General features: G+C 71.1%; 91 protein-coding genes (1 of these 91 running past the window's edge). 56 read left to right on the forward strand and 35 right to left on the reverse strand.

All coding sequences use genetic code 11. The features are described from left to right. Window positions 1-49: 49 nt before the first annotated feature. Genes IT355_06305 through IT355_06315 form a run of 3 tightly spaced genes read right to left on the reverse strand, consistent with a single transcriptional unit; the run spans window position 50 to window position 2318 of the window. Window positions 50-526 carry a hypothetical protein gene (locus tag IT355_06305; GenBank protein ID MCC7052862.1) on the reverse strand — a complete coding sequence of 159 codons (477 nt, stop codon included), beginning with the start codon at window positions 524-526 and terminating at the stop codon, window positions 50-52. Further along, entirely contained in the window at window positions 523-1224 is a 702-nt protein-coding gene (locus tag IT355_06310; GenBank protein ID MCC7052863.1) for a sigma-70 family RNA polymerase sigma factor, read from the reverse strand. The genes IT355_06305 and IT355_06310 overlap by 4 nt, the downstream gene beginning before the upstream one ends. 29 nt (window positions 1225-1253) lie before the next feature. Next, window positions 1254-2318, reverse strand: coding sequence for a CoA transferase (locus IT355_06315; protein MCC7052864.1), 1065 nt, complete (start codon window positions 2316-2318; stop codon window positions 1254-1256). Window positions 2319-2583: 265 nt separating this feature from the next. Between IT355_06315 and IT355_06320 the strand changes: the two genes are divergently transcribed. From IT355_06320 to IT355_06350, 7 genes are all read left to right on the forward strand, one after another. Next, window positions 2584-3426 carry a hypothetical protein gene (locus IT355_06320; GenBank protein ID MCC7052865.1) on the forward strand — a complete coding sequence of 281 codons (843 nt, stop codon included), beginning with the start codon at window positions 2584-2586 and terminating at the stop codon, window positions 3424-3426. Window positions 3427-3613: 187 nt separating this feature from the next. Beyond that, complete coding sequence (locus IT355_06325) at window positions 3614-4570, forward strand: hypothetical protein (protein MCC7052866.1); 957 nt, start codon at window positions 3614-3616, stop codon at window positions 4568-4570. Beyond that, window positions 4570-5727, forward strand: a complete 1158-nt coding sequence (locus IT355_06330; GenBank protein MCC7052867.1) for an ArgE/DapE family deacylase — start codon at window positions 4570-4572, stop codon at window positions 5725-5727. The genes IT355_06325 and IT355_06330 overlap by 1 nt, the downstream gene beginning before the upstream one ends. Before the next feature lie 23 nt (window positions 5728-5750). Then, on the forward strand, window positions 5751-5960 hold the full coding sequence (locus IT355_06335) for a hypothetical protein (GenBank protein ID MCC7052868.1): 210 nt from the start codon (window positions 5751-5753) through the stop codon (window positions 5958-5960). Beyond that, window positions 5957-6580: a ribonuclease HI gene (locus IT355_06340; GenBank protein ID MCC7052869.1), complete on the forward strand. Its 624-nt coding sequence runs from the start codon at window positions 5957-5959 to the stop codon at window positions 6578-6580. The genes IT355_06335 and IT355_06340 overlap by 4 nt, the downstream gene beginning before the upstream one ends. A gap of 20 nt (window positions 6581-6600) precedes the next feature. After that, window positions 6601-7830, forward strand: coding sequence for a hypothetical protein (locus tag IT355_06345; GenBank protein MCC7052870.1), 1230 nt, complete (start codon window positions 6601-6603; stop codon window positions 7828-7830). Further along, window positions 7827-8063, forward strand: coding sequence for a zinc ribbon domain-containing protein (locus tag IT355_06350; GenBank protein MCC7052871.1), 237 nt, complete (start codon window positions 7827-7829; stop codon window positions 8061-8063). The genes IT355_06345 and IT355_06350 overlap by 4 nt, the downstream gene beginning before the upstream one ends. 36 nt (window positions 8064-8099) lie before the next feature. On the opposite strand, the gene IT355_06355 is transcribed toward IT355_06350, so the two are convergent. From IT355_06355 to IT355_06375, 5 genes are read right to left on the reverse strand one after another with little or no spacing between them, the layout of a single operon-like run. Beyond that, the gene (locus tag IT355_06355; protein ID MCC7052872.1) at window positions 8100-9110 is read right to left on the reverse strand and encodes a beta-ketoacyl-ACP synthase 3; all 1011 of its coding nucleotides are present in this window, start codon (window positions 9108-9110) and stop codon (window positions 8100-8102) included. Next, window positions 9107-10474: a hypothetical protein gene (locus IT355_06360; GenBank protein ID MCC7052873.1), complete on the reverse strand. Its 1368-nt coding sequence runs from the start codon at window positions 10472-10474 to the stop codon at window positions 9107-9109. Before IT355_06360 ends, IT355_06355 begins: the two co-directional genes overlap by 4 nt. Next, window positions 10438-11259: an MBL fold metallo-hydrolase gene (locus tag IT355_06365; protein MCC7052874.1), complete on the reverse strand. Its 822-nt coding sequence runs from the start codon at window positions 11257-11259 to the stop codon at window positions 10438-10440. The genes IT355_06360 and IT355_06365 overlap by 37 nt, the downstream gene beginning before the upstream one ends. A 7-nt stretch (window positions 11260-11266) precedes the next feature. Further along, entirely contained in the window at window positions 11267-12262 is a 996-nt protein-coding gene (locus IT355_06370) for an NAD-dependent epimerase/dehydratase family protein (GenBank protein ID MCC7052875.1), read from the reverse strand. A 58-nt stretch (window positions 12263-12320) separates the two neighbouring features. Further along, window positions 12321-13799: a hypothetical protein gene (locus tag IT355_06375; GenBank protein MCC7052876.1), complete on the reverse strand. Its 1479-nt coding sequence runs from the start codon at window positions 13797-13799 to the stop codon at window positions 12321-12323. Window positions 13800-14002: 203 nt separating this feature from the next. On the opposite strand from IT355_06375, the gene IT355_06380 reads away from it, so the two are divergent. Next, on the forward strand, window positions 14003-15181 hold the full coding sequence (locus IT355_06380) for a thiolase family protein (GenBank protein MCC7052877.1): 1179 nt from the start codon (window positions 14003-14005) through the stop codon (window positions 15179-15181). 111 nt (window positions 15182-15292) lie between these two features. Then, window positions 15293-16213: a hypothetical protein gene (locus IT355_06385; protein ID MCC7052878.1), complete on the forward strand. Its 921-nt coding sequence runs from the start codon at window positions 15293-15295 to the stop codon at window positions 16211-16213. A 292-nt stretch (window positions 16214-16505) separates the two neighbouring features. On the opposite strand, the gene IT355_06390 is transcribed toward IT355_06385, so the two are convergent. After that, complete coding sequence (locus IT355_06390; GenBank protein MCC7052879.1) at window positions 16506-17540, reverse strand: phytoene/squalene synthase family protein; 1035 nt, start codon at window positions 17538-17540, stop codon at window positions 16506-16508. A 162-nt stretch (window positions 17541-17702) separates the two neighbouring features. Between IT355_06390 and IT355_06395 the strand changes: the two genes are divergently transcribed. From IT355_06395 to IT355_06405, 3 genes are all read left to right on the forward strand, one after another. Next, window positions 17703-19358, forward strand: coding sequence for an FAD-binding oxidoreductase (locus IT355_06395; GenBank protein MCC7052880.1), 1656 nt, complete (start codon window positions 17703-17705; stop codon window positions 19356-19358). A 135-nt stretch (window positions 19359-19493) separates the two neighbouring features. Then, complete coding sequence (gene thyX, locus IT355_06400) at window positions 19494-20249, forward strand: FAD-dependent thymidylate synthase (GenBank protein ID MCC7052881.1); 756 nt, start codon at window positions 19494-19496, stop codon at window positions 20247-20249. Window positions 20250-20257: 8 nt separating this feature from the next. After that, complete coding sequence (locus IT355_06405) at window positions 20258-21934, forward strand: S8 family serine peptidase (GenBank protein ID MCC7052882.1); 1677 nt, start codon at window positions 20258-20260, stop codon at window positions 21932-21934. Between the two features lie 118 nt (window positions 21935-22052). On the opposite strand, the gene IT355_06410 is transcribed toward IT355_06405, so the two are convergent. After that, entirely contained in the window at window positions 22053-22532 is a 480-nt protein-coding gene (locus IT355_06410) for a hypothetical protein (GenBank protein ID MCC7052883.1), read from the reverse strand. A gap of 302 nt (window positions 22533-22834) precedes the next feature. Here IT355_06410 and IT355_06415 point away from each other — a divergent pair, with 302 nt between their 5' ends. Continuing rightward, entirely contained in the window at window positions 22835-23533 is a 699-nt protein-coding gene (locus IT355_06415) for a response regulator transcription factor (protein ID MCC7052884.1), read from the forward strand. An 85-nt stretch (window positions 23534-23618) separates the two neighbouring features. Here IT355_06415 and IT355_06420 read toward each other — a convergent pair whose 3' ends face one another. Continuing rightward, window positions 23619-26870 (reverse strand): diguanylate cyclase, encoded by a 3252-nt coding sequence (locus IT355_06420; protein ID MCC7052885.1) that lies wholly within the window; start codon window positions 26868-26870, stop codon window positions 23619-23621. A gap of 291 nt (window positions 26871-27161) precedes the next feature. On the opposite strand from IT355_06420, the gene IT355_06425 reads away from it, so the two are divergent. From IT355_06425 to IT355_06435, 3 genes are all read left to right on the forward strand, one after another. Continuing rightward, window positions 27162-29015, forward strand: a complete 1854-nt coding sequence (locus tag IT355_06425; protein ID MCC7052886.1) for a DUF1800 domain-containing protein — start codon at window positions 27162-27164, stop codon at window positions 29013-29015. Between the two features lie 28 nt (window positions 29016-29043). Next, entirely contained in the window at window positions 29044-30336 is a 1293-nt protein-coding gene (locus IT355_06430; protein MCC7052887.1) for a DUF1501 domain-containing protein, read from the forward strand. A 116-nt stretch (window positions 30337-30452) separates the two neighbouring features. Continuing rightward, window positions 30453-31454, forward strand: a complete 1002-nt coding sequence (locus IT355_06435) for a polysaccharide deacetylase family protein (protein MCC7052888.1) — start codon at window positions 30453-30455, stop codon at window positions 31452-31454. Here the strand turns inward: IT355_06435 and IT355_06440 are convergent. Further along, window positions 31451-31699, reverse strand: a complete 249-nt coding sequence (locus tag IT355_06440; protein ID MCC7052889.1) for a hypothetical protein — start codon at window positions 31697-31699, stop codon at window positions 31451-31453. The two genes, IT355_06435 and IT355_06440, sit on opposite strands and share 4 nt — an antisense overlap. A 40-nt stretch (window positions 31700-31739) precedes the next feature. Then, a complete protein-coding gene (locus tag IT355_06445) occupies window positions 31740-32330 on the reverse strand; it encodes a hypothetical protein (protein ID MCC7052890.1) in 591 nt (196 codons plus the stop codon). Window positions 32331-32928: 598 nt separating this feature from the next. Between IT355_06445 and rho the strand changes: the two genes are divergently transcribed. From rho to IT355_06460, 3 genes are all read left to right on the forward strand, one after another. Further along, window positions 32929-34818: a transcription termination factor Rho gene (gene rho / locus IT355_06450; GenBank protein ID MCC7052891.1), complete on the forward strand. Its 1890-nt coding sequence runs from the start codon at window positions 32929-32931 to the stop codon at window positions 34816-34818. Further along, window positions 34815-37124: a BamA/TamA family outer membrane protein gene (locus tag IT355_06455; protein MCC7052892.1), complete on the forward strand. Its 2310-nt coding sequence runs from the start codon at window positions 34815-34817 to the stop codon at window positions 37122-37124. Before rho ends, IT355_06455 begins: the two co-directional genes overlap by 4 nt. Before the next feature lie 71 nt (window positions 37125-37195). Continuing rightward, a complete protein-coding gene (locus tag IT355_06460) occupies window positions 37196-41749 on the forward strand; it encodes a translocation/assembly module TamB domain-containing protein (GenBank protein MCC7052893.1) in 4554 nt (1517 codons plus the stop codon). Window positions 41750-41765: 16 nt separating this feature from the next. Here the strand turns inward: IT355_06460 and IT355_06465 are convergent, their stop codons facing one another. The 3 genes from IT355_06465 to IT355_06475 form a co-directional block, all read right to left on the reverse strand. Next, window positions 41766-42395 carry a hypothetical protein gene (locus tag IT355_06465; protein ID MCC7052894.1) on the reverse strand — a complete coding sequence of 210 codons (630 nt, stop codon included), beginning with the start codon at window positions 42393-42395 and terminating at the stop codon, window positions 41766-41768. 2 nt (window positions 42396-42397) lie between these two features. After that, window positions 42398-43780 carry a dipeptidase gene (locus IT355_06470; GenBank protein MCC7052895.1) on the reverse strand — a complete coding sequence of 461 codons (1383 nt, stop codon included), beginning with the start codon at window positions 43778-43780 and terminating at the stop codon, window positions 42398-42400. Between the two features lie 81 nt (window positions 43781-43861). Then, window positions 43862-45289: a hypothetical protein gene (locus tag IT355_06475; GenBank protein MCC7052896.1), complete on the reverse strand. Its 1428-nt coding sequence runs from the start codon at window positions 45287-45289 to the stop codon at window positions 43862-43864. A gap of 106 nt (window positions 45290-45395) precedes the next feature. Between IT355_06475 and IT355_06480 the strand changes: the two genes are divergently transcribed. Both IT355_06480 and IT355_06485 read left to right on the forward strand, forming a co-directional pair. Continuing rightward, the gene (locus IT355_06480; protein ID MCC7052897.1) at window positions 45396-47456 is read left to right on the forward strand and encodes a thioredoxin domain-containing protein; all 2061 of its coding nucleotides are present in this window, start codon (window positions 45396-45398) and stop codon (window positions 47454-47456) included. A gap of 126 nt (window positions 47457-47582) precedes the next feature. Continuing rightward, complete coding sequence (locus tag IT355_06485) at window positions 47583-49409, forward strand: acyl-CoA dehydrogenase family protein (GenBank protein MCC7052898.1); 1827 nt, start codon at window positions 47583-47585, stop codon at window positions 49407-49409. Between the two features lie 341 nt (window positions 49410-49750). Here the strand turns inward: IT355_06485 and IT355_06490 are convergent, their stop codons facing one another. The 5 genes from IT355_06490 to IT355_06510 are packed head-to-tail and all read right to left on the reverse strand — an operon-like array spanning window position 49751 to window position 53934. Then, on the reverse strand, window positions 49751-50053 hold the full coding sequence (locus IT355_06490; protein ID MCC7052899.1) for a hypothetical protein: 303 nt from the start codon (window positions 50051-50053) through the stop codon (window positions 49751-49753). Between the two features lie 42 nt (window positions 50054-50095). Further along, window positions 50096-50629 carry a hypothetical protein gene (locus IT355_06495; GenBank protein MCC7052900.1) on the reverse strand — a complete coding sequence of 178 codons (534 nt, stop codon included), beginning with the start codon at window positions 50627-50629 and terminating at the stop codon, window positions 50096-50098. After that, window positions 50626-51639, reverse strand: coding sequence for a quinolinate synthase NadA (gene nadA / locus IT355_06500; protein MCC7052901.1), 1014 nt, complete (start codon window positions 51637-51639; stop codon window positions 50626-50628). Before nadA ends, IT355_06495 begins: the two co-directional genes overlap by 4 nt. A 10-nt stretch (window positions 51640-51649) precedes the next feature. Then, window positions 51650-53161 carry an L-aspartate oxidase gene (locus IT355_06505; GenBank protein MCC7052902.1) on the reverse strand — a complete coding sequence of 504 codons (1512 nt, stop codon included), beginning with the start codon at window positions 53159-53161 and terminating at the stop codon, window positions 51650-51652. After that, entirely contained in the window at window positions 53161-53934 is a 774-nt protein-coding gene (locus tag IT355_06510; GenBank protein MCC7052903.1) for a hypothetical protein, read from the reverse strand. Before IT355_06510 ends, IT355_06505 begins: the two co-directional genes overlap by 1 nt. A 151-nt stretch (window positions 53935-54085) precedes the next feature. Between IT355_06510 and IT355_06515 the strand changes: the two genes are divergently transcribed. Then, window positions 54086-54472 (forward strand): hypothetical protein, encoded by a 387-nt coding sequence (locus tag IT355_06515; GenBank protein MCC7052904.1) that lies wholly within the window; start codon window positions 54086-54088, stop codon window positions 54470-54472. Window positions 54473-54513: 41 nt separating this feature from the next. Here IT355_06515 and IT355_06520 read toward each other — a convergent pair whose 3' ends face one another. From IT355_06520 to IT355_06535, 4 genes are all read right to left on the reverse strand, one after another. Next, window positions 54514-55110 (reverse strand): hypothetical protein, encoded by a 597-nt coding sequence (locus tag IT355_06520; GenBank protein ID MCC7052905.1) that lies wholly within the window; start codon window positions 55108-55110, stop codon window positions 54514-54516. Window positions 55111-55393: 283 nt separating this feature from the next. Beyond that, complete coding sequence (locus tag IT355_06525; GenBank protein ID MCC7052906.1) at window positions 55394-56647, reverse strand: hypothetical protein; 1254 nt, start codon at window positions 56645-56647, stop codon at window positions 55394-55396. Window positions 56648-56657: 10 nt separating this feature from the next. Then, window positions 56658-59462, reverse strand: a complete 2805-nt coding sequence (locus IT355_06530; protein MCC7052907.1) for a TonB-dependent receptor — start codon at window positions 59460-59462, stop codon at window positions 56658-56660. A gap of 276 nt (window positions 59463-59738) precedes the next feature. Then, window positions 59739-60230, reverse strand: coding sequence for a hypothetical protein (locus tag IT355_06535; protein ID MCC7052908.1), 492 nt, complete (start codon window positions 60228-60230; stop codon window positions 59739-59741). Window positions 60231-60459: 229 nt separating this feature from the next. On the opposite strand from IT355_06535, the gene IT355_06540 reads away from it, so the two are divergent. The 9 genes from IT355_06540 (at window position 60460) to IT355_06580 (ending at window position 70556) form a co-directional block, all read left to right on the forward strand. After that, window positions 60460-61509, forward strand: coding sequence for a BMP family ABC transporter substrate-binding protein (locus IT355_06540; GenBank protein ID MCC7052909.1), 1050 nt, complete (start codon window positions 60460-60462; stop codon window positions 61507-61509). A gap of 32 nt (window positions 61510-61541) precedes the next feature. Further along, entirely contained in the window at window positions 61542-63179 is a 1638-nt protein-coding gene (locus IT355_06545; protein MCC7052910.1) for an ABC transporter ATP-binding protein, read from the forward strand. An 11-nt stretch (window positions 63180-63190) separates the two neighbouring features. Continuing rightward, window positions 63191-64255 (forward strand): ABC transporter permease, encoded by a 1065-nt coding sequence (locus tag IT355_06550; GenBank protein MCC7052911.1) that lies wholly within the window; start codon window positions 63191-63193, stop codon window positions 64253-64255. Beyond that, the gene (locus IT355_06555) at window positions 64252-65136 is read left to right on the forward strand and encodes an ABC transporter permease (GenBank protein MCC7052912.1); all 885 of its coding nucleotides are present in this window, start codon (window positions 64252-64254) and stop codon (window positions 65134-65136) included. The genes IT355_06550 and IT355_06555 overlap by 4 nt, the downstream gene beginning before the upstream one ends. A 4-nt stretch (window positions 65137-65140) precedes the next feature. Next, window positions 65141-66508: an MFS transporter gene (locus tag IT355_06560; protein MCC7052913.1), complete on the forward strand. Its 1368-nt coding sequence runs from the start codon at window positions 65141-65143 to the stop codon at window positions 66506-66508. Between the two features lie 26 nt (window positions 66509-66534). Further along, window positions 66535-67338 carry a CPBP family intramembrane metalloprotease gene (locus tag IT355_06565; GenBank protein MCC7052914.1) on the forward strand — a complete coding sequence of 268 codons (804 nt, stop codon included), beginning with the start codon at window positions 66535-66537 and terminating at the stop codon, window positions 67336-67338. A 104-nt stretch (window positions 67339-67442) separates the two neighbouring features. Then, on the forward strand, window positions 67443-68648 hold the full coding sequence (locus tag IT355_06570; protein MCC7052915.1) for an amidohydrolase family protein: 1206 nt from the start codon (window positions 67443-67445) through the stop codon (window positions 68646-68648). A 340-nt stretch (window positions 68649-68988) separates the two neighbouring features. Continuing rightward, window positions 68989-69387 carry a hypothetical protein gene (locus tag IT355_06575; protein MCC7052916.1) on the forward strand — a complete coding sequence of 133 codons (399 nt, stop codon included), beginning with the start codon at window positions 68989-68991 and terminating at the stop codon, window positions 69385-69387. Window positions 69388-69443: 56 nt separating this feature from the next. After that, window positions 69444-70556 (forward strand): substrate-binding domain-containing protein, encoded by a 1113-nt coding sequence (locus tag IT355_06580; protein ID MCC7052917.1) that lies wholly within the window; start codon window positions 69444-69446, stop codon window positions 70554-70556. Between the two features lie 21 nt (window positions 70557-70577). On the opposite strand, the gene IT355_06585 is transcribed toward IT355_06580, so the two are convergent. From IT355_06585 to IT355_06595, 3 genes are all read right to left on the reverse strand, one after another. Then, a complete protein-coding gene (locus tag IT355_06585) occupies window positions 70578-72239 on the reverse strand; it encodes a serine hydrolase (protein ID MCC7052918.1) in 1662 nt (553 codons plus the stop codon). Between the two features lie 136 nt (window positions 72240-72375). Next, window positions 72376-73284 carry a class A beta-lactamase gene (gene bla / locus IT355_06590; GenBank protein ID MCC7052919.1) on the reverse strand — a complete coding sequence of 303 codons (909 nt, stop codon included), beginning with the start codon at window positions 73282-73284 and terminating at the stop codon, window positions 72376-72378. A 43-nt stretch (window positions 73285-73327) separates the two neighbouring features. Then, window positions 73328-74905: a PLP-dependent aminotransferase family protein gene (locus IT355_06595; GenBank protein MCC7052920.1), complete on the reverse strand. Its 1578-nt coding sequence runs from the start codon at window positions 74903-74905 to the stop codon at window positions 73328-73330. 52 nt (window positions 74906-74957) lie between these two features. Here IT355_06595 and IT355_06600 point away from each other — a divergent pair, with 52 nt between their 5' ends. The 6 genes from IT355_06600 to IT355_06625 all read left to right on the forward strand — a co-directional run bounded on the left by IT355_06600 (window position 74958) and on the right by IT355_06625 (window position 82233). After that, on the forward strand, window positions 74958-75401 hold the full coding sequence (locus IT355_06600; GenBank protein MCC7052921.1) for a hypothetical protein: 444 nt from the start codon (window positions 74958-74960) through the stop codon (window positions 75399-75401). Further along, window positions 75398-76153: a hypothetical protein gene (locus IT355_06605; protein MCC7052922.1), complete on the forward strand. Its 756-nt coding sequence runs from the start codon at window positions 75398-75400 to the stop codon at window positions 76151-76153. The genes IT355_06600 and IT355_06605 overlap by 4 nt, the downstream gene beginning before the upstream one ends. After that, window positions 76154-77053 (forward strand): DMT family transporter, encoded by a 900-nt coding sequence (locus IT355_06610; GenBank protein MCC7052923.1) that lies wholly within the window; start codon window positions 76154-76156, stop codon window positions 77051-77053. A 119-nt stretch (window positions 77054-77172) separates the two neighbouring features. Further along, window positions 77173-78639, forward strand: a complete 1467-nt coding sequence (locus tag IT355_06615; GenBank protein MCC7052924.1) for a S8 family serine peptidase — start codon at window positions 77173-77175, stop codon at window positions 78637-78639. 10 nt (window positions 78640-78649) lie between these two features. Further along, complete coding sequence (locus IT355_06620; protein ID MCC7052925.1) at window positions 78650-79147, forward strand: hypothetical protein; 498 nt, start codon at window positions 78650-78652, stop codon at window positions 79145-79147. 71 nt (window positions 79148-79218) lie between these two features. Then, a complete protein-coding gene (locus tag IT355_06625) occupies window positions 79219-82233 on the forward strand; it encodes an AAA family ATPase (protein ID MCC7052926.1) in 3015 nt (1004 codons plus the stop codon). A 155-nt stretch (window positions 82234-82388) separates the two neighbouring features. On the opposite strand, the gene IT355_06630 is transcribed toward IT355_06625, so the two are convergent. Beyond that, a complete protein-coding gene (locus IT355_06630; protein ID MCC7052927.1) occupies window positions 82389-83483 on the reverse strand; it encodes an AraC family transcriptional regulator ligand-binding domain-containing protein in 1095 nt (364 codons plus the stop codon). 197 nt (window positions 83484-83680) lie between these two features. On the opposite strand from IT355_06630, the gene IT355_06635 reads away from it, so the two are divergent. Next, window positions 83681-84532 carry a DUF2306 domain-containing protein gene (locus tag IT355_06635; protein ID MCC7052928.1) on the forward strand — a complete coding sequence of 284 codons (852 nt, stop codon included), beginning with the start codon at window positions 83681-83683 and terminating at the stop codon, window positions 84530-84532. 54 nt (window positions 84533-84586) lie between these two features. Then, entirely contained in the window at window positions 84587-86152 is a 1566-nt protein-coding gene (locus IT355_06640) for a M28 family peptidase (protein ID MCC7052929.1), read from the forward strand. Between the two features lie 118 nt (window positions 86153-86270). Here the strand turns inward: IT355_06640 and IT355_06645 are convergent, their stop codons facing one another. Further along, entirely contained in the window at window positions 86271-86837 is a 567-nt protein-coding gene (locus IT355_06645) for a DUF4402 domain-containing protein (GenBank protein MCC7052930.1), read from the reverse strand. A 37-nt stretch (window positions 86838-86874) separates the two neighbouring features. After that, window positions 86875-87435: a DUF4402 domain-containing protein gene (locus tag IT355_06650; protein ID MCC7052931.1), complete on the reverse strand. Its 561-nt coding sequence runs from the start codon at window positions 87433-87435 to the stop codon at window positions 86875-86877. Window positions 87436-87668: 233 nt separating this feature from the next. Here IT355_06650 and IT355_06655 point away from each other — a divergent pair, with 233 nt between their 5' ends. The 9 genes from IT355_06655 (at window position 87669) to pstB (ending at window position 99775) form a co-directional block, all read left to right on the forward strand. Further along, window positions 87669-88487: a fimbria/pilus periplasmic chaperone gene (locus tag IT355_06655; GenBank protein ID MCC7052932.1), complete on the forward strand. Its 819-nt coding sequence runs from the start codon at window positions 87669-87671 to the stop codon at window positions 88485-88487. Window positions 88488-88917: 430 nt separating this feature from the next. Next, the gene (locus IT355_06660; GenBank protein ID MCC7052933.1) at window positions 88918-91581 is read left to right on the forward strand and encodes a hypothetical protein; all 2664 of its coding nucleotides are present in this window, start codon (window positions 88918-88920) and stop codon (window positions 91579-91581) included. Between the two features lie 129 nt (window positions 91582-91710). Further along, on the forward strand, window positions 91711-92655 hold the full coding sequence (locus tag IT355_06665) for a hypothetical protein (GenBank protein ID MCC7052934.1): 945 nt from the start codon (window positions 91711-91713) through the stop codon (window positions 92653-92655). Between the two features lies 1 nt (window position 92656). Continuing rightward, entirely contained in the window at window positions 92657-95491 is a 2835-nt protein-coding gene (locus IT355_06670; protein ID MCC7052935.1) for a hypothetical protein, read from the forward strand. Between the two features lie 151 nt (window positions 95492-95642). Continuing rightward, on the forward strand, window positions 95643-96470 hold the full coding sequence (locus IT355_06675; GenBank protein ID MCC7052936.1) for a phosphate ABC transporter substrate-binding protein: 828 nt from the start codon (window positions 95643-95645) through the stop codon (window positions 96468-96470). After that, a complete protein-coding gene (pstC, locus tag IT355_06680) occupies window positions 96470-97387 on the forward strand; it encodes a phosphate ABC transporter permease subunit PstC (GenBank protein MCC7052937.1) in 918 nt (305 codons plus the stop codon). The genes IT355_06675 and pstC overlap by 1 nt, the downstream gene beginning before the upstream one ends. Further along, window positions 97384-98232: a phosphate ABC transporter permease PstA gene (pstA, locus tag IT355_06685; protein ID MCC7052938.1), complete on the forward strand. Its 849-nt coding sequence runs from the start codon at window positions 97384-97386 to the stop codon at window positions 98230-98232. Before pstC ends, pstA begins: the two co-directional genes overlap by 4 nt. Next, window positions 98229-99023, forward strand: a complete 795-nt coding sequence (locus IT355_06690) for an ATP-binding cassette domain-containing protein (GenBank protein ID MCC7052939.1) — start codon at window positions 98229-98231, stop codon at window positions 99021-99023. Before pstA ends, IT355_06690 begins: the two co-directional genes overlap by 4 nt. Next, window positions 99020-99775, forward strand: a complete 756-nt coding sequence (gene pstB, locus IT355_06695; GenBank protein MCC7052940.1) for a phosphate ABC transporter ATP-binding protein — start codon at window positions 99020-99022, stop codon at window positions 99773-99775. The genes IT355_06690 and pstB overlap by 4 nt, the downstream gene beginning before the upstream one ends. Before the next feature lie 208 nt (window positions 99776-99983). On the opposite strand, the gene IT355_06700 is transcribed toward pstB, so the two are convergent. Beyond that, the gene (locus tag IT355_06700; GenBank protein MCC7052941.1) at window positions 99984-100259 is read right to left on the reverse strand and encodes a hypothetical protein; all 276 of its coding nucleotides are present in this window, start codon (window positions 100257-100259) and stop codon (window positions 99984-99986) included. A gap of 249 nt (window positions 100260-100508) precedes the next feature. Here IT355_06700 and IT355_06705 point away from each other — a divergent pair, with 249 nt between their 5' ends. The 4 genes from IT355_06705 to IT355_06720 are packed head-to-tail and all read left to right on the forward strand — an operon-like array spanning window position 100509 to window position 105040. Further along, complete coding sequence (locus IT355_06705; GenBank protein ID MCC7052942.1) at window positions 100509-101150, forward strand: VWA domain-containing protein; 642 nt, start codon at window positions 100509-100511, stop codon at window positions 101148-101150. Window positions 101151-101153: 3 nt separating this feature from the next. Continuing rightward, window positions 101154-102149, forward strand: coding sequence for a protein phosphatase 2C domain-containing protein (locus tag IT355_06710; GenBank protein MCC7052943.1), 996 nt, complete (start codon window positions 101154-101156; stop codon window positions 102147-102149). Next, the gene (locus IT355_06715; protein ID MCC7052944.1) at window positions 102146-103630 is read left to right on the forward strand and encodes a hypothetical protein; all 1485 of its coding nucleotides are present in this window, start codon (window positions 102146-102148) and stop codon (window positions 103628-103630) included. Before IT355_06710 ends, IT355_06715 begins: the two co-directional genes overlap by 4 nt. After that, window positions 103631-105040 carry a hypothetical protein gene (locus IT355_06720; GenBank protein ID MCC7052945.1) on the forward strand — a complete coding sequence of 470 codons (1410 nt, stop codon included), beginning with the start codon at window positions 103631-103633 and terminating at the stop codon, window positions 105038-105040. It abuts the gene before it with no gap. A gap of 18 nt (window positions 105041-105058) precedes the next feature. On the opposite strand, the gene IT355_06725 is transcribed toward IT355_06720, so the two are convergent. Next, window positions 105059-105403, reverse strand: coding sequence for a hypothetical protein (locus IT355_06725; GenBank protein MCC7052946.1), 345 nt, complete (start codon window positions 105401-105403; stop codon window positions 105059-105061). Window positions 105404-105941: 538 nt separating this feature from the next. Here IT355_06725 and IT355_06730 point away from each other — a divergent pair. From IT355_06730 to IT355_06740, 3 genes are read left to right on the forward strand one after another with little or no spacing between them, the layout of a single operon-like run. After that, a complete protein-coding gene (locus IT355_06730; protein MCC7052947.1) occupies window positions 105942-107633 on the forward strand; it encodes a hypothetical protein in 1692 nt (563 codons plus the stop codon). Continuing rightward, window positions 107630-109231 (forward strand): hypothetical protein, encoded by a 1602-nt coding sequence (locus IT355_06735; GenBank protein ID MCC7052948.1) that lies wholly within the window; start codon window positions 107630-107632, stop codon window positions 109229-109231. The genes IT355_06730 and IT355_06735 overlap by 4 nt, the downstream gene beginning before the upstream one ends. Before the next feature lie 12 nt (window positions 109232-109243). Beyond that, a complete protein-coding gene (locus IT355_06740) occupies window positions 109244-112036 on the forward strand; it encodes a hypothetical protein (protein MCC7052949.1) in 2793 nt (930 codons plus the stop codon). 175 nt (window positions 112037-112211) lie between these two features. Here IT355_06740 and IT355_06745 read toward each other — a convergent pair whose 3' ends face one another. Further along, window positions 112212-112997 carry a TetR/AcrR family transcriptional regulator gene (locus IT355_06745; protein MCC7052950.1) on the reverse strand — a complete coding sequence of 262 codons (786 nt, stop codon included), beginning with the start codon at window positions 112995-112997 and terminating at the stop codon, window positions 112212-112214. 110 nt (window positions 112998-113107) lie between these two features. Between IT355_06745 and IT355_06750 the strand changes: the two genes are divergently transcribed. After that, window positions 113108-114079 carry an NAD-dependent epimerase/dehydratase family protein gene (locus IT355_06750; protein MCC7052951.1) on the forward strand — a complete coding sequence of 324 codons (972 nt, stop codon included), beginning with the start codon at window positions 113108-113110 and terminating at the stop codon, window positions 114077-114079. A gap of 23 nt (window positions 114080-114102) precedes the next feature. Here IT355_06750 and IT355_06755 read toward each other — a convergent pair whose 3' ends face one another. Continuing rightward, a protein-coding gene (locus IT355_06755; GenBank protein ID MCC7052952.1) for an acetyl-CoA hydrolase/transferase family protein crosses the window boundary here: on the reverse strand, window positions 114103-115343 show its 3' portion. The gene runs 70 nt beyond the window's last position; the window shows 1241 of its 1311 coding nt (coding positions 71-1311); its start codon lies beyond the right edge, outside the window — the gene reads right to left on this strand; the stop codon is at window positions 114103-114105.

Genomic DNA, 115343 nt, shown 5'->3' on the forward strand with positions numbered 1-115343 from the left:
CCGCCCCGCCGTGTTTCATCGCACGCCGTCCATGCCGGACGAGCGTGCGTCAGAGCATCCGTGCGATGACCGCGCCAAGCGCCAGGAACACCAGCGCGAGGAGTCCGAGCGTGACGGGCTGCATCGTGACGCCGGCGTTCGCCACCGGTGCCACCTCACGCGCCACCGGGGTGGACGCCGTGTGCACCGCCGGTGCCGCCACCAGGCGCTGGGCGCCGGCCGGCGGGAGGGCGTTCATGATCTGCGCCGCCACGTGCGCCGGCGTGCGCACGTCCTTCCGCGACGACGCCTCGCGGCTGATCCGCGACCAAAGCTCGGCCTCGGGGGTCAGCTGGTTGTTCGCCAGGCGCGGGGCCGGCGCCTCGCCATCCAGCCAGGCATTCAGGGCCGCCATCGCGCCGTCGTTGCGAAGGGGCACCTCACGATCCGTCAGTGGACGATCACCCAGGGGCTTTGCCGCCGAGGGCTGCGAGATCTCGCGATCGCCGCGCACGCCGTCCGGGTTCGGTGTCATGTCCATGTTCATGCGTACTTCTCCTCGAGAAGAGCCTGCAGCGCTTCGCGTGCACGATGCACACGCATCTTGAGCGCGCCGACGGTAGAGTCGAGCATTTCGGCCATCTCCTCGTACGACCGGCCTTCCACATGCTTCATGATGAAGGCCTCCCGCAGCGAAGGAGAGAGCTGGCCCAGGGCCCAGTCGAGGTCGACGCGGAGCTCACTGCGATCGAGCTCCTCGTCAGGCGTCGTCAGGTGAGACGGCTGATCGTCCTCTTCGTAACTCACATGCGTGCGCCGGATGTTCTTCAACCAGTCCTTGCACCCATTGGCCACGATCCGGAAGATCCACGCATCGAACCGCCCACGCACCTCACCGAGGTGCGAGAACGCCTTGATGAACGAGGCCTGCATGATGTCCTCGGCGACATCAGGACTGCCCGTCATGTTCAATGCATGTCGGTACAGCGGATCGCTGTACTTCGTCACGAGGACCGCGAAGGCCTCCCGGTCGCCCGACAGCACGCGGGCGATGGAGCGGGCATCGATGTCCGCCTGCTCGGCAATGTCAGCCGGAACTGCTTGAGGTGGTGTTTGCACGAGCGCACGATAACTACCGTGCGACTCCCTCGACAACGTTCGGCGTGGCATGACGAGTGTTCCCATGGCACTGTGCAGACGACGCATCCCGGCATCGGTCACAAACGCCTGAGGTGCTGCCGACACTCTCCGCGGACATCCTGCCCTTTAATGGCTCAGTTCGCTTCAATCGCACGCCATCCGTGCGTCCGGACTTCCGCCGTGTGCTCCCCGAGCCGCGGCGGCACACGCCGCACGGTGCCACCGACACTCGACGGCACCCCGGTGAGCGGCGACGCATGCATCCCCTCGAGCGCCTCGGACACGGTCCGCACAAGACCCACCGGCACGCCGGCCGCGCGACAGTCACGCACCCAGTCTGCCGCGGTTCGCTGCAGCAGGATGGCCTGCAGGGCCGCGACGCACCGGTCCCGGTCACGGACCCGACCGGCGTTCCGCAGCCACGCAGCCTCGTGCGTGATCGCCGGATCACCCAGCAGTGCGCACAACGCCTCCCACTGGGCATCGCTGCCGACGGCGATCACGAGGGGGCGATCGGCGGCCTGGAAGAGCTGGTACGGAACGAGGTTGGCGTGGGCGTTCCCCCAGCGCCCCGCCTCCTGCCCCGACACGAGCGTGTTCTGCGCCACGTTCACGAGCGCGGCGGCGGCGGAGCCCGTGAGGGTGAGCGTGAGGCGGCGCGTGCGAGGCGGACCACCGCGGCCACCCACGAGCGCCGCCAACACCGCGATCGCGGCGTCCTTGCCCGTGAGCACGTCCACCAACGCCACGGCTGTCTTCATCGGCGCACCGCCGGGATCACCCGTGACGCTCATCCACCCGGCCTCTGCCTGCACGGCGAAGTCATACCCGGGCCGGGCGTGATCGCCATCATATCCGCGTATGGAACACCATATCAGCCTTGGATTCTCGGACAGTAACCGGTCAGCATCAAGCCCTTTACGCGTCAATGCGCCAGGGAGGAAGTTCTCGATCACGACATCGGCCTCCGCGATGAGGCGCAGGAGGAGGGCACGGTCCTCGTCGCGGTCCAGGTCCGCTGCCAGCGAGCGCTTGTTCCGGTTGATGCTCATGAAGTAGGCCGATTCGCCACGCGCGTCGAAGGGTGGTCCCCACCCGCGCGTGTCGTCGCCAACACCCGGGCGCTCCACCTTGATGACGTTCGCGCCGAGGTCCCCGAGGATCATGCTGCAGAGCGGACCGGCGAGAACCCGGCTCATATCGAGCACATTGATGCCTGAAAGCGGCGATGATGTCACGTTAATGACGTGTTGAAGGTGCTATTTCCGCGATCGATGTGCATGCTACGCGTGCCGGTGTAGGGTGTTCGTGTATTGCGTTTTCTGCCTGACGGACTATTATCTGTCTGTTGTCATTCAGCCGCGTCGCGCATCCAGGCGCTGACGTGGCGATTCGCTTTATCCGACGCGCCGTTCCGGGACCTCGAGTCCGACACGACGGCGCCCATCAATCTGTATGGAACCCATGACTCCCGACGTGCCCGTTGCTCCCGCGGAGGTTGCGGCGCCGGCCCCGGCGCCCGTGAAGCGCAGCCCCGGTCATCGCGGCACGGACATTCGCGACACCGTCGCTGAAATGACCGCGCGCGCGAACGAAATCCAGTTCGAGGCCGGCAGCAAGATGGCGAATGCGCTCCGGAACATCGTTCGTGCCGCCATCGCCGACACCGAGCTGAGCCTCGAGAGCACACGTGACGTCGTGGACTACTTCCGTCGGCGAGCCCTGATGTCCACCGAGGACGCGCAGGGGTTGCTGGACGAAGTGGCCGAGTACGCTTCGAAGCGCAAGCCCGTCGAACCGCCGCCGGGGAAGACGCCGCCGGGGAAGCCCACTGCGGCGAAGGTGCAGCCATTGGCCAGCCTGGCCGAGTCGCTCGCCTTGCCCGTGACACCGGTCATGAACGCCGGCCGACCCACTGCCGGACCACCGACGATCTCGTCGCCGGCGCCCGCCCCGGTCAAGGTCGCCCCGCCGACTCCGATCCCGGAGCCGACCGTCATCCCGCTGGCCCAGACCTCGATCGCCAAGGGCGCCAAGGCACCCGCCGCCAAGCCAGCCGCCCCGGCCAAGGCTGAGGCAGCTCCGGCCGCGAAGACTGCCGCGAAGACCCCAGCCGCCAAGACTGCAGCCCCGGCCAAGGCTGCTGCGGCTCCCGCCGCGAAGTCCGCATCGGCTCCCAAGACGCCCGCGGCCAAGGCGGTTCCTGCAGCAAAGGTCGCAGCAAAGGTCGCAGCGAAGGCACCGGCAAAGGCACCCGCCAAGGCCGCCGCCAAGACTCCGGCCAAGGCGCCCGCGAAGAAGAAGTGAGCCGTGCCATCGTGCGGCGACCATCGCCGCGCCTGGTGTCCACTGCCCGTCGTGCCTCGAGCGCGACGGGCAGTGTCGTCCGGGGCCGCCATCGGGTCGCTGGGGCTGCTGCGTGGCGACGCCTGCGCCCTCCCGCCCCCATTGCCCCGGCTCCGAGCGCCATGCCGCCCCATCTCTCCCACCCGACGTGACGCGCCCTGCCATTGTCGCCAGCGCGCCGGCGCGTGTCGACCTGGCCGGCGGGTGGACGGACGTCGCGCCGTACACGACGGAGCAGGGTGGCGCGGTCTGCAACGTCGCCATCGAGATGCGCGCGACCGCGACGGTCACCACACGCCCGGCCGGGGGGGCGACCGCGCCGGACGAACCGCTCGTGCGCGCCGCATGGGAACGTGCCGGGTGCCCTGACGTCGGCATCAGCCTGCGGTCCGACATTCCCGTGGGGTCCGGGCTCGGCGGTTCGTCGTCTGCCGGCGTGGCGCTCGCGGCGGCACTGGCCGCGTGGCGGCACGCCACCCTCTCGTTGCATGAGCTCGCCGAGTTGAGCCGGCGCACCGAGACCGAGACGCTGGGCGTGCCCGGGGGTTGTCAGGATCACTTCGCAGCCGCGTTCGGCGGGGCGCTGCTGCTCACCTGTGGCGCGACCACGGACGTGGAAACGTTGCCGTTGGGCGAGACCGCCATCGCCGCGTTCGAGGCGCGCGCCCTCGTCGCGTTCACCGGTGAGTCGCGCATGTCCGCGCGCACCATCTCCGCAGTGCTGGACGCCTATCGCGCGGGGGAGGAGCGGACCTGTGCGTCGCTGGCGGCGATGAAGCGGCTGGCCCCGCTGCTCGCCGACGCGCTCCGGCGCGGCGACATCGACCGGCTTGGCGTGCTGCTGGCGGACCAATGGACCGCACAGCGCGCCTTGCACGACACCATCACCACGCCGCGCATCGACCGGATCGTCTCGGCGGTTGCCGAGGCCGGGGCGCTCGGCACCAAGGCGCTCGGTGCATCGGGGGGCGGGTGTGTGCTCGTGATCGCCCGGGCCGATCGCGTGGACGCGGTGCGGGACGCGCTCGCGGCGCAGGCCACGCTGCTGCCGGTGCGGGTGGCGCGCACCGGCGTCACGATTCACACGCCCGAGGTCCAGTCCTGATGCCGATCCGACCGGGCGATGTCCGCGCGCTCACCGAGACGTTGGTGCGGATCGATTCGCGGAATCCCACGCTGGTGCCGGGCGCGCCGGGGGAGTCGGGGTGTGCGCACGTGCTGGCGGAGGTGCTGGGCGGATGGGGGTTCCGGCTCGAGTGGCAGGAGGTGCGAGACGGTCGTGCGAACCTCCTGGCGCGCATTGGCGCCGCGGCGGCGGGCGCGCCGGTGCTCATGTTCAACGGGCACCTGGACGTCGTCGGCGTGGACGGCATGGATCACGCGCCGTTCACTCCCGAGATCCGCGGTGACCACCTCTACGGCCGCGGATCCTGCGACATGAAGGCGGGAGTGGCGGCGATGAGCGTGGCCGCGTGGCAGGCCGCACAACGCGGGATCCGCGGCGAGATCGTCGTGGCGGCGGTGATCGACGAGGAGTTCGAGTCGCTGGGAACACGAGCGATGCTGGAGCGGGGCACCCGCGCCGACGTGGCCGTGGTGACGGAGCCGACGCGACTGGCGATCTGTCCCGCGCACCGCGGGTTCGTCTGGCTCGAGTTCACGCTCACCGGCCGCGCCGCCCACGGCAGCCGCTACGACCTCGGCGTGGATGCGATCCAGCATGCCGCGCAGCTGCTCGGCGCGCTGGAGCGGTTCCAGCAGGTGGTGCTCCCCACGCGCACGCATCCACTGCTCGGCCGGGCGTCACTGCATGCGTCGACGATCGCCGGGGGGGTGGGCTGGAGCACGTATCCAGAGCGCTGCGTGCTGCGGGTGGAACGCCGCACCGTGCCCGGCGAGACCACTGCGTCGGTGCTGCACGAGGTGGAGGGGCTGCTCGCCTCCCTGCGCAGCGCGGATCCGGCGTTCCGGGCGACCGTGCGGGTGGACACCGCACAGGGCCCGAGTGACGTGGCGGTGGATGCGCCGCTGGTGACCCGCCTGTCTGCCGCGCACGCCGCGGTGCGCGGCAGCGTGCCGCCCGTGGAGGGGCTCAGCGCGTGGACCGACGCCGCACTGCTCAACGATGCCGGCATCCCGGCGGTCTGCTTCGGGCCCGGCGATATTGCGCTGGCACATGCCGCCACCGAATACGTGCCGCTGCCGGAGATCGACGCGGCGACGGCCGTGCTGACGGCGTTCGCCCTCGATTGGTGTTCCTGACCCTTGCTGCCACGGACCTGCCGGTGACTGCTGCACAGTATGACAAGCTCGAACGGGCGATCGTGGACCGTGCGCGTGTGGCGCTCCGCGTCAACGGCGCCGAACTGGTGGTGATCCCGGAGAAGATCCAGACCACGCAGGGGCGCGAGCTGCTGGTGACGCAGAACCCCTCGAGCGGGCTGCCGCTGCTGATCCCGATCGACACCATCGAACGGCTCGAGGTGGTGCGGTGAGTGCACGCTACCCGCTGGTGGCCGTGTATGCGGACGAGAGCTGCCTCGGCAACGGCAAGGCGGGCGCCACGCCGGGCGGCGCCGGGGGGCTGGTCGAGTACCAGCTCCGGAACGGCGATCTCGTCTTCCGGGACTTCTGGATCAGCGAGCCAGACACGACGAACAACCGGATGGCGCTCCAGAGCGTGATCCAGGCCTTCACACACCTGTCGGCGAAGGGCGAGCGGCTGAGCGTGGTGTTCACGACCGACTCGCGCTACCTCGTCGACGGCATGACGAGCTGGGTGCATGGCTGGTCGCGAAAGCAGTGGCGGAAGGCCGACGGCAAGCCGGTGGAGAACCTCGCGCTCTGGCATGCGGCGTTGCAATCGGTGACCGCCGGTGGTCATGAGGTGGAGTGGCGGTGGGTGAAGGGGCATGCCGGCCACGTGCAGAACGAGTGGGCCAACCACCTTGCGACCACCGCCGCTGCGAACCAGACCCTCTCCGACGGCCTGGTCGACTCCGGGTTCTCCGCCTGGATGGAGACCAATCCGCTGGCCGTCCGCCGCAGCGGACCACCCGCCCTGTTTCCCACGGCGTCGGCGTTCGTGCCGGCGCGGCCCCTTCCCGTCACGTGACGCCCCCCTATTCTGCTGAGATGAACGTCGATCCCGCCGTCCTCGACCGCATCTTCGACCGACTGGTCCGCACGCTCTCTGCCGGCGGCCCCGACCAGCTTCGCGCCCCGTTCACGATTGCCGACATCGTGCAGGCCTTCGTGCCGTATCGGACCTACCGGCATGAGCTGGGCGTGGACACCCTGCAGGACTACGAGCATGCCGTGCTCGAACTGCTCGGCGGCGAGCGCCCGATGCTCGAGTGCGACCCTGATACCGTGGCCGCCATCCGGAAGGAGCTGGCGTCGCCGGATCCCGACACGGCGCTGCTGCGCCGGCTCCAGTCGGTGCAGGTGCGGATGGGCGCGATCCGCATGCCCGTGGTGGCAGATCCCGCCCCGTCCTCACCACGTGCCGAGACGCCACTCCCGCTCATTGCGGTGACGGAGGCCGACCAGGACTCGCTGCGCGACATGGTCTCGGACGCGGTGGCGTTCGGAGGCGCCATCGATCGCGGGGAGTACGTGCCGGTGCCCGAGAGCGACCTGGGTTCGGCCGCGCTGCCGGCCGTGGAGGTCGTGACATCGGCGGACGGGGCCACGGATGCCGCGGCGGGCACCGCGCCGCCAGCGCCTGACCTGGCCGACGGCAGCGCTGAGCGCGGCGTGGTGGCCGCCGAGGCGGACAGTGCGCAGGCCGACGGCGCGGAAACACTCCCTGCGGCCGCCGCGGTGGCGACGCCCGCAGCGGTCGTCGTGACCGAGCCTGTGACTGAGCCCGTGACCGCGCCTGCGCTGCCATCACTCGCGGGGCTCCGGCAACTGATCGCCGAGCCCGCCCCCGTGACCGCACTCCAGGCCGTGCACGGCGTGACGATCGCGAGCGCGCAGACGGTCTCGCGCATCACCCCGTTGACGATGCCGTCGGTCTACGGCGACCCGATCGACTTCCGCGGCGTGCGGCACGCCCCGGTGGACGCAGGCGGCGTGATCTTCCTCTTCGGCATGATCGCGCGCGAGCTCGGCTTCCACGTGGAGGCGATGACCAGTGGCTTCCCGCGCTGCGAGGCGAAGCGCCAGCTCGCACCGGGTCGCTGGGCGCGGGTCCGGATCGACTTCGAGCTCGAGAGCCGACAGTTCCGCGACGCCGGCCGGAACCCATCGTCATGTGACGTGGTGGTCTGCTGGCGTGACACCTGGCCAGACCGCCCGGCGACCCTCGAGGTCCTGGCGCTCGAGCGCATCATCTCGACCCTCCCGGCCCGCGAATGACTCCCAAGCCACCGAAGGCGACCACCGATCGCGGTGGCCCCTGCCCGTACTGCACCAACCCGTTGCCGACGGGTCGTGCGATCTCGTTCTGTCCACACTGCGGCATGAACGTGGTGGTGGCACAGTGCCCGGCCTGCAGCAGTGAGGTCGAGCCGGGCTGGCACTACTGCGTCACCTGCGGTCGTGACGTGAGCGCGCTCCCGCAGCCGTCGTCCGGGCCGCAGGCACCGTAGTCCGGGGGTGCGCGGTGCACCGCGCGTGGCGCGACGTCAGTACGTGATGGCGCAGCCGCCGAGTGACAGGCCGGCGGCAAGGCCGAAGAGGAGCACCCGATCCCCCCGCACGATCCGGCCGGCGGCAATGGACTCGGCGAACGCCAGCGGAATCGATGCGGCGATGCAGTTGCCGCGTGTGGCGAGGTTGGTGATCACCTGCTCCTCGCGGAAGCCGAGCCGCTTCCATCCCAGCTCGATGCCATGGCGGCTGGCCTGGTGCGGCACCACTGCGGCGATGTCGGAGCGTGTCCAGCCGGCGCCGTCGCAGACACCGTCGATGAACGGCAGCAGCAGCGGCGCCGCCTTGCGGAAGAGGGACGGGCCGCGCATCGCGAAGAGGTTGTCACCGCGGGTAGTGGCGGGATCGTTGGGGTGATGCAGCGTGCCGCCGCCGCGGATCTGGCTCAGCTCCGCGCCACTGTGCCAGGTGCGGAGGTGCACACCGTGCAGCGCGCTGCCAGTGCCGGACGCCGGGGACACCACCACGGCCGCCGCCGCATCGCCGAACAGCACCGCGCTTTCCGGCTCATCGGGGTTCAGGCTGCGGCCAGCGTTCTCGCTGCTGAACACGAGCACATGTCGATGCGCCCCGCCGCAGACGAGGCGGGCTGCGACATCGAGTGCGGCGAGGAAGCTGAGGCAGGTGGCGTTCACGTCGAAGCAGGCCGTCGCACCCTCCGGCGCGCCCAGTTCGCGCTGGACGAACACCGCCGTGCAGGGGATCGCCTGCTGCGGCGTGCTCGATGCGCCGATGATCGCGGTCAGGTCGCGGGCGTCGAGGCCGGCCATCACCAGCGCATCACGTGCCGCGGCCGCCGCCATCATGGCAGCGCTCTCGCCGGTGCAGCGCCGCCGCTCGCGCACCCCGGTGCGATCGAAGATCCAGCCCGGCTCGAGTCCGAGCTGCGACTCGAGCTCCGCATTCGTGACGATGCGCGACGGCAGGTAGCAGCCGATGCCGGTGATGCGCACCGGCAGTGCGGTGGTGGTCGGCGCGGACGTCACGCCGCCACCCCGGGCGTCGCCGCACGCCAGGTGCAGGTGACACGTCGACGCTTGGCGCCCGCTGCCGGCGGCTGCACTCCGTGCACCACCGTCACGGCGCCGGCATGACACCCGTATCCCCGGAGCACCGCGGTCACTGATGCCTCGACCGCGCGTGCGACCGGGGCGAGCGGGGTGCCGGCGCGCACCTCGACCTCCACCCGCAGCGCCCCCGGTGCGTCCTGCACGGCGCGATACTCCGTGATCCGGTCGTCGGCGAGCAGCACCATGCGCCGGATGGCATCCGGGAACACCACGCGCAACGTCTCGTCACGCTGCGGGAACCAGCAGAGGTCATCCTGCCGCCCCTCGATCGCGGCGATCCGCTGCCACGCAGACCCGCAGGCGCACCGCTCGGCGGAGAGGTGCAGGACATCGCCAAGCCGGTAGCGGACGATCGGCTGCGTGCGGCGCCAGAGATCGGTCAGGATCGGCGCCACCCGTTCCGGCTCCGTCGGGGCGAGCGGTTCACACTGCACCACCATCACGTCCTCCTGCACATGAAGCACGTCATGCCGGCAGCTCACGGCCACCAGCCCCTCGGTGCACTGGTACACTTCGCCGACGGGGGCCTGGAACGCGGCGGCGATCGACGCGCGATCCTGCGGCTCGATCACCTCGGCCACCGAGACGAGGCGCGCGGGTGTCGCGCGCAACGCGTTCCGCCGCCGCGCATCGGCGAGCAGGCCGAGCAGCGACGGCGGTCCCACGATGAGCTGCGGGCGGAACTCGTTCAGCGCGGCGACCACACCGTCCAGCGGCTGCATCAGGTCGAAGAACCGGAACTGCACCACACTCGACGTGCGCTCGTAGAGCCGGCTGTTCGCGCGCAGGAAGAAGGCCACGCGATGGCCGGGACGCAGGTCCGGGATCGCACGGGCGAGGATGGTTCCGGCCCACCGCGTCTGCTCGGCCGGGCTGACGACGAACAGGCCGCGGTGCCCCGACGTGCCGCTGGACAGGCCCACCGTGCAGCCACGCACGGTGGCGGAATAGTCACCGCGTGCCTCGGCATCGAGTGCCACGCGCATCGCCTCGTCGCGCGGGATGCCGGTGGTCGTGAAGCCGTCGAACGACTCCATCATCAGGCGCTTGTCCACCAGTGGGAACTCACGCCACTGTGACGCGGGCCGCGTGCCCCAGTGTGCGGCGTGGAACGGGCTGTTGGCGCGGACGTGTGTGACCAGCGCGGCGGCGCGCGCATCCTGCCAGGCGCGCAGCCGGTCGCCGTGCAGCGTCGCGGCGCGCCATCGGGCGCCGAGATACGCCCCGATCACGTCGAGGCGCGTCACGAGCCGGCGGCCCAGCGCAGGGTGTCGGGACAATGGGTCGGCAGGATGGTGCACGCGGGACGGGCCGCCGCAAAGCGGCGCAGCGCATCGAGTGTCGCGACCAGTTCCGTCAAGTCGTCCTGCATCAGGCGCGTGATCGGGTGTGGTGGTCGCAGCTCGCGATAGGCACGCGTGGACCAGGCACCATCAGCGCAGAGCAGCACGTCGCCGGTGTCGGTGCGGAGCATGGCGCCAAGCTGGCCGCGTGCGTGCCCCGGCAGTGGCACAAGGCGAACGCTGCCGTCGCCGAGGAGGTCGTGGGTGGCGCCGAGCGCCGGCAGTGCCTCGCCGGCGAAGGCGTCGATCACGGTGGCGCGGCGGTCGAAGTCGGCGGGAAAGAGCTGCTGGACGATGCCACGACGCACCGCGTCGACACCACGCGCCCGCCGCTGCAGCGCCAGCGCGGCACCGCTGACCACGAACCGAGCGGCGGCGAAGTCGAGGAGGCCGGCAACATGGTCGGCATGCAGGTGCGACACGATCACGGTCCGCACCTCGTGCGCGGCGACGCCTGCCCCGGCCAGCTGCGCCACCAGCGGCATGCCGATGGTGGTGGGTGTGGCCAGTGCATAGATGCGGGCGGGCCAGGTGCGGAAGGCATCCAGCAGGCGTGGCGCGTACCCCGTGTCGAACAACAGCGGACCGTGGCCCGGATGCTCGATGAGGAAGGCCGGCGCGTGACAGCGCGCCTCGTGCCACCCCGTCCCGCGCGCGATCAGGCCGGCGCGCGCAACGCAGTAGCCCGTGTCGAAGGCACGAACCCGCACCGTGGTGCTCATCGCCCGATCATATGGCCAGCCACCGGGTGCGCAGCGCGTCGATGGTGCGCGCGACGCCGTCGGTGGAACTCACGCGTGGCATGTACCCGAGCAGCGCCCGCGCGCGACCGATGTCGCAGGTCTGGGTGCGTGCCAGGATGAGGGCGGAGTAGCGGGTGAGGAGCGGCTCACGGCGCGTGACCGCCGCGACGACCTCCATCGCGGCCGCAGCGGCCAGCGCGGTGCGCACGGAGAGGATGCGCGACGGGTACGGCAGGCCGGCGCCGGTCAGCAGTTCGCGGATCAGGGACCAGAGCAGCACGTGCTCACCACCGGTGATGAGGAAGGTCTCGCCGATGCCCTGCCGGGTGTGCAGCGCGCACTCCACGGCCTGCACGACATCGTCCACGTGCGTCACGTCGACGCGATTGCGACCGTCACCCACCTGCGGCAGGCGCCCCGCGCTGGCGGCGCGCAGGAGCCGCGGCACCAGCGAGCGATCCCCTTCCCCGTAGATCGCCTTCGGGCGCAGGATGATGCACTCGAGGTCACCCGGCGTCGCCCGCACGCGCAGCTCGGCCTGCTGCTTGGTCTCGGCGTAGCGGCTGCTGAAGTGGCGCGGATACGGCGCCGAGTCGCTGAGGTCGTGCTGGTCCCGTCCATCGAAGAGCACGGCGGGGGACGAGATGTGGACCAGGCGACGGACGCCGGCGGCACGGGCGGCGGCGATGACATGCTCGGTGCCGATGACGTTGGTCGCATGGAACTCGGCTCGCGGTCCCCAGGGGGCGGAGAGCGCCGCCGCGTGCACGATGGCGTCGCACCCGGCGGCGGCGGCGGTCAGGGTGGGCAGGTCACGCAGATCGCCCAGGCACGGCGTGATGCCGGGGGCCGAGGGCATCCGGCTCCGCTGCCGGCCGTGCGCACGCACGGCGATGCCCTGCGCGGCCAGGGTCCGGCAGGTGTGGCTGCCGAGGAAGCCGGAGGCGCCGGTGACGAGGACCGTTCGGAGTGTTGGGCTCACGAGCCGATGATACCCGGCTTCGCCCCTGGCGGACCCATGCGACGGCGACGATCGGTGCTCAGGCGATGGTCCGGCTCAGGCGCTGGAGGGTGTGCGAGGCGACGCGGGGACCATCCACGTCACCATCCGCGGCATCGCGGAGCAGGCGGGCGGCGAACTCCATCTCGAAGATGGCGAGCAGCGCGTGCAATGCCCCGCCGCCGGAGCCGTAGCCCTCGAGGTATGCCTTGCGGGCCTCGCGTTCCCAGAGCCAGGCGATCTCGAGCGCCTTGTCGTCGCCGCCGGCCAGCCTCGCGGCCTCCGCGGCCGATTCGGCGATCGAGACGAGGACGCGCGCGACATCGCGCCAGGGGGACTGCGGGGCGAGGCGTTCCTCGTCGGGGAGGCCGGGATCGCCGTCGAATTCGACGACGGTGAGGTGGCGGGGCGGCGTGATGAGGACGGCGTCGAGCGTGAGGGATCCGTGGATGCGCTGGATGATGCCCGGGGCACTCTCGGCCGCGGCAGCGAACTGCTGCAGCCGGGCCGGCAGCAGCGGGAGGGCTGCCTGGAGCAGCCGGTCCTTGCTGTCGACGGCGCCGTCGGCGCAGAGGGTGGTGGCCTGATCGAGGGCGGTCCAGGTGCGCGCGACCCAGGCATCGACGTCGGCCGCGCCGGCGGGTTCGGCGCCGACGAGCACGCCTTCGGCGAAGGGTCGACCGAGTCCGGCGTGGAGCTCGCGGGTCGCGACACCGACGGCGCGGACGTCGTCGAGGGCAGACGCCTGGAGTGACGGGTCACCGTCGAGGGCACGCCGGAGCCGGCCGACGACGACGGATCGGACGGTTGCGGTTCCGTCGGCGAGCGTTTCCAACGCGGCACTGGCGCTACGCTGTCCTGACGGCGACCTCAAGATGGCGCTTCCGAGTAGTGCCGGAGCCACCTGTGCCACCGGCACGCGTTCCAGATGGCGCAGCAGGTCCAGCTCCGCCTGTCCGCCCCGGGTCAGCCGTCTGTAGAGGATGGCCACTCCTGCCGGCTCGAACAGCACCACGTCATGTCGCCGGCCGGCGAGCTGGCGGGAGGCCTGCGTGACCGAGCGGCTGACTGCAGAGCGTTCCGGCGTGGCCACCCACTCCCAGCCGTCGGCGCGCAGCACAGCCCCTGCCGAGAGCGCTTCGCGAAGCCAGGTGCGGAGGTCAGGATCCGCCCATGCCGACGCCAGCGTCCAGAGGACGGAGCCGGCGGCATCGCGCTCCTCGTGCAGCACGCGAGCCCCCTCCGGCGCCGGGCCAGGCCAGCGGCGCAACGCTGCCTGCGCCAGGGTGCCGTCGCCGCCCGTGAAGGAGACCGGCGCCTCGAACACGCAGAGTGCCGCATGCCCTGCACCACCCGGGAGCGCAAACGCGGCCTGCAGCGTGCGATGGAGTGGCGTGCCGTCGCTGCCCAGCGCCACGCGATCGGCGAACCAGGCCGTCCACGCCTCGGGCGGCACCGACGCGAGCGCCGTCAGGAACGTGGGGTCCAGCGACTGGCCGATGCCTCCAGCGGCGGTCATGCGCACTCCCGTTGCCAGGCACCGAGGCTGGCGTCCTGGGTATCATCCGGATTGAACGTACGCACCGATCCGGAGCGACCGTCCACCGGAATCGCTGCGAGGCGACGTACCGCCCCGCCGGCACTTCCCAGCGCCGGCGGGCTTCCTTCCAGACCTGACACCCGGCACACCGCATGGGCACGCAAGGCACTGCCACCGACGTCGTGATCCTTTCCGCCGTGCGCACCCCGTTCGGCACCTTCGGGGGCACCCTGCGTGACCTGTCGGCAGTCGACCTGACGGTGGCGGCGGCGACGGCAGCGATGGAACGTGCCGGCGTGCAGCCGGCCGACATCGGCCACTCCATCTTCGGCAACGTCATCCAGAGCACCACCGACACGGTCTATTTCGCGCGGCACGTCGCACTCAAGGCGGGATGTCCGATCGAGGTCCCGGCACTGACGGTGAACCGTCTCTGCGGCTCGGGGTTCCAGGCGATCATCTCCGGGGCGCACGAACTGATCACCGGCGATGCCGATGTCTGCCTGGTCGGTGGCGGCGAGAGCATGTCCACCGTGCCCCACGCGGCCCGCGGGTTGCGCTGGGGACTGCCGTACGGCGCCTCGCCAAAGCTCGAGGACCTGCTGTTCGACGGGCTGACGGATTCCTGGTGCCAGACGCCGATGGGCATCACGGCGGAGAACCTCGAGGCGGCCTATCATCTCGGGCGCGCTGCCGCCGACGAGTTTGCGCTGCGCTCGCAGCACCTGACCCGCGATGCGTGGGCGAACGGCCTGATCCGGGACGAGATCGTGCCCGTCCCGGTGGTCGACCGCAAGACACGGCAAGTGGTGCCGTTCGCGCGCGACGAGCATGCGCGTCCGGAGAGCACGTTCGAGTCACTGACGAAGCTGAAGCCGGTGTTCCGCCCCGACGGTGTCGTCACCGCCGGAAACGCCAGCGGGTTGAACGACGGTGCCGGGGCGCTCGTCATCGCGAGGGCGGACTGGGCGCGCGAGCGCGGCCTGCGCCCGCTGGCGCGACTGGTGAGCTGGGGCGTGAGCGGCGTGGAGCCACGCATCATGGGGATCGGCCCCGTCTCGGCCGCCCGCATGGCGCTGGGGCGTGCCGGCCTGACGCTGGACCAGATGGACCTGGTCGAGGTCAACGAAGCCTTTGCGACGCAGGCGCTCGCCGTGCAGAAGGAGTTGGGCATTCCATTGGACAAGTTCAACCTGCACGGTGGAGCCATCGCGATCGGACATCCCCTCGGTGCGAGTGGCGCGCGCATCGCCGCGCACGTCACACATGCCCTGCGACTGCTTGGCAAGAAATACGCCCTTGGCTCCGCCTGCATCGGTGGTGGCCAGGGCATCGCCGTCGTGATCGAGTCGCTGTCGTGAATCCCCGGGGTCGGGATTTCCGTTCTGTGAGCAGTGGCCGCAGCCGATGGCGTCGGCATGAAGGTAGAACGCCGGACTGGAGCACCAATTCCCACCGCCGCAATCCGTACCGTGCCTGACGACCGTTCAGAGGTTACCGTCGCTGCCCCGTCATCGGTCCAGCCACTGCTCGATCGCGCCGCGATGGAGCGGGTGCTGGCGCGCGCCGCTGAGCTCGCGAACCAGGGTTCGGACGCACCCGATGGCATGAGCGAGGCGCAGCTCCTCGAGATCGCGAAGGAAGTCGGGCTGTCCGCCTCGACGATCAAGCAGGCGCTGGCCGAGGAGCGCACGCGCGTCATGCTCGCGGAGGAGACGGGGTTCGAGGCGCGGGTGATGGGGCCCGCCGCGGTGAGCGCCACGCGCGCCGTGCCGCACGCCCCCGAGGTGGTGCTCGCGGCCCTCGACGAATGGCTGCGCGCGGAATACCGCCTGATCCCGAAGCGCCGCTACGACAACCGGCGCACCTGGGAGAAGCGGCATGGCATGTTCGCCGAGCTGGATCGCAACCTGCGCGGCAACCAGGCGGCCGCCTCGCTGATGCGCGCCACCGAGGTCGCGGCAACGGTGAGCCCGATCGGTGACGGTCGCACGGCGGTGCGTCTCGACGCCGACATCAGCCATGTGCGCAGCCAGCACAAGGCGGGGGGCATCGGCCTCGCGATCGGTGGCATCGCGATCGGCACGGTGCCGGTGATCATCGGCGCCGTGCTCGCACCGCTGACGATGCTGCCGCTGTTCATCGCCCTTGGCACGCTCCCCGGCGTGGGCATGGGCATCGGGGGGTGGACGATGCTGAAGGCACACCGGAAGCAGGCGGAGCGTGCGCAGCTTGCCCTCGAGCAGATCCTCGACCGCCTCGAGCACGGCGCCCTGCCCCGCGGCGCACTGGCCGGCGGAGCCACACCGCTGCTGTCCGAGACCATCACCGCGGTGGCGCAGGGCGTGCGCGACGTGGCCAAGGCGATGCAGGACTCACGCCGCCTGCGCTGACCGGCTCCGTCACCTGCAACTGCCCTGACGCACAGGCGCAAAGGACGCCACGAACGCACAGCGATCGTTTCGCGAGGTGTCGCACGCATGCGCCATGCGCCATGCGCCATGCGCATCGTACTTGAGGGCAACTGCGGTGGCTCCTGCAGTTCCCCTCAGTGTGTCCGGTACTCGTGCAGCCCGGAGATCGCCAGCCGGGTAGTGCTGCTGTTCTTCGCGTCCTTCGCGACTTTGCGTCGTGCGGTTGCTGTTGTCGTTGCTGTTGCCGTTGCTGTTGCCGTTGCTGTCCCTGTCAGGTGCCAGCCAGCACGAACGCCCGGAGCTTGACGCGTTCCACCAGCCAGCGCACGGCACGATTGCTGCCGACGAGGATGGGAGCGAGGACGAGCAGCGACTTCACTTCCCGGCGCGTGATCTTCACCACGCCGCCGTGCTGCAGCATGGCGCGGGTCTGCGTGAGGTCGCGCAGCGTGGCGAAGGCGAACAGCAGCGGCCAGACGCAGAAGGTGCGGATGCTCCAGGCGCGACGCGGCACCATGAGCAGGTAGCGCACGGCATCCTCGAGGTCGGCCCAGGCCAGCTTCACCAGGTCGGTGAGCGCCGCGTGGTTGGCGTGCGAGTGGGCGGGCGAGAGGATGGTGGCGTGCCCGCTGCCGTGCGCGCGCAGGGCATGTTCGGGGATGTAGATCGAGTTCTCGTGCTCGGCGTCGGCGGCGACGTCCTTGAGGATGTTGACCGTCTGCAGCGCCTCGCCGAATTGCCGGCTCTTCTCGCGGAGCCGGCGGTAGACCGTCTCGCTCACGGCGTGGGAATGCTCGTGCCAGAGGTCGGTGAGCATGTACCCCACGGTGCCGGCCACGTAGTAGCAGTACTCCTTGTACTCCTCGATGGTCTGGATCCGGATGCCGTCCGGGTAGAGCAGGACGAACTTGCGCATGCCCCGGGTCATCTCGGCGACCCAGCGGTGGACATGCCGCTGCGTCCCCACGGGCAGGGCGCCGAAGAGGGCGAAGACGCGGTCGGTCCCGCCGCTGAGCTCGACGTGGGCGGCGTCGCCCGGCCAGGAGGCCAGGTCGGCGGCGAGTGCCGCGGCGGACGCTGGATCGTCAAAGCCGTGCAGGAAACGATCGAGCGTCGCCGCCTTGACCAGGGCATCGCGTTGTGGCGCGTCCTCGATCGTGTCCGCGATCCGGCAGAGCAGGTAGGCGGCCAGCACGGCGCGGCCCAGCTCGCCCGGCAGCACACGCACGCTGAGCGCGAACGTGCGGGAGACGCGGGGCAGGATGTCGCGGCACCAGCGCTCCACCTCGCGGGGAACGGGGCGCATCGAGAAGGCTGGCGGTTCGGCAGGGGGATCACCGGCGCCTGCCAGTTCCCGAAACTCGTGTGAGAGCACAGTCAATATATGGTTGCACGCAGCGCCCGACGCCACGCAAAGACGGTCCGCCCCTCTACACAAGTGTCGGCAGGTGGTGCATCTATCGGCGTGATGACACCACAGGGTTTCCGCGGCACCTTCCGCGACGATGACGACGCACGCGGCGTGTACTCGGAGGCGGCCGGCATCGCACGCATCCTGCCCCGCGCCGTGGCGGTGCCGGCGGACGAAGCCGATGTCGTGACGCTGGCCGCATGGGCCCAGGCCACGCACACCCCGCTGGTCCCGCGCGGTGCGGGGTCGTCGATGGCGGGCGCCGCGATCGGCGACGGCGTGGTGGTGGACACCACCCGGCTGGCAACCATCGGACCCATTGATCCGGAGACGAAGCGCCTCTGGGTGGGCCCGGGCGCGGTGCGCGACGACGTCAACGCCGCGGCGAATGCGGCCGGCCTCTGGTTCCCGGTGGACCCCTCGAGCGGCCCCTGGGCGACGATCGCCGGCATGGTCGCCACCAACGCGGCCGGTCCCCACTCGCTGAAGCACGGCGCCATGCGCCACTGGGTCACGGCCCTCGACTGCGTCTTCGACGACGGCGCACGCGCCACCATCCGCCGCGGCGCCGAGCTCCCGACACAGGCCCGCACCGTGGCCGCGATCCGGCGGTTCTCGACGCAGGCGATGAGCACGATCTTCACCACCGCCATGGCCGAGCCGATCGCGCGCATCCGGCAGGCGGGCGTGCGCAAGCAGTCGTCGGGGTACGCGCTGGTGGACTTCGCGAAGAGCGGCGACCTGGTGGACCTGTTCGTCGGGAGTGAGGGCACGCTGGCGCTGATCGTGGGCATCGAGCTGCAGCTGGCACCGCTGCCCGCGGGCCGCGTGGCCCTCTGCGCCGGCTTCCCGTCGCTCGAGGCGGCAGTGGATGCCGCCGGCCGCGCCACCGCCCTCGGCGCCGCCACCTGCGAACTGCTCGACCGGACCTTCCTCGACGTGGTGCGACAGGGGCACGCGCCGGTCGCGATCGACCCGCACCTGGAGGCGCTGCTGCTGCTGGATGCCGAGGCGCCGTCACAGGCGGAGGCGGAGCAGCTCGCGGCCGCCATCACGGCCGCCTTCACTGCCCTGGGCGCCGAAGGGCTCACGCAGGCGAGCACCCCCGCCGCGATCGAGGCGCTCTGGCACGTGCGCCATGCCGCCAGCCCGATCCTGAGCACGATGACGCATCTCGGTGCCTCGATGCAGTTCATCGAGGACACTGCCGTCCCGCCGCTCGCCCTGCCGGAGTACGTCCGCGGCGTGCGCGGCATCCTCGAGCACCACGGCTTCCCGGGCGTGATCTTCGGCCACGCCGGTGATGCCAACGTGCACGTGAACCCCCTGGTCGACACCTCGAAGCCGGGCTGGCGTGCACGTGTCGAGGCGGCGCTGGACGAGGTCGTGACACTCACCGCCGTGCTTGGCGGTACCCTCGCCGGCGAACATGGCGATGGCCGGCTGCGGACGCCCCTGCTGCCGCGGGTGTGGGCCAACGATGCGATGGTGCTGTTCGACCTCGTGAAGCGGTGCTTCGACCCGCGCGGGATCCTGAATCCCGGGGTGAAGGTCGCCCTCCCGGGCCAGGTGCCGCTGGGCCAGATCAAGTACGACCCGGAGCTCGCCGCGTTGTCGCCACGGGCGACGCGGGCGCTGGAGACGGTGGCGGCGGATCGCGCCTACGGCGCGTTCCGGCTCGACCTGCTGGACCGGCCGCTCACTGCGGGCTGAGTCTCGTGCGGGCCGGCTGCGCCGGTCGCGAGGGGGCTCCGCCAGGCGGGAACGGAGGACACAACGACGGGCGCAGGGTGGGTAGGTTTGGAGGCCTCTGATCACCGACAGCCCCCACACCAGCCTTCGCCGACCGTGCCTGAGTTCTTCACCGCACCCCGCCTGACGCTCCTGTCGCGCCCCCAGTTCCTCGAGCCGGAGCACCTGGGTGTCGCGTGGCTCGGGGAGGCCACCGACGGTGAGCGGCTGGCCGAATTCGCCGGCCGCCTCTGCTACATGAGCCAGCGCAACCCGGCCGGCCGCGAGACGCGCGACTACCTCGAGAACATCAAGAAGCAGGGGCACGGCAGCGTGCTCGAACATGCCACGTACGGCATCCTGCTGGAGGGGGTGAGTCGCTCGCTGACCCACGAACTCGTGCGCCATCGCGCCGGCTTCGCCTACTCGCAGCTGAGCCAGCGGTACGTGGACGAGAGCGAGGCCGCCTTCGTGGTGCCGCCGGCCATGGTGGGCGACGATGCACTGATGGCGGCCTGGCGCACGCAGATCGAGTCGGCGCAGGCCGCGTACGTGCACCTGGTGGACGAGCTCATGCAGCGCTACGGCTGGGTGGCCGACAAGGTGCACCGCCGCAAGATGGCCCGTGAGGCGGCGCGCGGTGTACTCCCGAATTCCACCGAGACGAAGATCGTCGTGACGGCCAACGCGCGGGCGTGGCGCACGATGCTCGAGCTGCGGTCGAGCGAGGCGGCGGAACTCGAGATCCGTCGCATGGCGGTGGCGGCACTGCGCCTGATGCAGGCGGAAGCGCCGGCGTTCTTCAGTGACTTCGAGATCTACACTGCGGAGGATCGCCGCGAGGCGGCCCGCATCGGCTTCCACAAGGTCTGAGAGGCAGCATGCCCACTCGTCGTCGTGCCGCGCTGGGGTACAGCGCGCTCTTCCTCGCCGCCTGCGCGCCACAGCGTCCGGCCACAGCTCCGGCACCCGCGCCGACCCCGCCGGTGGCAGCGGCGCCCGCCCCGGTGCCGGCCCCCGCCACCCCGGCGCCCGCCGCCCCGCCACGCGCCGCACTCCGCGCCGCGCCGGCCGACTGGCACCTGCTCGATCCGGCGACCGACGGCGTGGCCGGCGTGGGTGCCCGGCGCGCGCTGACGGAGTTGCTCGGCAATGCCGCACCGAAGCGCGTGATCACGGTCGCCGTGATCGACGGCGGCGTGGATACGTCGCACACGTCGCTGCGCGATGCGCTGGTGCTCAACAGCCGCGAGACGCCGGCCAATGGCCGTGACGATGACGGCAACGGCTACGCCGACGACGCACGGGGCTGGAACTTCATCGGCGGTGCCACCGGCGACATCGACGACGACCGCCTGGAGGTCACCCGCCTGGTGGCGACCTGCCGCGCCAATGCCGGCCGGAGCCCGGTGCCCACGCCGTGCCCGGAGCTCGAGTCGCAGTATCGCAGCGATCGCGCCGAGGCGGCCGCGCAGTGGGAGCAGCTGCGTCCCGTCCTCACGGAGTACGACTCGCTGCTCACCGTGGTCGCGCAGCAGAACGGGGTCGCCAAGTCGGCCATCACCGACGCCAAGCTCGCGAAGATGATCCCGAAGGACGGCAGCGGCCGCTCGGCGCTCGACCGGCTGCGGATGTACGCCGGCAACGGGCTCACGCCGTCCGTGTCGCGGGCGGTCCGGAAGCAGGTGCAGCAGCGGCTGGAAATCGGTTTCAACCTCGCGTTCGACGGGCGCAAGGTCATCGGCGACACGCCCGCGATGGGCCGCCGCTACGGCAACGCGAACGTGACCGGCCCCGACGCATCACACGGCACCGCCGTGGCGAGCGTGATCGGTGCGGTGCGCGGCGACAGCGGGTTCGTCGGCATCGCCCCCGGCATCCGCCTGCTGCCGGTGCGGGTGGTGCCGAACGGCGACGAGTACGACAAGGATGTCGCGAACGGGATCCGCTACGCGGTGGATGCGGGGGCGCAGATCATCAACATGTCGTTCGGCAAGCCCTACTCGCCGGGCAAGGCGCAGGTGGACAGCGCGGTGGAGTACGCCGTCTCGAAGGGGGTGCTGCTGGTGCACGCGTCGGGCAACGAGAGCACCGACGTGGATGCCACGCCGACCTTCCCGAGCGCGACCTACGCCGCCGGCAGCGCGCGGGCGGCAACCTGGATCGACGTCGGCGCGTCCAGCTGGCGCTCCGGTGAACGGCTGGCGGCGGACTTCAGCAACTACGGCCAGAAGTCGGTGGATCTCTTCGCGCCCGGCGTGTCGATCTTCTCGGCAGCCCCGGGCAACGAGTACGCGCGCGAGGACGGGACGAGCCTGGCCGCACCGGTGGTGAGCGGCGTGGCCGCCCTGCTGATGTCGCAGTTCCCGACGCTGACGGCCGCCGACGTGAAGCGGATCCTGATGGCGACGGTCACGCGGTACCCGGACCAGCAGGTGCTGCGGCCGGGGAGCAGGACGGTGCGGGTGCCGTTCGCGTCGCTGTCGGCCTCGGGCGGGATCATCAACGCGTACGAAGCCGTGAAGATGGCGCAGCGGGAGACGGCGAAGGCCCAGTGACCGACTGGAAACATCCGTTTCCGCCGGCATGAGACCAGCGACGGGGCCGGCAGCACATGCTGTCCGGCCCCGTCGCACCTCCGGTTCCTGCTTCCGGAGCACATCCCTCGCGGACGAGTCAGGCTGCGATCTCGTCCTCCAGCTGTTCGGTGTCCACGTCACCTTCCGCCTCGCGGAGGTTGGCCAGCATGAGATCGCCGTCCACTCCGTCGCAGACGCTCACCTTGAGCGGCACGCGGATCGCGGCGCTGTGTTCCTCCTGGCCGCGAACGCTGAGCAGGTGCGCGATCGCCGTCCGGAGTTGTGGCCCGTTGCTGCCAAGCAGCACCGCCGCATCGTCCCGCAGCACGCCGGTGGCGAGGGAGAGCTCCGCTGCCGTCGCACTCCCGTCCTCCGCGATGGACCACACGGAATCAGCCTGACCCCGGTTCGCAGCTGCCACCGCCCACGCGAGATGCGCGACGGTGGGGTCACCGTAGAGCGTGACGACCTGATGCCGCGAGGAGGCCGGGTCTGCCCCGGCGGCCCAGCGGACCGACTCGGCCACGACACCGGCTGCTGCCGGTGCTGCGGCCAACCTGACGAACACATCGATCATCGACTCCCTCCCCGTGGTGCGCACGGACCCGGTGCGGCGGATTCCGCTGCCGGAGGGGCCGGGCAGGACCCGTCCGGGTCACCGCCGGTGCAGGGCGCACGCCACGCCCTGTTCCCATCCGGAATGACGGCAGCAAGCGTCATACCATCTCAGATACTGGCTCCGACCCGGCCGGGTCACCAGCCCAGCGCCCCGGCCCGACGCTCCCTCCCGCCAACGTGAGGGGACGATCGATCATTAGTGACGTTTCATCACGGTCCGTTCGACTTGCCCGACCCGGGTTGAGCTCTAGTTTGTGAGACATGACTCTGCGAGACGAGAGGGCACGCGCGACGATCCTGGTGGTTGAGGATCGGGCTGAGGTACTGGAGGTAGTCTCGCGCACGCTCACCGAAAGTGGATACGACGTCCTCACGGCCCAGGACGGCGAATCCGGTCTCGCGCTTGCGATCGACCAGGCACCGGATCTCCTGATCCTCGATATCGGCCTGCCGAAGGCGAACGGGCTCGACGTGGCGCGTGAACTCCGCGAGCGGGGCTTCCGCGCCCCCGTCCTGATGCTGACGGCACGCGTGACGATCGGAGACCGCGTGGCCGGCCTCGATGCCGGTGCCGACGACTACCTCGTCAAGCCATTCGACGTGGACGAGCTCGTGGCACGGGTGCGCGCACTGCTGCGACGGTCCACCCTGCGGGACGAGGAACTGCTCCTCCGCGTCGGCACGCTGCAGCTCGACACGGTGTCCCGCGAAGTGAGCCGCGACGGCCTGCCGATCTCGCTCACGCAGAAGGAATACGCGCTGCTCGAGTACCTCATGCGGCATGCCGGCCGCGCGGTGACGCGCGAGCAGATCGCGGAGCACGTGTGGAAGACGGAGTTCGACCCGTCGACGAACATCGTGGACGTGTACATCAACTACCTGCGCAAGAAGATCGACGGCTCCGACGGCCCGCAGCTGCTGCACACGGTGCGCGGCACGGGGTACATGCTGCGCGCCTGATCGCGCGGGCGCGACGCACGCGCATCGACTGCCGCTGCACACACGACCGACCCACACTGCACGCACGGCGCAGCGTGGGTCGTGTTCATTCGCGCATTTTCATCGCGTCCATCGCGCCGCGCGGCAGTTCCGCGCCGGCCCCCGCATCGCCGTCACGCAGGCGCGCGAGCAGTGCCGGCGCCACGCGATTGACGGTGGCGGTGACTTCGCTGAGCAGCCAGTTCGCGGCCCACGCGTCGGCGACCCGTGCGCGCTGCCACCCCTCGGTGAGACGCGCCTCCACGGCAGACGCGTCGCCGATGGCGGCGAGCAGCTCGACCGACAGCGCATCCTGCAGCTCGCGGCCGGGAAACCAGCCATCGCGGCCTGCCACGAGCGACTCGGCCCTGGCGAGGCTCTGCTGTGCACGCGTGCGATCGCCGAGGCGCAGGCGACAGAGCCCGGCGCCCGCGACGGCACCCACCTCCACGTCGTGCTGACCGACGCGCTCGGCGAGGGAGGCGGCGACGTCGTACAGGTCGGCCGCCGCCGTGAGGTCGCCGCGCTCGCGGTCGAGGTGTGCCAGATGGTAGAGCGCGAGAAGCTGCCGCTCGCTGTTCTGGACGGCGGCGAAGAGGGCGAGGGCGTCGCCGAACAGCTCGCGCGCCTGCTCGAGGTCACCGGTGCGGCGTGCCACGACGCCGAGGTCGAGCGCCGCGAGCCCCCACTCATCCGGGGTGCCGGCCGTGCGCCCGAGGTCGATCGCGCGGCGCAGTGACGTGCGGGCCTCGGCCCACATACCCCGTTGCGCCGCCACCACACCGATCCGGTCCCAGCAGCGGGCCTGTCCGCGCGGATCCTGCAGGTGCTCGTAGAGGGCCAGGGCGCGGCGGTAGCTGTGCTCCGCCTCGCCCGCGTCGTCGCCGTCCAGCGCGATCCCGAGCCGCACCAGCGCCTCGGCCAGCAGCGCGTCGTCGCCCAGGTTGCCGGCCAGCGAGACCGCGTCCTTGGCCGCATGGACCGCGGCGGCGCGATCGCCGAGCCGGAGGTGCGTGGCGGCGAGCATGCCGAGCAGTGCCACGCGCTCGTCATCGGCGCCGAGGTCGGCCGCGTCGTGGACCAGCGCCTCGCAAGCCTGCAGCGTCTGGCGGGCGGGTTCACCGAGGAGGGCGCGGAGGCGCTCGCGCATGCGCCGCAGGCGCAGGGTCTGGCGCTGGTCGGCGCGGGCCGAGAACCAGTCGAGGGCCAGGGCACACGTCTCCTCCGCCTCGACGTAGTGGCCGCGCAGTTCCGAGACCTCCGCCATCGCCACGCGCACCGCGGCCACTGCCGCCGGGTCGGGGGCATGGCGCTCCGCGATGCGCAGGAACTCCTCGGCGTCCTCATGTGCGTAGACGCGGCGCGCCCGTTCGCTGGCGGCGAGGGCGAATGCGTGCGCCTGCACCGCGTCGTCGGCGCGATCGAAGTGCATCGCGATCTCGGCCACGGCGTCCGGGTTCCGCTTGCGCAGCGCGTTGGCGACGCGTTCGTGGGCGCGCTGCAGGCGCCGCGCATCCAGCGGCTTGCAGAGCGCCTCGATCAGCAGGGTGTGCACGAAGACGTACCGATCGCTGCCGCGGCCATGGGCGGGCTGGATGACGCTCGCGCGCACGCCGCTCTCGATGGCATCGTGCAAGGCCTCGACCGGCACGCGGGCGGCGTCCTGGACCACGCCGAGGTCGAATTCGCGCCCGACGACGGCTGCGATCGTGAGCACGTCGCGATCGGCCGCGCTGAGCTTGGCGAGACGGCGTCCCATGAGGTCCAGCACGCCATTCGGGAGGCGCAGCTCGGAGACCGGGTGCCAGTGCCAGCGGTCCTTCTCCCACCAGATGTCGCCTTCGTCCACCAGCGTGCGCAGGGTCTGCACCACCAGCAGCGGGTTGCCCTCGGTCTGGCGGTAGAGGTAGGCGAGGAACTCGCGCTCCACCTCCTGTCCGTAGAACGCGGTGTCCACCCAGCGCCGCAACTCGTCGCGGGTGAGCCGTGCGAGGGCCTGCTCATGGATGCGGCCGTTGTGCGCGAGCTTCCGCATCCGCTCGTGGACCTCGGGCGTCATGTCCTCCATGCGGAGCGTCAGGCAGAGCAGCACCGGTTCGGTGCTGAACTGGGTGACGAGGTGCTCGAGGGCATCCCAGCTCGCGGCGTCACCGCACTGCAGGTCATCGAGGACGATGACGAGCGGCCGGCGCGCGGCCGCGTCGGCGATGTAGGCGGCCAGTTCGACCAGGAGTGCGAACTTGCCGCCGGTGGGCAGCGGGGTCGTGGTGCCGACGTTGCGGCCCGGCTGGGCCAGGGCCGGCACGATCCGGGAGAGTTCGGGCCAGCGCACGCCGTCGGTCGTGACGGCACGGTCCTGCGGCGGCGCGGTGGGAATGCGCATGCCGAGCGGCGAGGCACCGCCGTCGGCGAAGAGTGTCGCGAGTGAGGCGGCGCTCGGGGTCCCGCCGGGCGTCGGCATCGAGGTGGTCGGCTCGATGGCGGCGGAGGCCGGCGGCGTGCCGCGCGGCGTGTCCGACTGGAGCTTCTGCCGCTCGAGCGCCTCGACGACCTCGATCCAGGGGGCGTAGGGCGGCTGCACCATGACGGCATCGAGGGCGCGTCCGACGACCATCGACCCGCCGCGGAGGCGGATCTCGGGCTCGAGCTGTCGGAGGAGCGTGGTCTTGCCCACACCCGCCTCACCGAGCACGGCCACCGTGCGCGGGTGGCCGCGCGACGCGTCGTCGAGGAGGCGGACCAGCCCGCGGAGCTCCTCGCTGCGGCCGACGAAGCGGTCGAGCGCGGGCATCATCGCGGCCCCGTGGGCGCCGCCGGCCACGGCCACGCCGTCACGGCCGCGACGCTTCACCTGGTACATGGCGCGATCCGCGGCCGCGAACAGCGCCTCGGGGTCATTGCCGTGTGACGGGAACGAGGCCACGCCGATGCTGACCGAGATGGCGAGCGGCGGCAGCCCCGGTTCGGAGAGACCGCCGTGCCCCCGGATGGCGGCGGCGAGGCGCTCGGCGACATCGCGGGCGCGCGAGATCGGCGCGCCGGGGAGCAGCGCCACGAACTCGTCGCCGCCCCAGCGTGCAGCGAGGTCGCCGCCGCGCAGGGTGCGGTGGAGCAGTTCGCCGACGAGCACCAGCACGGCATCACCCTTCAGGTGGCCGTAGGTGTCGTTCACCATCTTGAACTGGTCCACGTCGATCACGAGGAGTGCGCATTCCCCGCGCGACGCGCGCGCGGCGGCAATCGCCTCGGCGGCGGCCGCCACGAACGCCCCGCGCAGGGGAAGTCCGGTCAGGTCATCGACGGGCTGTTCGTTCGGCAATGGATCACGTGTCGCAGGACGAGTGTCCGCGCGGCGTGGCGCGGGAACATGCTCGAAGGGTGGGATACTACAGGGATCGCGCGGGTGCAAACAGCGGGCGCGGCCTCTGCAGCAGACGCGGCTGCGGGTCCGGGTGTCACAGCGGCGAGCGCGGGTGTGCCGGACCCGAGGCACCGGGGCGCGACACGACCCGCCATGTGCATCCAGTCCGGAACGGCGTTAACGAAGTGCGCGGCGCGACGTCTGCGTTGCACAGTCCGTCCGAGTGAATCCGGAACCAGGAGCCAGTCCGTGCCGAGCCAGTCCGTGCCGAGACATGCCACGCTGCCGTTGCGCCTCACGATCGTTCCAGGCCTCCTGGCGCTCGCCGCGGCGTGCGCAACGGGTGCGGGCGGCACGCCGGCGGGCGCGGCCGCAGCTGCGGCGCAGGGCTTGCCGACACCGGATGCCGTCAGCGTGGCGGCGCGTGAACAGACGGCCGACCAGCAGGTGCTGCATGCACTGAACCGGCTGGCGTTCGGGCCGCGACCGGGTGACGTGCAGCGCGTGCGCGAGGTCGGGGTGGATCGCTGGATCGCGCTGCAGCTCGAGCCGAAGCGGATCAGCGATGCGGCCGGCGAGGCGGCAGCCGGGCGGTACGGCACGCTGGCGATGCCACTGCCGGTGCTGCTGGACAGCTTCCCGCCCAACCCGGTGCTGCGCCGCCTGCTGCGGCAGGCGGCGGCAGGTGCACGACGCGACTCACAGCCCTTCACGCGGGACGACTCGCTGGCATACCAGATGGCACGGCGTCGCGCCCAGGTGGTGGGGCAGCAGCTGGTGTCCGCACGGGTGGCGCGGGCGCTGGCGAGCGAACGCCAGCTCGACGAAGTGCTGACCGATTTCTGGCTGAACCACTTCAGCGTGTACGCCGGGAAGGGTGCGGCGATGCGCCACTATCTCGTGTCGTACGAGCGCGACGCGATCCGCCCGCATGTGCTGGGGAAGTTCCGTACGCTGCTCGGCGCAGTGGCGCACAGCCCCGCGATGCTGTTCTACCTGGACAACTGGGAGAGTGCCGCCGACAGCGGCCGCCCGCGCCTGGTGCCGGTGCGGGCAGCGCGCGCCGCGCAACGTCGCGCCGTGCAGCGCGCGCCGGCCCTGGCGGGCATGCAGGCGGACCGGCGCGACACGCTGGTCGCGCGGCTGCAGCAGCGCCGGCGCGGCCTGAACGAGAACTACGCGCGCGAGCTGATGGAGCTGCACACGATGGGCGTGGATGGCGGCTACACGCAGCAGGACGTGTCGGAGGCCGCGCGGATCCTCACCGGGTGGACCATCGAGCGGCTGAACGAGGCGGCAGCCTTCCGCTTCAATCCCGCGCTGCACGACGCGGGGGCGAAGGTGGTGCTCGGCACGGCATTCCCCGCCGGCGTCGGGGTGGCGGAGGGAGAACGACTGCTGGACCTGCTCGTTCGGCAGCCCGCGACGGCGCGCTTCATCGCCTCGAAGCTGGTGCAGCGGTTCGTGAGCGACACGCCGCCGGCCAGCCTGGTGGCGCGCGCCGCCGCCACGTTCACGCGCACCGACGGCGACCTGCGCGAGGTGGTGCGCACCATCGTCACGAGCGAGGAGTTCTTCGCGGCGGCGGCGTGGCGCGCGAAGGTGAAGTCGCCGTTCGAGGTCGTGGTGAGCGCACTCCGCGCGCTCGACGCCCCGGTGGACACGAGCCCGCGGACGGCGGCGCTGGTGGCGCGGCTGGGCCAGCCGATCTTCCAGCACCAGGCGCCGAATGGCTGGCCCGAGCTGGGCGATGGCTGGATCAACACCGGCGCGATCCTCAACCGCATCAACTTCGGCATGGCGCTCGCCGCCGGCAGCGTGCCCGGCGTGCGGGTGCGGGAGTGGCCCACCTACGCCACGCTCGAGCCGCTGCCGCGCGACCAGCAGGTGGACGGGGTGGTGCGCGCCCTCCTCGGTGGCACGGTGAGCGCGGACATGCGCGCGATCCTGCAGAGCGGCGACCACCCGATGCTGGAGCGTGCGCGTGCGGTGGCAGACACGGCGCTGCCGGCAGCGGTGATGGCACCGCGCCGCACCGATGGGGGTGGCCTGGTGCAGGTCATCGGCCTGGCGCTCGGGTCGCCGGAGTTCCAGCGTCGATGATGACCCGCCCCTCTTTTCAGGAGTCCTGATGCATCGCCGCGTCTTCATGCGCTCCGGCGCCATGGCACTGGTCACGATGGGCCTCAACCCGTCGTTCCTGCGTCGCACGACGTTCGGCATGCCGCTGCCGGGCGCGGCGAAGGGCAAGGTGCTGATCTGCATCTTCCAGCGGGGGGCGGCGGATGCGCTGAACGTGGTGGTGCCGCACGGTGACCCGGCGTACTACCAGTTGCGCCCCAGCATCGCGATCGCGCGCCCCTCGCTGGCCGCGGGCGCTGCCGGCGCACTGGATCTCGACGGCGAGTTCGGCCTGCACCCGTCGCTGCGTGCACTCAAGCCACTCTACGATCGCGGGCTGCTGGCGCCGATCGTGGCCGTGGGCAGCCCGAGCAGCACGCGGTCGCACTTCGATGCGCAGGACTACATGGAGAGCGGCACGCCGGACCGGAAGGGCACCACCGACGGCTGGCTCAACCGCTATCTCGCGGTGTCGGGCACCTGCGAGGCGGCCTCCGGGTGTGGCGCGGTGCCGTTCAAGGCCGTGTCACTCACGCCGCAGATGCCGCGCATCCTCGAGGGACCGAGCCCGGTGGTGGCGATGAACTCGCTGGAGGAGTTCACCGTGCGCGCCACGGGCACACAGGCGGAACGCCTCGAGGCGCTGTACCGCACCGGACGGGCGGACGTGATCCACGCCACCGGGAGCGACACGTTCGAGGCGGTGAAGATGCTGCGGGCCGCCAATCCCCAGCAGTACGCGCCGGCGAACGGCGCGTCGTATCCCGGCACCGAGTTCGGTCGCCGGCTGCGGCAGATCGCACAACTCGTGAAGAGTGACGTGGGTCTCGAGATCGCCTTCGCCGACATCGGGGGGTGGGACACGCACGTGAACCAGGGTGGCGCCACCGGCCAGCTCGCCAATCGCCTGCGCGAGCTCGGGGATGGCGTGGCGGCGCTGGTGGCGGACCTTGGCGACCGGATGGCGGACGTGGTGATCCTGACGATGACCGAGTTCGGGCGCACGGCGCGGGAGAACGGCAACGGGGGCACCGATCATGGGCATGCGGGCTCGATGTTCGCCATCGGCGGGGCGGTGAACGGGCGCGCGGTGCACGGGCGCTGGCCGGGCCTGGCGCCGGAGGTGCTGAACGAGGGGCGTGACCTCGCACTCACCACCGACTTCCGGGCCGTGTTCAGCGAGATCGTCGCCGGCCACCTCGGTGGGGTGCGCTACATGGGGCGGGTCTTTCCGGGATACGACGCCGCGGCGACGCACGGGTTGCAGCTGCTGCGCGGGAGCCCGTCGTCACGCCGCGGCTGACGGAAGCGGCCGGGCCCGGGCTGCGAAGCGCGCGGGCTGGGTGGCGGGAGTAGGTTGCCCCCGGGCCCGCCACGCCGAGGTGACGGTGCCGCCGCTCCAGCCCCCGTTCCGTGATCGTGTCGCGTACCACGTTCGTGCTGTGCAGCAGCCTGCTCATGGCAGCCTGCAACTCCCAGTCCCCAGGTTCCGGCGTGCCGGCCACCGCCACGGCGGGCCACAGCACCGCGGCCACGGCACCGCCCAACGCCGACTGGGGACCCGTGACCCTCGCGAGTGCGGGATCGACCGGCAAGGTGCCGGTCCTGATGGTGCACCTGGTGGTGGACACCGATGCGACCTGGTCGATCACGCGGGCGCGCTTCCGGCACACCCTCGAGACACTTTACGCGCACGGCTACCGCCCGATCACGGTGGCGCAGCTGGTGGACCGGCGCATCGACGTGCCGGCGGGCCGGAAGCCGGTGGTGTTCACCTTCGACGACGCCTCGGCCTCGCAGTTCCGCTACCTCGAGCGCAACGGCGCGCTCGAGGTGGATCCGGAAAGCGCCGTCGGGATCTGGCTGGCCTTTTCGAAGGCGCACCCGGACTGGAAGCCGCGTGCCACGTTCTGCCTGCTGAGCGGGGCGGCGGCCGGCCGCAGCTTCTTCGGAGACAAGGGCATCGAGGGGCAGCAGACGGCGTGGCGATTCCGGAAGCTGCAGTTCCTGCACGCGCAGGGATTCGAGTTGTGCAATCACACGCTCTGGCACGCGAACCTGGCGAAGTACCCCGACGCGTTCGTGCAGGAGCAGATCGCGCGGGGCCAGCTCGCGATCGACTCCGCCGTTCCGGGCTACAAGGTGCGGACGTTCGCGCTGCCGCTTGGCGTGTGGCCGAAGAACCGCGATCTGGCGCGCCGCGGGTCGTGGACGGACCCGAAGACGGGGGTGGTCACGCGCTACGACTACGACGCGATCCTGGAGGTGTCGGGCGGGCCGAGCGTGAGTCCGTTCGACTCCACGTTCGACGCGCACAGCATCAAGCGATTCAACGTGTTCCACGACTCGGTGGACTCGCTGCTCGCGCGGTTCGACCGCACCGGGACCGTGTACACCGTGCCGGGCGCGGCGCCGCGCTAGTCTGGCCGCGCCGCGGCCTTCTCGGCGCGGCGCCGCTCGAGCCACCAGACCACGCCCATCATGCCGAGCGAGCCGAGCATGCCGACGACGGCGGTGCCGAACCCGCCGGCGCCGCCGAACGCACCGTCGAGGGCTCCGTAGGCCAGGGTCCCGGCGATCACGGTGGCGCCGCCCCGCAGGCGTGGCGACCAGTAGGCCTGCGTCTCGCGGGGCGTGGGGGGCGGCGTGGTGTCGGAGCGGGGCACGGTCGGTGACGGAAGGGGAAGGCGAATCGGCGCCGGCAGCTCAGAACTTCCAGCCGCGCAGCGAGCGGAGTGCGGTGTCGAGGGCCTCGCGCTGCGTGGGCTCGGTGGCACGGGCGAGCAGCGCCTCGTACGTGTACACGGCCAGGTCGAGCGCGTCGTAGTCCTTCTCGGCGCCGGCGAGCGCGGCGGCGTTGTCGGCGAGGTTGGCCATCGCCAGTTCGTCGCCGGGGAACCGGTCCACGACCTGCTTCCAGCGCGTCATGCGGTCGCGCGGATCACTCTCGGTGAGTGCCCACATGTGCCAGCCGCCACGATTGGACGGATCGGCGGCGATGGCGCGTTGCGCGAGTTCGCCAGTGGCCTCGCTGCCGCGTCCGGAGAGCCAGTAGGCATTCGCGAGGATCACGAGTGCACGCGCATTTCCGGGCTGGGCAGCGACGATCTTCTCATATATCGGGCCGGCGACCTCAGGGATGGTGCGATACGGCTCGGCCGCCGCGATCAGTGCGTCGGGCATGGCGGACGCGGCGATGTGATCGAGTGCGGCGAAGAGGGCGCCGGTATCGGCGGAGGCCTGATATTCGGCCACGGCGTGCGCCACGGCCTCGCGGGGATCGCTGTGCGTCGTCATGGCCCAAAGCTACGGAACCGGTGCGGAATCGGGGCTCCCCGGCGGATGCCGGCGTGCGGGCTCGTGCGGCGTCGCGGCATGGTGGCGGGGCGGCCGGATGGATGGAACCGGCCGGTGCGGGGTAGGAACGACCAGTGCCGGCCGTTGCGCGGCGGAGCCGATCCTTGGCGGATGGCTTGCGCTCGCGGCGGCGGGTGACGATACTCTCGCTCACGCGTTTGTGCGTTGGAAGCCCTGCGAGTCCACGCGGGTTCCGCCCCGAACACGAGCATCCGAGGTCGGTGTGGCCGATTGCCCGCCCGCCTGAGTGCCTCTCACCAATCGCAGTGTGTGGGTTCCGTCGCGGTCGGTGAGCAGTCCGCGATCGTCGCTCCGACGTGCCGTCGCAGCGTTCCAGTGCAGGATCGAAGTGCCTCGGGTCACGACCCGGCCAGATTTTTCCATCATGGCAGTCCCGCGCCCGCGCACCGATCCCGGTGGCGTGTCGCCGGATGCCGTGATTGTTCCGAAGGGGTGTCGCGCGAGTCGCGTGCATCCTGGCGCGCCGGTGATTTCCCACCGTGACGTGCCCCAGTAAACCACGCAGCACATGGATGACATGACCGAGCGTCGCCGCCCCGCCCCGGGGCGCGGTCCGCGTTCCCCGCGCAAGTCCGCGCAGGGCGACGAGCCGAACCCGTACAAAGACAGTGGTGACGCGCCCGCCGCGGTGAAGTCCGCGGTGAAGTCCGCGCCGGCTTCCAGAACCGCGGAGGGCGCCGCCCCCGAGAAGAAGCCCCGGGCGTCGAGAGCAAAGAAGCCGCCGGCCGCCGACGCGACGGTCGAGACGCCGCCCCCGCCGGTGGTTGCTGCACCGGTGGCAGCAGACCCCGCCCCTCGCGCCGATGCACGCGAGCCGAGAGCCCCCCGTGAGCGCACACCGCGCGAGCGGCCCCCCCGCGAGCCGCGCACGCCGGCTGCCGACGCCCAGACCGAGCCGCGCACCGAGCCGCGTGCCGAGCCGGTGGTGCAGGACAGCGCGCCATCTTCGGACACCGCAGTCGATCGAGTGGCCGAGCGCGGACCGGAGCGGAACGCGGACCGTCCGGTCGACCGCAACGAGCGACGGGGGCGGTTCCAGCGCCGGCGCGGGCGCGGTCGCAACCGCTTCCGTGAGGGCGCCGAAGGTGGTGACGCGCCGGCCGCGCACAACGCGCCGCGTCACGAGCGTGGGCCGCGACCGGATCGCAACAACGGCAACAACAGCAACAACAACAACACCGATCGGCAGCAGCCCCGGAACGAGCGCCATGAGCGCGGACCGCGGCCGGAGCGGCAGGACCGCCAGGATCGTGGCGTCGAGCAGCCGGGATCGAGCATCGTCACCGCCGAGGCGACGATCACGGGGTGGTACGACCCCGCGCGTGGCGACGGCGGATTCATCCGCCGCGGTTCCGCGAGCTACCTGCCCACGCCGGGCGACCCGTTCATCCCCGGTTGGCTGGCGCGCCAGTTCCAGCTCCGGCGTGCGGACCTGATCACCGCCGCCTGGGGCCACGACCAGCGTCGTCGCCCGACGGTGTGCGAGATCACGTCGATCAACGAGATGGCGCCGGACCCGAACGTGCGCCGCAAGGATTTCAAGAGCCTCACCGCCTCGTACCCGAACAAGCGTCTGACGCTCGAGACGGGGCGGCCGGCGAAGGTGGGGCCGGAGATCACGCGTCGCGCCATCGACCTCATCGCGCCGATCGGCTATGGCCAGCGCGCGCTCATCGTGGCGCCGGCACGGGCCGGCAAGACGACGCTGCTGCAGGCGATCACCGAGGGAGTGCACCTGAACCACCCCGACGCGATCCTGATGCTGCTGCTGGTGGACGAGCGCCCCGAGGAAGTGAGCGAGGCGATCTCATGGGAAGTCGGTGAGGTCATCGCCTCGAGCTTCGACCAGCCGGCACAGCGCCATGTGGACGTGACCGAGATCGTGACCGAGCGGGCGCATCGCCTGGTGGAGATGGGCAAGGATGTGGTGATCGTGCTGGACTCGATCACCCGCATGGGTCGCGCCTTCAACACCGCCAACCGGGGCACCGGCCGCACGATGTCCGGCGGCCTTGACGCGAACGCGATGGCGAAGCCCAAGGCCTTCTTCGGCTCGGCGCGCAACGTGGCACCGGAGGACGGCGGTGGCAGCCTCACGATCATCGCCACCGCGCTGGTCGAGACCGGCTCGCGCATGGACGACGTGATCTTCGAGGAGTTCAAGGGCACGGGCAACTGCGAGATCAAGCTCGATCGCGGCCTCGCCGAACGGCGCATCTTCCCGGCCATCGACATCCCGGCCAGCGGAACACGGCGCGAGGAAAAGCTCTATAAGCCGGAGCAGGTGCAGTCGATCTACATGCTGCGCCGCGGACTGCAGCAGATGCCGCCGATGGGGGCGATGGAATGGCTGATCAAGCGCATCGCGGCAACACCGAACAACGACGCGCTACTGGCCGGACTTTGACGCTGCTGGGAAGACTCTCGTACAACGCCCGTCGCGCCTCGGCTGCGACGGGCTTTGTGCTGCTCGGGATCGGCGCTGCGGCGAATGCCGGGGTCGCTGGCGCGCAGGCGCTCACGCGCGTGGTGGACCGACCGGTGGTCCACTCGGTGAAGGTGGATGGCAACACGCACATCAGCACCACCGACCTGAAGGCGGCGATCGTGACGCGCGCCACCCATTCGCGCACCATCGTGGGAGTGCCGATCCCGCTGCTGAAGAAGGTCGAGCGGCTGGACCGGGCCGAGCTGGACCGCGACCTGCTGCGCCTGCGCGTGCTCTACTGGAAGCGCGGGTGGCGCGCGGCGCAGGTGGTGCCCGAGCTGGTGAAGCGCGACAAGGGCGGCGTCGACCTGCGCCTGAAGGTGACCGAGGGCCCGCCGACCCTGATCGGCGAGCTGCGCCTCGGCCCACTCGACTCCCTGCTCGACCGCCACGACCTGCGCCCGCTGGTGACCGTGAAGGTGGGCGAGCCGCTCGACCTGATCGAGCTCGACTCGATTGCCGTGCACATCACCGCACACCTGGATGCCGAGGGCTACGGCGACGTGATGGTGACGCCGGTGGCGATGGTGGATGCGGACAACCCGCGTGCGGTGGTGTCGCTGGAGGTGAAGAAGCTCTACATCACGCGGGTGGAGGCCGTGCGGGTGGAAGGGACCGAGCACTACGATCCGCGGGTGGTGGCGAACACCATGCGCGTGAAGCAGGGCGACGTCTTCTCCCGCTCGGGGGTGATCGAGAGCCAGCGTGCGCTGTACGAGGCCGGGTTCTTCAAGCGGGCGGTGGTGCGCGTGGAGGCGGGCAGCGCCGACTCGCTGAAGCGGCTGGTCGCGGTGGTGGAGGAGCTGCAGCCGAAGTCGTTCCGCGTGACCGGCGGCGTGAGCACGGTGGACTTCCTGCAGCTCGACGCCCGCTACACTGACGCGAACTTCCGCAGCAACGCCGGCCGCCTGAGCCTGCAGGGCACCCTCGGCAACCTGCTCGCGTCCCAGTTCAACGGCCAGTGGCCGTTCAAGAACGTGCTGCCGAAGGGCATCCTGCTGAGCAACTCGCCGAAGTACCTGCAGCCGACCTTCCAGCTCAACGCGGACGTCCGCCGCCGCTGGCTCAGCGACAGCCGCAACCAGACCGGCCTGAGCGCCTTCGCCTATCGCCGCTCGTCGCCGGGCGTGTTCGTGGACCAGGGAGGCGGGGTGGGCGCGAGCTTCACGCGCAACGTGACCCGCACGATCCCGCTCAGCCTCCAGTACCGCCTGGAGTTCACGAACGTGAGCGCCGCCGACACCTACTTCTGCGTGAACTTCGGCGTCTGCGACGAGACCTCGCTGCGCGTGCTCGAGCGCACGCAGCGGCTGTCGCCGCTGGCGATCACCGCCAGCACCGACCGGCGCGACGACCCGATCGGCCCGACGCGTGGCTTCACCTGGCGCGCGGAGCTGGAGTACGCCGATGGCTGGACCGGCTCCCAGTTCGGCTACGGCCGCATCGAGGTGGAGGGATCGAAGTACTTCCACGCCAGCGAGAAGCTCACGGTGGCGGTGCACGCGCGCGCGGGGATCGTGCGCAGCACCGACGGCGCGGGCGCCGTGATCCTGCCGCGGAAGCGCTTCTATGCCGGTGGCGCACGGTCGGTGCGCGGCTACGGCGAGAACCAGCTCGGCCCGCGCGTGCTGGTGATCGCACGCACGCGGTTCCAGCCCGACTCCGCCACCTTCGCACGGTACTTCGCCGTGGGCGACACGCTGTCCGGGCGCCGCCTGCCCTGCGACCCGGCACTCTCGCTGCCGGAGTGCCCGACCGAGCCGGCCGGCCGCGCGCCACTCGACACCACGCGGCGGCTGTCGGACTTCGACGATGGCGACTTCCTCCCGAAGCCGCTCGGCGCCGAGACGATGATCGAGGGGTCGATCGAGGCGCGGTACCGGTTCTGGGGGCCGCTGACGGTCGCCGCCTTCATCGATGCCGGTGCCGTGGGCGCGAAGTTCGGCGGCACGCCGGCGGTGTTCACGCCCGGCGTCGGGGTGCGCTTCACCAGCCCCGTCGGCCCGATCCGCGTGGACCTGGGCTACAATCCGCGCGGCCGCGAGAACCTGACGGTGATCACGGAACTCGCGGCGCGTGACGCGAGCTGGCTGCCGCCCCGCACGGCGACCGCGGGACTGTACCAGCTCGCCACCACCCGCTCGTTCAATCCCGCCAACGGCACCGGGTTGAGTGGCGTGTTCGACCGTCTCACGCTGCACCTCTCGATCGGGGAGGCGTTCTGACGCGGCGCAGGAAGGTCGCGGCGGCACTCGCGGTCACCGCCGGCAGCGGGCTGCTGCTGGCGGTGGCGGCGGTGGCGTACCTGCCGCGCACCGCGTGGGGGCGCGAGAAGATCCGCGCCTACGTGCAGGAGGCGCTCAACCACCAGTTCGCGGGCCGGGTCTCGATCGGCCCCATCGAGGGATCGGTCTTCGGTGGCGCGACGATCCGCAACGTGGTGATCACCGACTCGGCGGGGGCGCCGTTCATCACCGCACCGATGATCCGGGCGAAGTATCGCATCGCCGACCTGTGGAACCGTCGCGTGATCCTCGACGACGTGGTGGCCGAGCGGCCGGTGATCGTGCTCGACCGGCTCCCCGGGCGCCGCTGGAACTGGGACGCGATCCTCTTTCCCGACACCACCAGTCGCCCGCGTGGCCCGCAACGCCAGTTCGGGGACTGGGTCGAGCTGCGCAACGTGAAGCTGCTCGACGCCACGCTCACCGCGCGCAGCCCGTACGCCGTGGAGTCGTGGCGCGACGCGAAGGGGCGCGACTCGGTGCTGCAGCTCGCCCTCGAGGGCACGCTGCGCCCGGTGGTGCGCGCGGTGCCCGGCGGCTACCAGCGCGTCACGGTCCTGGAGCACGTCACGCTCGACGCGCCGTACGCGCGCATCAAGTATCCAGGCACGACGTCGCAACTGTACCGCATCGCCAGCGGCTCCGGCACGATCAAGCCATTCCACCCGCCCGTCCTCGACCTGCGCGACATCGCCGGCACGGTGGAGGTGGACAAGGACTCGCTCTGGTTCAGCCACGTGTCGGCGCAGCTCCCCAGCTCGCGCGCGTTCCTGAGCGGGCAGTACGACATGGTCAGCGGCAACGCGCACATCGAGGCGCGGTCGCCGGCGCTGCTGACCGACGACTGGCGCTGGCTGGTGCCGCTGCTGCCCACTGGGGCCACCGGGGCGATCGGTGACGTGCGGTACGTGCTGGACGGCTTCACCAGTGACGTGCGGATGACCGGCCTCTCGCTGGCCCTGGAGCAGGCGCGCCTGGCCGGCACGCTGGACTTCGGCTTCGACAAGGACGACACGCACTTCAACGACGTGGCCGTGCGCCTGTCCGACCTCGACACGCGCCTGGTGCGCAGGCTGCTCCCCGACGTGCAGATCCCGCGGGAGGGGGTGCTCAGCGGCACGCTGGTGGCGAAGGGACCGCTGACGCAGGCGACGATCGACGCGAACCTGCGCTTCGCGGACCGGCAGGCGGGGCTGCTGGCGGTGCGGGCGCGCGGCGGCGCCGGCGTGGATCGCGGGGCGGTGGTGACGCGGAACCTGCGGCTGGACGTCGCGCCGCTGCCGGTCACGCTCGCGAGCGAGGCACTGGCACCGCTCGGCGGCCGCATCGGTGGGCTGGTGACGGTGAACGGCCGCACCGACGCGTGGATGGACACGCGCCTGGCGCTCGTGCATCGCGTGGACGGGCAGCAGTCGCACATCGACGGCACCGCGCGGGTGAACATCGCCGGCATCGAGCCGCGGGTGGACGCGCGCCTGCGCTTCGAGCCGTTGTCGTTGCCGGCGATGGGCCGCTTCGCCCCCGCGCTGGACCTGCGCGGCAATGCGACGGGGACGCTCACGCTGCGCGGCGCCCTGTCGGACATGGGCATCGACGGTGACTTCCGCGTGGACAGTGCCGGCGGCCTGCGCGTGGCCGGACGGTTCGGCGTGCCGGAGCGCGGTGCCACGCATGCCAACGTCACGCTCACCGCCGACTCGCTCGACCTGCGCCGGCTGGTGCCGACCGCGATCGCCACCCGGCTGGTGGGTTACGCGCAGGTGGATGCGCGCGGCACGACCGTGGCGGACATCGAGGGGCGCGTGATCCTGGACCTGCGCGCGTCGGAGATCGACCGCGTGCGCGTGGACACCGTGACGATGGTGGCGTCGGCGCACGACGGGCTGCTGACGCTGGACACGCTGTTGCTGCGCGTGGGTGGCGCGGTGGGCAGCGGTTCGGGCACGTTCGGCCTGCGCGAGGGACGCACGGGGACCCTCGCGGCGATGATCCACGTGGACTCGCTGCAGCGGCTGCGCCCGTACTTCCCGACCGACACGTCCCTCATCACGCAGACGCCGGCCGCGATCATGCGGTCGTTGCGCCGCCAGCGCGCCGACTCCATCGCGCTGGCGCGACGCACCGAGGTGGAGCGGGCCGCCCGCGGCCTCGCACCACTCGCGCTGAAGGTGCAGACGCCGCTCCCGCTGCGGGCCGACTCGCTGGCGGGTGAGGCGACGCTGACGCTGACCCTGGACGGCTGGCTGCGCGACATCAGCGGCGACGGCGTGCTGGACGGCAGGCGCCTGTTCCTCGCCGGCCAGAGCGTCGAGGCCCTGTCGATGCGGCCCGCCTGGACGCACCTCCTCACCGACAGCTCCTCGGCACGGTTCCTGGCCGACGCGCGCGGGATCACGGCATCGGGCTACAACGTCGACTCGCTGGACGTGGCCGCGGCGTACCGGTGGCGGCAGAACACGCTCGCCACCGGCACCGGCGACCTGTCGATCGGCCTTCACCTGCTGGATTCGACCGCCGTCGCACTCAAGGGTGGGCTGGTGATCGACTCGGCGCGGTACCTGGCGCGGGTGGACAGCACCACGCTGGTGCTGCCGTCGTCGCAGTGGGCAAACCCGTACCCGTGGCGCGCGAGCTGGTCACAGGGTCGTTTCGTGCTCGATTCGCTGGCGCTGCAGACCGACGGCGACGCGCGCCTGCAGGTGGATGCGGTCATCGACACCGCCGGCGCCACGAACATGACAGTGGCGATCCGGAACACGCAGCTCTGGGACCTGGCCGACCTGGCGCAGACCGTGTCGCCGGTGGACGGTCGCGTGTCCGCCGACCTGTACGTGGACGGCACGGCGAAGGCGCCGAAGATCTCGTTCCTCGGCGCGGTGCGTGACGTGGTCTACGACAGCCTGCCGCTCCCGGAGTTCCGGGCGCGGATGAACTACGAGGATCGCAAGGCGGTGGCATACGCCGAGGTGCGGCGTCCCGGCCAGCAGCCGAATGCGCGCGCCGACGCCACCGTGCCGGTGGACCTCGCGCTGAGCGGTGCGCCGAAGCGGCTGCTCGACAGCCCGATGATCGCCGACATCCGGCTCGACTCGCTGCCGCTGGACATCCTGCCGGCGCTGAGCGCGTCGGTGACCGGGGTCAAGGGAGAGACGGTCGGCCGGGTGAAGATCACGGGCACCCTGCCCGACCGGCTGACCTTCGACGGCAGCATGCAGCTCCGGAAGGGAGAGGCCTACATCGTCGCCGCACAGCTGCCGGTGCGCGGCATCGCCGGCGACCTGCACTTCCGCGGTGACTCGATCGTGGTGGACTCCGTTCGTGCACTGAGCGGCGACGGCACGATCAAGGTGAGTGGCGGGGTCGGGCTCTCGCCGCTGACGAACCCGGCGTTCGACCTCAAGCTGGTGGCGCGCAACGCGCGCGTGCTGGACGGGGACCTCGGCCGCATCCGCGGCTACGCCGACCTCACGCTCACCGGGCCGTACAAGGGGGCGTCGCTGGAGGGCAGCCTGCGCGTGCGCGAGGGCGTCTACCGCCTGGCCGAGGAGCGCCGCGTGACCGAGGTCCTGAACGCGAACGATCCCGCCGTGCTTGGCGCGGTGGACAGCACACAGGCCGTGGAGCGGGGGCTGGTGGTGCCCCCGTCGGACTTCGTGCGCGGGCTCACCACGTCGGTGGTGGCGCGCATCGACCGCGACGTGTGGGTGCGCAACAGCGTGGCCAACGTGGAGATCTTCACCGACGGTGAGCTGCAGGTGGCGCTCAACCCCGTCACCGGCAGCGTCACGCTGGACGGGGTGGTGGCGTCGGAACGCGGCCAGTACGAGTTCCTGACCAAGCGCTTCAACATCGTGCGCGGCTCGGCGACGTTCCTCGGCACCTCCGACCTGAACCCGCTGCTGCAGGCCGTCGCCGAGTACCAGGTGCGGCAGGCGTCGCAGCAGGCGCTGGCGATCCGGCTGAACATCGGCGGCACGGTGCTGCGGCCGCGCCTCTCGCTGGAAAGCGATGCACAACCACCGCTGGCCCAGACGGACCTGATCAGCTACCTCGCGTTCGGCAGCAGCAGCGGGTCGCTGCTCACGCAGTTCGGCTCGGGCACGGGTGGCACCAGCAGCGGCGGTGGGCTGATCGGAGCGGGCGCCGCGCAGGCCAACCGGTTCCTGACCTCGGTGGGCATCGGCATGGCGCTCAACAGCGCCGAGGGCAACCTCGCGCGCTATCTCGGCGCCGACGTGCTGAACATCACGTCCACCGGCTCGTCGGTGGAGTTCCAGTCGGTGCTGAAAGGCTACAAGGCGGTGCTGCTGTCCACGGAGCTCGAGTACGGCCGCTATTTCGGCACCCGCAGCTACGCGGTGCTGACGCTGAGCCCGGGCAACTTCTCATCCGAGGGATCCATCTCGCCGCTTGGTGTGCGCTGGGAGTACCGCCTGCCGCAGGGGTACCGCATCGAGACCACCTTCGGCCCGCGGTTCCTGCTGCAGAGCCAGTCGCTCGATCCGCAGCGGGCGAACGGCCTGCAGAATTTCGGCCTGTTCATCTCGCGCGAGTGGAAGTGGTAGGGCTGGCCGCGTGCGCTCAGCTCACCCACAGCTCGAGTGTCCCGGCCGTCCGCCACTGGCCCCGTGCGTCACGGCGCAGGTGACGGATCTCGCCGGTCCCGCAGAGTGAGCCACACGACCGCGTGACGTACACCAGGGCGTCACGCCCATCGGGCGAGATCGACGCCGGTGAGAGGATCACGAAGCCTGGCGACTCCGGGTAGAGCTCGCGCCAGTTCTTCCAGAACAGGTCGCTGCTGGTGCCTGGTGACGTCCGCGCGGCAGTCGCGGCGCGCGCCACCCGGCGCAGCGAATCCAGATGGCCGAACGACAGCACCAGCGCGCGTCCATCGGGGAGGATCGAGCGCGGGAATCGCTCCGCTGCCGCACGCTGCGCATCGAGGAGTGCGGCGACGAGTGCGCGATCGACGTGCAGGCGCGAGCTGACGTAGTCCACCTGGTCGGCCATCAGGTCGCCGGGCATGAGCGTGTCGATCACGGCGAGGCGGGCCGACGAGTCGCGCGACTCACCCTGCACCTCCTGCAGCACGGCAGCGTACACACGCATGCGGTCGCCGTCGGTGAGCGGGCGCGCACCGCCGCGGTGGCAGCCAGCCAGCGCGGACGCGAGTGAACCGAACAGGGCGAGTGCCGCCCGGCGTGCCATGCTCACGTGCTGGCCAGCTCGTCCCAGAGGGCGGCCATGGCGCGCATGCCCAGCTCGAAGTTCTCGACGCTGATCCACTCGTCGGGGGCGTGTGCGTTCTCGCCGGGCAGGCCGAATCCCACCAGCAGCACGGGCGCCTGCAACAGGCGCTGGAAGTCGCCGACGACCGGGATCGAGCCCCCCTCGCCGGTGATCACCGGTTCCGTCCCGAATGCCGCCGTGAGCGCGCGACGAGCGGCATCGAAGATCGGCCCATGGAGTTCCGCACGCCACGGCTTGCCGCCGTGGAGGTGCTCCACCTCCACCGTCACGCCCGCGCCCTTCACCGCGTGCACATGGTCGTGCATCAGCTGCTCGATGACGGCGGGATCCTGGTCGGGCACCAGGCGGCAGCTCACCTTCGCCATCGCGTGCGACGGCAGCACCGTCTTCGCCCCCTCACCGGTGTAGCCGCTGAGCAGGCCGTTCACCTCGCACGTCGGGCGTGTCCAGAGGCGCTCGAGCACGGTGTAGCCCTGTTCGCCGCCGAGGGCCGGCGCACCCACCTCCGCGCGGAAGTGCTCCTCGTCGAACGGCAGGCCGCGCATCTGCTCGCGCACCGCGTCGGGGAATGGCAACACGGCATCGTAGAAGCCCGGGATCGCGATGCGGCCATCCGGGTGGTGCAGCGTGGCCAGGATGCGTGCCAGTTCCATCGCCGGGTTCACCACCGCCCCGCCGTACATGCCGCTGTGCAGGTCGGACTGCGGTCCCGTCACGCGGATCTCGAAGTACGCCAGGCCGCGCAGCGAGCTGAGGATCGACGGCTGGCCGGGCGCGAACATCGTCGAGTCGGAGATCACGACCGCATCGCACTTGAGGCGCGCGGCGTGCTCGGCGATGAACGGCGACAGGTTCTCGCTGCCCACCTCCTCCTCACCCTCGGCCAGCACGATCACGTTCACCGGCAGCGTGCCACGCGCCTGCAGGTGCGCCTCGAGGGCCTTCAGGTGCAGGAAGAGCTGCCCCTTGTCGTCCACGCTGCCGCGGGCGAAGAGCTTGCCGTCGCGCACGGTGGGTTCGAACGCCGGCGACGTCCAGAGCTCCAGCGGCTCGGGTGGCTGCACGTCGTAGTGCCCGTAGATGAGCACCGTCGGCTTGCCCGGCGCGCCACGCCACTCGGCCAGCACGATCGGGTGGCCCCGGGTGTCGATCACCTCGGCGGTGGTGAGGCCGATGGCGGTGCACTGGGCGGCGACCCACTCCGCGGCACGGCGCACGTCGGCGATGTGTTCGCTGCTGGCGCTCACGCTCGGGATGCGGAGGAAGTCGTGCAGCTCGCCGTGGATGCGCGCGGAAGCGCCGGCGAGGAAGTGTTCGAGATCGGGGGCGACGGCCGCGGGCATGATCGGGACTCGGTGGGCACACCGGGGTGGATGCACCGGGCACGACCGCCGCGGCGCGTCCCCGAATATGACGGGAAGGGGTCAGCGCTGCAGGCCCATCGCGCCGCCGACCGGCACGATGCGCAGGCGCTGGCGCCGCTGCTGCCGCCGCTCACGCGCCCGTGCCAGCGACACCAGCGCCGCGCGCCGGATGCCGAGCCGCACCAGCAGGACGCTCCATGCCCACGCCACCCAGCTCAGACGTTCGGGGAGCGTGAGGCCACGCAGCGTGGTGAGCACCATCACCGGGACGGTGAGTGCCACCTCGGGCGCCGACAGCAGCAGTGGCGTCCGGCGCTCCACCACCTGCGTGGCGGTGCGCCCACGCAGCAACGCCGTCTCGAGCCGCACGGCGAGTGCCGCCGGCGTGAGGTCGCGCCAGCCCGGCAGCCGCACCAGCGTCCAGCCGCTGGCGGTGTGTCCCCACCCATGGTTGTCGGAACCCGCCACCAGCGCGAGGTTCAGCGAGTCGGCGAGGTGCAGGAGCTCGGCATGCCGCGTGAGGCCCATCGTGAGCCCCTTCGGTGCGCCATCGTTGATCTCGATGGCGTTGGTGCGGGGAAGCGAGTCCTGACCGTCGCCGGCGAACATCGGGATGCGGAACGGGATCGTCTGCACGATCACCGGCGGGCGCCCGCCGGCCAGCACGAGGCCTCGGGTGACGTGATCGCCGGCGACGATGAACGTGGATTCCGCCGGCGTCATCGACAGCACGTTGATGTGCTGGCCCCCGCTGCGGAGCTCCAGCCCGGAGAGGAGCACCACCCCGTCGCCCGCGCGCTTCGGGTTCGTGGCGACGGCGTCGAACGCGCCGCCGAATCGCTTGTGGTCCGTGATGTAGGCCACGTCGAAGCCGCTCGCGCGGTGCCACTCGCGCACGCGGGCCGGGGTCCAGTCAGGGCGCGCGTCGTGCGAGGACGCCGTGTGGGCGTGCACGTCCACCACCACCACATCCGGATCATCCACCTCGAGTCGTGCCATCGGGCGGGGGACGAGCACGTTCACGAGCATCGCCAGCACCGGCGCCAGCAGCACCACGACCAGCAGCCCACCACACTCGCGCCGCCAGACCGGCCAGCTCGTGCAGCGCGCGAAGGCCACGCATCGCCAGGCCACGAAGCCGACCAGCAGGGTGAGGATCACGGCGATGTGCTGTGGCACGGTGAGCAGCGCATGCATGTCGAAGAGCGCCGCCACCGGGCCGAGGAGCACCAGATCGCGGCCGATGTCGAGACGCATGCCCTGCACCTCGCCGTGCGTGGCCGCATCCCGCAGCGGTGACTGCGCCACGAACGCCGTGCCGACCACCAGCAGCGTCACCGCCGCGGGCAGGAGCAGGTCCCGCACGCAGACGGCGCGAAGCCGGCTGCGCAGCACCAGCGCACGGCGCGTGACCGGGCACAGGACGCGCCTGCAGCGCGGTGCCCGGTTCACCTGCGACAGGACCTCTTTCGGCGTTCGTTCGGCCACGCGTGAACGGATGGAAGTGGCGTCGAGCGGAGGGGACGTGCCGGCGCGCTACGTTGAGTGCGCTATACCCAAGCCAGCCAGAACCTTTTCCGCAAGTAACGCTTGCATGCCAAACAGACTCGCCTCGGAAGCCTCCCCCTACCTTCGCCAGCACGCCGACAACCCGGTCGACTGGTATCCGTGGGGGGAGGCAGCCTTCGCGGCAGCCCGGGGGACGGACCGCCCGATCCTGCTCAGCATCGGGTATGCGGCGTGCCACTGGTGCCACGTCATGGCGCACGAGTCGTTCGAGGACGCCGCCACCGCCGCCGTGATGAACCGGCTGTTCGTGAACGTGAAGGTGGACCGCGAGGAGCGCCCCGACGTGGACGCGATCTACATGCAGGCGGTTCAGGCGATGACCGGTCGCGGCGGCTGGCCGATGACGGTGTTCCTGACCCCCGACGGCGAGCCGTTCTACGGCGGCACCTACTTTCCGCCGGCGGACATCCAGGGCATTCCCAGCTTCACGCGGTTGATGCAGAGTGTCGCCAGCGCCTGGACCACGCGACGCGAGGCGGTGACGGCCACCGCCACCACGCTGCGCGACCTGTACGCCAACGCCAGCGCGCCACTCACCCCGTCGGGGCGCGTGACCGCCGCGCTGCTGCACGACGCGGCAGCGGCGACCCTCGCGCAGCACGATGCCGAGGCGCAGGGCTTCGGCACCGCGCCGAAGTTCCCGCAGGCCATGGCTCTCGACTTCCTGCTGCGCCACGGCACGCGTCACGCCCACGACGGCGCCCTCGGCGTGGTGACCGACACGTGGCTGGCGATGACACAGGGCGGCATCTTCGACCAGCTCGGCGGCGGGTTCGCACGGTATGCCATCGACCGCGCGTGGGTGGTGCCGCACTTCGAGAAGATGCTCTACGACAACGCCCTGCTCGCCCGGCTGGGTGTGCACCTGGCGCAATCCACCGGCAGCGCCGAGATCGAGCGGGCCACCCGCGATGTGATCGGATGGGTGATGCGCGAGATGACGGCCGGTGACGGCAGCCTGTACGCCAGCATCGATGCCGACAGCGAGGGCGAGGAAGGGCGCTACTACACCTTCACGCGCGACGAGCTGCGCGCCCTGCTGGGCGACGATGCGCCGCTGGCGGAGCTGGCGTTCGGCGTCACGGCGGGCGGGAACTTCGAGGGGAAATCCATCCTCGTGCAGGCGATGTCGCTGGAATTCGTGGCCGCCAGGCTGGCGATGCCGCTGGACGAGGTGTCCGCGCGGATGGTGCGCGTGCGGCAGCGGCTCCTGCAGGCACGGGCCCGGCGCGTGCCACCGGCCACCGACCGGAAACGCGTGGCCGCGTGGAATGGGCTGATGCTCGCCGCGCTTGCGGAAGCGGCGCGGGTGTTCGGAGACCCTGGCATCCTCCGCGCCGCCACACGGCTGGCGGCGTTCCTGACGACGACGATGTGCAACGGCGACCGTGTGGGCCGGAGCTGGATCGAGGGGAGCCGCCTGACCCCCGGCTACCTCGACGACCAGGCGGCCGTCATCGCGGGACTGCTCGCGCTCTACACCTGCACCGGCTCGCTCGACGCGCTGCAGCACGCGCGCCGCCTCGCCGTGGCGATGGTGCGCGACTTCCACGACCCGCAGGCGCGCAGTTTCTACGACACGGCGCGCGATCACGAGGCGCTCATCACCCGGCCGCGCGAGCTCACCGACAACGCCACGCCGTGCGGCGCCGCACTGGCCTGCGACGTGTTGCTGCAGCTTGCCACGCTCGACGACATGCCGGAGTACCGTGCGATCGTGGGGCAACACCTCGAGGCCGTGGCGGCAACGATGGCCGACCACCCGCTGGGGTTCGGCCACTGGCTCGGCGTCGCCGACCGCTGGGTGCATGGCGGCGTGGAAGTGGCACTGGTGAGTGGACCGGACGGCGACGACGACTTCCTGGCGACGGTCAACAGGGCCTACGTCCCCGCCCTCACGCTGGCGCGGTCAGGCGCAGGGGCCGCGACGGATCCGGCGGTGCCGGCCCTGCTGCGCGGCCGGACGACGGCAGCGGGCCGGACGACCGCGTGGGTCTGCCGCGGCCACACCTGCGAGCTCCCCGCCACCGACACGCGGACGCTGGCGCAGCAGCTGCGCGCCGCCGTGCGCTTCCAGGGCGGGTGACGCCGCCCTCCCGGGCGTTCAGGGGGACGGGGATCCCAACGTCGCTCTCCTGTGCGCAGCCTGGCACGTAGCTTTCCTGCCACTTCGCGGCAGCCGCTCTCCGATCCCCTCGTCCGTCCACCCTGCATGACCACCGCACCGCGTTCGTTCACCCGCGACCTCTTCGCCGGCGAGATCCACGACGACCTGATCTTCCCCTATCCGGATTCGCTCGAGCAGCGCGATCCGGCGGAAGCGGCCGTCGTCACCCGGATCATCCGCGAGCTCAACGCGCTGGTGGGGGACCTGATACGTCCCGAGCAGTTCGACGAGGACGAGGCGATTCCCGAGCCGGTGATCCAGGCGTTCGCACGTCTGGGGTTACTTGGCATCAGCATCCCGAAGGAGTACGGCGGCCTCGGGTTGTCCACGGCGGGGTACGCGCGGGTGTTCGCGGCGGTGGCCACCGTCGATCCGTCGCTGGCGGTGCTGGTGGGGGTGCACTGCGGCCTGGGGGGCAAGGCCATCGCCCTCTACGGAACCGCCGACCAGAAGGCGCGCTACCTGCCTATGCTCGCGCGCGGCGAGACGCTGGCGGCTTACGCGCTGACCGAACCCGAGACGGGGTCCGACGCGCAGCACATCGTCACCACCGCGCGGCTGAACGACGCCGGTACCCACTGGCTGCTGAGCGGGCGCAAGTACTGGATCGGCAATGGCCACCGCGCCGGCGTGCTGGCCTGCTTCGCGCAGACCCCGGTGGAGCGCGACGGTCGCACGGTGATGCGCCCCACGGCGTTCATCGTCCGGCCGGACATGCCCGGATTCCACATCGAGCGCACCTTCCGCAAACTCGGCATCAAGGGATCCACGCAGGCGGAGTTGCGGTTCGACAATATGGCCGTGCCGGTGGACCACGTGCTCGGCGAGGTGGGCAAGGGGTTCAAGGTGGCGGTGCATGCCCTGAACGCCGGCCGGCTGAGCCTCGCCGCGGGCTGCACGCTCGGCACCCGGGCGATCCTCGGCCAGTTCGTGCAGTACGCCGGCGAGCGGGTGCAGTTCGGCAAGCCGCTGGCGGACTTCGAGATCACGCAGCGCAAGATGGCCGACCTCGCCGCCGACCAGTACGCCGCCGACAGCATGATCGGCGTGCTGGTCTCGCTGATGTCCCGCGAGGGCGTGGACGCGTCGCTGGAGGCGGCGTGCGTGAAGGTGTTCGCGAGCGAGATGGCGTGGCGCGCGGCGGACGAGATGGTGCAGCTTGCCGGCGGGCGCGGCTTCTGCAAGCCGTGGCCGTACGAGCGGCAGCTCCGCGACGTGCGCATCAACCGCATCTTCGAGGGGGCGAACGAGATCCTGCGGCTCTTCATCGCGCTGAACGGCGTGCAGGGGCCGGCCGAGACGCTGCAGGAGCTGGGCGACGCGATGAAGGCCCCGATGCAGAACATGGGGCTGCTCACGGAGTTCGTGGTGAGCAAGGTGAAGAGCGCGCTGCGGGTGGGGGAAGACGCCACCGTGGACACACCGCTGCATGCCCGCCTCGATCCCCACCGCAGGTACTTCGAGAAGCACGTGGCCGAGCTGCGCACCGCCACCGACGCCGCGATCATGGCGCACAAGAAGCAGCTCATCGACCGGCAGATGCTGGTGGAGCGGCTCTCCAACATGGCAATCGAGCTCTTCGCGCGCGCCTGTGTCCTGAGCCGCACGCAGCGCCTGCTGCGCGAGCGGGGGCTGGAGGCGCTGGAGCGGGAGCTGCACCTCTGCGACCTGTTCTGCGTGCAGAGCGGCCGTCGCTTCCGCGAGCAGCGCGAGAACCTCGAGAGTCCGCAGGACGCGACGCGCCGCGCGATCGCCGAGGACCTGCGGGCGGCCGGCGGGGCGTTCGTGCCGGACTCGGTGCTCGAGGTGCGGCTGGACCTGCCCCGCCACCCGGTGGTGCCGCTGCGGGAGCCGTCGCAGGAAGTTCGGTGACAGAAATCCGGTGACATCAGAAATCCGGAAATCCGGTGACAGTGCACTCGGGGAAATCCGGTGACAGGAGATCCGGTGACAGGAAATCCGGTGACAGTGCACTCATTTCATGTGGGTAGTGAGTGCACTGTCACCGGATATTCCCCGGAGGAAATGAGTGCACTGTCACCGGATTTTCACTGTCACCGGATTTTCACCTGTCACCGAATTCTTGGTCCGGAGGAAATGAGTGCACTGTCACCGGATTCTTGTCACCGGATTCTCGTCACCGAGATTTCGTGCTTCGGCGCCCTCCCCTCTCGCATCGGTGACGATGCCGCGCCGAACACGCCCCCAACGGCCTACGACTGGAAGTCGAGCCCGAGGTCGAGCGCCGGCGCCGAGTGGGTGAGCGCCCCGATGCTGATCCAGTCCACGCCGGTGGCGGCGATGGAGCGCACGCGGTCGAGCGTCACGCCGCCACTGGCCTCCACGATCGCCCGGCCGGCGACGAGCTTGACGCAGTCAGCCATCGCATCGAGCGACATGTTGTCGAGCATGATCACGTCGGCGCCGGCAAGCAGCGCCTTCTCGACCTGGGCGATGCGGTCGGCCTCCACCTCCACCTGCGTGCCGGCGGGGAGCGTGGCGCGGACGGCCGCCACGGCAGCCACGATGTCGCCCCCCACGGCGGCCAGGTGGTTGTCCTAGAGCATCGCCATCGACGCCAGGTCCATGCGGTGGTTCCGGCCGCCGCCGCAGCGCACGGCGTACTTCTCGAGCTGGCGGAGGCCGGGCGTGGTCTTGCGGGTGTCGAGGATGCGGGCCGGCGTGCCGGCCACGGCCTGCACGAAGGTGCGCGTGACCGAGGCGATCCCCGAGAGGTGCATCATGTAGTTCAGTGCCACCCGCTCCGCCTGCAGCAGTGCGCGTGCGGGGCCGGTGATCCGCAGCACGGCGTCGCCGGGCTCCACCACCGACCCATCGGAGCGCACGACGTCCACCCGCACGTGCGGCGAGACCTGGCGGAACGCCTCGATGGCCAGCGGGCCACCGCAGACCACGCCCGCCGTGCGCGCACCGAGCGTGGCCGACGACATCGCCGATGCGGGGATGGTGGCGAGGGTCGTCACGTCCTCGAACGCGCGGTCCTCGAACAGGGCCTCACGGACGGCGGTGCGCAGCGGGATCTCGCGCAGCGGGAAGCCGAAGATGTCCGGGACTGCGGGCTGCGTGCTCATTCGCCCGGATCGACGCCGGGGCCGGGCGGCGTGGACGGCGTGGTGCCGCCGATCGCGATCATCCGGTCGATGGCCCGGCGCGCCCGGTCCGCCACGTCACGCGGCACGGTGATGCGGTGCTCCATGGTCTGCAGCGCGGCCAGCACCTTGGGCAGCGTGGTCACCTTCATGTAGGCGCAGCTCGCACGATCGTTGGCGGCGAAGAAGGTCTTGGACGGGTTCTCGTGGCGCAGGCGGTGCAGGATGCCGATCTCGGTCGCGACGATGAACTCGGTGGCGGCGCTCTCGGCCGGACGCCGGATCATCCCCTCGGTGCTGAGGATCGAGAGCTGCCGGCTGGAGACCGCGCCGCTGGACACGGCATCCAGCACACTGGTGCTGCAGCCGCACTCCGGATGCACCAGGAACTCGGCGTCGGGATGGGCGGCGCGCATGCTGTTGATGTTCTCCGGGTCGATGCCGGCGTGCACGTGACACTCCCCCATCCACACGACGATGTTCTCGCGCCCGGTCACGCGCTTGACGTGGGCGCCGAGGAACATGTCAGGGCAGAAGAGGATGGTGCGCTCGGCCGGGATGGCCTGGATCACCTCCACCGCATTGCCGGAGGTGCAGCAGTAGTCCGTCTCCGCCTTCACCTCGGCAGTGGTGTTCACGTAGCTCACGACCACGGCGCCGGGATACTCCCGCTTCCACGCGCGAAGCTGTTCGGCGTCGATGGTGGACGCCAGCGAGCAGCCGGCGGCCAGGTCCGGGAGCAGGACCGTCTTCTGCGGCGAGAGGATCGCCGCCGTCTCGGCCATGAAGTGGACGCCGCAGAACACGATCACCTCGGCATCGGTGCGGGCGGCCTCACGGGAGAGGCCGAGCGAGTCACCCACGTAGTCGGCCACGTCCTGGATCTCGGGCCGCTCGTAGTTGTGCGCCAGGATCACCGCGTTGCGTTCCTTCGCCAGCGCGCGGACCTGCGCATGGAGCGCGGCGTCATACTGCGTTTCCAGCACCGTCATGCCGTCGTCCTCACCATTCGATGTGCGTTTCGCGCCACTTCCGCTTGGCGCGCGGGAAGTCGCTGCGGAAGTGCCCGCCGCGACTCTCCTTCCGAAGCAGCGCCGCCTGCACGATCATGCGGGCGGTCTGCACCATGTTCAGCTCCTCGGTGGCCCCCTCGGGCAGCCGCGCCTCGATGGCGTCCACTTCCTTCACTGCCACGCGCAGGCCGCGCGCGGTGCGGTCGATCCCGGCGTACTGCCACATCACGTTCCGCACCGCGTCGGCCGCCACCTGCGCGGCGCCGCGGTCCCGCAGCACCGGCACGGTCCATGGCACGAAGGCCGGCTCCCGCACGCCGTGCGGCCCGGTCAATGCAATGTCGCGGCTGACACGCTCCGCGAACACCAGCCCCTCGAGCAGCGAGTTGGAGGCCAGCCGGTTGGCACCGTGCACGCCGGTGCAGGCCACCTCGCCGGCGGCGTACATCCCTGGCACCGTGGTACGGCCATCGAGGTCGGTCACGATGCCGCCCATCATGTAGTGTGCCGCGGGGGTGACCGGGATCAGGTCGTGGCGGGGGTCCACGCCGCGCGCGGTGCAGAGCGCGAAGATGCCGGGGAAGCGCGTGTCGAAGTCCGTGATCGCGCGGGCATCGAGGTGCACGATCCCGGTGCGTTGCTGCGCACGGAAGATCTCGCGGGCGACGATGTCGCGCGGCGCCAGCTCGGCCAGCCGGTGCTTCTCGGGCATGAACCGCTTCCCGGTGCCGTCGAGCAGGATCGCTCCCTCACCGCGCACCGCCTCGCTCACCAGCGCCAGCGGGTTCTCGCTGGTGGCGAGGGCGGTGGGATGGAACTGCACGAACTCCATGTCGGCCATGCGTGCGCCGGCGCGGTGCGCGATCGCGAAGCCGTCGCCGGTGGCCACGGTGGGATTGGTGGTGTGCCGGAACACCTGCCCCAGCCCACCCGTCGCCAGCACCACCGACTCCGCGTAGACCTCCACCGGCCGGCCGTCGATGGCGGCGCGCACGCCGATGCAGCGCCCGTCGACGAGGATCACGTCCAGCACGCGGGCTGTCTCGAGCACCTTCACGTTCGGGGCCGCCAGCACGCGCTCGATCAGCGTGCGTGACACCTCCGCGCCGGTCTGGTCACCGCGCGCGTGCACGATCCGGCGGCGCGAGTGTGCCGCCTCCTTGCCCAGCTTGAAGCCGCCGGCGGCTGTGAGGTCGAACTGCGCCCCCGCCTCCACCAGTTCGCGCACGCGATCCGGGCCTTCGCGCACGAGCACGTCCACCGCGTCCACGTCGCAGAGGGCTGCACCGGCGGCAAGCGTGTCGCGGCGGTGCAGCTCGGGACTGTCACCGGCGCCGAGTGCGGCGGCGATGCCGCCCTGCGCCCACATCGTGTTGGAGTCGCGCAGCGTCCGCTTCGTCATCAGCAGCACGGGGCCCTGCTCCGCGCAGCGCCAGGCCGTGAACAGTCCGGCGACACCGCTGCCGACCACCAGCACGCGGGTCGAGATGCGCGGGATCATCAGCGCGAGCCCTCAGGGGTGGTGACCGCGATGACGCGACCGCGGCGGCGCAGTACCGGGCTCACGCGCGCGATCTGGACCGGCGGTTGCGCGGCGATGAGCGGTTCCGGGGCGCCGATGGCCTCGGGGGCCTCGGTGGCGACGAACCGATAGAGCTGCGCGGGACGTCCGGTGGTGCTGGTGCGCTGCTCCCGGGTGGGCCTGACGATGCCGAGCATGTCCACCTTGCGACGGAAGTTCCGCTTGTCGAGATCGCGGCCAAGGATGACTTCGTAGACGCGCTGCAGCTCGCTGAGCGTGAAGCGGGGGGGCAGCAGCTGGAAGCCGACGGTGGTGTAGGAGAGCTTGTTTCGGAGCCGTGCGAGGGCGTAGTCGATGATGCGCCGATGGTCCAGCAGCAGCGCGGGCAGCGAGGCGACCGGCCACCACTCGGCAGGTGTGCCGGCGCCGGGGGGCATCAGGTCGGCGGCGACGAGGGCGTAGTGGCCGACGCTGACGGTGCGCTGGCCGGGATCGCGGGCCACGTCGCCGAACGTATAGAGCTGTTCGAGCCAGACCTCGGCGCTGCCGGCGGCCGCGGCGAGGGCTCGCCGGGCGGCGAGATCGAGCGCCTCGTCCGGGCGGACGAGGTCGCTGGGGAGGGTCCAGGCCTGACCGACCGGCGCGAGGAGCACGTGGAGTGCGTCGGCGCGGATGGTGAAGACCACGACGTCGACGCCGACACGGATCGTCGGGACGGCGGGCAACGGCCCCGCCCGGTTAGTGTCTGGCATACACGATAATAGTGTACGGCACACACCAAGCGCAATCTCGCCCGGCGACGGCGGCTCGCGCGCGCACCCGGCTGAATCACGCGGACGGGAAATCCGTAGGTGAGGCTGTCGCGACACCCTGGCCGCGGCACGTCCCGCACGGAGATGCACCATGACGCTGCTCCTCAACCTCCTCTGGTTCACCATCGGCGGCGGTATCGTCGCCGGCCTCGCCTGGCTGGCGCTGGGCGGGTTGCTGGCGCTGACGGTGGTCGGCCTGCCGTTCGCGATCGCCGCCTGGCGCATCGCGGGGTTCGCGGCGTGGCCGTTCGGGCGGACGCTGGTGGACGTGCGGGACCTGGGCGGGCAGCCGATCGCCGGCACCGACCTGGCGAACGTGCTCTGGATCATCTTCGCCGGCATCTGGCTGCTGATCTCGCACGTGACGGCCGGCGTGGGCTACTGCCTCACGATCGTGGGCATCCCGTTCGGGCTCGCACACTTCCGGCTGGCGGCCGTGTCGTTCGCGCCGCTGGGGAAGCGGGTGCAGCACCTCTGAGCGAGCGTCCGTTGCCATGGCGCGCGTGACCCGGGCCGCCGCTACCGCCGCACGAACCCGGCTTCGAGCATCGTAAAGTGATCCGCATCGCCGAAACGGTGCCGCGAGAGCGCAACCCGAAGCCCCACCGACGACGAGGCGGCGCCGGCGCTGCGCCTCGCGACGATGAGCGCGAGCGCGCCGTTCAGCCCATGCGCTCCGGTGGCGCCTGAGCTGCCGAGCGCACCGAGCAGCGTCAGCCCGCCTGACGGCACGAGCCAGACCCCGGGGCTCACCGCGATCGGCAGCGACAGGTTGGCGCGCACACCTCCGACGACGACACCGAAGCCCAGCGCACGGGGCACCACCACCACGGCGAAATCGGGGCCAGGGCGATTGGGCCGCAGGGACGTGGCGGTGAGGCCGATCGCGGCGAAGGACAGGTCGAGCGACTCACTCGAGCTGGGCAGCATGATCGTGCCACCGACCAGCCAGCGACCACTGTCCGCCGGCGTGACCGGGTCGGTCGCGATGGTGTCAGCAGGCACCGAGTCGCGCTGCTGCGCTTTGGCGGGGCGGACGGCCAGCACGACGAGCAGGCTCGCGAGCAGTGCCAGGAGTCGGCGACCGGACGGATCGCGGTATCTGGTGACGTGCACGTACGGTCGCCCCGATCGGGGTGAGAGGGTCACTCTCACCCAGGATCGCCGGCGCGGGCTCGCGACGGCATACGTCATGTGACGTAGAGGTGCGATGCGCGGCAGCCCCCACGCGTGCCGTCCGCGTGCGGATGCATGACACGCCCCGTCACACGCGGGCCACGTGCAGCCGCGTCGACATTCGCGATCCACGATCGGCAACGGCACCCGCATGTCCCGCATGCGTTTCGCCGCCGCCTGCGCAGGGCAGACGGCGGCGGAACACGACATGCACTGCTGGCGCTTACGGCGTCCCGCCCAGGTTCGGGTTCGTCTCCAGCTCCGAGCGCGGGATCGGGAAACAGAGGGTCCGACCGGTCATGTCATCCGACACGCCCGGGCGTGCCAGCGCTGCCCAGCGACGCTGGTCGCCAAGCCGTCGCGCCTCGAGCCAGAGCTCGATGCCACGCTCGCGCTTGAGTGCCTCCCATGCCTCGGTGTCGTTCGTGGCAACCCAGGGTGCGAGTCCGAGCGAGATCCGCCGCGCGTTGAGCTTCGTCATCGCCGCGGGCGCGTCACCACCCACCAGCAGCGCTTCGGCCTCGATCAGCCGCATCTCCCATCCCGTCGCGAGGTTGATGGAGCTGGCGCGGTCCGGGAACTTCGTCTGGAAGAACCAGCGCACCAGGCCACCCAGGCTGGCCACGGCGGCGTCACCGTTGCGCACGGTCAGGCTCGAGTCGAACGGCACGCGCGGGTCGCGGGTGGTGCGACGGTACTCGTCGTAGAACGTGCCCCAGACGGTGTGCGCCCTGTACGGCTGGTTCGCCGAGGCCCAGTACACGCGGTTGTACTGCGCGACGGTGTTCACGTAGTACGGCATGCGATACGCGAAGGTGTTCGAGATCGCACCGGCGTCGGTGGTGGCCCCGGCGAGGTCGTTGCGGAGCAGGCGCACCGAGGCGCGGCCGGCGGTGGCCGCATCGCGCAGCGCGGTGTTGTTGGCGGCCGTCGCCACGGTGATGGCCTCGGTGAACGCCGCCTCGGCGCGCTCGAGGTACACCGTGTACGGCTGCTTCGCCCCGCCGTCGATCACCCCGTCGCAGAAGTTCTCCCCGAGGTGCCGGTTGGCGTAGCCGGTCCAGACGAGGGCCTGTGCGAGGGTCGCGTTGTTCGTCGCCGCCGTGCCGAGCACGGTCTTGATGCGCGCCACGCCCGACTCGGCGGTCCAGCGCGCGCGCTGCGCCTGGTTCCACCAGTCGTCGCCGTCGTCGGCGGCGAGGATGCCCACCTGCTGGCGCACCGAGATGCCGAACGCCGCGGTGGAGCCGGAGGGCAGGACCTCCTTCGTCACGGCGGCGCCGGTGTAGGCGGTGAAGTTGAGCGCCTCGGCCAGGTCACGCCCGGCGCCGTTGGCGATGGCCGTGAGTGCGGCGGCGTTGTCGAGGAACGTGGCCTGGATGGGGCCGGGGTTGGTGACCTTCAGGTCGCAGGCGGCGAGGAGGGCCAGGCCGGCGACGCGAGCCGTGCGCCCGATGGCGCGGGATGTCATCGTCATGGTCGCGGCCTCAGAACGTGATACGCAGGGACGTGAGGTACATCGCGGGCGCAGGGATGTGCTCCGAGATGTACCGCACGGTGGCGTTGAACCCGTCATTCCCCGACATCTCGGGATCGAACAGCGGCATGCCGTAGTTGCGGCGGAAGACGTTCTGTGCCGAGAGCACGAACATGCTGCTGGCCGTGCCCGGGATCAGCCGGCCGAGCGGCACGGTCACGGTGATGTCGCGGATCTTGAAGAAGTCGGCCGGGAAGATGAACATGTCCTGGCGCGCGTTGGCAGGGATGCAGGTGAGCGTCTCGCGCGGGGTGAGCGGCTGGCTCGCCGCGATGGCCGTGTAGGCGCGGGCGCACGTCGGCCAGAGCACGGAGCGCGAGAGGGCCTGGAACGAGGCATCCTCGTCGATGTAGGCACCGCCCTGGTACTCGCCGCGGGCCGAGATGCTGATCCCCTTCCAGGTGGTGATGCTGAGCGTCGGCGAGAGGATCAGCGTGGGCTGCGAGGGGCCGAAGGTGTAGTTGGAGGTGGTGTCGATCGGGGCGCCGATGACGTCGGCGTTGCGGATCAGTCGGCCGCGCAGCACGGGGGCGGGCTGCCCCTCGATCACCCAGCCGAAATTACCGACGCTGAACGACGTCGCACCGCCAAGGCTCAGCACCTTGCTCTTGTTGGTGCTGACATTGAGGCCGGCGCGGATGCCGAGGTTCTTCCGCTCGAGGAGCGTCGCATTGATCGCGGCCTCGATGCCGCTCTTCTGGATCTTGCCGGCGTTGCCGAGCGAGCTGGCGAGGAAGCCGTTCGACGGAATGTTGCGGACGAAGAAGAGTGCGTCGGAGGTGACGGCCTTGAACCAGGTGAAGTCCACCGAGAAGCGGCCCGAGAACAGCGTCTGGTCGAGCCCGAACTCCGTCTCCACGGTGCGCTCGGGACCGAGGTTCGGGTCACCGAGGTTGAGCGGCCGGACGGCCGGCGCCGTGCCCCAGCCCACCGGTTCCCAAGTCTGCACCGAGGCGAAGGCCGTCGGCGCACGACCGGCGGCGCCGTAGGCCGCGCGGGCCTTGAGCGTACCGAACTTCTCCTTCCAGAAGCTCTCGTCGGACACCACCCACGACGCACTCGCCTTCGGGTAGGTCTGGAAGCCGAAGTTGGTGCCGAAGGCGCTGTTGCCATCGACGCGTGCGCCGACGGTCACGAAGTACCGGTCCTTGTAGCCGAACAGCGCCTGGCTGAAGGCCCCGCCGGTGATGTTCTTGAGGCGGTTCTCGTCGGCGTTGCGCAGCGAGCCGGAGGCGACGGTCGGGTTGGTGGGCGCGGGGTAGTTCTCCGAGTACGCCACGACGTCACCGACCTTCGAGCTGATGTACTGCGTGCCGGCCGAGAGCGTGGCACGGAAGTCGTTGCCGGCGCGGATCTCGAAGTTGTTGGCCCAGTCGAAGCTCAGGATCTTGTTCTGCCAGACCTGGTTCTGGATGATGCCGAGCAGTGCGCCGGGGAAACCGTAGGGGCGCACGTTCCGGTTCTCGAGTGCCGAGCGATCGAGCCCGATCACGAGCCGGCTGGAGAAGCGCTCGATGGGGGTCCACGTGGTGGTGGCGCCCATCAGCAGGCGATCGATGTTCGACGTGAGCTGCTGCCCGTACACGAGCTTGATCGTGTCCGGGTTGGCGTTGCCGAAGTAGTTGCGGCTCTGGCGGAAGGCGTTGAGCGTGACGCCCTGCGCATTGTTCCCGGCGGGGGTCTGCGTGATCAGGTTGCTGGTGTATGACGTGTTCCAGCTGAACTGCACGTGCTTCATCGGGTTGAAGTCCAGGTTCGCCCGGAGCTGGTACTTGCGCTCGTTGTCGAGCTGCAGGACGCCATTGGTGTTGTCGGCACCGAACGAGAAGAGGTACTTCACGTTGTTCTGCGTGCCGCCGGCCACCTGCGCCTGCATGCCGATGCGGCCGCCGTCGCGGAGGAACGGGTCCATGTAGAGCAGCGGGGCGTCGCCGGCCCCGAACTTCTGCATGCGGGAGAAGCCGGAGTTGAGCTGTGCGGTCCACTTCGGCGCGCCGCTGGAGCCGCGCTTGGTGAAGATCTGGATCACGCCGGCGGCGGCGTCGGTGCCGAAGAGCGTGGTGGCGGCGGCGCCCTTCACGACCTCGATGCGCTCGATGTCGTCGGGGTTGATGTCGTTGAGCGGGCTCCCGTTGGAGTTGGCCCCGCGCTGCGTGGCCCCCTGGAAGATGCCGTTGCGCGGGTACTCGTCGGACCGGGTGCGGACGCCGTCGACGTAGATGAGCGGCTGGTTGCTGAGCGCCAGCGAGGTCGCGCCGCGAAGGCGGATCGCGCTGCCCGTGCCCGAGTTGCCGGTGCCACCCGAGATCTGCACACCGGCGACGCGGCCGGCGAGCAGGTTCGAGACGTTGGTGGGCACCTCGGGGATGTCGGCGGTGCTGACCTGGCCGATGGAGTTGCCCACCTCCCGCTTGCGGGCGGAGCCGGCGGTGCCGGTGACGACCACCTGGTCGAGCGAGACCGGGGAGGTCTTGATGACGAAGTCGAGGGTGAGGGTCTGGCCCGCCGCGAGCGTCACGGTGCGCTCCACCGACTCGTAGCCGATCGCACGGGCCCGGATGGTGGTGACACCGGCGGGGATGCGGCCGATGACGTAGCTCCCGTCCGGGCCGGCCTGCGTGCCGTTGGTGGTGCGCAGCACCAGCACCTGTGCACCCGGCACCGGCTGGCCGCCGGGGTTGGACACCTTGCCGCGCACCGTCGCGGTCTGGCCCTGTACCTGTCCTGCGACGGTCGCCGCGAGCACTGCCGTCAACGCGACCGTTCGTCCCACACTGTTCCACGCACGCCAAGCGAACATCCGCACCTCACCGGCTGATGGTACGACAACACCCCCGCCTGACGGTGGCGGGCAGGAACATGAAGTCGCATCAGCGGCGCGCGGTGAACGCGGCGCTCGACTGAATCGGTGGGTCCGGACCAGCAGGGCGTGCGTGACATGTCAGGCAAACGCACGGCGCCGGCAGCGAACATGCACCACGCCGACCCGCGTGGCAAGCGAATGGCGGCGGGTGCGGGACGACGGCCGGAATTATTCCGGCGTGCCCGGCCCGGGGCTCACCGAGGAGCCACCCCGCCCCCAGATGCTCCGGAAGGCGAAGACGACGACGCCGGTGAACACGCCGGCGATGCCGGCTGCGACACCGATGCTGCGCCGCCGGTTGACCGTCCGCTGCGCGCTCCCGTCCAGCGCCTGCGACGGCACGGTCAGCGCACCACGCCGCCACGGGAGTGCGTCGCCGTCGATGGTGGTCACCTCGGTCGGCAGCACCACCAGCGCCCCATCCGGCTCGCGGAGCTGCAGCCTGCCCTCGAGGGTGCGGATCCGCAGCCCGGCGGAGTCGGTGAGCGCACGCGCGCCGGCGGTGGTGAGTGTCAGCCGCACCTCGGAGCCGGCCACCAGCGCGCCCGGCGGCGCGGCGCGATACGTGTAGCAGCCGGAGAGCAGGCTGCCGAGTGTCAGCGGCAGGAGCGCGGCGCCCCGGGGCGGCAGCAGCGGCGACCGGCGTGAATGGGCGGGCATGATCGGGAATCGAGTGGGATGTCGGGCGAGCGCAGCGCGATCGAACCGGCCGTCAGTCCACACCGCCGAGTTCCGAAGCTGGAGTCTGCCTGCGGGCAGGGCAAGCCCGGCGAGCCCCGTCCCTCCGACGGTGCGTCGCGCGCGCGAACGACCGGGGGTGCGTGCGGCTGGGACGATGGCACGCCCTTCGCTTGCCGCACCCATCCACGCTGACGACCTTTCGCCCCTCATGCGATTCCTTCTCGCCGTCCTGGTCGTCCTGACGCTGGTCCACGGCGCACTGCTCTTCGTCCACCCGACCGCGGCGCCCTCGCTGGAGGCCGCCGGCACCGGGCCCACCGTCGGCGTGGTCTTCGACCTGGGTGGCCGCGGCGACAAGTCGTTCAACGACGGCGCGTACCTCGGAGCAGACTCAGCGGCGAAGGGGTTGTCGGCGCGCGTGCAGTTCATCGAGCCCGGTGACGGCTCGGACCGCGAGGCCGGCCTCCGCCTGCTGGCCGCCGAGCACCGCGACCTGGTGCTGGGTGTGGGCTTCATCTTCTCCGACGACCTCACCGGCCTGGCGAAGGAGTACCCGGACGTGAACTTCGCCGGCGTCGACTTCGCCGTGGCGACCGACGACAAGGGCACGGTCATCCCGCCGCCGCCGAACGTCGCGGCGCTCAAGTTCCGCGAGGAGGAGGGGTCGTTCCTGGTGGGTGCCCTCGCGGCGCTCGTCGGCGGCTCGAAGAAGGTCGGCTTCCTCGGCGGCATGGACATCCCGCTGATCCACAAGTTCGAGGCCGGCTACAAGGCCGGCGTGGCGTACGTGTGCCGCGACTGCACCGTGATCGCGCAGTACGCCGGCGTCACCCCGGAGGCGTTCCGGAACCCGAGCAAGGGCAAGGAGATCGCCCTCAGCCAGTACCAGCAGGGCGTCAACGTGATCTTTCATGCCAGCGGGTCCACGGGGCTCGGCATGTTCGAGGCGGCGCGCTCGATGGGGCGCGGGCACTTCGGCATCGGGGTGGACGCTGACCAGTACGGCGAGGCGCCGGGATTCGTGCTGACGTCGATGGTGAAGGGCGTGGACAACGCGGTGTTCGACACCATCCGCCGTGTGCGGGACGGCACGTTCAAGGGTGGCATCTACTCGTACGGCCTGAAGGAGAAGGGGGTGGGGTACATCTATGATGACAACAACCGCGCCCTCATCCCCGACAGCGTGCGCACACGCCTGATGCAGATCGAGGCCGACATCGTGGCCGGCCGCATCAAGGTGCCGAGCACCCGATCGTGAGCACGGCGGCGCGGGGATCGCTGGCGGTCCGGATGACGGGGGTCGCGAAGTTCTTCGGCCCGGTGCGGGCCAACCACGACGCGAGCCTCGAGGTCGCCGCCGGCGAGATCCACGCGGTGGTGGGCGAGAACGGGGCCGGCAAGAGCACGCTGCTGCGGGTGCTGAGCGGGATGTACGCCCCTGACGCCGGGACGGTGGAGGTGTTCGGGCGGGACGTGACGGGATGGAGCACGGCGGACGCGATCGCTGCGGGTGTGGGCATGGTGCACCAGCACTTCATGCTCGTGCCGACGCTGACGGTGGCGGAGAACGTGGTGCTGGGGCGCGAGCCGATGCAGGGCCTGACGTACGATCGCGCGCATGCCGAGTCGGCGCTGGAGACGCTGAGCCGTGAGTCGGGGCTGGCGTGTGTGCCGTCGCGGCTGGTCTCGGAGCTGAGCGTGGGCGAGGCGCAGCGGGTGGAGATCCTGAAGACGCTCTATCGCGGGGCGACGCTGCTGATCCTGGACGAGCCGACGGCGGTGCTCTCGCCGCCGGAGGTGACGGAGTTGTGGAAGGTGCTGCGGACGGTGCGTGATGGCGGGGCGACGATCGTGCTGGTGACGCACAAGCTGGACGAGCTGATGGACGTGACGGACCGGATCACGGTGATGCGTCGCGGGGCGACGGTGGGGCGGATGGTGACGCGGGAGACGACGCCGGCGGCGATTGCGACGGCGATGGTGGGGCGCGAGGTGCGGCTGGATGCGAACGGGATGCCGACGGGGGCGGATGGGGAGGCGGTGGGTGCGGCGGTGGCGGATGCGAACGTGGGCACGGACGCGGGGGGCCCCCCCGATCAAACAATCGTCGCCACCCGCCGCGATCGCATCACCGGAACCACGCCAGCCGCCATCTTTTCCACCCCCACCCCCGCCTACACCGCCGCCCCCCGCCTCCACCTCGCCGCCATCACCGTCGCCGGCCGCTCCTCCGCCCGCGCCGTCGACGCCCTCTCCCTCTCCATCGCCCCCGGCGAGATCCTCGGCATCGCCGGCGTCGAGGGCAACGGACAGACGGAACTCGTCGAGGCCATCGCCGGCCTCCGCCCCGTCGCCAGCGGCACCATCAGCGTCGACGGCACCGACGTCACCCGCTTCCCCATCGGCAAGCGGCTCGCCCACGGCATCACGCACATCCCCGAGGACCGGCACGCGCGCGGACTCGTGCTCGACTACTCGATCGAGGACAACCTCATCCTCGGCCGGCAGAAACAGTACTCGTGGAGCGGCAACATCGATCGCGCCCGCGCCCGCGCGTTCGCCGAGGACCGCATCACGGCGTTCGACATCCGCCCCGCCGATCCCACCGCGCCGGCCCGGTCGCTGAGCGGCGGCAACCAGCAGAAGATCGTCGTCGCGCGCGAGATGCCCGCCGACTTCCGCGTGCTGCTGGCCGCGCAACCCACCCGCGGCGTCGACGTCGGCGCCATCGAGTTCATCCACGACCAGCTCCGCATGGCACGGCGCGCGGGCAAGGCGATCCTGCTGGTGAGCGCCGAACTCCACGAGATCCTCGCCCTCAGTGACCGCGTGGCCGTGATGTACCGCGGCCGGATCGTCACCGAGATGCCGCGGGCCGAGGCGTCCGAGGACGTGCTGGGCCCGTGGATGACCGGAGCGCGCTCGTGAGCCGTGGCACCATGCACGCCATCGAGGACGGAGTGCTCCCGACACTCACCGCGCTGCTGGTGGCGCTGGTGGCCGGTGACCTGCTGATCCTCTCCTACGGGCAGGCACCCGGTGAGGTCTGGCGCCTCATGCTGAGCGGCACGTGGGGCAACGCCTATGGCATCGCGCAGGTGCTGTACAAGGCCACCACGCTCGTCTTCACCGGCCTCAGTGTGGCCATCGGCCTGCGCGCCGGCCTGTTCAACATCGGCGCCGAGTCGCAGCTCGCCGCCGGCGGGTTCTGCGCCGGCGCCCTCGGGCTGATGCTGCCCGCCGGCATCACGCCCTGGGTCGCGATCCCGCTCTGCCTGCTGGCGGCGATGATCGGCGGCGCCCTGGTCGGCCTGATCCCGGGTGTGTTGCGTGCGCGGTTCGGCGCGCACGAGGTGATCGCGACCATCATGCTGAACTTCATCGTGCTGGCCTTCCTGAACTGGGCCATCTCGGCCACCGGCCTGGCCGTACCCGAGACGCTCCACACACCCCCCGTGGCCAGTTCCGCGATCCCGCGACTGGCCTCGTGGTTCCCGGCGTTCCACGGGTCCGCGGCCAACGCCACCATCCTGGTCGCGCTGCTGGCGGTCATCGTCGCCGCGTGGATGTTGTTCCGGTCGCGCTACGGATACGAACTGCGCGCGGTGGGGCTGCAGCCGCTGGCGGCCGAGTCGGGTGGCATCCGCGTGCCGCGCATCTGGATCAGCGCGATGGTCATCGCCGGTGCCGTGGCGGGACTGGGCTCCGCGAACTTCGTGCTCGGCTACAAGAACTACTTCGAGGACGGCTTCTCCGGCGGCGCCGGGTTCCTTGGCATCGCGGTGGCGCTGGTGGGGCGGAACAACCCGTTCGGCGTGCTGCTGGCGGCGCTCTTCTTCGCCACGCTAAGCCAGGGCGGACTCGCCATCCACGCGCTGGTGCCGAAGCAGATGGTGGAGGTGCTGGAGGGGATCGTGATCCTCGCCGTGGCGGTGAGCGTGCCGGAAGTCCGGCGACTGCTGCGCGCGCGGCCCGTGCGCGCGGCGGCGGGAGCGAAGGCCTGATGAAGCTGCTCGGGTTGCTGCTGCTGCAGACGCTGCGCATCGCGGTGCCGTACCTGTTCGCGGCGTCGGGCGGCGTGCTCGCCGAGCGTGCCGGCATCGTCAGCCTCACGCTCGAGGGCTTCATGCTGAGCGGCGCGTTCTGTGCCACGCTCGGCAGCTTCTACTTCGGCAACCCCTGGATGGGCGTGCTGCTCGGCCTGGCCGGCGGGGCGCTGTTCGGGGCGCTGCATGCGGTGGCCACGATCCGCTTCAAGGCCGACCAGATCGTGAGCGCCGTCGCGATCAACCTGATGGTGGTGGGCCTGACGCGGTTCTTCCTGCGGATGGCGTTCGACAGCTCCAGCAATTCCCCGCGCGTGGCCGGCTTCGGCGGTGAGGGGAGCGCCGGCGTGATGGCCACCTTCGGCAACCCGCTGGTGTGGGTGGGCATCCTCGTGATGCCGGTGCTGGCGTGGGTGATCGCGCGGACGCGGTTCGGGCTGCGGGTGCGCGCGGTGGGTGAGAAGCCCGAAGCGGCCACCACGCTGGGCGTGTCGGTGAGCCGTATCCGGTACGGCGCGGTGATCGCGTCCGGGGCACTGGCCTCGCTGGGGGGCGTGTATCTCGCGCTGGACCAGCACCAGTTCACCGACCAGATGACCGCGGGGCGCGGGTTCATCGCGCTCGCGGCGGTGATCTTCGGGCGCTGGACCCCCGTGCGTGCCGGCGTGGCATGCCTGCTGTTCGCGTTCGCGGCGGCACTGCAGATCCAGGTGCAGGGAGCGGGGGTGCTGCCCTCGCAATTCGTCTCGATGATCCCGTACGTCCTCACCCTCGTGGCACTGGCCGGTGTGGTCGGCCGCGCGGTGCCACCCGCCGCGCTCGGGCGCGCCGAAGGATGACGTCGTGTTCCTGATGGAAGTGGCGGCACCGTCGTTCGCCGATGCGGGCGTGCCCCTGTGGCTGGTGTGGACCGTCGGGCTCACCCTCACCGGCGCCACCGTCTGGCAGCTCCGCAACGTGCCGCGCGAGCTGGTGATCCTGATGATCACCGCGATGATCGACATGATCGGCGTGCTGATGATCCTGCCGCTGCTGCCCTTCTTCGCGCAGCGGCTGGGGGCGGGCGGGCTCATGGTGGGACTGCTGGTGTCGAGCTTCTCGCTGGCACAGCTGATCAGCGCGCCGATGTGGGGCCGGTTGAGTGACAAGTGGGGCCGGCGGCCGGTGATCATGGTCTCGCTGGCGGCGAGTGCGATCTCGTATGCCGTGTTCGGCTTCGCGCACTCGCTGCTGGTGCTGTTCCTGTCGCGCATCGTGCAGGGCGCCGGCGGTGGCACGGTGGGGGTGATCCAGGCCTACGTGGCGGATGCCACCAAGCCCGACGAACGGACGAAGGCGCTGGGGTGGCTGTCGGCGGCCACGAACTTCGGCGTCGCGATCGGCCCGGTGATCGGGGGCTACTTCGCGACGCTCGGCAAGCAGCAGGTGGCGGCCGGGAACTGGGCGCAGTGGGGAGGCGATGCCGCACCGGGGCTGGCGGCGGCAACGCTCTGCCTCCTGAACATCGTGTTCGCGTGGAAGTACCTGCCGGAAACCCGACCGCGCGCGGTGCGTGTCGACGGCGCGCCCGAGGCGCCGCGGCCGCCGCGGAAGAGCGGCACCAGCATGGCGGCGGTCGCGCGGGTGGTGTCACACCCCGGGGATGCCCCGTCACGGCTGATCTGGATCTACTCCATCGCCATCGGTGCCTTCCAGGGGCTGACATCGATCCTCGCGCTGTTCCTGAGCCGCAAGTTCAACGCGAACGAAGCCACGATGGGGCTGCTGTTCGCCTACGTCGGTGTGATGAGCGTGATCACGCGGGTCTTCATCCTCGGCCGGATGGTGGACTGGCTGGGGGAGGCGCGGCTGTCGCGGCTGGGCACGGTGCTGCTGGCGTTCGGCACCGCCACGCTGCCGTTCGCGCCGAGTGTGGGCTGGGCGGCGCTGAGCATCGCGTTCTGGCCGCTGGGGACGGCGTTCACGTTCCCGGCGGTGACGGCGATGCTGAGCAAGGTGATCAGCACCGAGGACCGCGGCTTGTACATGGGCGTGCAGCAGACCTTCGGCGGGATGTCGCGGGTGATCTTCCCGATCGGGCTCGGGTGGGCGTTCGACCACATGGTGCCCGGCGCGCCGTTCTGGATCTCGGCGACGCTGGTGATCCTGACGCTGGCGTTCAGCGTGGCGCTGCCGGCGAGCGTGACGCAGCGGAAGCCGGCCGGGGGCTGAGCGCTCATGCGCGACATCTGCCCGTAATGTCGGACGCGGCTCCGCCCGCACTCGCGGCAGGACCCGCCACCGAGGCGCCGCGTGCCATCGGCGTCTTCTTCACGCTGACCTTCGCGTTCTCGGTTCCGTTCCTGGTTGCCGGCAGCCTGACCGGAGCGTTCCTCCTGCCCGGGCTGCCCGTTGCCGCGCTGATGGCGGTGTGTCCGGGTGCCGCGGCGCTCGTGCTCGCCTGGCGGCATGGAGGCGCGCCGGAGGCCGGCCGGCTCGGGCGGCGGGCGATCGACGTCCGGCGCCTCTCGCCGCCAGGGTGGTGGCTGGCTGTCGCGGGCCTCTTCCCTGCGATCGCACTCGTGACGTACTGGCTGCTCCGCCTGGCCGGCGCGACGCTGCCTGCGGCGACCGTCACACCGCTGGAGCTTGGTACGCTGGCCGCCGTCTTCATGGCGTCGGCACTGGCCGAGGAGATCGGCTGGACCGGGTACGCCACCGACCCGCTGGTGACCCGGTTCGGCGTGCTGCGCGGCGCCGTCGTCCTTGGAATCGTGTGGGCAGCGTTCCACGTCGTGGCGCTGCGGCAGGCGGACCGGCCGGTGGACTGGATCGCCTGGTGGACGCTGTACACGATCGCGACGCGCGTGATCCTGGTCCAGCTCTACGCGCATGCCGGCCGGAGCGTCTGCGCCGCGGCGGTGCTGCACATGTCGCAGAACGTGAGCTGGCAGGCGTTTCCGCAGAACGGATCACACTTCGACCTGCACATGGTGGCCCCGCTCACTGCAGCTGCCGCCATCGCGATCAGCCTGGCGGCACGGCGGACGACGACGACGTGACCGCCCGGAGGGTGGCGCGCGATGGCCGCCCCCGCAGTGCATCGGGCCCGGGTGGAAGGCTCGCGCGCTCCGCACCAAGTTGCGCCTGTCTCCAGCCCCCGCCCATGACCATGCATCGTCTCGTACTGCCTGCTGCCGCGATCCTCGCCTCCGCCACCCCGCTGCCGGCGCAGCCAGGCGGTGGGAACCGCGGCACCCCGATCCGTGCCGGCGAGGCGTGTCCGGCCGGCATGACCGAGGTGCGGCCGGGCAACTGCCAGGCGCCGACGCTCGCACCGCCCAGCATCCTCGACTACCGGCCCCGCTCCACACTGGTGACGACCGGCCACGTCGTGCCGAAGGCGAAGTTCCCGGCCATCGACTTCCACGGACACCCGAACGCGCAGCTCGGCTCGGAGGCGGGGCTGGCAGAGCTGGGGGCACAGCTCGACTCGCTGAACGTCCGCATGATGATCGCGGCGAACAACGTCTCGGGCGACGCGCTGGTGCGGCAGATGGCGGTGGTGCGGGCGTCGCCGACGATGCGCGACCGGGTGCGGATCCTGGCCGGCGTCAACTTCGGCGGCGTCGGGCCGGGTTGGGCAGCGCGGGCGGTGGCGCAGCTCGAGGCGGATGTCGCGGCCGGCGCCATCGGCATCGGCGAGATCGGGAAGGGGCTGGGGCTCTCGACGCGCAAGGCGGACGGCACGCGGCTGCGGATCGACGATCCCGAGCTGACCCCCGTGTGGGAGGCGGCGGCGCGGCTGCGGCTGCCGGTGTTCATCCACACCGCCGACCCGCAGGAGTTCTGGAGCCCGCTCGACTTCGCGAACGAGCGGTGGCTGGAGCTGGCCCTCTTCCCGGGGCGCCGGTATCCGGCGGACCAGTATCCGGCGTTCGAGACGCTGATGACGGAGCGGGACAACCTCGTGCGGCGCAATCCACGCACGACCTTCGTGATCGCGCACATGGGCTGGCACGCGAACGACCTGCCGCGGCTGGCGGGGATGATGGACGCGATGCCGAACCTGTACACCGAGGTCGGGGCGGTGCTCTACGACATCGGGCGGCAGCCGCGGGCGGCGCACGACTTCTTCGTGCGGTACCAGGACCGGATCCTGTTCGGCAAGGACTCCTACCAGCCGGTGGAGTATCCCTACTACTGGCGCGTGTTCGAGACGCGCGACGACTACTTCGACTACTACCGCGACTACCACGCGAGCTGGAAGCTCTACGGCATCGACCTGCCGGACGCGGTGCTGAAGAAGGTCTACTTCGCGAACGCGCTGCGGATCACGTCGCGGTTGCCGCAGGCGGGGTGGCCGAAGTAGGCGGGGAGTCGGCGGGCTGACTTGGTCACGCTGACTCTGGGTCAGGCTGACTCTGAGTCACGACGCGGCTGGTGACTCTGAGTCAGGAGCGATCGAAACTCGGCCGCTGACTCTGTGTCATTAGCGGTCATAACTCGGTCGCTGACTCTGTGTCAGGAGCGGTCCGTCGCGCACAATTGTCATAACAAGTGACATGTCAGAGTTACGTCTTTTACCTCGACGTGACGACACTGCCTGTTGCGCAAACGACCAAGCGTCGTTTAGATACATAGCAGATAGTCGTTGCTGTATGTTAAGCTGCTATGACAATTGTACGCCTCCCCATCTCCACGGAGTCACCATGCGGTCCCGTATCACCCTCGCTGCCCTCGCACTTGCCGCGGCACCCCTCGCCGCACAGCAGTCCAGCGCCCTCCCCACCAGCCCGGCCGCCCGCGTCGTCGCCACCTACGACTTCCGGAACGCCCCGCGCGACGTGGCCTTCCCCACCTCCGTCACCGTCGCCGACTCGGCAGGCACCATCCGCGCCACCGTCGCACTGGCCGGCAACACCAGCCGCACCGTCCCGATGGAAGTCACCGTCATCGAGTCCAACCTGATCCTCCAGGGCATGACCCCCGAAGGCGTCCTCACGCTCGTCCTCGACCGCCAGAACGAAGGGGGCACCACCCGTCTCGCCAGCGGCACCTGGACACTCGGCAAGTACCAGGGGCAGCTCCGCGGCCAGGTGCAGCCATGACAGGTCACTAGTTTGGGTGGGGAAGCTGTCCTGTCCCCACCCGAACTGGTTCCGTCGTGCCGATCGCCCGTTCCCAGAGCAGCAAGCACCACGAGGTCTTCGCGACACTGCTGCGCGAGATCCAGGACGGGCAATGGAAGGAAGGTGACCGCCTGCCCAGCGAGGCCGCGCTCGTCGAACGATTCGGGCACTCGCGCATCACGGTCGGTCGCGCCCTGCGCGACCTGCAGGCAGCCGGCGTCATCAGCCGGCGCGCCGGCTCGGGCAGCTTCGTCCGCCCGTCACGCACCACCAGCGGTCGCACCTTCGGCCTGCTGATCGCCGACCTCGGCGAAGCCGACGTCTACGAGTCGATCTGGCGCGGCATGATGGCCTCGCCGCAGGCCCGCGAGCATGCGGTCGTCTGGGGCAGCGCACCGGCCGGCATCGATCCCACCGACGTCGAGGCCCGCGGGGAGCGCGCCTGGCAGCTCTGCCGCCAGTACATCGACCGGCGCGTCGATGGCGTCTTCTTCGCCCCCGTCAGCGTCTCCCCGGTCGCCGGCGACGTGAACCACCGCATCCTGCACGCCCTCGACGAGGCGCGCATCCCGGTGGTGCTCCTCGACCGGCCCGTCACGCCCTACCCCGATCCCGGTCGCCACGACCTGGTGGGCATCGACAACCGACTCGCGGGCTACGTGATGACCGCGCACCTGCTCGCCCGCGGCGCGCAGCGCGTGATCTTCGTGCGCACCGCCAGCAGCGCCCCCACCGTGGATGCGCGTGAGTCGGGGTACCGCCGTGCCATGATGCAGTCGGCATTCGAGCCCGCCGACGCCGTGCGCCTCGATCCGGGCAGCGCCACCGCCGTCCGCGCCATGCTCCGCACGCACGCCCCCGACGCCATCGTCTGCGCCAACGACCGCACGGCCGGCCGCCTGATGCACACCCTCCTCGGCGTCGGCGTCCGCATCCCCGGTGACCTGCGCATGGCAGGCATCGACGACGTGGAGTACGCCTCGCTGCTGCCGGTGCCGCTGACGACCTACCGGCAGCCCACGCTGCAGATCGGCGAGGTCGCGCTCACGATGATGCTCACCCGCGTGGCCCAGCGCGACCTGCCCGCGCACGACATCCGGCTGCGCTGCGAGCTGGTCGTGCGCGAGTCGTGCGGCCGGCCGGGCTAGGCGCCGGCGGCAGCCAGCGCGTCAGGGCTGGCGCGTGAGCACGAAGTCCCAGGCGCGGCTGCTGCCGAAGTGCATCGCCGTCACCCGCCCCCGCGCGTCACGCGCGAACCACACGCTGCCGCCCGGCGCACTGAAGGCGTCACGCCATGCCGGCGTGAGCGTGGTCGAGACGCCGACCCGGGGGCTCACGGTCAGCGCGCCGTTCACCACCCGCACGGTGTGCGTCGCGCCGATCTCGTCGCTCCGGTACCGGCCTTCCAGCGCCGCCAGCTCCTGCGGTGCCGGGGTCCACGCGCGCGCCGCCATCCGCACGTGCACGACCGTGTCGCCGTCGGCGGTGCGCACCCGGATGGTCGGCGCCGCCCCATCACGGCCTGCGGCGAGCCGCAGGCGCGTGCCGCCACGGGCGAACGCACCGTCGCGCAACGGTGTCAGCGCGGCCCCGTCGATGCGCAGCCGGCCTCCGGCGGTGTCCACCACCACCACCATGTTCGTGCGCGTGTCGCGATAGAGTCCCGCCCACCCCGACAGCGCCGCCGCGTCGCCGGCGATCGAGTCGGGTGCCGGCGCGCGCGCCAGCGAGGGCGCGAGTCCATCGACCAACGCATGCGCATATCCGGTGGCACCGAGGCCCGCGCCGTTGCACATCACCGCCACCGAGAGGTGGTCGAGGTCGGGATAGCGCGCGAGGTACGTGCTGTAGCCGGCGGTGGAGCCGGAGTGCGCGATCTCGCGCGTGCCGCGGTACGACGAGACGACGACGCCGAGCGCGTACTGGATGGTGGTGCCCCCGGTGAGGCGCATCTGGCGCGTGAGCGAGTCACCGACGGCGGGACCGAGTGCCTTCGCGTCGAGTGCGGCGTTCCAGGTGAGCCAGTCACCGACCGTCGACAGCAGGCCGCCGGCGCCGATGACGTTGTCGAACGGCATGTCGAGGTGCCACGCCCCGTCGCGCAGGGAGTACGCCTGCGCCAGCCCGGGCACCACCTCGGTGAAGTCGTCGCGCCACCGCGTGTGCCGCATGCCGAGCGGGGTGAAGATGCGCGTGGCGGTGAACCGCGTGAACGGCATGCCGCTGACCCGCTCGACGACGGTGCGCAGCAGCAGGAAGCCCGAGTTGGTGTAGGAGTAGTGGTCGCCGACGGGATAGTTGAGCGAGCGCTGGCGCGTGATGGCGTCGATCACGTCGGTGTGCGTGTGCAGCCGCGTGCCGCGCGGCCAGCCCTGCCACTCCATCAGGTTGCTCCACTCGCGCAGCCCACTGGTGTGCGTGAGCAGGTGGCGGATGGTGATCGTACGCGCGTAGGCAGGCAACTCGGGGACGTAGGTCCGGACGTCGTCCTCGAGGGAGAGCCTGCCGTCCTGCATCAGCAGCAGCACGGCGGCGGCGGTGAACTGCTTGGCCACCGATCCCGACTCGAGGATGGTGGCCGGCGTGAGTGCACGCGCGGCATTCAGGTCGGCCATGCCGTAGGCGCGCTCGAGCAGCGTGCGGCCACCCTGCGCGATGCCCACGGCGCAGCCGGGGCCGTGGATGTTCTCACGACTCGCGAAGACGCGGTCGGCGAGCCGGACGATCGCCGTCGTGTCCTGTGCGTGTCCCGGTGTGACCACAATCGCGCCGACCAGCGTCGCGACGACGAGGACCCGGCTGGCGCTGGCGGCACGATTTCGGATGGTCATGTTCCTGGTCCTTGTTGGGAGGCGCACGCTCGGCGGTCGTTCGTGTGACGGGGTGACTGGTTCTCACGGAGCCACTGAGACCACGGAGGACACGGAGGAGGCGGAGGAGTGGGCACTGCCGGGGCGGTCTCGCGCCCTACCCTCTGTGCTGCGGTGACGGCGCGCCGAGCCAGGTGACGAGTGCCTTCCCGACGTCGGCGATGGCGGCGTTGCGGTCGTCCACGCTGGCGCTGGTGCCGGTGAGGTATGCCGTGACGAGGATAGGGCGGCGATCGGTGGCCCAGGCGATGGCGACGTCGTTCGTCGACCCGTTGGCGCCCATGCCGGTCTTGTCACCCACGCGCCACGACGGCGGCACGCCTGCGCGCAGCTTGGCGGCGCCGGTGCTGGTGGCCAGCAGCCACTCGACGAGCAACGCACGGGATTCCGGCGTGAGCCGCCGGCCGAGGAGGAGCGTGCGCATCACGGCGAGCATCGCGGCGGGTGTGGTGGTGTCACGCGGGTCGCCGGCGATGGCGGTGTTCAGGTCCGGCTCGTTGCGGTCGAGGCGCGTGAGGCCGTCGCCGCTGGCGCGGAGGAACGCGGTGAGTCCGGCGGGGCCACCGGCGGTGGCCAGCAGGAGGTTGGCGGCGGTGTTGTCGCTGAGGGAGACCGCGGCCTCGCACAGGGCGCGCACGGTCATCCCCCCGGCGGCGAGGTTGGCGCGGGTCACGGGGGCGTACTCGAGCAGGTCGGCAGGGCCATAGCCCACCATGCGCGTGAGCTGCTCCTGTCCGGCATCCACCCGCGCCAGCACCTGCGCCGCGAGCAGCAGCTTGAAGGTGCTGCACAGGGGAAAGCGCTCGCCGGCGCGGTGGCCGAACCGCCGGCCAGACGCGGTGTCGAGAAAGGCCACACCGAGCCGGCCGCCGACGCGGCGCTCGATGGCCGCGATCTCCGCGTGGGTGTCGGCGGCGGCGGTCGCTGTCATGCGCGGGAGCGTGCCGAGCAATCTCGGCAACGCCGGCAGCGCGAGGCCTGCGGCGAGGAAGTGGCGTCGGTGCATGGCGATGGTGGGGGGTCGCGTGCCCGGAACAATACCCCCGTGGCTAGTGCACCCGCGACAGCGCGGCGAACGCGCGCCGCAGGCCGTGCACGCCCGCCGTGATCGCGCGGTCGTCGAAGCCGGCGTAGTTCAGGACCAGCGCACCCCGTGCCCCCTGCGCCTCGTGCATGCGGTACCGCGACAGGGCGGAGGTCGCCACACCCTCGCGCAGCGCGGCCTGCACCACCGACTGGTCGTCCACCCCCTCGCGCAGCCACGCCACCAGGTGCAGGCCGGCGGCATCCGGCGCCACGGTGAGCTCACCCGCGAGCAGCGAGTCGACGGCGTCGAGCATCACCCGCTGCCGTTCGGCGTACAGCGCACGCGCCCGTCGCACATGGCGCGCGTAATGCCCCTCGGCGATGAAGTCGGTGAGGACGCCCTGCTCCAGCGTCGGGGCATAGCGGTCGAGGGCGCGGCGCGCGGAGCGGAAGGTGTCCACGAGCGACTCGGGGACGATGAGGTACGCCAGGCGGAAGCCCGGCGCGAGCGTCTTGCTGAACGTGCCCACGTAGAGCACGCGCGGATCGACGTCGCGCGCCGAGCGTTCCACATCCAGCCCCTGCAGGCAGGGCAGCGGGCGGCCGCTGTAGCGGAACTCGGAGTCGTAGTCGTCCTCGAGGATCCATGCGTTGGCGCGCCGGGCCCACGCCAGCAGGGCCAGGCGTCGCGGCGCGCTCATCACCACACCGAGCGGGAACTGGTGCGACGGCGTGACGCAGGCCAGCCGCGCCTGTGGCGCCAGTCGCTCGCCGGCAGCGACGTCGAGGCCCTGGTCGTCCACCGGCACCGGGACCAGCCGCGCGCCGGCGTCACGCACTGCGATGCGCGCATGCATGTACCCCGGGTCTTCCATCCACACCTCGTCACCGGCGTCGAGCAGGATCCGTGACACGAAGTCGAGGGCCTGCTGTGCGCCGTTGACGACGAACACCTGCTCCGGCGTGCACCGCACGCCGCGCGCATTGCCGACGTGTGCGGTGATGGCGGCGCGCAGCTCGGGATCGCCGGCCACGTCGCCCTCGCCGAGGTGCGCCACGCCGCGCTTCCAGCGCCGGGTGGTGAGTCGCATCCAGAGCGAGGCGGGGAAGATGTCGATGGCCGGCGTGCCGAGCTGGAAGGCACGGGGCTCGCGGGACTCGACATGCTCGCGTCCGGCCGCGACGAGTGCGGCACCACGGGCCGGCAGCGCGACCGGCGCCAGCCGGCCGGCGGTGGCCGGGCGCGCCGGCACACGGGCCGGCTCGCGCACACGCGCCGGCCGGCGCGGCACCTCGAGCAGCACCTCCGGCGCCGCGTCACGCACGCGCGTGCCGCCGCCACGGTGGCCGACGAGGTACCCCTCGGCGCGCAGCTGCTCGAAGGCGAGCGTGACCGTGTTGCGAGCCACGCCAAGGTCGTCGGCGAGCACGCGGGTGGAGGGCAGGCGCTCACCGGCGGCGAGCCGGCCGGCGAGGATCGCGTCGCGCAGGCCGTCGTAGACCTGCCGGTGCAGCGGGGTCGATGCGTTGGCATCCAGCGCCACCAGCACCTCTGGGGCGTCCGCGACGCGCTTGCGGGCTACTCTTCTTGGACCAGTCATTCTGCCGGAATTTGGCGCTTGGAAGCAGTCCAAGACGCCGTAAGATAGGGGCATGACTTCCGAACGGCAGACCCCAGGCGTCGTCCCGGCACGCGACCGGCTGTCACTCCGCTTCGCCCGGTATGCGCTCGGCGCCGGCTTCCTGTCCGCCGTCGCCGCGCGCCTCGGCCTCTGGCACGGGCACCTCTCGCCGGAACGCTTCGCCGCATTCGTCACGTACACCGGTGACGTGAACGCCTTCCTGCCGAGGGCCGCCATTCCGGCGGTGGCGGTGGCGGCGACGCTGGCCGAGTCGGTACTCGGCATCGCGCTGCTGTGCGGGGTGCTCCCGCGCCTGACCGGGCTGGCGAGTGCGGCGTTGCTGCTCGCCTTCGGGACCGCGATGGCGATCTCGTATGGCGTGAAGGAACCGCTGGACTATTCCGTCTTCGCGGCGGCAGGCGCGGCGCTGCTGGTGGCGATCCATCCGGCGCACGATCGCCGGCCAGCCACATGAGGCTCGCGACCACCCTGCGTCTCGTCGGTTGGCTTGCGCTGACCCTGGCGGCGCCGGTGGCCGGCGCGCAGGGCGCCACGGCGCTGGCGCAGTTCAACCACGGGTCACGCTTCGACGATCGCGTCTACGAGCTGAACACCGCCACGCAGCGGATGAGCACCATCCTCCTCGATGCGACCGTCCCCGGTCCGATCGGCGAGAACACCTTCTTCGTCCGCTTCTTCTCCGGTGCCTTCGTCGACGCGCAGGGTGTCGAGACCGGGCAGCACACGCGCATCTATGGCGAGTGGACGACGCGTCTCAGCCTGCTTTCGCGCGCGCGCCGCCGCTCCACGACGGCGCGGGTGCGCGACGTCTTCATCGCCGGGCAGCTGAACCGCGGCGGCACCGGGTTCCGTGCGGACCTGATCGGCGTGGGCGCCAAGCTCCGGGGGCCGGCCGGCTTGCTCACCACCTCGAGCGTCTACTTCCGCCGCACGGACGGCGACGTGAACGCACTCAAGGCACGGACCTCGTGGTACCTGCCGTTGCACGTGTCGGCGATGGCGTTCTCGTTCGAGGGGAGCGCCGACTTCGTCTCCGCCTCCAGCACCGGCCCGGACGTGAGCGCGATGCCGGTCGTGCTGGTGGATGTGAGTCCGCTGTTCCGCGCCCCGCGCGGCTCGCTCGGCGTGGGCACGGAGTGGTTCCTCCATCGCACGCGCGGTGCGCGACTCAGTGCACCACAACTCATCGCCCGCTGGAGCTTCTGAATGTCCTTCCGCGAGACGCTGTCCCTCTTCGCCCTCGCCGCGATCTGGGGCGCGTCATACCTCTTCATCCGGGTGGCGGTGCCGGCGCTCGGTCCGCTGCCGCTGGCCGGCGGCCGCGTGGCACTCGCAGCGCTGGTGCTCTTCCTCGGCCTGCGGCTGACCGGGGCGCCGACGGACCTGCGTCCACACTGGCGGAAGCTCCTGGTGCTGGGCGGGCTCAACGCCGCGCTGCCCTTCAGCCTCATCTCGGCCGCGGAGCTGCACGTGACCGCGAGCCTTGCGGCCATGCTCACGGCGACGGCACCGATGTGGAGCGCGCTGTTCAGCGCCCTGTGGCTGGACGAGCCGATCCGGGCGCGCCGTGCCGCCGGGCTGGCCCTTGGCGTGGCGGGGGTTGGAGTCCTGGTGGGGTGGAGTCCGCTGGCCCTCTCGCCGGCGGTACTGCTCAGCATCCTCGCCGTGATCGTCGCCACGGCGTCGTATGCCGGCGCCACGGTCTACAGCAAGCGGCACCTTTCGGCGGTGCCCGCGCCGACGCTCGCGCTGGGCCAGCAGGTGGCGGCCACCACCCTGCTCGCGCTGCCGGCCCTCGTGCGCGCGCCGGCGGCGCAGCCCACGGCCGCAGCGATCACCGCCCTCGTCGCGCTGGCTGTGGTCTGCACGGCGGTCGCGTACCTGATCTTCTTCCGCCTGCTGGCGACCATCGGCCCCACCCGGGTGTCGACCGTGACGTACCTGATTCCCGTCTTCGGCACCGTGTGGGGCGCGCTCTTCCTGCACGAGCAGGTGAGCCGGGGCATGATGGCGGGCCTGGTGCTGATCCTGGTGAGCGTGCTGCTGGTGAACGGTGTGCGGCTGCGGCTGCCACGTTCGCTGCACCGGAAGGCCGTGGTGTCCTGACCACCCGGCCGAGGCTGCCACCGTGTGCTTCGCCCCACTGCGACGCGGGGGGTACGTTCGAGGCGCACACTGCACTGCGTGGTTCCAGCAGGCTGGCACTTCACGGCACGAGGGGGATCATGGCGACGATCAGGTATCCGGCGCAGGGCACGCAACAGAGCTTCTCGATCACCCGGCTGTCCACCGTCGAGCAGGCCGCCGCACCGCGGCCGTCGCGGGCGGCACCGGGGACATCGAAGGCGAAGCGGGCGACGGCGGCCGCCGCGGCCGCACCGGTGGCGTTCGATGCCCGCTCGTTCGTCTCGGCCATGCGCATGTCCGAGACGATGCGCATGCGCATCCCCACCGACGACCCGAAGCGCCTGGCCCTGGTGCAGCCGCCCTCCGGCCCGGCATCCGCGTCGGCACGCCCGCGCTACGCCGGCGGGATGACGATCATGACGCCGTCGATCATCGTCGAGGGCGCACGCATCGACGACATCAAGGCGGCGCGCAACGCCGGCGCCCGGATCGTGGACGAGGGCTTCGACGGCAAGGCCCTGCTGCTCGTCGACTCACTCGCCGACGTGACGAAGATCTGCGCGCTGCTGGCGAAGCGGCAGGTCGGGTCGGTGACCCCGAACTTCCTGCGCCGCTACGGGCACACGCCACGCAGCACGGCGCAGGCGGCGTGGGCGCACCGCAAGATCAACCTCGCCGCGGCGTGGCGCATCACGAAGGGGGCGAAGACGGTGCGGATCGCCATCCTCGACGAAGGCGTGGACACGGCGCACCCCGCCTTGCGCACGGCGGTCGTGGCACAGCGCGACTTCATCGGCGACAAGGGCAACTCCGCGATGCCGGACGGCGATGACGCGCATGGCACGGCCTGCGCGGGCGTCGCGGTGGGTCGCGGCACGCGGGCGCCGGGGGTGGCGCCGCGCTGCTCGCTGATCGCGGCGCGCATCGCGATGGACGATGGCGCCGGCCACTGGGTGTTCGACGACTACGCCACCGCCGATGCCATCGACTGGTGCTGGCGGAACGACGCCGCCGTGCTCTCCAACTCGTGGGGCGGCGGTGTGCCGAGTGATGCCATCAGCCGCGCATTCGGGCGGGCGCGGACGCAGGGGCGCGGCGGGAAGGGCGCGGTGGTGTGCATCGCCGCCGGCAACGACCAGATCGCGATCGACTTCCCGGGTGAGCTGCCGGGGTACGTGACCGTGGGCGCCTCGACGCCGGCCGACGAGCGCAAGACACGCCGGTCGTCGGATGGCGAGGGCTGGTGGGGGAGCAACTTCGGCGAGACGATGTGGCTGCTCGCCCCGGGCGTGTTCATCCACACCGCCGACATCTCCGGCGCGCGCGGGTACGAGCCCGGGAACTACACCGGCACGTTCAACGGCACCTCGTCCGCCACCCCGCACGTGGCGGGCGCCGTCGGGTTGATGCTGAGTGCCAATCCCGGCCTCACGGCCAGTGCGGTGCGCACGATCCTGCGCGAGACCGCGGTGCCGCTGCCGGGACAGTCGGGGTGGACGAAGGAGCTCGGCTACGGTCGGCTGGATGTCGGGAAGGCCGTTGCTGCCGCGAGACGGCACCGCTAGGAATCACCGGATGCCCCTGTATTACTACGCCGGCGGGACGAAGCACCCGCTCGAGCGCGTGACCGATCGCGTCGTGCTGGACGCACGCGCGGCGGCACACGCGGGGGTCACCGCCCGTGTGACGGAGGCCGCGGTGCACTCGCGGCTGCCCGGCGGGCTGCAGGTCGTCTCCACCGCCGGGATGGCCGACGGTGCGTTGGCGGCGCTCCGGTCAGCGGGTGCCCTCCAGCCGGTGTTCCGGAGCGGGAAGACGCTGGTGATCCTGCTGCCGGAGGTGCGCGTGGAGCTGGAACCGGGGCAGCAGGACGCCGTGCTGGCGGCGGTGCGCGCGGCCGACGTGGCATCGGAGGTCACGGAATCCACCGACGCGCGCGTGTCGCTGCGACCGGTGTCCGGACTCGGCGAGGATGCGCTGCGCCTGGCGAATTTCATCTGCGAGACCGCGCACCCGGCAGCAGCGACGGCGCGGATGCTGACGGTGATGGCGCGGCCGATGGTGCGGAAGTAGGCGCCACCCGCGACGGTGTGTGCGGTGCCGGCGGAAGCACGGGGGCCGGTGCCGGGCTATATCTGTCCGACATGCTCCCGTCGCCAGCACCCGTCCCGCCGTGGGGCGCCGAACTGCCGCTCGTCGGCCGGCGCGGCGAACTCGCCACCCTCCGGCGCCACCTGGCCGACGCCATGGACGGCCGCGGCCACTGCGTGCTGCTGACGGGTGAGGCGGGGATCGGGAAGTCGCGCCTGCTGGTGCAACTCGCGCAGGATGCCGCGGCGCGCGGGGTGCTGGTCGCCGCCGGCAGCGCCTTCGCGATGGAGGCCGGGGTGCCGTACGGCGCCGTCGCCGATGCGCTCGCCCGTCCGCTGCGCGCCCTGGATGCCGCCACGCTCACGGTGCTCGCCCGCGGCACCGAGGCCGACCTGCGTGCAGTGGTGCCCGGCCTGTCCGGTGCCGCAGCGCCGCGGCGCGACACCGATGGCACGGCGCACCTGCGCTGGAACGTCACGCAGTTCCTCGCGCGGCTGGCCGCGCGCACGCCGCTGCTGCTGGTCCTCGACAACGCGCACGAGAGCGACGCCTCGTCGCTGGAACTGCTCCACTTCCTCGCGCGCCAGCTCGCCGGCACGCGGATCCTCGTGGTGCTGGCGTACCTGGACGATGGCCGCGACGGCAACCCGGCGCTGCAGGGCATGGTGCGCTCGCTGCTGGCCACGCGGGACGCCACGCAGGTCCGTGTCGAGAGCCTCACGCGCGCGCACCTGGAGGAGCTGCTGCAGCGCGCCTTCCTGCTCGACGCCGACGAGGCACGCGACCACGCCGCGGTGCTCTGGTCGCACACCCGTGGCAACCCGTTCTTCGTGGACGAGTCGCTGAAGGCGCTGGCCGACGCGGGGCGCATCCGGAAGACGGCGTCGGGCTGGCTGATCGAGGCCACGCAGCCACACACGCTGCCTCCCACCGTGCGCGATGCGGTCCTCGCGCGGCTGGAGTCACTCGACGCCGGCGCGCGGCGCCTGGCCGAGGCCACGGCGATGGTGGAGTCACGCGCCTCGCTCGCCCTGCTCGGCCGCGTGACGCAGATGGACGACGTCGCACTCGCCGACGGCATCGACGCGTTGTGCCGCCGGCGCATCCTGCTCGAGCATCGCCTCGACGACGGTGCCGAGTACGAGTTCGCGCACCCGATCATCCAGTCCACCGTGCGCGCCACACTCACCGCGGCGCGCGAGCGGGTGCTGCATGCCGCCATCGCCACCGCGCTCGAGTCGCTGCACGGGGACGCGGCGCTGGCGCGCGCGGGTGAGCTGGCCCGGCACCTGGTGCTGGGGCACGAGCTCGGGCATGACGAACGGACGCTGACCTACCTCAGCGCCGCCGGTCGCGATGCGCTGGCCCGGCGCGCCGACGGGGAGGCCACGCGCTGGCTGCGTGAGGCCCTGGCCATCGCCGACGGCCTCGGCAACGCGGCTGCCACGGCGCGCCTGCTCGAGGATCTCGCCACGGTGCGCATGCGCCTCGGTGACTTCGGCGAGGCGGGAGCGCTGTGGCGCCGCGCCCTGCAGCTCGCGACGGACCGGCGCGACGAGACCGCGCGGGCGCACCTGCTGCACTGCCTGGCCCAGGAGGCAGCGCGCACGGGGCAGACCGCCAAGGGGCTGTCGCTGCTGGACGAGGCAGTCGCCGCCGCCGACGCCGCGCAACGTGCCGACCTGGCGGTGCGGATCGGCGTGGCACGCGCCAAGATGCAGCAGGCCATGGGCCGGCACGACGACGCCACGGCCACCGTGCACGCGACGCTGGCGACGGCGACGGCGCTGGGTGACACCGCCCTGCTGGCCCGCGTGCACCAGGTGGCGCTGCAGCTCTATGCGTGGACGGGGCCGGCCAGCACCGCGCGCGAGCATGGCGTCCGCGCGCTCGCCCTCGCCGCGGAGAGCGGCGACCGCGAGGTGGCGTGGGCCGCGCACTGGGCGATGGCGATGCTCGAGGGCTTCACCGGTGACGTGGACGGTGTCGCCGGGCACCTGCGTGATGCCGCCGCGATCGCCGATGCCCTCGGCTCACCGTCGCTGCAGGCGATGACCGCCGAGATCGAGATCGAGCACGCGTCGGGCACGGGGCGCTGGGACGAGGCGCTGGCGATCGCGGCGCGGACGATCCCGTTCGCACGTGCGACGATGCCGCGGTCACTCCTCCCCCGCTTGCTGGTGTGGACCGGCATGGTGCTGCTCGAGCGCGACGAGACCGAGCAGGCGCGGGCGTCGTTCGAGGAGGCGTGGACGCTCTCCGGCGCCGCCGGTGCGGGGACCGGTGACGCCGCGATCGAGAATGTGCACAACGTGATCCTCGCGCACACGGGGATGGGCCTCTACGCACTGTCCCACGGCGAGTGGGCGCGGGCGCGTGACTACGGCGAGCGCGGGCTCGCGCTGGCGGACCGCTTCGGCTACGTGGCGTGGGCGATCCACCGCCTGCTGCCGATGATCATGGAGGCGGCGCTGCGCACGCACGATTTCGATCGCGTCGAGGGGCTGATGTCGCGCCTGCGGCTGCAGTCGACGGCGCTGGGGCACCGTCTGGGGCTGGCCTGGGCGACGGCGGCCGAGGCGCTGGTGGCGCGGATGAAGCACCACGCGCCAGACGCGGCCGCACGGTTGCTTGCGGCGGCCGACGAACTGGACGCCGTGCCCTTCATCTTCCATGGGGCCCGCATGCGGCGGAATGCGGCGCAGGTGCTGGAGCTGGATGGCGACGTGGCCGGTGCGGTGCGCGAGCTACGGCGCGCGCACGACGTGTTCGTGCGGCTGGGCGCCGAGCTGGAACTGCGCGGCGTGCGCACCCAGTTGCGCGGCCTTGGCGTGCGACTGCCGCCACGCACGACGACCGAGGGCGCCGCCACGCTCACGGGTCGCGAACTCGAGATCGCACGGGCGGTGGCGCGGCGAATGAGCAACAAGGAGATCGGCACGACCCTCGACATCTCCTCGCGCACAGTCAGCACCCACCTCTCGAACATCTATGCGAAGCTGGGCGTCGACTCGCGCGGTGCACTGGCCGATGCCCTGCGCGAGGATCCGCGGCTTGGCGGTGGCTGACGGGGTGAACTGCGCGCGGTGGGCGGCATGACGGGTCATGGCGGTGGCCTCGATCCAGGGAGACGTGGTGCTTTCCCAGGATGGATCCTCCGCCACCGGTCAGCGATACGTCAGCTGACGTAGGCATCGGCCGTGTCACGCGGCCGCGCGGGCGGTCAGCCTGCTGGCCGGCGCCCTTCCTGGCCCGCGCGCCCGCCGCGCCACGACAGCGGGGTCGCGCCCGTCCACCGCTTGAACGCGCGCGAGAAGGCGGCGGGCTCGGAGAACCCGACCAGCGCCGCCGCCTGCTGCACGGTGGTGCCGGGCTGCCCGAGATACGCCACGGCCGCTGCCTCGCGGAGCGCATCCACCACCCGGGCGAAGGTCGTGCCCTCGGCCTGCAGGCGTCGGTAGAGCGTCTGCCGACTCATCGCGAGACTGGCGGCGACGTGGGCCATTGCCGGCACCCCTGCGGAGAGTCGCGGGCCGACGAGCGCCTCGACCATGCCACGACAGCTCCGGCTCCGCTCCAGCGTCGCGAGCTGCGCGTCGGCGTGGGCGGTCAGCACCCGAAAGGCGTATCGCGCCGTCGGCTCCACGGGCTGGTCGAACCAGGCGGGATCGAAGAGGATGGCATTGCGGTCGGCACCGAACCGCACCGGCACCCGGAACACCGCCGCGTATGCCGCGCGATGTGCAGGCGCCGGATGCCTGAGACGCACCGCGCGCACCACCGGCGCATCGGTGCGCTGGCGGATCCCCGTCACGAACCGCGCGAACGTCGCCTCCGTCACTTCCGGTGACATCTCCGACCCGGGACGGGTATCGCACATCCAGGTCCCCGCCGGCGACGCCTGCAGCACATACCGATCCTCGCCAGGCGCCTGCCCGAAGTCGAGCGTGAGGCGGGCGTAGCGATTGAGCATGGCGAAGGCGTCGCGGATGGTGCCGGTGGCGCTGCCGATCACACCGGCGGCCGCGACCTGTGCACACGCCACCGCCTCGCCCCAGTGCAGCGCAAAGGCCGCGTCACCCGTCAGGGCCGCTGCACCGCGCACCAGCCGCAGGTAGTCGGCCAGAGGAATCCGCGCGTCCGCGTCGGCCAAGGTGGCGTCGTCGATGCCGGCTGAGCGGAGCAGCTGGAGCCGCTGCACTCCGCGCGTGACGGCAAAGTCCACCACCCCGCCCGCGTACCCTGCCGAGACCGTCGTGCCAGGGCTGGCCTGGCTCGGAATGGCGCGTGCGACCCGCGGTTCGGCGAGGGCGATCATGGCCTGCTCCTGGTTACGAAGTGGACAGCTGTCTCCCTCCACAACGGGCGTGCCGCCCATCCGGATTCACCGGCGCTCCGCGGCTGGCCCGCAGGGTCATGCGATTGGCTCCGGCGGTCATGGGCGGCGCGGTCGGGCCCGCCGATACTGGGTACTCGGTGCGTCGCGCCGCCCGAATCCCCGCCAGTGAGCCAGCCATGCCCGCCTCCACCGCCATCCGGACCGACCCCGATATCCGGACCGACCCCGATATCCGCGCCATGCGGGCGGCGCGCGTGCTGCGCGCCTCGGTCACGCTCTGGACAGTCGTCGCGCTGACCGGGCAGCTCATCTTCGCCGTCTACATCGCGGGCTTCTACGGTCGCGGTGCACTGTCCGGCACGCTGGCGACGACGCTCAACACCGTGATGCCGCACGGTTATGTGCCCGGCGACCTGACGGGCAACGCGATCCAGCTTGCACACCTGCTCTTCGCCGTGGTGATGATCGGGTGCGGTTTTCTCCAGCTTGCCCCGGTGGTGCGTCGTCGCATGCCACGCCTGCATCGGGTGAGCGGCCGGCTGTACCTGCTCTCGGCCCTGATCCTGAGTGTGGGCGGGCTCCACCTCGTGTGGGTGCGTGGTGGCGTGGGTGGGCTCGGCAACCATCTGGGCGTGAGTGCCAACGCGCTGGTCATCCTCGCCTGCGGCAGCATGGCACTGCGAACGGCGCGCGCCCGGGACTTCGCGGCGCACCGGCGGTGGGCGCTGCGGACCTTCCTGGCCGCGAACGGCGTGTGGTTCTTCCGGATCGGGCTGCTGCTCTGGCTGCTCGCCTGGCAACGCCCGGTGGGATTCGACGCTGACCGGTTCCGCGGCCCGTTCCTGGACGTGCTCAGCTTCACGCAGTTCGTCGTGCCGCTCGCGCTGCTGCAGCTGTACCTGCGCGTCCAGGAGGCCGGCAGCGCGGCCGCGCGGCAGGCGCTGGCGGTGGCGGTGTTCGTGCTGACGCTCGCCACCGCGGCCGGGATCTTCGGCGCGACGATGGCGCTGTGGAAGCCACATCTCTGAGCCGGTGGGGAGCACGCTCTGGCGCAGGGCATCACACGTCCTTTATTGCAGTGCATGCCGACCGCCTGCCTGCCGTCCCGCCGCGTGCCGATCCTCGCCACGCTGTTCCTGCTGGGCGCTGCGGCGCTGCCGGCGCAACCGACGAACGCACCGCCCACCGGCGTTGGCGCGCCGGGCCCACGCGCCTGGGCGGCCATCCGTGAGTCCGACCTGCGTCGCGACCTGTTCGCGATGGCCTCCCCGGCCATGCGCGGGCGCGAGGGCGGCTCGATCGACGAGCTGAAGGCGTCGATCTGGGTGGCCGAGCAGTATGCGAGGATCGGCCTCGTACCGATGGGCGATGACGGCACCTGGTTCCAGTGGTTCAACATCACGCGCACGCGCGTCTCGGCCAGCGGCAGCACGGCGAGCGTGGCGGGGCGGCCGCTGCAGGTGTACCGCGACATCGTGCCACTCACCGGCTTCCCGGTCGAGGCATCCGGCGCGGTGCTGTGGCTGGCCAATCCCCTCGACACGACGGTCGACGTGCGCGGTCGCATCGTCGCGACGCCGGTGCAGGTGCCGCCAGCGGCGGCGGTGCGCAGCACCAGCTATCCCACGCGTGTGCGCTACTCCGAGGCGGCGACCGCCTACACGCTGCGCACGCTGACGCGGCGCGGGGCCCTGGCGGTGCTGGTGGTGGCCAGTGACTCGGTGGACGCGGCGTTCGATGCCGTGGCGGTGCAGCGTGAACGCGGCTCCTACGACGTGGACCGCGGCACCCCGCGGGCGTACGGCCAGTCCGACCGGGTGGCGCCGCTGCCGGTGGCGGGTGCCGGTCCCACACCGGCGTTCCTCGTGCGCGCTGCCCTCTGCAGCACGCTGCGCGAGCAGCCGGCGGTGCAGCTCTCGGTGCGCCTGGACCGCTTCGACGTGCCGAGCGTGAATGTCATCGGCGGCCTGCGCGGCGCGGATGCCACGCTGCGCAACGAGTGGGTGCTCTACAGCTCGCACCAGGATGCCAACGGCACGCGCAACCTGGCGGCCGGCGACTCCGTGCTGGCCGGCGCCGATGACAATGCCAGCGTGAGCGTGGCGCAGTTCGGCGCCGCCCGCGCGCTGGTCGCGCAGCGACCGCGGCGGAGCGTGCTCTTCGTGCACCACGGTGCCGAGGAGCGCGGCCTGCTGGGTTCGCGCTACCACTCGGCGCACCCGGTGGTGCCGCTGGCGCAGGTCGTGGCCGTGCTCAACGGCGACATGATCGGCCGCAACAATCCCGACACCGCGGCGCTCCTCGGCGCGCAGCCGCCACACCGCGGCTCGGCCGACCTCGTGCAGTGGGCGCTGGCGGCGAATGCGCGCACCGGCAAGTTCGTGATCGACACGCTCTGGGATCGCCCCACGCACCCCGAGGGCTGGTACTTCCGCAGCGACCACGCGCCGTACGCGCGGCTGGGCGTACCGGCGCTGATGTACACCACCAACCTGCATGACGACTATCACACCGCCGGCGACATCCCGGAGCGGATCGACTATCCGAAGCTGCTGCGCATGACGCAGTGGATGTACCTGACGGGCTGGTACGTCGCGAACGCTCCGAAGCGGCCGGCGGTGGATCCCGGGTTCAGGCTGGAGCGGTAGGCTGCGCGCGCAGGGGGCAGGAATCCCGACGGGTGATCGGGAGTTCCCTGCCCCCTGCGACTGCCGTGTGCCCTGCACTCCGCGTGTGCGGAGCCGCAGTCACGCCCACCGTGCCCGTTCAGGCGCCGGTGTAGTTCACCGTGACCGAGATCTGTCCGAGGTACGAGCCCGTGGCCTGCGAGGCGCCCGGCGTGGCGGTGCCGATCACGCGCAGGTAGAGGTTGCCGCTGCCGCCGGCGGAGCCGGACAGCGTCACCGTGTACGTGTTGTCACCGGTGGCGAGCACGGCGTCGGTCCCCGTGCCGTCGACATCGGTCGTGCTCCGTCGCAGCGAGAACGAACCGACCGGCAGCGTCTCCGTGCCGCTGACGCGCGTGATCACCGATGGCACGTTGACCACCAGGCTCAGCTCCGCACCACCCTCGCCGGCGACGGTGAGTCGCGCGCGGCCGGCAGCGGCGGTGTTGTCGGTGAAGGCCACGGCCTTGGCGGCGTAGGGCGCGAAGAGGTTGCCGAAGCGCAGGTCCTCGTTCTTCGTGACCGAGAGCGGGGCGAAGACGCGGGCGGTGATCTGCGCATTGGTGTTGACCGTCGGCGAGGCCTGCGCCTGCGCCTGTGTCACGACGGCGAACAGTGGGAGGATCGCCGCAGTCAGGACGCGGCGCACGAGTGTGGGAAGGTTCACGTGCCGGTCTCCGGAATGGGAAAGTGGTGTCGGCATGTCAGGCGCCGACGTAGTTGAGCGAGATCTGCACCGTGGCGGCATACGCCCCGGGGGCCTGCGTTCCGTTGGGCAGGGCCGTGGCCCGCACGCGGAAGTAGAGCATGCTTGCCACGCCAGCCGCCCCGGGCATGCGCATCGAGGCGCGGTTCACGCCGGGGAAGAGTGCGACGTCACTGCCGCCGTTGTCGGCGTCGACCGTGTTCATCCGCATGCCCCAGTCGGCGAGCGGGAGCACGCCGCTGCCGCCGCGCATCGCGTCGGGCACGGTGAGCTCCATCATGAGCTCCGTGTCGCCCTCGCCGCGGATCGTGAAGCGTCCGCGGCGGCCGAGCGGGCCGTTGTCCGTGAACGACACGCGCCGCGCGGCGAACGGCGCCGTGAACGTGCCGAATGCCAGGTCATCCTGCGTCGTGACACTGAGTGACCCGTTCACGCGCGCCGTGACGTTCACCGTGCCGGACACCTGCGCGTGCACCCGCACACTCCACACGGCCGGCAGCAGCAGCATGACGGCCACGGCGCGCAGGAGCGTGCGAAGAGAGTGAGAGAAGGGAGCCATGGGCCTGGATACCTGAACGTCCGCAAGTCATGTGAAGGCGCGCTAACACCTCCCAGTCTCGGAACGAACCGGAGCGTGCTGAAGCATTCCCCGGAAATCGCCCGACATGATGGTCGCTTGAGTGCCGGGCCCCACCGGCCGACACTGGCCCCCAGAACAGGCGTTTACCCCAACCACGACTGATTGCGACTGGTGAAGTGATGAGTGTCCCCGGCGGTCTCCGATTGTGTCGCGTGACGCTGCTCGTGATGGCGATGCTTGGCATCGCGGACGCGGCGGCGGCGCAGGCTGCAAGCGTGTCGCCACAGGCCCTGCTGCTCACGAGCCAGTCGCGGATCGGCACGCTGCATGTGCTCAACCCGTACTCGACGCCGATCGAGGTGGTGATCGACCTGCGCTACGGCTACGTCACGACCGACAGCGCCGGCCAGGCGATCGTCACGCTCCCGGATGACTCGGTCGCGGCACCGAACTCCGCGGTGCCGCTGCTGCGGGTGACCCCTGCGCGCTTCATCCTGGTGCCGGGCGCAGTGCAGCTCGTGCGGGTCGCCGCATTCCCGCCGGCGACGCTGGCCGAGGGGGAGTACTGGGCGCGCATCGGCATCCGGGCGATTCCGCCCTCGAACACCGGCGGGGCCGAGGGCCGTGGCATCGCGGTGGGTGTCGGGATCCAGGTGAAGACGGTGCTGCCGGTGTTCTATCGCCATGCGCGGGTGGCGACCGGCGTGCGCATGGCCACGCTGGCGCCGCGCCGGCTGGACGACAGCCTGATCGTGCAGCCGACGTTCACGCGCTCGGGCAGTGCCGCAGCGCTGCTGGCGGTCGAGACGGTGATCACCGACGGGGCGGGCGAGGTGCTCGCGCGCTCGATGCGGCAGGCGGCGGTCTACCACACGCTGTCGCCGCGGTATGCCTTGGCGCTCACGCCGGCACAGTGGGCACGCGCCACGACCGTGCGGGTCACCGCCACCAGCCAGCGACCCGATCTCCCGGCGGGCCTCCCGCTGCCGGTGCTTCCTGTGTCGCAGTCGGTCGCGATCCGGTCGCCGTAGCGATCGCCCCGCCCCCGGCGTCCTGATGTTTCCCTGGTTTCGCACCCGAGCGAGAAGCGGACGCGTCACCCTGTTGGTGCTGTGCCTGGTGATCCTGGCGCTGGTGCTCGGGGTGTCGTGGTCGCAGTCGTGGGCACCATCGCCGCCGGAGACCGGGGGCGCGCGGGTGGCGGGCTCGCGCATGCCGCGCAGCGACGCTCCGGGCCGGCAACACACGGATGCGAAGCAGGGTGCGCCAGCGGCGGTTCTGCCGAGTTCGGTGGATCTGCCGAGTGCGGTGCCTCCCGGACCACGAACCAGCGCCGATCCGGCAAGCCATTCCGCCGACGGTCAGGCACGCCGGCGCCCGAGGTCGATCGTAAGCCTGCACTCTGACGCGACATCAACGCGCCCTGAACAAAGCAGAAGCGCGACAGGAGCTTCGGATCCCGTGTCGCATCCAGCCGTCTCCGCACCGGTCGACGGCGCCATACCGGTGCCGGTCATTCCCACGCCGAACGCGGACGCACCCCAGGGGTTCGTCATCCTGTCCGCCGGCGACGACGAGCTGGCACCGATCACGACCCTGGTGACCGACGCCGGCCCTATGCTCCCGCTCTTCGAGTTCGCGAGCCAGATCGGCGCCACCGCCACCGACGAGGGCGACCGCGTGAGCCTCGCACTGCGCACCGCCGACCCGGTCTCCGCCTCCGTCTCCGCCTCGTCCGGGCGGGGCCAACGCACCCGCCAGGGTGGCAGCCAACCGCTGCACCTCCGGCCGGGTGACCTCGTGCGGCGCGATGGCCAGTGGTATGCCAGCATCGATGCCCTCCGTGCGATGACGTCGCTCGAGATGGCCTTCGACCCGCGCAGCCAGAGCGTGATCATCACCTCGCCGCGTGCCGAGATCCCCCGGTACGCGGCCGCCGTGCGCCGGGCACAGCGCCAGCCGGCCAGCCCGTCCGACGCCGAGTACGGCGTCGGACTCCGACCGGCCGCCAGCGCCCGGGTGTCGAGCAGCGGACTGCTTCCACGCAGCGCCTCACTGACCTACGCGCTCAGCCACGACAACCGCACCGGGGCGGTCTCCGGGCAGGGCACCTTCGGCGCGACGCTGCTCGGCGGCGGCCTCTCCGTCACCACCGCCCTCGCGGCCCGTGGCCAGAAGCAACCAGTGCCCGACGTGACCTGGCTGGGCGGGAACCCGCTGAGCCGCTTCCTCACGCAGGCCCGGGTGGGCTGGGGCGCGGCCACCGGCATCGCGCCGCTGCCGGGCAACGGCATCTCGCTCACCAATGCCCCCTTCTCGCGCGCCATGGGCCTCGGCTCGCTCCCGATCTCGGGGATGAGTGCGCCCGGCGACGAGATCGAGATCCAGTCCGGCGGGCGGCTCCTGGGTGTGGTGACCGCCGATGCCAACGGGCAGTGGACCTCCAATGTGCCGGTCGGCTTCGGCCAGAACCTGCTCGACATCGCGGCGTACGGCCCGCAAGGCGTGACGCGCCGCTCCGTGCTGCGGTCGTTCGAGGGTGACCACCTGGCCGCCGGCAAGGTCGAATACGGGGTGACGGCGCAGCGGAGCAAGCAGGATGCGTTCACCTGCGCCCTGCTCTCCTGCGGTGACCTCGGCAACGTCGACCTGCGCTGGGGGGCGACCTCGCGCGTGACGCTGCGCAGTGGCGTGAGCCTGCTGCGCGCACGCGACTCAGCCAGCGCCGCCGACCACCGCACGCGGGTCGCGCCGTACGCCAGCGTGGTGGCTGCCCCCACCGGGTGGCTGCAGCTGCGCGAGGATGTGGGGGGCCGAAACTGGTCACGCACGCGAGCGATCGTGCAGCCATCGCTGGCACTGCGCCTGGACGTCGGCCACGAGATGTTCGGCGCCGGCGGCGGCGAAGCGCCGTTCTGGCTCTCGCAGCGCGCCACCACCACCCGCGCCGAGTCGTTCGCGTCCACCACGTGGCGACCAGTGCCCGGTGACCTCGGGAAGTTCTGGATCAACCTGATCGGCCGCAACACGCTCGGCACCCGCACCAACAGCCAGACCGGCAGTGTCGTGCTGGGCGGCCGGGTGGCGGGCTCGCTCGTCACGTTCGGTGCGGACCGCGCCGTGATCACCCCGATCGACGTGGGCGGCAGCTACGGACGCACGCGCCTGTCCAGCGGCCTCACCGTGCCGCAGCTCCGTCGCGGGCCGCGCTGGCTTGCCGCCAGCTTCGCCACGTTCGGCGCCTCGCTGGTGGCGCAGGAGGCGCGCTCGCTGACCATCAACAGCGGACTCACCTCCACGCTGCGCGGCGGGTTGATGATGCAGGTGGGCAGCGACTGGCGGCCCGGCTCGGCACCGGCCATCCGCGTGCAGTTCCAGCGACACTCGCGCGCCGCGATCGTGATGCAGAGCGTCACCAGCACCGGCGTGCGCAACGCCCCGCTCACGGCCAGCACGAGTGTGCTCGGCTCGGTGATCGCGCCGCTGGACGGCAGCGCCCCGTCATTCACCAGCGACCTCGTCGCACTCCGCGCGCGGGTGCGGGTGAAGGCGTTCCTGGACCGGGATGCGAACGGCCTCGCCGATCCCGACGAGGAACGGGTGCCCGACCTCGGCCTCTTCGTCGGCACGCAGCGCGCCGTGACCGATGCCAGCGGCACCGCCGTGGTGGACGGCCTGCCGGTGCTGGACGCGATGATGGTGCGGTCGGAGCAGCTCTACGTGAACGCGGCCGACGGCTCGATCTGGGTGCTGTCAGGGCCATCGCCCTGGGCCAGGCTGGTGCCGTACGCCGAGACGCTGGTGCGCCTGCCTTTCGTGCTGTCGGCGAACGGCACGTTCATCAGCGAGGAGGCACTGCCGGGTGACCTCACCGTCTGGAGCGCGATGCCGGAGCAGCCGGTCGTGCCGGCCACCGCGCACCGGTTCTTCGCCGACGGGACCGCGCCGCTGGGGCCGATGGCGCCGGGCCAGTACCGGTTCGAGCTGCGCCGCGACGGCGTGGAAACGCCTGCGGCGGTCTGCGTCGCGCTGCTCCAGTCGGGGCAGGACCTGCGGTTGCGCTTCCCGCCCGGCCTGGACGCCGGCGCCCGCTGCCTCATCGACGCCTCCCCACCGGGAAAGTGAGCCGGCGCATCCCGTCCGCCGGTGCGATGGGCCGTGACAGTGGTGGACGGAGCCTGGCGGTTCAGGCTGCGCTCGAATGCGTCGACACTTGCTGCGGGCAACCGCCCCTTCGTTTCCCCTTCCGCAGCAATGCCGACGCCTCTCGTCACGCCCCGCCGACTGCGGCGCATCTGCCTCTGGCTCGGTGCGCTGGTCGCCGCCTCCGGATTCGCCGACGCGCAGGCGATCCGCGTGACGGCGACGACGCCACTGGACTTCGGCACGCTGTCGCCACTGGTCACGAAGACGGTCACACCCGCCTCGGCCTCGGCGGGTGTGTTCACCGTGCAGGGACCGGCGAGCAGCACCGTCTACGTGCTGGTCGTGACGCCCAACCAGCTCAGCGGCACATCGCAGTGGGTGCAGCCCACGTCCTGGGTCGCGACCGTGACCACGCAGTTCGGCACCAGCCCCAGTGCGATCCCGCTGGTGGCCGGCGCCGAGCAGACGGTGACGCTGGGCACCGACGGCCTGGCCACCGTGCGCATCGGCGCCACGCTCACGCCGCCGATGACCGTCGGCAGCGGCACCTTCACCGGCGGCATGACGGTGGTGGCGCGCAGCGATGTCGCGAGCGGCTTCTACAGCCTCACCGCGCAGAGCACCGTGACCGCGATCGTCCGGCAGCCACTGGTGCTGACGGCGGTGCCGATGGCATTCGGCTCGGTGTTCGTGAGCACACCCAAGACGCTCGCGCCCACCGACGTGAGCGCCTTCCGGATGCTGGTGGATGGCGCCACCGGTGCCACCATCGAGGTGACGCTCGAGAGTGTGCCCGCGAGCCTCGACCGCTCCGGCGGTGGCGGGACGCTGGCCATCGGGTCGTGGCTGTCGCGCAGCGGCGGTGCCTCGTGCACCGGCTCCGCCGTGACACCCACGGTCGGCGTGGCGCAGTCGCTGGACCTCACGTCGCCGGCAGGCAGCAGCGGGCGCACCAGCTATTGCCTTGGGGCCACCGTCACGCCATCGGCGTTGCAGGCCGCGGGCAACTACACCGGCACCGTGGTGCTCTCGGTGCGGTACACCGGGGCGTGACATGAGGCCTGCATCCTCCGGGACACGGGTGGCGCGCCTGGTGCGGTGGTTGGTGCGCGTCGCGACGCGCCGGCACCGCGTGGCACTCATGGCCGCTGTGGCGGGGTGCGTCGATGCGGCGGCGCCGGTCACGCCCGTCACGCCCGATCCGGGCGGACTCAACCTATCCGGGGTGAACATCGTCCCGACGGCGCAATTCGCGGTGTCGCCGCGGTGGCCGGCCGTGGGTGATACCGTGACGCTGGATGCGCGATACAGTCACGACAACGACGGCCAGGTCACGGCGTATCGCTGGGTGATCTCGAACGGTATCGCCAACACCAGCGGCCAGGTCACACGACTGGTGTTCCGAACGGCGGGCACCCACACCGTCACGCTCACCACGTACGACGACACTGGCGACAGTACCAGCACCACGCTGTCGTTGCCCGTCGGTCCAGGCGGCGCGCCAGCCGGCGCGGTGGACGCGACACAGAGCCACCTCACGCTCTCCGCGCCCACGACCACCGGTGGCACAGCCGTGACCGCGACGGTGACGGCGAAGACATCGGCCGGCGCCGTGATCTCCGGTGCCTCGGTCGCGATCGCCGCCAGCGGCCTGCGCGTGACCGCGTCGCCGATCAGCGGAACCACGAACGGTTCGGGGGTGTGGACCGCGAGCCTGAGCGCAGGCCACGCGCAGTCGGTGGTCGTCCGCGCCGTGGCGGAATTCACGGCGCTGGTGGACACGGTGCCGCTGACGATCAGTGCGGCAACGGCGAACGTGAGCTCGGTGCGGCTGTCGCAGGCCACGCTCACCTCGGCCAGCGACAGTGCGCTGCTGGAAGTGACCGTGACCGACACGGCGGGCAATCCGCGCCCTGGCGTGAGCGTCGCCGCCAGCGGCTCGCCTGGCGGGCTGAGCGTGACGAACGCCGGTACGACCGACGCGAACGGGCGCCGTGTGATGGTGGTGAGGAGTACGGGGTGCAGTGGTGCGCACACGATCACGATCACGGTTGGTGGCGCGGCCCTGGGAGCGACGCTGTCACTGACCCCGGCGATGCTGTCGGCGTACTCGATCTGCGGGCCCACGCTCTGGCTTGATGCCAGCGACGCCTCCACCTTCACGATGGAGAGCAGCACGCGCATCACGCAGTGGCGCGACAAGAGTGGAAACGCGCTGCACGCCTCGGCGCCGACCGGCACCTCCGCGCGCCCACACTATGCGGCCACGGTGTTCAACGGCCGGCCGGCCGCGGTATTCACCGGTGGCATCAACAGCACTCCCACACCGGAGCATCTCAGCCTCGCCGGCTTTCCGGCTCAGGGACTGGCCGCCGTGAGCTACTTCGTCGTCTACAAGCGTACCGCGTCGTCGAATTGTGACCGCCTCTTCGATTTCGGCAGCAGCACCACCGTCCATGTGTTCTTCACCGTGGACTGCGGCGGATTTCAACGGTACACGCAGACGACGAGTGGGGGTGCCGGAGAAGTCTCCTCGTCGGTGGCGTCGGCTGCGCTCGGCACGGGCCAGATGCTGTCGATCATCCACTCCGGCACGGCGTCAGTTCGCCTCAACGGCGCCGGCGTCGCGACCTCGGCCGCCATCCCCGCGCCAAGCGCAATCGGCACCCCCACGAACAGATGGCTCGGCCGCAGCCAGTACGCAGCCGACGGCTATCTCAGTGGCCAGATCGCGGAAGTCGTGGTGTTTCCGCGGGCGCTCAACAACCTCGAGTACGCCGCCGTCGAGATGGCGCTGATGCGAAAGTGGGGGCTTGGGGTGCTGTCGGTGACACAGGGCGCCGGGCAAAGCGCGCCCGCCGGCACCTCGCCGACATCGGGGCTGGGGTTCAAGGTGGCCGACGCATCAGGCAATGGAATCTCGGGGGCGACGCTGGTGTTGCAGGTGACGACCGGCGGCGGCCGGCTCAACGGCGGCACGACCCTCACGCTCACCACCGACAGCAATGGCAACGCCTCGGTGCCGGCGGGCACCTGGGTGCTGGACTACGGCACCAACGTCATCACGGCCTGGTATAGCAGCACGGCCGGCCAGGGGCAGAGCATCGCGATCACCGGCACCGGGACGTTGCCGGCGAACCTCGTGATGCAGTACGACGCGGGGAACGCCGGCTCGCTGTATCGCGCATCGAGCTGCACCGGCACGCTGGCAGCGGTGGGTGACAGCGTGGGGTGCTGGAAGGACCTCACGGGCAACGTGCGGCACGTCACGCAGCCGACGGCCGCGGCGCGCCCGACGGTGTCCACGTTCGGGAGCACCGGCCGGACCACGCTCCAGTTCGTGCTCGGGCGCGAGAACTACCTCGAGTCGTCGGCCACCGGCCTGAGCGCCATTGCGTCGGGGGCGCGTACGATTGTGGCGGCGGCGCGAGGCAACGGCTCGGAGGACGCAGGCACCAATGCGGGTGGCGCAATCGTGGTGTTCCCGGGCTATCACGTCGGCCTGCATTTCTACGATCACCCGACGGCGACACTCGTCTCGGGCGAGCAGTGGCGGGATGACGGCACGCTGCTCTGGTCGGAGGCGCCGTACACGGCGAACGCGGGTGTGGTGGCGACGCAGGTGGTGTCGACGTCGGCCGGGGTGATCAGCAACACCGTGCGTGCCAACAGCGTCACGTCGGGGACGACGTCGCTCGCGGGGACGGCGATGGCGTACCCCAACCTGATGCGCATCGGCCAGGGCAACGTCGCACCCACCACCGACTACCGCTGGCGGCTGGACGGCCAGGTCGCGGAGGTGATGGTCTTCAGCCGTGCCCTGAGCAATACGGAGCGGCAGCAGGTGGAGCGATACATGGGGTGGAAGTGGGGGATCACGGTGCCGTAGCCGGCGCGTCGCGATCGTGTCACGGTGCGCGGGTGCGGTTCCGGTTTGGGAGCGAACGGTGCACACCGTGTCAGTGATCGCCGCACAGTGCCGTCACCGCGCCGTGACACATGCGCGGTAGCGTGATGGTTCACCACCCTGAGTGAACCTCATGCGTCACCTGCCCCAGTTGCACCCTGCCATTCGCCTGGCACTCCTGTTCGGCGTGACGGCCTGCACCCGCCAGGCCGACGCGCACACCGTGGAGCGCGCGGCCGTGACACTGGCCGGTTCGACGTCCATCCAGCCGTTCGCCGAACGGTGGGCGGAGGAGTATCGCGGCGGGCGGATCATCGTGCAGGCGGGTGGCTCGACGGCCGGCATCAAGGCGGCCCACGACGGCACCGCCGACATCGGGATGGCATCACGCACCCTGAGCGCGGCGGAAGCCACCGGGCTGGTCCAGACGGTGGTGGCGCGCGACGGCATCGCCATCATCGTGCACGCGAGCAATCCGGTGAGGACCCTCACCCTCGCGCAGCTGCGGGCGGTGTATGCGGGGCAGATCCGGAACTGGCGCGACCTGGGCGGCACCGACGCGGCGATCACCGTCATCACGCGTGAGGATGGCTCCGGGACGCGCGATGCGTTCGAGGGGTTCGTGATGGGCCGCGCCCGGGAGGCGCAGGAGATCGCCGCCTCGGCGCTGGTGACCGCGTACTCCGGTGGGCTCCGGAAGATGGTGTCCCAGGATCCAGCGGCGATCGGCTACGTGACCTTCAGCCAGCTCAATCCGCAGGTGCGCGCGCTCGCAGTCGACGGCGTGCTGCCGACCGAGGCCTCGATCGCGAGCGGGACCTACCGGCTGCAGCGACCGTTCGTGTTCCTGACCCGTGGCGCGCCGGACGGCGCCGCCCGCGAGTTCATCAGCTTCGTGCTGTCCATCGCCGGCCAGCAGCTCGCGCGCAGCGAAGGTCTCGCACCGGTGGCGCTCCAGTGATGATGATGATCGCGCGGGCCCGGCACTGGGCGGCGACGTCGCACCTCAGCGACGCGATGGTCGAGCGCATGCTGCTGCTGGCAGCGCTGTCTGCGGTGAGCACACTCGCGCTGATCACCCTCTTCATCCTGCGTGAAGGGATGCCGGTCATCCTCGATCGGGGCCCGCTGGAGTTCCTCGCGGGGATGAAATGGGCGCCAAGCCGCGGCCACTTCGGCCTCCTGCCGATGATCGCCGGCACCGCCGTCGTGACGCTGGGCGCCCTCGTCATCGGGGTGCCACTTGGCCTCGCGGGGGCGATCACGCTGGCCGAACTGGCGCCACGGACGGCACGACAGTACCTGAAGCCGATGATCGAGCTGCTGGCCGGCGTGCCCTCGGTGGTCTACGGGTTCATCGGCATGGAGATCCTCGTCCCCTTCATCCGGGAGCGCGGTTCGCTCGGTGGCCCGGGGTACTCCGCACTGGCGGCGTCGATCATCCTCGGCATCATGGTGCTGCCGACGATCATCGGGATCAGCATCGATGCGCTCGAGGCGGTGCCAAGGGCGTACCGCGACGGATCGCGTGCGCTGGGCGCGACGCAGTGGCAGACGATCACCGGCGTGGTGCTGCCGGCGGCCCGCAGCGGGATCGTGGCCGCGGTGATCCTCGGCATGGGCCGCGCCGTGGGCGAGACGATGGCCGTGATCATGGTGGCGGGCAACGCCGTCCAGTTCCCGGGTTCGATGCTCGCGCCGGTGCGCACCCTCACGGCGAACATCGCGCTCGAGATGAGCTATGCCAGCGGGGCACATGCCCAGGCGCTGTTCGCAACCGGGATCGTGCTGTTCATCGTGAGCCTGAGCCTGAACGGCGTGGCCGGACGCGTGCGCCAGGCCGCGCGAGGCACCGGCACACCCGGGGCGGTCCGGTGACGCTGCCGCGCCTGCTGGCACCGCGGACGGCACAGCGCGTCGCCACGACGCTGCTGTGGTCGGCCACCGGGGCGACGGTCGCGCTCCTGCTCTTCATCATCGGCTTCGTGCTCCGACGCGGCGCCAGCACGCTGTCGTGGGACTTCCTGCTGTCGAGCCCGCGCCACTCCGGCGCCCTTGGCGGCATCCTGCCCACCGTGGTATCCACACTCTATGTCTCGGCGGCGGCAGTGCTCGTCGCGGCACCCCTCGGCGTGGCGGCGGCGGTGTACCTCGCCGAATACACTCGCGATGGCAGGCTGACGCGCCTGATCCGCGGGGGCACCGAGGCGCTGGCTGGCATCCCCAGCATCATCTTCGGCCTGTTTGGCTTCGCCTTCTTCGTGACGACCCTTGGCATGGGCTGGTCGATCCTTTCCGGCGGGCTGACGCTGGGCCTGATGATCCTGCCGACGGTGATCCGGACCAGTGAGGAGGCGCTGCGGGCCGTGCCGCGCCACTACCGCGACGTCGCCCAATCACTGGGCGCATCGAAGTGGCAGTCCATCCGCACGGTGGTGCTGCCGGCGGCCGCACCAGGCGTCATGACCGGTGTCGTGCTCGGCATCGGGCGCGCGGTGAGCGAGACGGCCGCCGTGATCTTCACCGCCGGCGTGGCACTGAAGATGCCCTGGTCGCCCTTCGATTCCGCCCGCACGATGAGCGTGCACTTCTACACGCTCACCATGGAGGGGATCAGCGACGACATGGCGTACGGCACCGCGTCGGTGCTGGTGATGACGATCCTGGTGATCAATGTCGGGGCCTACGCCATCATGAACCGGCTCACGCGGCGCTACCGGTGACACCGGCGCCGCAGGCCGTGGACGACGCGGCCGACGACACGGCCATCGACATCCGGAACCTGTCGATCCGGTACGGGGCGGTGGAGGCGCTGCGGCCCACCACGCTGCGCATCGCGCGCGGCACCATCCACGGCATCATCGGGCCGGCGGGCAGCGGCAAGTCGTCACTGCTGCGCACACTCAACCGGCTCAGCGTGGAGCGCGATGGTGCCACCGCATCGGGTTCGATCCGCATCGATGGCACCGACGTGCTGGCGCTGCGTGGCGATGCGCTGGCCGCGTTCCGCCGCGGTATCGGGTTCGTCTTCGCCACCCCACAGCCGCTGCCCCGCACCATCTTCGAGAACGTGGCATTCGCGCCGCGCATGGCGGGGATCCGCGACCAGGCCGCGCTCGCCGCGATGGTGGAGCGCGCCCTGCGCACCGCGCAGCTCTGGGAGGAGGTGGCGGACCGGCTCGACCTGATGGCGACACAACTCTCCGGGGGGCAGCAGCAGCGGCTCTGCATCGCCCGGGCGCTGGCCCTCACGCCAGGGGTGATCCTGCTCGACGAACCGTGCTCCGCGCTGGATCCGATCACGACGTACCGCATCGAGCAGACGCTGCTGCGGCTGACCCCGGGCGTGACGGTGGTGCTCGTGACGAACAACGTGCATCAGGCGGAGCGCATCGCCCACGACACCAGTTTCATCCTCAGCGGTGACCTGGTGGAGACCGCCCCCACCGCACGGCTGTTCTCCGCACCGTCCGACACCCGGACGCGCGACTACCTCGCCGGCCGGTTCGGGTGAGCGACAAGGTCATCGTCGAGGACCTCGACCTCTGGTATGGTGACTTCCAGGGGTTGAAGCAGGTCAGCATCGCCTTCCCGGACAGGCGCATCACGGCACTCATCGGCCCGTCCGGATGCGGCAAGTCCACGTTGTTGCGATGCCTGAACCGGATGAACGACCTCGTCGACGGCACGCGCATCACGGGCCGCGTGCTGCTCGACGGCACCGACATCCATGCGGCAGGCTTCGACGTGGAACAGCTGCGGCGGCGCGTGGGGATGGTGTTCCAGCGGCCGAACCCGTTCCCGCTGTCGGTGGAGGAGAACGTCGCCTACGGACCGCGGCTGCACGGTGAGCGGCGCCCCCACGTGCTGCGCGGCATCGTGCACGACTCCCTGCAGGCCGTCGGCCTGCTCGGCGTGGCCGGGGTGCGCCTCGACCAGCCGGCGCTGGACCTGTCCGGCGAGCAGCAGCAGCGCCTCTGCATCGCCCGCGCGCTGGCCACGTCACCCGACGTGCTGCTGATGGACGAGCCCTGCAGCGCCCTCGACCCGATCGCCACCGCGGGCATCGAGGCGTTGATGCAGCGGCTCGTCGCGCAGTACACGATCATCATCGTGACCCACAACATGGCGCAAGCGATGCGCGTGTCGCACCGGACCGGCTTCATGCTGATGGGCGAGCTGATCGAGGTCGGCGACACGCCACAGCTGTTCGGCAGCCCGCGAGACGAGCGTACCGGGAGCTACATCGCGGGACAGTACGGCTGAGGGACGGGCGGCGACAGCATCGTGCGTGCACCAACGGTCACGAGCCCGAGACGCGACGGATACATCCGGGCGACGCAGCGCGCCGTTTCGCCGGTGAATCGCCACGCCGGGTGCGGATTCCCACAGCTGTCCACGACTTGTCCACGCCGGGTGCGCCGGCTTGTCACGAACGTGCACCGTGCGTTCAGGCGGTCGCGACGGTGGCACCCTACGCCGGCGCGCGTCCCGCGTCGATGGCGCCGTCCAGCCGCTGCACCAGGGCCCGCACCCGCTCCAGCATCGTCCGCACCTCAGGCGAGGCATCGTCGTCGTGCTCGCCGTCGATGCCGAAGTGGAGGGCGCCATCGTGGTGCAGGTGCGCCAGCGCACGGGCGGCATCGTCCAGCGACACCTCCCCGCTCATGTAGGCGAAGAAGGTGTCGGCGTCGGCCTGCGAGAATTCGGGCGAAGGCCCGTCGGCGGGGGGCTGAGTCTGGTCGGTCATGCGGGAAATCTTGCCCGGTCCTGGAGGCGGGGCGAGAGGTCACGGGGTGCGCAACGGGCCGGGGTTGCCGCCAGGGACCGCCAGGACGCAGGACCCCGGCCCGCGTGCCCGTTCGCATGACGGACGGCCGATCGGCGGTGCAAGTTGGAGGGAGAGGCCGGCCGTCGAAACGAACGGCCGGCCCGCCGTGTTTCGAAGGCGTCGGGGTGTGTCCCGTCGCCCCAGACCGCCCCTGCTCCCGGAGTGTTCGTGTCGCTGCGCCGCCTGCCCGTCTACATCCTCGCCGACGTCTCCGGCTCCATGCGTGGCACCCCGGTCGAAAGCGTGAAGGCCGGGATCCGGCAGTTGCACCGCGACCTGCTCACCGACCCGCAGGCGGTCGAGAGCGCGTACCTGAGCGTGATCACCTTCGCCGACGTGGCCATCCAGGTGGTGCCGCTCACCGAGGTCAGCAGCTTCATCCCGCCGGAGATGGAGGCGAATGGCCAGACCAACTACGGCGATGCGCTCCGCGTGCTGCTGGAGTGCTTCGAGATGGAGGTCGTCCGCACCACACCCGAGCAGAAGGGGGACTGGCGCCCGCTGGTCTTCATCCTCTCCGACGGCGCGCCGACAGACACCGGCTGGACGGAATACGCGGCGCAGCTTCGCAGCCGCCGCCCCGCCAACATCATCGCCGTCGCCTGCGGAGACCACGCCGACCTGGCCGCCCTGCGCGAGACCACGGACACGGTCATCCAGATGCGCGACATGTCGCCCGATGCGTTCCGCGCCTTCTTCAAGTTCGTGTCCGCCAGCGTGAAGACCACCAGCGCCAAGGTCGGCTCGGTGGGTGAGGGCGGCGCGATCACGCTGCCGCCGCCACCGCCCGGCATCACGATCATTCCCTGACGGGTGCGCGACGAGACCGAGGCTCCGACACCGCCGGTGCCGGAGGCGATCATCGAACCGGCATCGTGGAGCTCGCGCGCGCCCGATGCCGAGTGGGCGCCGGCACCACTCGTCGAGGCACTCGGCGAGCGCTTCATCACGATGGCAGCCGCCGAGCCGTGCACCATCGACCGCCAGGTCGACGGGTGGGCCGTGCTCGGCGCCAGCGTGCGCGGCAAGTCGCATGGACATCGCGGCGAGCACCGCGACGATGCCATCGCGTGCGTGTCGCGCGACGGACTGCTGGTGATGGCGGTGGCCGATGGCGCGGGATCGAGTGCACTCAGCCGGATCGGTGCGGCCGTGGTTGCCGACATCGCCACGCACCGCACCGCCGCACGGTTCGCCGCCGACGGGCACAACGCCGACACCACGTCGCGACTCGGCACCGCCATGGCGCACGCGGTGCACGACGCCGCGATGCGGCTCCATGCACTCGCCGCGGCCGCGGCCGAGCCGCCGACGGCGTTCCGCACCACGCTGCTGCTGGTGGCGATGGTCGGTGACACGATGCTCGTGTCGCAGGTGGGGGATGGCGCCGTGCTGGTGCAGCAGGCCGATGGCCGCGTGCTGCGTGTGGGCGGGGCACGTGACACGATGTGGGCGGGCGAGGTGACCTGCTTCGTGCCCGATCCGTGTGCCATGACCGCGGCGGCGGAATTCCGGCAGCTCCGCACCAGCGATGTGGCGCTGGTGGCGCTGCTCACCGACGGCATCGACGATCCGTTCCACCCGCTGGAGCAGAGCGGCGACCGGCTCGTGTCGCAGTGGCGGCACGGCACCACCGAGTCCATCGGCGTGGCACGGCAACCACCCGCCGGTGCCGTGCTCGGTGATGCCGCGGCCCTGCTCACCTGGATGGGGTTCGAGCAGCGGGGCGAGTCCGACGACCGGTCGTTGCTGCTGGCCTGGCGTGACGTGGCAGTGACGCCACCGGTGACGCCACCGGTGACGAAATGAGTGCGAGTGCGACACGCGCGCTGTCGGTGCCGGTGAAGACCACCGACGGCCGCACCATCACGCTCCGCGGCACGCCGCTCGCGAGCGGGGCCGAGAAGGTGGCGTTCCTGTCGATGGATGGGCGCGATGTCGTGGCGTTCTACTTCGGCACGCTCCGGGATCGCGCGGAGCGTGTCGAGCGCCTGAAGCGCATCGTGTCCAGCTACGATCCCACCCGCGGCGCCGGCGGCGAGTACTGGCGCAGCGCGTTCTGCTGGCCCACCGGCATCGTGGACGGCGCCGCCGCGGTGCCGGCGGACTTCGCACGCGCCCATGCGCTGGCACAGCCGTCACTCGGCGTGGTGATGCCGGTGTACCGCGGCGTGTTCTTCATGCACGATCGCTTCGGGAACCGCGTGGAGAAGGAAGTGCGCTGGTTCACGGGCCGGAAGGCGGGCGCCCTGATCCCCGAGGCCGAGAAGGGCACGCTGCTGACGCGGCTGCAGGTGTGCATGCGGCTCGCACGTGCGGTGCGGCGGCTGCACTTCGCGGGCCTCGCGCACAGCGACCTCTCGAACCGCAACGTGCTGGTGGACCTGCGCGGGGGTGAGGCGTGCGTGATCGACATCGACGCGCTGGTCGTGCCCGGGCTCGCGCCGCCGACGGTGCTCGGCACGCCGGGGTACATGGCCCCGGAGATCGTCGCGGGGCGGTCACTGCCGACGATCGAGACCGATCGGCATGCGCTGGCGGTGCTGTTCCACGAGCTGCTGCTGCAGCGGCACCCGCTGCGCGGCCGGCTGGTGCACAGCACGCGCAGCGCCGAGGAGGACGAGCAGCTCTCGATGGGGGTGAAGGCGCTGTTCGTGGAGCATCGCACCGACCGTCGCAACGCCCCCGAGTCGCCGATCACCGTCAGCGTGGATGCCCTCGGCCCGCACCTCGCGCCCCTCATGCGCCGCGCGTTCGAGGAGGGGCTGCACGCGCCGTCGCATCGCCCCGATGCGGTGGAGTGGGAGGAGGCGCTGTACCGCACGCTCGAGCGCATCCTGCCGACGCCGACGGGGCGAGGCTGGCTGATCCTGCCGGAGCGTGGTCCGACGGTGGATCCCTGGACCGGCGAGGTCGTGCACCGCGTGGTGCCGCAGTTGCGTTCCGGGCGTGGGACCGGCGGCGACTGGCGGGACGACGGGATCGTGACGGCACTCTTCCATCACCGCACGCTGCACCAGTGGCACCTGGACACCGGGGTGCGTCCGCGGGAGGCGGTGTCGCGGGAGGCGGTTGGGTACGTCTCGTTCCACGAGGGGGCGTGGTGGCTGGTGAACCTGACGGATCGGGAGTGGCGGGTGGTGCAGGCCGTTCGAGGGGACGGGGATCCTGAACGGGTGATCGGCCGGAACACGCCGGTGCAGCTCCGCGATGGGCTCGAGCTGGCCGTGGCCGACGGCGCCGACGGCGTCGCGGGCCGCACCTGGCGCGTGTCGATGCGGGGGGCCTAGGTGGCCGCGCTGCTCGACGTCCGGGGCGCACTTGCGGCAGAGCTGCAGCGGCTGGTGCGCGATGCTGCCGAGTGGCCGCTGCGGGATCGACGGCGGTTCAGGAACCTGCTGCTGGATGCCACGAGCAGCGATGCGATGCCGCTGGTGGAGCTGCTGCTGCGCGCACATGACGACGGCTTGCTGCGCTCGTTCCCGGCCCGCACCGCGCCGCGCGCCGCCTGGGATACGGCGACCGCCCGCCTGGCGAGCGACCTACAGACCCAGCGCTTCGTGGAACCCGGCGTCGCGCGGTTCGTGGCCGAGTCGTGGGCGAGGGCACTGGGCCCCGTGATGGTGACGCCGACACCGGCGCCCAGCGCGCGCGCGGCGGCACCGGCACCACGTGGGCCGGTGCGCAGCAGCGCGAACCTGCCGCCGCGCCCGTGGACCGCCGCACCCGCGGCGAGCGCGGCCCCGCAAGCGCCGTCGCCCGCCCAGGTGAAGGCGTACCGCCAGCAGAACATGGTGTTCGTGGTGGTGCTGGTCGCGATCACCGCCCTGACGATCGTGGCGATCCGCAGCGGGTCGTCCCGTGGCGACGACACGCCGGGCGCGACCGCCTCACGCACGGTGCCGTCTGCCGCCACGCCGCGTGCGCCAGCCCGCACCGCGCCGGCGCCGGCGCCTGCCCCCTCACCGCCAGTCGCCGCGACGCGCGCGTCACCGGATTCCACGCCGCCGGCTGTCGACACCGCACGCACGGCCCCTCCCCGGCCCGACTCCATGCCGCGTGTCGGGCGCGCGCCGGTGCCGGTGGCCGCCGCGCGCGAGCGGGCCTCGGACGACATCGTGCTCAATGCCGGGCGCGTGTTCGAGGGTCGCGTGCTGAGCGTGCGCGAGCTGAGCATCACGGTGAAGGACGACGAGACGGGGCTGGAGTTCGAGATCCCGAAGTCTGACATCGAACGCATCGTGACCCGCGATGGCCGCACGATGCGATTCGGTGGCGACAACGTGCCGCTGATCGGCACCGACGACGACGTGGCGGCGGCGAGCCACGGCGGACGTTACCGCGTGCGGTACACCGAGCGGTGGGGGACCGAGCGCAGCGAGTGCAAGGATGTCGCGCGCCGGTTCGCGCCCGGCACCGACCTGCTGGTGCAGCACCTGCGCGGCGCCCCGATGCTCCGGCTGGCGTTCCTCGGCGGCCAGGGCTTCAACGCCGCGGTGCGGGCCGACGGCCTGTTCGCCACGGTGGCGGACGTGGCGCCTGTGCGCGGGCCGCAGGGCAGCGCCGTGACGGCGCGGTTGTCGGGGCGGATCAGCCGGGCCGGCGTGCTGGCGGGGATCGCACGACTGACGGCCGTGGCACCCGACGGGCAGGTGGTCTGTGACCTGGCGCTGACGATGGACGGCGCAATCCTGCCGTAGCGCCGCGCGGGTGCGGCGTCACCGGATGGTGAGCACGCCGTGCATGTTCAGGCTGCGGTGCGGCGCGCAGTAGAAGAGGTAGTCACCCTGCGGCAAGCCGCTGGTGCTGATGACGTACGCCGAGTCCTGCGTGGCCACCACCGGTGCCGCGAACTCGCGCGCGCCGATGGCCGCGAGGTTCGCGAGGAGCTGCGGTTTCGCGGCGGGGGGCACGAAGGCCTCGTCGAAGGCGACGTTGTGCGGCACGCCGCTGATCATGATGAATCGCACACCGTCGCCTTCGCTGACCGTCAGGTAGGCGGGGTCGAAGCGGAACCCTTCGTCGTCCAGCACCATGTGCACGGTGTGGATGGTGCCACGCACGGGCTGGGCGGGCGGGCCGGACGGAACGCGCGACGCGGCGCGGCCTCGCGCGCTGGCATCACCGCCGCTGCAGGCGACCAAGGCAACCGCGACCAGCACCCGCAGCCCCCGACCGATCGCGCGGGAGGAGCCAGCCGATCGTCGGGTGCCTGTCGTGCGCCGCTGTGTCCGCATGACGTCGATCTTACACCGGCTCAGTGTCTCCCGGGTGGCGCACCGGCCGGTGCCGTTTCCTGCACCAGCGCCCGGTCTGCGGCGTGGATCCGGGCGTCGAGGGCACGGCCGCGCACCGGCCCGAACCCGACAGGCTCCGGCTGACCCTGCTCGCAGGGTGGCGGGACGCTGGTTAGATCCCCTGATGTTTCAGGATACCTCGAAGTCGGAATGTGGCCGTCGCTGTTGCCTTCGCCCGGGTTGCTGTCGAACGCAGGACACCCACTCGCCACGTCGTCATGGCCACGTTCAGGACAGTCGTCCGTTCCCGCGGGTGTGAGCGCCGTCATCGCACCTCGGTGGCGTGCATGGTGCTGAGCCGCGCGTGAGCTGGACGTACATCCCCGGTATCGGCACCCCCGCTGACGTGCTGCGCGAGGCGGCGACGGAGATCGAGCCGGTGCTGATGGATGCGGCACTGGCGGTGACCGACCCGGACTACCGGGGCAGCCAGTACCTCGAGGTGGCCCGCGGCAACCGCCTCAAGCCGGTTCACGTGATGGTCGACTTCCTCGGCAACGTCTTTCACGTCGCCCGCGCCGAGGCGGAGACGTTCCGGACCGAGTCGCTCACGATCACCTACCTGCCATCGTGGTTCTACCAGGTGATCAAGCAGTACCGGCGCGCCGATGCCTGGCCGCGGGACCGCGAAGTCGTGATTGCGCCGATCATCGACCGCCTCTCGGCCTACCCGCTGCGGATCACCGCCGAGGTGGACACGTCACCGGACAGCGCGCGCGGCAAGGGCACCGATCCGCGCATCATCTACCAGTACCATCCGTCGGAGCCTGCGGGCGCCGAGAAGGAAGGCAATCCAGCGGTGCTCGAGCGCATCCACTGGAGTGCGCCGCAGTGCCGGATCATCGCCGCGCCGGGCGTCACGCTCTCGGTGGAATGCACCTTCGGGAAGTTGAGCGGCATGCTCTTCGGCTCGGCGTCGCTGCCGCCGGTCTCGGAGTGGGGCGAGGCGCTGTGGGGTGAGCTCGTGTTGTACGCCGCCGCCGGTGCGGCCGACGCCGCGGCGGCGGCGACCGCGCGCACGGCGTCACCCGTCTCCACGTCACAGACGCTGCGGCTGGAACTCGAACGCCGCCAGCACGCGTCCCTGCTGCCGTCGCTCGATGCCCCGCTGCGGGAGGCCGGCGCAGCCGAGGCGGACCTGCTCACCACCGAGCTCGCCCGCGCGAATGCACAGTGGGTCGATACGACACGGCCGGATGGCGTGGACCTGTCGTTCCTGACGTCGATGGCGACGTGGAACCTGCAGCGCCAGCTCACGCTCGCGCAGTCGGCGCTGGAGGCGGTCGGCGAGAGCATTCACTACGCGAACGGCACCTTCGACGCGCTGCAGCCCGTTCCCGTGCGGATCCGGGTCGACCCCATGAGTCCACGCGACCGGTTCGTGTGTTGCGTGAGCTACCTCGATGATCGCGGCACGCCGATCCCGTATCCACCGAGCAGCAGCAACGGCCAGCCGATGTTCCGGCTCACCGTCGTGCGCACGAGGCAGGTGCAGGTGTACGCCGACCTGCGCATCGCACTCGAGGGCCGCGTGCAGCTCGCCGCGATACTCGACTACCGGGAGCATGTCGTCGACCACGCCGATGACGTCCCGCTGGCGCTCGATCCACTGACCACCGGTGTCTTCCCGCGCGTGTCGATCAACGACCGTCCGTGGACTGCCGCCGAGGCATTCGACGTCGTGATGACGCCGGTGGGCGTCCTGCCGTTCCCGGCGACGCAGGTGGCGGCCGACTACTACGACTACGCGACGCTGGCGACGTACCTCGTCTTCGGCACGGACCCCTTCGGCCGCGAACTGTCGCGCTGGGACTTCGGGATCACCCTCGGTGGGATCCTGCTGCCCGAGGCGGCCGAGCGCATGTTCCGCGGCGCCGCCCGGCTGGCGCGCCTGCGCAAGCTCGGCGCCCATCCCGGCGGTCGCATGATGGACGCGCTCGAGCAGAGCGAGCTGGCCGACGCGCTCCTTGCCATCGGCCCGGTCGCCGACCGATGACCACCGAATCGCGGATCATCACCGGGTCACTCGCCGGTCCATCGGAGGTGCTGCTGCGGCGCTTCCAGGGGCGTTTCGCCAAGGCGGGTGTCAGCCATCTCGCGGAGCCGGCGCTGGTGTATGCGCTGGACCAGGTGATGGATCGTGGTGCCCGTTGCCTCTACACGCGCCGGATCCTCGAGCCCTTCGAGGCCGCACGTCGCGCGCAGCCGGGCCTGACCCTCGCCGACTTCTTCGCGCGGGGGACACCCGAGGTGCGAGCGCTCGGCGAGCAGCTCTTCGGCACGGACGGCTTCACGCTCGTCACGCTCCAGGGTGGACGCGGGTACTTCGACGCGTGGAAGCGGGTGATGGACTCGTTCCGGCACGCCGCGCCACCGACGACGTTCGGCCCTGCGTGGGGGCACTGGTCGACACGCAGCGTCACGCTCGGTGCCAACACCACCACGCCGCATGTCGTGCCGATCGACTTCCCCGCCCGCCGGGTGGATGGCGACACGGTCACGTGGGTCTATCCGCGTTGGGACACCATCCGGATGCGCGCGTACGTGCTTCTCGGGCACATGGAGCTCGCGCGCGCACTGGGAAAGGACGTGCCCCTCGACCTGCGTGGCGCCGCCCTGTTCGACTGGGCCGGGCTGGGTGGCACCAGGGTGACTCCGCTCGCCTTCGCGGCACACCCGGACCTCAGGATGAGCCGCACGCAGATGGCCCAGATGCTGAGCACCGGGCGCGCGCCGGCGTTCCAGTCACAGATCCTCCCGGTCGGTGCGACACGTCCGAAGGGACTCCGGCACTCGGCCGTCCGCAACGCGGAGGACGCGTCGTGGGAGCTGGCGCGCCGGTTCAGCGACGCCCGGTTCGTGGACCCGGCCACGTTCGAGGCCGCGGTGGCGGATCACGCCGCGGCGCTGCTCGACACCAGCCTTCCGTCGCAGGTGAACCCCGCCCACCTCGTGACGACGGTGTCGCCGGCCGACCTGCTGCGGATCGCGCGGAGCGATCCCGGCGCCCCGCAGATCGTCACCATGGTCTGGGAGCTCGAGCACCAGCGCGCCCAGCGCTCGGTGCGCTCGCTGGAGTCGATGCTCGCCGCACTCGACACCACGGTCGACACGAGCCTGATCCGCAACCTCTGCGGCCTCGGTGACCCGCACAACCTGGCGCTGGTGACCCCGTACGGGCACGCGGCGCGCGACATGTACGCGGCCATGATGGGGAGCGGCCAGCGCTGGAGCGTGAATGGCGCGCGCCTGGCGCCGGACCTCGCGCTCGCGGGCAACACGTCTCCCGTGGCCCCCGCCATGCCGGCCACCACGGTGAGCGACCAGGTGCCCGCGGGCTTCAACCAGGAATTCGACTCACACGACGACTACCCGCGCGCGATGAACGTCTTCTTCGGGTTCACGCCGCGGGAGCTCGACCGCGTGGCACGGATGCTCTCCGGCGCACCGGTCGCCGATCTCCTCGCCCGGTACGATGCCACGCGGGCCACCCAGGTTCGCGAGACCTACAACCACCTCGCCGGCTGCATGAACGCCGCCATCAATTCGTACCAGCTGGACAAGACGCTGCTCCTGGACTTCATCCCACTCTGAGAGGCCGACACGATGGCGACGACTCCCCAATCGCTCTTCAAGTTCGTTCAGCTCCGGCGCCTGACGGACACGGCCCCCGAACCCTGCACCACCGGCGCCGGGGTCGTGCGGGACGCGATGGACTTCAGCGCCGCCGGCACGCCGCCAGTCCGCAAGGCGGCGGCGGCAGGCGACCTGGAACAGGGCACCGCGCTCTACACCGAGCGCGCGAAGGCACTGACCGGTGACGCCCGCGCGGCGGCGCAGTTCGCGCTCCGGCAGCTCAAGCTCGCCAGCACCAACGAGCGGCTCACCATCGGGCAGGTCCGCGCCAACCTCAAGGCGTGGGAGAAGCAGACGGGCATCACCGGTGCCCGGCAGAAGAAGGCGTTCGGCGAGGCGATTGCGTGGGCGGCCGACATGGTGATCCTGCAGCGCTGGCTCCGGCCGTCGCTGCCCGCGTCGAGTGGCGATCCGGTGCGCCTGCTGCGCGGTCTCGGCATCGTCGCGCTCTCGCAGGCCGAGGCCGACCCCGGCTGCCGTGTGCGGTCGCTGGTGGCGAAGGCGGAAGTGCAGCTCCCGGACGTGGTGGTCCCGCCACCGCCGAAGCACCCCGACGTCGTGAAGGCGAACCAGCTCGACGCGATGCAGGCGGACCTCGCACGCCTGCAGGTACGCGCACGCGCATCGCGGCCCGGCGCCGACCCCACCATCGAGGAACTCGGCAAGGCCGGCGCGAGCGACATGGATGCCCAGGTGAAGGCGATCCAGGGTGCCGCAAAGACGATGGGCCTGCCCGTGACCACGACGGCGAGCTCGATGCAGGAGGTGCTCGGCCTGGAGGCAGCGACGGCGCGCACGAAGAGCCCGCCCTCCAGTCCCGGGTCGATCGCCAGCCCGGGCGGTCCGCACATCGACATCGACGACGTCATCACGATTCCCGCGCCGAGGCCCTCGGTCCCGGTGCTGACCGCCGAGGCGCGTGTGCTCGGGCGCGGTGACCTGATGCTCGTGCGCACCGCACTGCTGCGCTACGAGCCGAACGAGATCTCGCACATCGAGAATGTGCTCGCGACGGAGGTACGCGAGCGGACGCACGTCCTCGACGTCACCACCAGCGAGACCGTCACGGAAACCAGCAAGAGCGCCAGCGAGACCACCCGCGACCTCGAGACCACGGAACAGCACGGGCTGGAGCGCGCCACCGCCACGGCCGCGAGCACCAGCAGCAGCATGTCGATGGGACTCAGCGTGAGCGGTGGGCTGGGTCCGATCCAGGCCGGCATCGACATCGATGCCTCGCGGTCCACCACCACGTCGTCCAGCTCCAGCGCCGCGGTGTCGTACGCAAAGACGATCACCGAGCGCGCCTCGGAGACGCTCCGGAGCGAGGCCAGCTACCGCCGCACCGTGACCAGCACGACGCAGGTGACGGAGACCAACCTCCACAAGTTCGACAACACCGCGGGCGCCGCGAACATCGCCGGCATCTATCGCTGGGTGGACCGCGTGGACCAGGCGCAGATGTACAACTACGGCGAGCGTTTGCTGCTGGAGTTCGTCGTGCCCGAGCCGGCTGCACAGTTCGTGCACCTCAGGCAGGCGACGGAGGCGGCGGATCCCATCGTGCCGCCGCCCGGCTGGAACCTCGAGATCACGGAGCTCACCGAGGCCAACTACGTCCGAAAGGCCGCACGGTGGAACGTGCTCGGCCTCGAGACGCCTCCGCCGCTGGAGGTGTTCACGACGGCGTCGTTCGCCGATCCTGCGGCCCGCCCGTTCGACTACAAGACCGATTCGACGGACCAGAGCCAGCCGGAGTGGGGGTACAGCTCGTACGTCAACGAGGTCGCCATTCCGGAGGGCTATGCGGCCGCGACCGCGTGGGCCACGGTGACGTGGGGGCTCTCGCAGGGCGAGTATGACACGAAGGACAGCGGCACCACGCAGAACACGCAGGCGGTGGAGATCGTGATCGGGTCCGACAAGGCCACGATCAGCGATTCCGGCGACAGCGGTGCGGAGTTCGACCTGAATGGCGAAGTGGGCGGACCGCTCCCGATTGCGGTCAGCGCCGACCAGCGCGGGGGGTTCGCGATGGCCGTGCGGGTGAAGTGCCAGCGCACGCGCGAGGCGTTCGAGGCGTGGCGGCTCAAGACCTACGAGACCATCCGCGCCGGCTACCTGTCGCTCCAGCAGCAGTACGAGACGGCCCTGTCGGTGGCGGAGATCCGGCAGGCGTACGCCGCGACCACGCCCTCGGACATGAATCGCACGATCGAGATGCGCGAGCTGAAGCGCGCCTGCCAGACGGTGATGACGGGACAGGACTTCGACCTGTACGGTGCGATGACCTTTCCTGCGGGCGAGATCCCACGCGTGGACGCCAGCGAGGCGACGGCCGAGGCGGACTCGATCCAGTTCTTCGAGGACCTCTTCGAGTGGGAGAACCTCGTGTACCTCTTTTACCCCTACCAGTGGGCGGGGCGGTCGCGCTGGGCGGAGCTGCTGTCGCGCTCGAGCACGGATCCGTTGCACGAGGCCTTCCTGCAGGCCGGCGCGGCGCGCGTGGTGGTGCCGGTGCGCTCGGGGTACGAGCACGCCGTGGGACGGTACCTCGCGACCTCGGTGGTGCCGAGCCTAGAGCCCGCGACGTGGCGGGGGCAGAAGAATCCCTATCCGCCGATCGAGGAGCTGATCGCGGACGGGCTGGACCGACCGGGGGACGAGGTGGCGGTGGGCGATCCGTGGGAGGTGGTGACGCCGACGTCGCTGGTGTACCTGCAGGCGGGAGCGGATCTGAACCCGGCTGACGGCACGGCGTAGCGGGGCGCGAGCGTCGGCTGATCCAGTGCGGCGCGTGCGCCGGGACGGGTGTGCGGCGCGTGCGCCGGGACGGGTGTCCGGCGCACGCGAGACCCTGGCACAGCGGGCGTCTCGCGGGACTGGGTGTCAGCGCCTGCGCCGCGCTCCGGCGCTCGGCGTGTCCGGAGCGTCGTACTCAGCCGTCCCGCAATTCGAGTGACCGTCGCACCCCGCGGAGCACCGCCGCGATGGCATCGGCTGCCGTCGCTGGCGGCACGAGCATTCCGCGCACCAGGATCCCGGCCAGTCCATGCACCGCGGACCAGGACACTATCGGTGCATCAATGCGCCGCTGTGCCGACAATTCTCCGACTGAAACGAGTCTCTCGAGTGCCGACTCGAGGACGGCCCAGGCGGATGGATCGTCGGCGCAGGAGGGCGGCGCGGTGGGGGCCTGGAACGCCGTGTCGAAGAGCTTGGGGTGTCGGACCGCGAACTCGACGTACGCCCTGCCGATGGCGTCGAAGCGTCGGATGGCGTGCAGACCGGCGTCAGGCTCCGCCGGGACCGCATCCGCCGCATGGAGCATCGCCCGCGCCAGGCGCCGCCGTGCGAGCCGACCGACCTCTGCTGAGAGATGTGCGAGGTCGGGGAAGTGGCGGTACACGGCGGACGCGGACACCCCTTCCGCCCGGGCCAGGTCGCGCAGCTGCAGGGCGGCGGGGCCGTCCGCTTCCGCGATCCGCAAGCCGGCCTCGAGTAATGCAGTCCGGAGGTTGCCGTGGTGGTAGCGGGCGGTGTTCACGGGATGCGGATGGGTCAATCGGGTGAGGCCAAGTTGGTGGTCGGGAGAGGGGCCGTGAAAGCTGCGACTCTGAGTCATTTTGCGGATGTGACTCTGAGTCATTCTGAGGATTCGACTCTGTGTCATTTTAATGTTGACAAAAGAAACATTCGAATGCAATATGTTGACAATGTTCACATCTGCACCGCCGCCCGAGTCGCCACAGCCGGAGAGCCATCCATGCCAGATCGCATCCTGACCGCAGACCTCCCCCCCGCCATACCGTCCATCATCACCAGGGACGCCCGATGACCGCCGGCCCGCTGCACACCATCCTTGGTGCGAACGGCGCCGTCGGGCGCGCACTGTCGGCCGAGCTGTCCCGCCTCCCGGTGCGCGTTCGGCAGGTGGCGCGCACGCCGCGCGCCGAGTCGGAGGGAGACGAGCTGGTGGCCGCCGACCTGCTCGACGCCGCGGCGACCGACCGCGCCGTGGCCGGGAGCGACGTCGTGTACCTCCTGGCGGGGTTGCCGTACAGCGCCGCGCTGTGGGAGGCGCAGTGGCCGCGCGTGATGCAGCACGTGCTCGACGCCTGCACACGGCATGGCGCGCGACTCGTGTTCTTCGACAACGTCTACCCCTACGGCGCCGTCGACGGCGTGATGACCGAGGAGACGCCGTTCAACCCGTGCAGCCGCAAGGGTGAGGTGCGCGCCCGCATCACGACCACGCTGCTCGATGCGATGCGCCGGCAGCAGCTCACCGCCATGATCGTGCGCTCGGCCGACTTCTACTATCCCGACGGCGCGGGCGCGACCACCGGCCTGCTGAATGGGGTCGTCTTCGACCGCCTCGCCGCCGGCCACGGGGCGCAGTGGCTGGGGTCCGCCGATGTCGTGCACAGCTTCACCTACACGCCGGACATCGCGCGCACACTCGCGCACCTGTCCGCACGCGACGACGCGTATGGCCAGAGCTGGCACGCACTGACGTCACCGGAGGCGCGCACGGGGCGCGAGTTCGTGCAGATGGCCTGCGCGCAGCTCGGGCAGCCCGTGCGGGTGCAGAACGCCGGCCGCACGATGTTGCGCCTGCTCGGGCTGTTCAATCCGGTGCTGCGGGAGCAGCTCGAGATGCTGTACCAGTTCGAGCGGCCGTATCGCTTCAGCAGTGCGAAGCTGGAGCGCGCCTCGGGGCTGGTGCCGACGTCATACGCGGCGGGTTTCGCCGACGTGATCGCGCGGCTGCCCACCGGCGCCCCACGGGCCCGCACGGCCTGAGCGCTGCCGTGCGGCTGGTGCGGTCACACCATCGCGAAGTGCCGCGTCGCCCGCGTCGCCCGCGTCAGCTCCCCCCGCACATCGGGATGTGCGATCGAGATCAACAACTCGGCGCGCTGCCGCAGCGTCTTGCCGTGCAGGTTCACGGCCCCGTATTCCGTCACCACCCAGTGCACGTGGCCGCGCGTCGTCACCACGCCGGCGCCCGGCTTCAGTTCGTGGGTGATGCGCGACAGGGTGCCCCCGGCCGCCATCGAGGGCAGGGCGATGATCGGCTTGCCACCCTTCGAGAGTGCGGCGCCGCGGATGAAGTCCATCTGGCCGCCGATGCCGCTGTAGATGCGGTGGCCGATGGAGTCGGCACACACCTGGCCCGTGAGGTCGATCTCGATCGCCGAGTTGATCGCGACGACCTTCGGGTTCTCGCGGATCAGGCTCGGGTCGTTGGTGCGGTCGCAGGGATGGAACTCGATCGCGAGGTTGTCGTCCACGAAGTCGAACAGCCGCTTGCTGCCGTTGATGAAGCTCGTGACGGTGCGGCCGCGGTGGACTTCCTTGTGCTCGTTGGTCACCACGCCGTTCTCCATCAGCGGGATGAGGCCATCGGAGAACATCTCGGAGTGCACGCCGAGACCGACCTTGTTGCCGAGCCGCGCGAGCACCGCATCGGGGATCCCGCCGATGCCGAGCTGCAGGGTGGAGCCGTCCTCGACGAGTCCCGCGATGGTCTCCCCGATGCGGTCCTCGATCTCGCTGGCCGGGGATGGCGCGTGGGTGTGCAGCGGGCGGTCGGTGGCGGTCCACGCGTCCACGCGTGACAGCGGCACGGCGGAATTGCCGGCCGTGCGCGGCATCTGCTGGTTGATCTCCGCCAGCACAGTGCGGGCGTTGAGGCTCGCGGCCAGCGCACAGTCGACGGAGGTGCCGAGCGTCGAGTTGCCGTGCTTGTCGGGGGGCGAGAGCTGGAGGATCGCGACGTCGAGGTCGATCACGCGATCGGCGAAGAGCGACGGGATGTCGCTGAGGAAGACCGGGATGAAGTCGGCACGCCCCTCCCCGATGGCGGCACGCACGTTCGCACCCGAGAAGAGTGAGTTCGACGAGAAGTGTCCTGCCTGTTCCCGGTCGACGAACGGCGCCTCCCCCGCCAGGTGCAGGTGGTAGAGCTGCACGTCACGGAGGTCGGTGCGCGCGGCCAGTGCCTCGAGCAACGGGGTGGGGGTGGCGCAGGCGCCGTGGATGAAGATCCGGTCGCCGGACTTGA

Source organism: Gemmatimonadaceae bacterium, assembly GCA_020851035.1.
GTDB lineage: Bacteria > Gemmatimonadota > Gemmatimonadetes > Gemmatimonadales > Gemmatimonadaceae > JACMLX01.

Coding starts and splice junctions, on each gene's coding strand:
- IT355_06390 (MCC7052879.1), bottom strand. CDS start 17,540: ATGCGCCCCGTTCCCCGCGAGGTGGAGCGCTGGTGCCGCGACATCCTG.
- IT355_06365 (MCC7052874.1), bottom strand. CDS start 11,259: ATGAGCACCACGGTGCGGGTTCGTGCCTTCGACACGGGCTACTGCGTT.
- IT355_06715 (MCC7052944.1), top strand. CDS start 102,146: ATGAGTGCGAGTGCGACACGCGCGCTGTCGGTGCCGGTGAAGACCACC.
- IT355_06735 (MCC7052948.1), top strand. CDS start 107,630: ATGACCACCGAATCGCGGATCATCACCGGGTCACTCGCCGGTCCATCG.
- IT355_06465 (MCC7052894.1), bottom strand. CDS start 42,395: ATGGCACGCCGGGCGGCACTCGCCCTGTTCGGTTCACTCGCGTCCGCG.
- rho (MCC7052891.1), top strand. CDS start 32,929: ATGACCGAGCGTCGCCGCCCCGCCCCGGGGCGCGGTCCGCGTTCCCCG.
- IT355_06635 (MCC7052928.1), top strand. CDS start 83,681: ATGCCCGCCTCCACCGCCATCCGGACCGACCCCGATATCCGGACCGAC.
- IT355_06510 (MCC7052903.1), bottom strand. CDS start 53,934: ATGCCAGACACTAACCGGGCGGGGCCGTTGCCCGCCGTCCCGACGATC.
- IT355_06540 (MCC7052909.1), top strand. CDS start 60,460: ATGCGATTCCTTCTCGCCGTCCTGGTCGTCCTGACGCTGGTCCACGGC.
- IT355_06320 (MCC7052865.1), top strand. CDS start 2,584: ATGACTCCCGACGTGCCCGTTGCTCCCGCGGAGGTTGCGGCGCCGGCC.
- IT355_06650 (MCC7052931.1), bottom strand. CDS start 87,435: ATGGCTCCCTTCTCTCACTCTCTTCGCACGCTCCTGCGCGCCGTGGCC.
- IT355_06395 (MCC7052880.1), top strand. CDS start 17,703: ATGACACCACAGGGTTTCCGCGGCACCTTCCGCGACGATGACGACGCA.
- IT355_06445 (MCC7052890.1), bottom strand. CDS start 32,330: ATGACGACGCACAGCGATCCCCGCGAGGCCGTGGCGCACGCCGTGGCC.
- IT355_06640 (MCC7052929.1), top strand. CDS start 84,587: ATGCCGACCGCCTGCCTGCCGTCCCGCCGCGTGCCGATCCTCGCCACG.
- IT355_06345 (MCC7052870.1), top strand. CDS start 6,601: ATGAACGTCGATCCCGCCGTCCTCGACCGCATCTTCGACCGACTGGTC.
- IT355_06625 (MCC7052926.1), top strand. CDS start 79,219: ATGCTCCCGTCGCCAGCACCCGTCCCGCCGTGGGGCGCCGAACTGCCG.
- IT355_06330 (MCC7052867.1), top strand. CDS start 4,570: ATGCCGATCCGACCGGGCGATGTCCGCGCGCTCACCGAGACGTTGGTG.
- IT355_06610 (MCC7052923.1), top strand. CDS start 76,154: ATGTCCTTCCGCGAGACGCTGTCCCTCTTCGCCCTCGCCGCGATCTGG.
- IT355_06740 (MCC7052949.1), top strand. CDS start 109,244: ATGGCGACGACTCCCCAATCGCTCTTCAAGTTCGTTCAGCTCCGGCGC.
- IT355_06375 (MCC7052876.1), bottom strand. CDS start 13,799: ATGACCGCCGCTGGAGGCATCGGCCAGTCGCTGGACCCCACGTTCCTG.
- IT355_06505 (MCC7052902.1), bottom strand. CDS start 53,161: ATGATCCCGCGCATCTCGACCCGCGTGCTGGTGGTCGGCAGCGGTGTC.
- nadA (MCC7052901.1), bottom strand. CDS start 51,639: ATGACGGTGCTGGAAACGCAGTATGACGCCGCGCTCCATGCGCAGGTC.
- IT355_06585 (MCC7052918.1), bottom strand. CDS start 72,239: ATGACCATCCGAAATCGTGCCGCCAGCGCCAGCCGGGTCCTCGTCGTC.
- IT355_06525 (MCC7052906.1), bottom strand. CDS start 56,647: ATGACGATGACATCCCGCGCCATCGGGCGCACGGCTCGCGTCGCCGGC.
- IT355_06515 (MCC7052904.1), top strand. CDS start 54,086: ATGACGCTGCTCCTCAACCTCCTCTGGTTCACCATCGGCGGCGGTATC.
- IT355_06575 (MCC7052916.1), top strand. CDS start 68,989: ATGCGGTCCCGTATCACCCTCGCTGCCCTCGCACTTGCCGCGGCACCC.
- IT355_06545 (MCC7052910.1), top strand. CDS start 61,542: ATGACGGGGGTCGCGAAGTTCTTCGGCCCGGTGCGGGCCAACCACGAC.
- IT355_06670 (MCC7052935.1), top strand. CDS start 92,657: ATGAGGCCTGCATCCTCCGGGACACGGGTGGCGCGCCTGGTGCGGTGG.
- IT355_06675 (MCC7052936.1), top strand. CDS start 95,643: ATGCGTCACCTGCCCCAGTTGCACCCTGCCATTCGCCTGGCACTCCTG.
- IT355_06430 (MCC7052887.1), top strand. CDS start 29,044: ATGCATCGCCGCGTCTTCATGCGCTCCGGCGCCATGGCACTGGTCACG.
- IT355_06700 (MCC7052941.1), bottom strand. CDS start 100,259: ATGACCGACCAGACTCAGCCCCCCGCCGACGGGCCTTCGCCCGAATTC.
- IT355_06620 (MCC7052925.1), top strand. CDS start 78,650: ATGCCCCTGTATTACTACGCCGGCGGGACGAAGCACCCGCTCGAGCGC.
- pstC (MCC7052937.1), top strand. CDS start 96,470: ATGATGATGATCGCGCGGGCCCGGCACTGGGCGGCGACGTCGCACCTC.
- IT355_06485 (MCC7052898.1), top strand. CDS start 47,583: ATGACCACCGCACCGCGTTCGTTCACCCGCGACCTCTTCGCCGGCGAG.
- IT355_06405 (MCC7052882.1), top strand. CDS start 20,258: ATGCCCACTCGTCGTCGTGCCGCGCTGGGGTACAGCGCGCTCTTCCTC.
- IT355_06470 (MCC7052895.1), bottom strand. CDS start 43,780: ATGCCCGCGGCCGTCGCCCCCGATCTCGAACACTTCCTCGCCGGCGCT.
- IT355_06595 (MCC7052920.1), bottom strand. CDS start 74,905: ATGACTGGTCCAAGAAGAGTAGCCCGCAAGCGCGTCGCGGACGCCCCA.
- IT355_06605 (MCC7052922.1), top strand. CDS start 75,398: ATGAGGCTCGCGACCACCCTGCGTCTCGTCGGTTGGCTTGCGCTGACC.
- IT355_06630 (MCC7052927.1), bottom strand. CDS start 83,483: ATGATCGCCCTCGCCGAACCGCGGGTCGCACGCGCCATTCCGAGCCAG.
- IT355_06350 (MCC7052871.1), top strand. CDS start 7,827: ATGACTCCCAAGCCACCGAAGGCGACCACCGATCGCGGTGGCCCCTGC.
- IT355_06315 (MCC7052864.1), bottom strand. CDS start 2,318: ATGAGCCGGGTTCTCGCCGGTCCGCTCTGCAGCATGATCCTCGGGGAC.
- IT355_06305 (MCC7052862.1), bottom strand. CDS start 526: ATGAACATGGACATGACACCGAACCCGGACGGCGTGCGCGGCGATCGC.
- IT355_06565 (MCC7052914.1), top strand. CDS start 66,535: ATGTCGGACGCGGCTCCGCCCGCACTCGCGGCAGGACCCGCCACCGAG.
- IT355_06480 (MCC7052897.1), top strand. CDS start 45,396: ATGCCAAACAGACTCGCCTCGGAAGCCTCCCCCTACCTTCGCCAGCAC.
- IT355_06495 (MCC7052900.1), bottom strand. CDS start 50,629: ATGAGCACGCAGCCCGCAGTCCCGGACATCTTCGGCTTCCCGCTGCGC.
- IT355_06615 (MCC7052924.1), top strand. CDS start 77,173: ATGGCGACGATCAGGTATCCGGCGCAGGGCACGCAACAGAGCTTCTCG.
- IT355_06665 (MCC7052934.1), top strand. CDS start 91,711: ATGCCGACGCCTCTCGTCACGCCCCGCCGACTGCGGCGCATCTGCCTC.
- IT355_06570 (MCC7052915.1), top strand. CDS start 67,443: ATGACCATGCATCGTCTCGTACTGCCTGCTGCCGCGATCCTCGCCTCC.
- IT355_06415 (MCC7052884.1), top strand. CDS start 22,835: ATGACTCTGCGAGACGAGAGGGCACGCGCGACGATCCTGGTGGTTGAG.
- IT355_06550 (MCC7052911.1), top strand. CDS start 63,191: ATGCACGCCATCGAGGACGGAGTGCTCCCGACACTCACCGCGCTGCTG.
- bla (MCC7052919.1), bottom strand. CDS start 73,284: ATGCACCGACGCCACTTCCTCGCCGCAGGCCTCGCGCTGCCGGCGTTG.
- IT355_06600 (MCC7052921.1), top strand. CDS start 74,958: ATGACTTCCGAACGGCAGACCCCAGGCGTCGTCCCGGCACGCGACCGG.
- IT355_06410 (MCC7052883.1), bottom strand. CDS start 22,532: ATGATCGATGTGTTCGTCAGGTTGGCCGCAGCACCGGCAGCAGCCGGT.
- IT355_06750 (MCC7052951.1), top strand. CDS start 113,108: ATGACCGCCGGCCCGCTGCACACCATCCTTGGTGCGAACGGCGCCGTC.
- IT355_06535 (MCC7052908.1), bottom strand. CDS start 60,230: ATGCCCGCCCATTCACGCCGGTCGCCGCTGCTGCCGCCCCGGGGCGCC.